The sequence below is a fragment of the Halocynthiibacter styelae genome (assembly GCF_016123485.1).
Taxonomy (GTDB): domain Bacteria; phylum Pseudomonadota; class Alphaproteobacteria; order Rhodobacterales; family Rhodobacteraceae; genus Halocynthiibacter; species Halocynthiibacter styelae.
In genome coordinates this window covers 1-112,347 of the sequence record NZ_JADCKQ010000010.1, presented here as the reverse complement: position 1 = coordinate 112,347, position 112,347 = coordinate 1, and the positions used below count along the sequence as shown (strand labels likewise).

113 protein-coding genes, 1 tRNA gene, 1 other RNA gene and 1 pseudogene (1 of these 116 only partly in view) are annotated in these 112,347 nt (G+C 55.9%); 57 read left to right on the top strand and 59 right to left on the bottom strand.

Going from position 1 to position 112,347, the window contains the following annotated elements; genetic code table 11:
- The 3 genes in view from H1D41_RS13480 to H1D41_RS13470 are tightly spaced (at most 25 nt apart) and all read left to right on the top strand, a layout consistent with a single transcriptional unit that may run on beyond the window.
- Positions 1–56, top strand: partial view of an aminotransferase class I/II-fold pyridoxal phosphate-dependent enzyme gene (locus tag H1D41_RS13480; RefSeq protein ID WP_228849396.1) — the end only. Its footprint begins 316 nt before the window's first position; only the last 56 of its 372 coding nucleotides appear in the window; its start codon lies beyond the left edge, outside the window; its stop codon occupies positions 54–56.
- 15 nt (positions 57–71) lie between these two features.
- Positions 72–608, top strand: coding sequence for an aminotransferase class I/II-fold pyridoxal phosphate-dependent enzyme (locus tag H1D41_RS13475; protein ID WP_228849395.1), 537 nt, complete (start codon positions 72–74; stop codon positions 606–608).
- Positions 609–633: 25 nt separating this feature from the next.
- On the top strand, positions 634–1,779 hold the full coding sequence (locus H1D41_RS13470) for an acyl-CoA dehydrogenase family protein (RefSeq protein WP_228849394.1): 1,146 nt from the start codon (positions 634–636) through the stop codon (positions 1,777–1,779).
- Positions 1,780–1,799: 20 nt separating this feature from the next.
- Here H1D41_RS13470 and H1D41_RS13465 read toward each other — a convergent pair whose 3' ends face one another.
- Positions 1,800–2,279, bottom strand: a complete 480-nt coding sequence (locus H1D41_RS13465; protein ID WP_228849458.1) for an SH3 domain-containing protein — start codon at positions 2,277–2,279, stop codon at positions 1,800–1,802.
- A gap of 170 nt (positions 2,280–2,449) precedes the next feature.
- On the opposite strand from H1D41_RS13465, the gene H1D41_RS13460 reads away from it, so the two are divergent.
- The 4 genes from H1D41_RS13460 to H1D41_RS13445 all read left to right on the top strand — a co-directional run bounded on the left by H1D41_RS13460 (position 2,450) and on the right by H1D41_RS13445 (position 5,551).
- Positions 2,450–3,436, top strand: coding sequence for a 2-hydroxyacid dehydrogenase (locus H1D41_RS13460; RefSeq protein WP_228849393.1), 987 nt, complete (start codon positions 2,450–2,452; stop codon positions 3,434–3,436).
- 3 nt (positions 3,437–3,439) lie between these two features.
- On the top strand, positions 3,440–3,934 hold the full coding sequence (locus H1D41_RS13455) for a hypothetical protein (RefSeq protein WP_228849392.1): 495 nt from the start codon (positions 3,440–3,442) through the stop codon (positions 3,932–3,934).
- 79 nt (positions 3,935–4,013) lie between these two features.
- Positions 4,014–4,826: an inositol monophosphatase family protein gene (locus tag H1D41_RS13450; RefSeq protein ID WP_228849391.1), complete on the top strand. Its 813-nt coding sequence runs from the start codon at positions 4,014–4,016 to the stop codon at positions 4,824–4,826.
- Between the two features lie 98 nt (positions 4,827–4,924).
- Positions 4,925–5,551, top strand: coding sequence for an imm11 family protein (locus H1D41_RS13445; protein WP_228849390.1), 627 nt, complete (start codon positions 4,925–4,927; stop codon positions 5,549–5,551).
- 156 nt (positions 5,552–5,707) lie between these two features.
- Here the strand turns inward: H1D41_RS13445 and H1D41_RS13440 are convergent, their stop codons facing one another.
- Together H1D41_RS13440 and putA are read right to left on the bottom strand one after the other, a co-directional pair.
- Positions 5,708–6,472 (bottom strand): rhomboid family intramembrane serine protease, encoded by a 765-nt coding sequence (locus H1D41_RS13440; protein ID WP_228849389.1) that lies wholly within the window; start codon positions 6,470–6,472, stop codon positions 5,708–5,710.
- Between the two features lie 24 nt (positions 6,473–6,496).
- A complete protein-coding gene (putA, locus tag H1D41_RS13435; RefSeq protein ID WP_228849388.1) occupies positions 6,497–9,967 on the bottom strand; it encodes a bifunctional proline dehydrogenase/L-glutamate gamma-semialdehyde dehydrogenase PutA in 3,471 nt (1,156 codons plus the stop codon).
- A gap of 104 nt (positions 9,968–10,071) precedes the next feature.
- On the opposite strand from putA, the gene H1D41_RS13430 reads away from it, so the two are divergent.
- Complete coding sequence (locus tag H1D41_RS13430; RefSeq protein WP_228849387.1) at positions 10,072–10,545, top strand: Lrp/AsnC family transcriptional regulator; 474 nt, start codon at positions 10,072–10,074, stop codon at positions 10,543–10,545.
- Between the two features lie 89 nt (positions 10,546–10,634).
- Positions 10,635–12,638: a hydantoinase/oxoprolinase family protein gene (locus H1D41_RS13425; RefSeq protein ID WP_228849386.1), complete on the top strand. Its 2,004-nt coding sequence runs from the start codon at positions 10,635–10,637 to the stop codon at positions 12,636–12,638.
- A gap of 59 nt (positions 12,639–12,697) precedes the next feature.
- Here H1D41_RS13425 and ychF read toward each other — a convergent pair whose 3' ends face one another.
- Positions 12,698–13,795, bottom strand: a complete 1,098-nt coding sequence (gene ychF, locus H1D41_RS13420; protein ID WP_228849385.1) for a redox-regulated ATPase YchF — start codon at positions 13,793–13,795, stop codon at positions 12,698–12,700.
- A gap of 237 nt (positions 13,796–14,032) precedes the next feature.
- On the opposite strand from ychF, the gene H1D41_RS13415 reads away from it, so the two are divergent.
- Complete coding sequence (locus H1D41_RS13415) at positions 14,033–14,530, top strand: acyloxyacyl hydrolase (RefSeq protein ID WP_228849384.1); 498 nt, start codon at positions 14,033–14,035, stop codon at positions 14,528–14,530.
- On the opposite strand, the gene H1D41_RS13410 is transcribed toward H1D41_RS13415, so the two are convergent.
- The gene (locus H1D41_RS13410; protein ID WP_228849383.1) at positions 14,459–15,553 is read right to left on the bottom strand and encodes a Hint domain-containing protein; all 1,095 of its coding nucleotides are present in this window, start codon (positions 15,551–15,553) and stop codon (positions 14,459–14,461) included. The genes H1D41_RS13415 and H1D41_RS13410 overlap by 72 nt on opposite strands.
- A gap of 219 nt (positions 15,554–15,772) precedes the next feature.
- Here H1D41_RS13410 and trpA point away from each other — a divergent pair, with 219 nt between their 5' ends.
- The gene (gene trpA, locus H1D41_RS13405; RefSeq protein WP_228849382.1) at positions 15,773–16,564 is read left to right on the top strand and encodes a tryptophan synthase subunit alpha; all 792 of its coding nucleotides are present in this window, start codon (positions 15,773–15,775) and stop codon (positions 16,562–16,564) included.
- A 32-nt stretch (positions 16,565–16,596) separates the two neighbouring features.
- Here the strand turns inward: trpA and H1D41_RS13400 are convergent, their stop codons facing one another.
- The gene (locus H1D41_RS13400) at positions 16,597–17,223 is read right to left on the bottom strand and encodes a hypothetical protein (RefSeq protein ID WP_228849381.1); all 627 of its coding nucleotides are present in this window, start codon (positions 17,221–17,223) and stop codon (positions 16,597–16,599) included.
- Positions 17,224–17,313: 90 nt separating this feature from the next.
- Here H1D41_RS13400 and H1D41_RS13395 point away from each other — a divergent pair, with 90 nt between their 5' ends.
- Both H1D41_RS13395 and H1D41_RS13390 read left to right on the top strand, forming a co-directional pair.
- A complete protein-coding gene (locus H1D41_RS13395; protein ID WP_228849380.1) occupies positions 17,314–18,477 on the top strand; it encodes an alpha-hydroxy acid oxidase in 1,164 nt (387 codons plus the stop codon).
- 84 nt (positions 18,478–18,561) lie between these two features.
- On the top strand, positions 18,562–18,852 hold the full coding sequence (locus H1D41_RS13390) for a hypothetical protein (protein ID WP_228849379.1): 291 nt from the start codon (positions 18,562–18,564) through the stop codon (positions 18,850–18,852).
- Between the two features lie 70 nt (positions 18,853–18,922).
- Here H1D41_RS13390 and H1D41_RS13385 read toward each other — a convergent pair whose 3' ends face one another.
- From H1D41_RS13385 to coaBC, 6 genes are all read right to left on the bottom strand, one after another.
- Positions 18,923–20,944, bottom strand: a complete 2,022-nt coding sequence (locus H1D41_RS13385) for a M3 family metallopeptidase (RefSeq protein ID WP_228849378.1) — start codon at positions 20,942–20,944, stop codon at positions 18,923–18,925.
- A 58-nt stretch (positions 20,945–21,002) separates the two neighbouring features.
- Complete coding sequence (locus H1D41_RS13380) at positions 21,003–21,800, bottom strand: amino acid ABC transporter permease (RefSeq protein ID WP_228849377.1); 798 nt, start codon at positions 21,798–21,800, stop codon at positions 21,003–21,005.
- 51 nt (positions 21,801–21,851) lie between these two features.
- On the bottom strand, positions 21,852–22,643 hold the full coding sequence (locus tag H1D41_RS13375; RefSeq protein ID WP_228849376.1) for a transporter substrate-binding domain-containing protein: 792 nt from the start codon (positions 22,641–22,643) through the stop codon (positions 21,852–21,854).
- Between the two features lie 75 nt (positions 22,644–22,718).
- Positions 22,719–23,807 carry a HesA/MoeB/ThiF family protein gene (locus H1D41_RS13370; protein ID WP_228849375.1) on the bottom strand — a complete coding sequence of 363 codons (1,089 nt, stop codon included), beginning with the start codon at positions 23,805–23,807 and terminating at the stop codon, positions 22,719–22,721.
- Positions 23,804–24,271, bottom strand: a complete 468-nt coding sequence (gene dut, locus H1D41_RS13365; protein WP_228849374.1) for a dUTP diphosphatase — start codon at positions 24,269–24,271, stop codon at positions 23,804–23,806. Before dut ends, H1D41_RS13370 begins: the two co-directional genes overlap by 4 nt.
- A 61-nt stretch (positions 24,272–24,332) precedes the next feature.
- Positions 24,333–25,532: a bifunctional phosphopantothenoylcysteine decarboxylase/phosphopantothenate--cysteine ligase CoaBC gene (gene coaBC / locus H1D41_RS13360; RefSeq protein ID WP_228849373.1), complete on the bottom strand. Its 1,200-nt coding sequence runs from the start codon at positions 25,530–25,532 to the stop codon at positions 24,333–24,335.
- A 137-nt stretch (positions 25,533–25,669) separates the two neighbouring features.
- Here coaBC and cobU point away from each other — a divergent pair, with 137 nt between their 5' ends.
- From cobU to H1D41_RS13340, 4 genes are all read left to right on the top strand, one after another.
- Positions 25,670–26,209 (top strand): bifunctional adenosylcobinamide kinase/adenosylcobinamide-phosphate guanylyltransferase, encoded by a 540-nt coding sequence (gene cobU, locus H1D41_RS13355; protein ID WP_228849372.1) that lies wholly within the window; start codon positions 25,670–25,672, stop codon positions 26,207–26,209.
- On the top strand, positions 26,206–26,787 hold the full coding sequence (locus H1D41_RS13350; protein ID WP_228849371.1) for a histidine phosphatase family protein: 582 nt from the start codon (positions 26,206–26,208) through the stop codon (positions 26,785–26,787). Before cobU ends, H1D41_RS13350 begins: the two co-directional genes overlap by 4 nt.
- A gap of 73 nt (positions 26,788–26,860) precedes the next feature.
- On the top strand, positions 26,861–27,745 hold the full coding sequence (locus H1D41_RS13345; protein WP_228849370.1) for a glutathione S-transferase: 885 nt from the start codon (positions 26,861–26,863) through the stop codon (positions 27,743–27,745).
- A gap of 51 nt (positions 27,746–27,796) precedes the next feature.
- The gene (locus H1D41_RS13340; RefSeq protein WP_228849369.1) at positions 27,797–29,317 is read left to right on the top strand and encodes a YifB family Mg chelatase-like AAA ATPase; all 1,521 of its coding nucleotides are present in this window, start codon (positions 27,797–27,799) and stop codon (positions 29,315–29,317) included.
- Here H1D41_RS13340 and gshB read toward each other — a convergent pair whose 3' ends face one another.
- From gshB to rsmI, 3 genes are all read right to left on the bottom strand, one after another.
- A complete protein-coding gene (gshB, locus tag H1D41_RS13335) occupies positions 29,318–30,253 on the bottom strand; it encodes a glutathione synthase (protein ID WP_228849368.1) in 936 nt (311 codons plus the stop codon). It lies immediately after the preceding gene.
- A 96-nt stretch (positions 30,254–30,349) separates the two neighbouring features.
- A complete protein-coding gene (locus H1D41_RS13330) occupies positions 30,350–30,715 on the bottom strand; it encodes a YraN family protein (protein ID WP_107498237.1) in 366 nt (121 codons plus the stop codon).
- The gene (rsmI, locus tag H1D41_RS13325) at positions 30,708–31,589 is read right to left on the bottom strand and encodes a 16S rRNA (cytidine(1402)-2'-O)-methyltransferase (protein WP_228849367.1); all 882 of its coding nucleotides are present in this window, start codon (positions 31,587–31,589) and stop codon (positions 30,708–30,710) included. The genes H1D41_RS13330 and rsmI overlap by 8 nt, the downstream gene beginning before the upstream one ends.
- A 93-nt stretch (positions 31,590–31,682) precedes the next feature.
- Here rsmI and H1D41_RS13320 point away from each other — a divergent pair, with 93 nt between their 5' ends.
- The 3 genes from H1D41_RS13320 to murJ are packed head-to-tail and all read left to right on the top strand — an operon-like array spanning position 31,683 to position 37,204.
- Positions 31,683–32,855 (top strand): penicillin-binding protein activator, encoded by a 1,173-nt coding sequence (locus H1D41_RS13320; RefSeq protein WP_228849366.1) that lies wholly within the window; start codon positions 31,683–31,685, stop codon positions 32,853–32,855.
- Positions 32,797–35,640, top strand: a complete 2,844-nt coding sequence (locus H1D41_RS13315) for a [protein-PII] uridylyltransferase (protein ID WP_394355411.1) — start codon at positions 32,797–32,799, stop codon at positions 35,638–35,640. Before H1D41_RS13320 ends, H1D41_RS13315 begins: the two co-directional genes overlap by 59 nt.
- A gap of 28 nt (positions 35,641–35,668) precedes the next feature.
- The gene (gene murJ / locus H1D41_RS13310) at positions 35,669–37,204 is read left to right on the top strand and encodes a murein biosynthesis integral membrane protein MurJ (RefSeq protein WP_228849365.1); all 1,536 of its coding nucleotides are present in this window, start codon (positions 35,669–35,671) and stop codon (positions 37,202–37,204) included.
- A gap of 47 nt (positions 37,205–37,251) precedes the next feature.
- Here murJ and H1D41_RS13305 read toward each other — a convergent pair whose 3' ends face one another.
- A complete protein-coding gene (locus H1D41_RS13305; protein ID WP_228849364.1) occupies positions 37,252–37,947 on the bottom strand; it encodes a rhomboid family intramembrane serine protease in 696 nt (231 codons plus the stop codon).
- Positions 37,948–38,032: 85 nt separating this feature from the next.
- On the opposite strand from H1D41_RS13305, the gene trpS reads away from it, so the two are divergent.
- The 13 genes from trpS to H1D41_RS13240 all read left to right on the top strand — a co-directional run bounded on the left by trpS (position 38,033) and on the right by H1D41_RS13240 (position 49,932).
- On the top strand, positions 38,033–39,061 hold the full coding sequence (gene trpS, locus H1D41_RS13300) for a tryptophan--tRNA ligase (protein ID WP_228849363.1): 1,029 nt from the start codon (positions 38,033–38,035) through the stop codon (positions 39,059–39,061).
- Positions 39,062–39,064: 3 nt separating this feature from the next.
- Positions 39,065–39,202: a hypothetical protein gene (locus tag H1D41_RS13295; protein ID WP_228849362.1), complete on the top strand. Its 138-nt coding sequence runs from the start codon at positions 39,065–39,067 to the stop codon at positions 39,200–39,202.
- Positions 39,203–39,275: 73 nt separating this feature from the next.
- Positions 39,276–40,136 carry a branched-chain amino acid aminotransferase gene (locus H1D41_RS13290; RefSeq protein WP_228849361.1) on the top strand — a complete coding sequence of 287 codons (861 nt, stop codon included), beginning with the start codon at positions 39,276–39,278 and terminating at the stop codon, positions 40,134–40,136.
- A gap of 108 nt (positions 40,137–40,244) precedes the next feature.
- Positions 40,245–40,700, top strand: coding sequence for a universal stress protein (locus H1D41_RS13285; protein ID WP_228849360.1), 456 nt, complete (start codon positions 40,245–40,247; stop codon positions 40,698–40,700).
- 1,002 nt (positions 40,701–41,702) lie between these two features.
- Positions 41,703–42,266, top strand: coding sequence for a NifU family protein (locus H1D41_RS13280; protein ID WP_107498229.1), 564 nt, complete (start codon positions 41,703–41,705; stop codon positions 42,264–42,266).
- Positions 42,267–42,848, top strand: a complete 582-nt coding sequence (tsaB, locus tag H1D41_RS13275; RefSeq protein ID WP_228849359.1) for a tRNA (adenosine(37)-N6)-threonylcarbamoyltransferase complex dimerization subunit type 1 TsaB — start codon at positions 42,267–42,269, stop codon at positions 42,846–42,848.
- A gap of 3 nt (positions 42,849–42,851) precedes the next feature.
- Entirely contained in the window at positions 42,852–43,268 is a 417-nt protein-coding gene (locus H1D41_RS13270; protein WP_228849358.1) for a GNAT family N-acetyltransferase, read from the top strand.
- Positions 43,269–43,426: 158 nt separating this feature from the next.
- Positions 43,427–44,422 (top strand): BMP family lipoprotein, encoded by a 996-nt coding sequence (locus H1D41_RS13265; protein ID WP_107498226.1) that lies wholly within the window; start codon positions 43,427–43,429, stop codon positions 44,420–44,422.
- 9 nt (positions 44,423–44,431) lie between these two features.
- Positions 44,432–46,030 carry an ABC transporter ATP-binding protein gene (locus tag H1D41_RS13260; protein ID WP_228849357.1) on the top strand — a complete coding sequence of 533 codons (1,599 nt, stop codon included), beginning with the start codon at positions 44,432–44,434 and terminating at the stop codon, positions 46,028–46,030.
- A complete protein-coding gene (locus tag H1D41_RS13255) occupies positions 46,030–47,136 on the top strand; it encodes an ABC transporter permease (protein WP_228849356.1) in 1,107 nt (368 codons plus the stop codon). Before H1D41_RS13260 ends, H1D41_RS13255 begins: the two co-directional genes overlap by 1 nt.
- Positions 47,136–48,104 (top strand): ABC transporter permease, encoded by a 969-nt coding sequence (locus H1D41_RS13250; protein WP_228849355.1) that lies wholly within the window; start codon positions 47,136–47,138, stop codon positions 48,102–48,104. The genes H1D41_RS13255 and H1D41_RS13250 overlap by 1 nt, the downstream gene beginning before the upstream one ends.
- 155 nt (positions 48,105–48,259) lie before the next feature.
- Positions 48,260–49,177, top strand: a complete 918-nt coding sequence (locus tag H1D41_RS13245; protein WP_228849354.1) for a sulfite exporter TauE/SafE family protein — start codon at positions 48,260–48,262, stop codon at positions 49,175–49,177.
- Complete coding sequence (locus H1D41_RS13240; RefSeq protein WP_228849353.1) at positions 49,177–49,932, top strand: TIGR02186 family protein; 756 nt, start codon at positions 49,177–49,179, stop codon at positions 49,930–49,932. Before H1D41_RS13245 ends, H1D41_RS13240 begins: the two co-directional genes overlap by 1 nt.
- 24 nt (positions 49,933–49,956) lie before the next feature.
- Here H1D41_RS13240 and H1D41_RS13235 read toward each other — a convergent pair whose 3' ends face one another.
- The 5 genes from H1D41_RS13235 to H1D41_RS13215 all read right to left on the bottom strand — a co-directional run bounded on the left by H1D41_RS13235 (position 49,957) and on the right by H1D41_RS13215 (position 56,159).
- Positions 49,957–51,489 (bottom strand): ATP-dependent DNA helicase, encoded by a 1,533-nt coding sequence (locus H1D41_RS13235; RefSeq protein ID WP_228849352.1) that lies wholly within the window; start codon positions 51,487–51,489, stop codon positions 49,957–49,959.
- Positions 51,490–51,538: 49 nt separating this feature from the next.
- Complete coding sequence (locus H1D41_RS13230; RefSeq protein WP_228849351.1) at positions 51,539–52,159, bottom strand: acyl-homoserine-lactone synthase; 621 nt, start codon at positions 52,157–52,159, stop codon at positions 51,539–51,541.
- 96 nt (positions 52,160–52,255) lie between these two features.
- Positions 52,256–53,041 carry a helix-turn-helix transcriptional regulator gene (locus tag H1D41_RS13225; RefSeq protein ID WP_228849350.1) on the bottom strand — a complete coding sequence of 262 codons (786 nt, stop codon included), beginning with the start codon at positions 53,039–53,041 and terminating at the stop codon, positions 52,256–52,258.
- Between the two features lie 299 nt (positions 53,042–53,340).
- Entirely contained in the window at positions 53,341–54,627 is a 1,287-nt protein-coding gene (gene ccrA / locus H1D41_RS13220; RefSeq protein WP_107498217.1) for a crotonyl-CoA carboxylase/reductase, read from the bottom strand.
- A 167-nt stretch (positions 54,628–54,794) separates the two neighbouring features.
- Positions 54,795–56,159 (bottom strand): 1-acyl-sn-glycerol-3-phosphate acyltransferase, encoded by a 1,365-nt coding sequence (locus tag H1D41_RS13215; protein WP_228849349.1) that lies wholly within the window; start codon positions 56,157–56,159, stop codon positions 54,795–54,797.
- Between the two features lie 296 nt (positions 56,160–56,455).
- On the opposite strand from H1D41_RS13215, the gene H1D41_RS13210 reads away from it, so the two are divergent.
- From H1D41_RS13210 to deoD, 3 genes are all read left to right on the top strand, one after another.
- Positions 56,456–58,438 carry a methylmalonyl-CoA mutase family protein gene (locus H1D41_RS13210; protein ID WP_228849348.1) on the top strand — a complete coding sequence of 661 codons (1,983 nt, stop codon included), beginning with the start codon at positions 56,456–56,458 and terminating at the stop codon, positions 58,436–58,438.
- 107 nt (positions 58,439–58,545) lie between these two features.
- Complete coding sequence (locus H1D41_RS13205) at positions 58,546–58,878, top strand: H-NS histone family protein (RefSeq protein ID WP_228849347.1); 333 nt, start codon at positions 58,546–58,548, stop codon at positions 58,876–58,878.
- A 13-nt stretch (positions 58,879–58,891) separates the two neighbouring features.
- Positions 58,892–59,599: a purine-nucleoside phosphorylase gene (gene deoD / locus H1D41_RS13200; protein ID WP_228849346.1), complete on the top strand. Its 708-nt coding sequence runs from the start codon at positions 58,892–58,894 to the stop codon at positions 59,597–59,599.
- 51 nt (positions 59,600–59,650) lie between these two features.
- Here deoD and H1D41_RS13195 read toward each other — a convergent pair whose 3' ends face one another.
- The 6 genes from H1D41_RS13195 to H1D41_RS13170 form a co-directional block, all read right to left on the bottom strand.
- Positions 59,651–60,382 (bottom strand): glutamine amidotransferase, encoded by a 732-nt coding sequence (locus H1D41_RS13195; protein WP_228849345.1) that lies wholly within the window; start codon positions 60,380–60,382, stop codon positions 59,651–59,653.
- A gap of 115 nt (positions 60,383–60,497) precedes the next feature.
- Positions 60,498–60,950 (bottom strand): Hsp20 family protein, encoded by a 453-nt coding sequence (locus H1D41_RS13190; RefSeq protein ID WP_107498211.1) that lies wholly within the window; start codon positions 60,948–60,950, stop codon positions 60,498–60,500.
- A 136-nt stretch (positions 60,951–61,086) separates the two neighbouring features.
- On the bottom strand, positions 61,087–61,911 hold the full coding sequence (locus H1D41_RS13185; RefSeq protein WP_228849344.1) for a trypsin-like serine peptidase: 825 nt from the start codon (positions 61,909–61,911) through the stop codon (positions 61,087–61,089).
- 13 nt (positions 61,912–61,924) lie between these two features.
- A complete protein-coding gene (gene glcF, locus H1D41_RS13180) occupies positions 61,925–63,268 on the bottom strand; it encodes a glycolate oxidase subunit GlcF (protein WP_228849343.1) in 1,344 nt (447 codons plus the stop codon).
- A 3-nt stretch (positions 63,269–63,271) separates the two neighbouring features.
- The gene (locus tag H1D41_RS13175) at positions 63,272–64,462 is read right to left on the bottom strand and encodes an FAD-binding protein (protein ID WP_228849342.1); all 1,191 of its coding nucleotides are present in this window, start codon (positions 64,460–64,462) and stop codon (positions 63,272–63,274) included.
- A gap of 32 nt (positions 64,463–64,494) precedes the next feature.
- Positions 64,495–65,952: an FAD-linked oxidase C-terminal domain-containing protein gene (locus H1D41_RS13170; protein ID WP_228849341.1), complete on the bottom strand. Its 1,458-nt coding sequence runs from the start codon at positions 65,950–65,952 to the stop codon at positions 64,495–64,497.
- Between the two features lie 118 nt (positions 65,953–66,070).
- On the opposite strand from H1D41_RS13170, the gene H1D41_RS13165 reads away from it, so the two are divergent.
- On the top strand, positions 66,071–66,424 hold the full coding sequence (locus H1D41_RS13165) for a hypothetical protein (protein WP_228849340.1): 354 nt from the start codon (positions 66,071–66,073) through the stop codon (positions 66,422–66,424).
- Positions 66,425–66,462: 38 nt separating this feature from the next.
- Here H1D41_RS13165 and H1D41_RS13160 read toward each other — a convergent pair whose 3' ends face one another.
- From H1D41_RS13160 to H1D41_RS13145, 4 genes are all read right to left on the bottom strand, one after another.
- Entirely contained in the window at positions 66,463–68,418 is a 1,956-nt protein-coding gene (locus H1D41_RS13160; protein ID WP_228849339.1) for a vWA domain-containing protein, read from the bottom strand.
- Positions 68,415–68,954 carry an RNA polymerase sigma factor gene (locus H1D41_RS13155; protein WP_228849456.1) on the bottom strand — a complete coding sequence of 180 codons (540 nt, stop codon included), beginning with the start codon at positions 68,952–68,954 and terminating at the stop codon, positions 68,415–68,417. Before H1D41_RS13155 ends, H1D41_RS13160 begins: the two co-directional genes overlap by 4 nt.
- Positions 68,955–69,164: 210 nt before the next feature.
- Positions 69,165–69,241 (bottom strand) — tRNA-Met (locus tag H1D41_RS13150).
- A gap of 185 nt (positions 69,242–69,426) precedes the next feature.
- Positions 69,427–70,350 carry a LysR family transcriptional regulator gene (locus tag H1D41_RS13145; protein ID WP_228849338.1) on the bottom strand — a complete coding sequence of 308 codons (924 nt, stop codon included), beginning with the start codon at positions 70,348–70,350 and terminating at the stop codon, positions 69,427–69,429.
- A gap of 146 nt (positions 70,351–70,496) precedes the next feature.
- Here H1D41_RS13145 and betC point away from each other — a divergent pair, with 146 nt between their 5' ends.
- Positions 70,497–72,008 (top strand): choline-sulfatase, encoded by a 1,512-nt coding sequence (betC, locus tag H1D41_RS13140; protein WP_228849337.1) that lies wholly within the window; start codon positions 70,497–70,499, stop codon positions 72,006–72,008.
- A 50-nt stretch (positions 72,009–72,058) separates the two neighbouring features.
- On the opposite strand, the gene hisN is transcribed toward betC, so the two are convergent.
- Positions 72,059–72,868, bottom strand: a complete 810-nt coding sequence (gene hisN / locus H1D41_RS13135) for a histidinol-phosphatase (RefSeq protein WP_228849336.1) — start codon at positions 72,866–72,868, stop codon at positions 72,059–72,061.
- Between the two features lie 89 nt (positions 72,869–72,957).
- Entirely contained in the window at positions 72,958–73,332 is a 375-nt protein-coding gene (locus H1D41_RS13130) for a helix-turn-helix domain-containing protein (protein ID WP_228849335.1), read from the bottom strand.
- A gap of 404 nt (positions 73,333–73,736) precedes the next feature.
- Between H1D41_RS13130 and H1D41_RS13125 the strand changes: the two genes are divergently transcribed.
- Positions 73,737–74,711, top strand: coding sequence for an NADPH:quinone oxidoreductase family protein (locus tag H1D41_RS13125; RefSeq protein ID WP_228849334.1), 975 nt, complete (start codon positions 73,737–73,739; stop codon positions 74,709–74,711).
- Between the two features lie 19 nt (positions 74,712–74,730).
- Here the strand turns inward: H1D41_RS13125 and H1D41_RS13120 are convergent, their stop codons facing one another.
- Positions 74,731–75,585 (bottom strand): LysR family transcriptional regulator, encoded by an 855-nt coding sequence (locus H1D41_RS13120; protein ID WP_107498199.1) that lies wholly within the window; start codon positions 75,583–75,585, stop codon positions 74,731–74,733.
- Between the two features lie 125 nt (positions 75,586–75,710).
- On the opposite strand from H1D41_RS13120, the gene H1D41_RS13115 reads away from it, so the two are divergent.
- From H1D41_RS13115 to H1D41_RS13100, 4 genes are all read left to right on the top strand, one after another.
- A complete protein-coding gene (locus H1D41_RS13115) occupies positions 75,711–75,929 on the top strand; it encodes a DUF1127 domain-containing protein (protein ID WP_107498198.1) in 219 nt (72 codons plus the stop codon).
- Positions 75,930–76,031: 102 nt separating this feature from the next.
- The gene (locus H1D41_RS13110; RefSeq protein WP_107498197.1) at positions 76,032–76,811 is read left to right on the top strand and encodes a Bax inhibitor-1/YccA family protein; all 780 of its coding nucleotides are present in this window, start codon (positions 76,032–76,034) and stop codon (positions 76,809–76,811) included.
- Positions 76,812–76,883: 72 nt separating this feature from the next.
- Complete coding sequence (locus H1D41_RS13105) at positions 76,884–77,357, top strand: GNAT family N-acetyltransferase (protein ID WP_228849333.1); 474 nt, start codon at positions 76,884–76,886, stop codon at positions 77,355–77,357.
- 14 nt (positions 77,358–77,371) lie between these two features.
- Entirely contained in the window at positions 77,372–78,100 is a 729-nt protein-coding gene (locus H1D41_RS13100) for a hypothetical protein (RefSeq protein WP_228849332.1), read from the top strand.
- Here the strand turns inward: H1D41_RS13100 and H1D41_RS13095 are convergent.
- Complete coding sequence (locus H1D41_RS13095; RefSeq protein WP_228849331.1) at positions 78,095–78,664, bottom strand: GNAT family N-acetyltransferase; 570 nt, start codon at positions 78,662–78,664, stop codon at positions 78,095–78,097. The two genes, H1D41_RS13100 and H1D41_RS13095, sit on opposite strands and share 6 nt — an antisense overlap.
- 123 nt (positions 78,665–78,787) lie before the next feature.
- The gene (rpmG, locus tag H1D41_RS13090; protein WP_008554190.1) at positions 78,788–78,955 is read right to left on the bottom strand and encodes a 50S ribosomal protein L33; all 168 of its coding nucleotides are present in this window, start codon (positions 78,953–78,955) and stop codon (positions 78,788–78,790) included.
- A gap of 181 nt (positions 78,956–79,136) precedes the next feature.
- Between rpmG and H1D41_RS13085 the strand changes: the two genes are divergently transcribed.
- On the top strand, positions 79,137–79,616 hold the full coding sequence (locus H1D41_RS13085; RefSeq protein WP_267473692.1) for a GFA family protein: 480 nt from the start codon (positions 79,137–79,139) through the stop codon (positions 79,614–79,616).
- A gap of 4 nt (positions 79,617–79,620) precedes the next feature.
- On the opposite strand, the gene rnpB is transcribed toward H1D41_RS13085, so the two are convergent.
- The 7 genes from rnpB to H1D41_RS13050 all read right to left on the bottom strand — a co-directional run bounded on the left by rnpB (position 79,621) and on the right by H1D41_RS13050 (position 84,048).
- Positions 79,621–79,996, bottom strand: an RNA gene (rnpB, locus tag H1D41_RS13080) — RNase P RNA component class A.
- Positions 79,997–80,008: 12 nt separating this feature from the next.
- Positions 80,009–80,626, bottom strand: a complete 618-nt coding sequence (locus H1D41_RS13075; RefSeq protein WP_228849455.1) for an N-acetylmuramoyl-L-alanine amidase — start codon at positions 80,624–80,626, stop codon at positions 80,009–80,011.
- Positions 80,627–80,713: 87 nt separating this feature from the next.
- Positions 80,714–81,421, bottom strand: a complete 708-nt coding sequence (locus tag H1D41_RS13070) for a hypothetical protein (protein WP_228849329.1) — start codon at positions 81,419–81,421, stop codon at positions 80,714–80,716.
- Between the two features lie 34 nt (positions 81,422–81,455).
- Complete coding sequence (gene gatA / locus H1D41_RS13065; protein ID WP_228849328.1) at positions 81,456–82,943, bottom strand: Asp-tRNA(Asn)/Glu-tRNA(Gln) amidotransferase subunit GatA; 1,488 nt, start codon at positions 82,941–82,943, stop codon at positions 81,456–81,458.
- Positions 82,943–83,230, bottom strand: a complete 288-nt coding sequence (gatC, locus tag H1D41_RS13060; protein ID WP_228849327.1) for an Asp-tRNA(Asn)/Glu-tRNA(Gln) amidotransferase subunit GatC — start codon at positions 83,228–83,230, stop codon at positions 82,943–82,945. Before gatC ends, gatA begins: the two co-directional genes overlap by 1 nt.
- A 150-nt stretch (positions 83,231–83,380) precedes the next feature.
- On the bottom strand, positions 83,381–83,626 hold the full coding sequence (locus H1D41_RS13055; protein WP_228849326.1) for a DUF1150 family protein: 246 nt from the start codon (positions 83,624–83,626) through the stop codon (positions 83,381–83,383).
- Positions 83,626–84,048: an Hsp20 family protein gene (locus H1D41_RS13050; RefSeq protein ID WP_228849325.1), complete on the bottom strand. Its 423-nt coding sequence runs from the start codon at positions 84,046–84,048 to the stop codon at positions 83,626–83,628. Before H1D41_RS13050 ends, H1D41_RS13055 begins: the two co-directional genes overlap by 1 nt.
- A gap of 171 nt (positions 84,049–84,219) precedes the next feature.
- On the opposite strand from H1D41_RS13050, the gene H1D41_RS13045 reads away from it, so the two are divergent.
- The 3 genes from H1D41_RS13045 (at position 84,220) to H1D41_RS13035 (ending at position 86,094) form a co-directional block, all read left to right on the top strand.
- A complete protein-coding gene (locus H1D41_RS13045) occupies positions 84,220–84,438 on the top strand; it encodes a YdcH family protein (protein ID WP_107498187.1) in 219 nt (72 codons plus the stop codon).
- A gap of 92 nt (positions 84,439–84,530) precedes the next feature.
- Positions 84,531–85,016 carry a 5-(carboxyamino)imidazole ribonucleotide mutase gene (gene purE / locus H1D41_RS13040; protein ID WP_228849324.1) on the top strand — a complete coding sequence of 162 codons (486 nt, stop codon included), beginning with the start codon at positions 84,531–84,533 and terminating at the stop codon, positions 85,014–85,016.
- Positions 85,009–86,094 (top strand): 5-(carboxyamino)imidazole ribonucleotide synthase, encoded by a 1,086-nt coding sequence (locus tag H1D41_RS13035; RefSeq protein ID WP_228849323.1) that lies wholly within the window; start codon positions 85,009–85,011, stop codon positions 86,092–86,094. Before purE ends, H1D41_RS13035 begins: the two co-directional genes overlap by 8 nt.
- Positions 86,095–86,106: 12 nt before the next feature.
- On the opposite strand, the gene H1D41_RS13030 is transcribed toward H1D41_RS13035, so the two are convergent.
- From H1D41_RS13030 to meaB, 3 genes are read right to left on the bottom strand one after another with little or no spacing between them, the layout of a single operon-like run.
- The gene (locus H1D41_RS13030) at positions 86,107–86,844 is read right to left on the bottom strand and encodes an esterase/lipase family protein (protein ID WP_324250284.1); all 738 of its coding nucleotides are present in this window, start codon (positions 86,842–86,844) and stop codon (positions 86,107–86,109) included.
- A 41-nt stretch (positions 86,845–86,885) separates the two neighbouring features.
- On the bottom strand, positions 86,886–87,743 hold the full coding sequence (locus H1D41_RS13025; protein ID WP_228849321.1) for a DMT family transporter: 858 nt from the start codon (positions 87,741–87,743) through the stop codon (positions 86,886–86,888).
- A gap of 14 nt (positions 87,744–87,757) precedes the next feature.
- Positions 87,758–88,738 carry a methylmalonyl Co-A mutase-associated GTPase MeaB gene (meaB, locus tag H1D41_RS13020; RefSeq protein ID WP_228849320.1) on the bottom strand — a complete coding sequence of 327 codons (981 nt, stop codon included), beginning with the start codon at positions 88,736–88,738 and terminating at the stop codon, positions 87,758–87,760.
- Between the two features lie 91 nt (positions 88,739–88,829).
- Between meaB and hrpB the strand changes: the two genes are divergently transcribed.
- A complete protein-coding gene (gene hrpB, locus H1D41_RS13015) occupies positions 88,830–91,289 on the top strand; it encodes an ATP-dependent helicase HrpB (RefSeq protein ID WP_228849319.1) in 2,460 nt (819 codons plus the stop codon).
- Between the two features lie 70 nt (positions 91,290–91,359).
- Positions 91,360–91,821, top strand: a complete 462-nt coding sequence (locus H1D41_RS13010; protein ID WP_228849318.1) for an NUDIX hydrolase — start codon at positions 91,360–91,362, stop codon at positions 91,819–91,821.
- Here the strand turns inward: H1D41_RS13010 and gndA are convergent, their stop codons facing one another.
- The 5 genes from gndA to H1D41_RS12985 form a co-directional block, all read right to left on the bottom strand.
- The gene (gndA, locus tag H1D41_RS13005) at positions 91,822–93,231 is read right to left on the bottom strand and encodes an NADP-dependent phosphogluconate dehydrogenase (RefSeq protein WP_228849317.1); all 1,410 of its coding nucleotides are present in this window, start codon (positions 93,229–93,231) and stop codon (positions 91,822–91,824) included. It lies immediately after the preceding gene.
- 136 nt (positions 93,232–93,367) lie between these two features.
- Complete coding sequence (locus H1D41_RS13000) at positions 93,368–94,624, bottom strand: PAS domain-containing protein (protein ID WP_228849316.1); 1,257 nt, start codon at positions 94,622–94,624, stop codon at positions 93,368–93,370.
- 149 nt (positions 94,625–94,773) lie between these two features.
- Positions 94,774–95,700, bottom strand: coding sequence for an ornithine carbamoyltransferase (gene argF, locus H1D41_RS12995; RefSeq protein WP_228849315.1), 927 nt, complete (start codon positions 95,698–95,700; stop codon positions 94,774–94,776).
- A 14-nt stretch (positions 95,701–95,714) separates the two neighbouring features.
- A complete protein-coding gene (locus tag H1D41_RS12990) occupies positions 95,715–96,890 on the bottom strand; it encodes an aspartate aminotransferase family protein (RefSeq protein WP_228849314.1) in 1,176 nt (391 codons plus the stop codon).
- Positions 96,891–97,174: 284 nt separating this feature from the next.
- On the bottom strand, positions 97,175–98,719 hold the full coding sequence (locus H1D41_RS12985; protein WP_228849313.1) for a hypothetical protein: 1,545 nt from the start codon (positions 98,717–98,719) through the stop codon (positions 97,175–97,177).
- An 85-nt stretch (positions 98,720–98,804) separates the two neighbouring features.
- Here H1D41_RS12985 and rimO point away from each other — a divergent pair, with 85 nt between their 5' ends.
- A complete protein-coding gene (gene rimO / locus H1D41_RS12980; RefSeq protein ID WP_228849312.1) occupies positions 98,805–100,196 on the top strand; it encodes a 30S ribosomal protein S12 methylthiotransferase RimO in 1,392 nt (463 codons plus the stop codon).
- Between the two features lie 61 nt (positions 100,197–100,257).
- The gene (locus tag H1D41_RS12975; RefSeq protein WP_228849311.1) at positions 100,258–100,698 is read left to right on the top strand and encodes a thermonuclease family protein; all 441 of its coding nucleotides are present in this window, start codon (positions 100,258–100,260) and stop codon (positions 100,696–100,698) included.
- Positions 100,699–100,775: 77 nt separating this feature from the next.
- On the opposite strand, the gene H1D41_RS12970 is transcribed toward H1D41_RS12975, so the two are convergent.
- The 3 genes from H1D41_RS12970 to H1D41_RS12960 form a co-directional block, all read right to left on the bottom strand.
- Positions 100,776–101,507 carry a creatininase family protein gene (locus tag H1D41_RS12970; protein WP_228849310.1) on the bottom strand — a complete coding sequence of 244 codons (732 nt, stop codon included), beginning with the start codon at positions 101,505–101,507 and terminating at the stop codon, positions 100,776–100,778.
- Positions 101,507–102,148: a glutathione S-transferase family protein gene (locus tag H1D41_RS12965; protein WP_228849309.1), complete on the bottom strand. Its 642-nt coding sequence runs from the start codon at positions 102,146–102,148 to the stop codon at positions 101,507–101,509. Before H1D41_RS12965 ends, H1D41_RS12970 begins: the two co-directional genes overlap by 1 nt.
- 67 nt (positions 102,149–102,215) lie before the next feature.
- Complete coding sequence (locus H1D41_RS12960) at positions 102,216–103,001, bottom strand: transporter substrate-binding domain-containing protein (RefSeq protein ID WP_107498170.1); 786 nt, start codon at positions 102,999–103,001, stop codon at positions 102,216–102,218.
- A 126-nt stretch (positions 103,002–103,127) separates the two neighbouring features.
- Here H1D41_RS12960 and H1D41_RS12955 point away from each other — a divergent pair, with 126 nt between their 5' ends.
- The 5 genes from H1D41_RS12955 to H1D41_RS12935 all read left to right on the top strand — a co-directional run bounded on the left by H1D41_RS12955 (position 103,128) and on the right by H1D41_RS12935 (position 106,850).
- Positions 103,128–103,880, top strand: a complete 753-nt coding sequence (locus H1D41_RS12955) for an amino acid ABC transporter ATP-binding protein (RefSeq protein ID WP_324250283.1) — start codon at positions 103,128–103,130, stop codon at positions 103,878–103,880.
- Between the two features lie 9 nt (positions 103,881–103,889).
- Positions 103,890–104,630 carry an amino acid ABC transporter permease gene (locus H1D41_RS12950; RefSeq protein ID WP_228849308.1) on the top strand — a complete coding sequence of 247 codons (741 nt, stop codon included), beginning with the start codon at positions 103,890–103,892 and terminating at the stop codon, positions 104,628–104,630.
- A 17-nt stretch (positions 104,631–104,647) separates the two neighbouring features.
- Positions 104,648–105,226: a carboxymuconolactone decarboxylase family protein gene (locus H1D41_RS12945; protein WP_228849307.1), complete on the top strand. Its 579-nt coding sequence runs from the start codon at positions 104,648–104,650 to the stop codon at positions 105,224–105,226.
- Between the two features lie 66 nt (positions 105,227–105,292).
- Positions 105,293–106,258: an isopenicillin N synthase family dioxygenase gene (locus tag H1D41_RS12940; protein WP_228849306.1), complete on the top strand. Its 966-nt coding sequence runs from the start codon at positions 105,293–105,295 to the stop codon at positions 106,256–106,258.
- A 1-nt stretch (position 106,259) separates the two neighbouring features.
- The gene (locus H1D41_RS12935) at positions 106,260–106,850 is read left to right on the top strand and encodes a helix-turn-helix domain-containing protein (RefSeq protein WP_228849305.1); all 591 of its coding nucleotides are present in this window, start codon (positions 106,260–106,262) and stop codon (positions 106,848–106,850) included.
- A 12-nt stretch (positions 106,851–106,862) separates the two neighbouring features.
- Here H1D41_RS12935 and H1D41_RS12930 read toward each other — a convergent pair whose 3' ends face one another.
- The gene (locus H1D41_RS12930; protein ID WP_228849304.1) at positions 106,863–107,948 is read right to left on the bottom strand and encodes a hypothetical protein; all 1,086 of its coding nucleotides are present in this window, start codon (positions 107,946–107,948) and stop codon (positions 106,863–106,865) included.
- 113 nt (positions 107,949–108,061) lie between these two features.
- Between H1D41_RS12930 and H1D41_RS12925 the strand changes: the two genes are divergently transcribed.
- Positions 108,062–109,003, top strand: a complete 942-nt coding sequence (locus tag H1D41_RS12925) for a LysR substrate-binding domain-containing protein (RefSeq protein WP_228849303.1) — start codon at positions 108,062–108,064, stop codon at positions 109,001–109,003.
- A 6-nt stretch (positions 109,004–109,009) separates the two neighbouring features.
- Here the strand turns inward: H1D41_RS12925 and H1D41_RS12920 are convergent, their stop codons facing one another.
- The 4 genes and pseudogenes from H1D41_RS12920 to H1D41_RS12905 all read right to left on the bottom strand — a co-directional run.
- Positions 109,010–110,251 carry a Hint domain-containing protein gene (locus tag H1D41_RS12920; protein WP_228849302.1) on the bottom strand — a complete coding sequence of 414 codons (1,242 nt, stop codon included), beginning with the start codon at positions 110,249–110,251 and terminating at the stop codon, positions 109,010–109,012.
- 227 nt (positions 110,252–110,478) lie between these two features.
- The gene (locus H1D41_RS12915; protein ID WP_228849301.1) at positions 110,479–110,718 is read right to left on the bottom strand and encodes a hypothetical protein; all 240 of its coding nucleotides are present in this window, start codon (positions 110,716–110,718) and stop codon (positions 110,479–110,481) included.
- Positions 110,719–111,041: 323 nt separating this feature from the next.
- On the bottom strand, positions 111,042–112,142 hold the full coding sequence (locus tag H1D41_RS12910; RefSeq protein WP_228849300.1) for a hypothetical protein: 1,101 nt from the start codon (positions 112,140–112,142) through the stop codon (positions 111,042–111,044).
- A pseudogene (locus H1D41_RS12905) lies at positions 112,139–112,347 on the bottom strand (hypothetical protein); the annotation flags it as partial. The gene H1D41_RS12910 and the pseudogene H1D41_RS12905, both read right to left, overlap by 4 nt.

Below are 112,347 nucleotides of genomic sequence, written 5' to 3'. Positions count from 1 at the left end.
CGCTTTCCGTCCTGACGGATTCTGGTGACGAAGTCGTTCTGCTGACCCCTGCCTGAGGATCTTATGCGGAAATGCAGGCCAGGAAAGTGCTGGTGCGCGGTGAGGCCCGCAATGGGTTCAAAGTGATCCCGGATGCGCTGCGTGCGGCGCTGAACGACACCACAAAAGCCGTCATCCTGAACGCCCTGTCCAACCCCGCGGGCGTCACCTATAGCCGTTCGGAATACGTGTCCCAGGCCGCCGCCATTGCTGCACTGGATGGCCCGCAAGATATGCTGCGGGCGCGCAATGAAACCTACCGCGCCCGGCCCGATATGCTGGTCCAGGCCCTTTCTGACATTCCCGGTTTGCAGGTGGTAAACCCCGGAGGTGCCTTTTACCTGTATCTCGATTGCGGGGATCTTCTGGGTAAGACCCACCCGAAAGCGGGCAAGCTGAACACAAGTTTTGACATCGTCAAAGCCCTGCTGGAACATCACGGGCTGGCGGTGGTCCATGGCGCGGCCTTCTCTCACGACCCGGCCTTTCGCATTTCTTATGCAGCCTCGGACAAAACCCTGGAGAAAGCCGCCGGCATCCTTCATGATTTCACGGCAAGCCTGACCTAAACCCCTTATCGAAAGATCCACCGCAATGCTTGATCCCGAAACCCGGACACTGTTTCTGGAAACGACCCACAAGTTTGTAAACGAAACCCTGATCCCGGCGGAAACTGACGTTTCTGAAACGGATCAGATCCCGGCAGATATTGTGAAGCAGATGCAGGATCTGGGCCTGTTTGGTCTGTCCATCCCAGAGGAATTTGGTGGTCTTGGCCTCAGCATGTCGGATGAAGTTGAGGTCGCGATGATCCTTGGCCAGGCCTCCCCTGCGTTCCGGTCACTTGCGGGCACAAACATTGGCATTGGGTCGCAGGCGATCATATTCGGTGGGAGTGACGCACAACGCACGAAATATCTTCCGGATATGGCCAGCGGCGCTTTGATCGGTTCCTTCGCACTGACAGAACCAGATGTCGGATCTGATGCGGCTTCGGTCAAAACCTTCGCCCACAAGACAGATGGCGGGTATATTCTGAACGGCACAAAACGCTTTATCACCAACGCACCAGAAGCAGGCCTGTTTACCGTCATGGCCCGCACAGGTGAACCTGGCGCAAAAGGTGTTTCCTGTTTCCTTGTCGAAGCCGGCAGCACCGGGCTGTCTGTCGGGCCCTGTGACAAAAAGATGGGCCAGAGGGGCGCCCATACGGCGGATGTGATCTTTCAGGATTGCTTTGTACCGGACGACGCGCTGCTGGGGGGCCAGGAAGGCACCGGCTTCACCGCTGCGATGCGGACACTGGATAAAGGCCGCCTGCATATTTCCGCCATCTGCGCCGGGGCCGCCAGACGTCTGCTGGACGAAGCCCTGCGTTACGCCAGTGAACGTCAGCAATTCGGCAAACCCATCGCAGAATTTCAGCTGGTGCAGGCGATGCTTGCGGAAAGTCAGACAGAACTTTACGCGGCTGAATGCATGATCCGGGATGCCGCCCGGCGCAGGGATGCCGGGGAAAACACGGGCACGCTGGCGTCCTGCTGTAAACTCTACGCCAGTGAAATGGTCGGTCGTGTGGCAGATCGCGCCGTGCAGATCTTTGGCGGTGCAGGCTATATGGCGGAATATCCGATTGAACGGTTTTACCGCGATGTACGTCTGTTCCGCCTCTATGAGGGCACCAGTGAAATCCAGAAAATCATCATAGCCAAATCTATGCTGCGCAACCTGGACAGCTGAAACAATTCACAACCTGGTGGTTATTCGCGGATCTCATCCGCGGCCACGCCCCAGATCACATCCTTACGCACCCAGCCGCGATAACCATCTGCGGAAATGCGGCACCATTCCGGTTCGCATTCCATCAGCCGCGCAATCGCGCCGCCTTCAATCTGCGCATTGGCCCGGACACTGTCTGACGCGCTGGAATACATGGTTGCAAGCGGTTCCAGAACCCGCACCGTGCGTGTCCCCGACAGCAGGGAATAGTGAATCCAGCCGCCAACACCGTCCTGATCTTCCACGCGTCGCCAGTTGGAAAACTCAGCCGTGATCCGCAAAGGCATGCCGCGATGCTGAAACACCCAGTCGATCCGATGCGTCAGCCCCGGACCACGCCGGATGTTGGCCTCGGATGCTTTCATCGACACATAACGTGGAATCGGCAGGTTGGTGACCGGACCGCGCGCGTCATCGTCTTCCGCCCGGACAACACCGGAAGAAAGCATCATTGCGACCATCAGCGCCGGCAAAATCATCAAAATACGGAACATGCGACACACTGCCCTTACGAATTTTCCTCAAACGGGTGCGAAATTTTACTTCTGACCCAACGGGGTTCTTGTGCCCCGGCTTTGTATCGGTCAACTTGACAGTAACAGGTCTGGAAGAAAACCCCGGGAGGTGCCCCATGCAAAAGGAACGGTTAAGTGTTGTTGTGACGCGACGGTTGCCCGAGGCGGTGGAAACCCGCATGACAGAACTTTTCGACGTGAAATTGCGCGATGACGACACGCCGATGACCACGGATGAACTGGTTGAAGCCATGCAGAACGCCGATGTTCTGGTGCCAACCATCAACGACAAAATTGATTCTTCCCTGCTGGCCCGCGCCGGTGAGCGTCTGCGGCTGATTGCGAATTTCGGCGCCGGTGTGGATCACATTGATGTGGAGACCGCCCGTCAGCGCGGCATTCTTGTGTCAAACACCCCGGGTGTGTCTGCCGAAGACACCGCTGATATGACCATGGCCCTGCTGTTGGCCACCACCCGCCGCATTCCCGAAGGCCTGCGCGTGATGCAAAGCGGCAGCTGGGAAGGCTGGGCCCCCACCGCCCTTCTGGGCGGGCGCATTGGCGGGCGCCGTCTTGGCATTCTGGGCATGGGTCATGTCGGCCAGGCTGTGGCACGTCGCGCCCGGGCCTTTGGCATGCAGATCCACTACCACAACCGCCGCCGCCTGCATGCTGATACCGAAGCCGGGCTTGAGGCCACCTATTGGGAAAGCCTTGATCAGATGGTCGCGCGCATGGATGTGATTTCCATCAACTGCCCGCATACGCCATCAACCTTCCACCTGATGAACGCCCGTCGCCTGAAGCTGATGAAACCAGAAGCCGTGATCGTGAACACATCCCGCGGCGAAGTCATCGACGAAAACGCCCTGACCCGCATGCTGCGCACCGGTGAAATTGCGGGGGCGGGCCTTGATGTGTTTGAACATGGCCAGGATGTAAACCCCCGTCTGCGTGAACTGGATAACGTGGTTCTGCTGCCGCATATGGCATCCGCCACCGTGGAAGGCCGCCTTGAAATGGGTGAAAAGGTTCTGCTGAACATCAAAACCTTTGACGACGGCCACCGCCCGCCGGATCAGGTTGTGCCGGGCATGCTGTAAGCAATGGAAATCCGCGTCAACGACCGGATGCAGCAGGAATACAGCTATCACCTGACTGCACCGGAAGGGCGGGATTTTGCAGATGGTTTCGCACCTTATCTCAGCCCTATGAGGATGCTGGAAATGGGTGTGTTTGAAGGCAAATATCTGAACGATTGCCAGGATGAATTTCCCGCAATCTGGTTTGCGCATGCCCAAACCTCTGATCAGCCGGATGAAACCCTGAACTACTTTGGCGTCAAAAGCCGCCAGCCTCTGTCCACATGGCAGGAAAAAGGCTGGATCTACGGGCCGGATCCGCGTGGCTGGTTTCAGTGGTTCTGTCGCTATTGGCTGGGCCGCCGCCTGCCGGAAACGGATGCAATCCAGATCAGACGATGGCGCAATTTCAACCGTCACGCCGGCCAGATCCGCGCCAATTGTCAGCCCGGCGATATCTTCTGCCGCCCCCGCCAGCGCCAGGCATTGCTGCAGTGGTCTTATGATCCGCTGATTTAACCAATCAATGCGCGACAACCCCTTGGCAAAACGGGTTGCAGCGCGTATACGCCGCGTCTGAGCCAAAGGAGTCCGCCCGATGCAAGGCAGCGCAAATCTTAATGTCATGATCAAGGCCGCCCGCAAGGCAGGCCGTTCCCTCGCCAAAGACTTCCGTGAGGTTGAAAACCTCCAGGTCTCTATGAAAGGTGCCGGGGACTTCGTGTCACGCGCAGATATTGCAGCCGAAGCGATCCTGAAAGAAGAACTGATGGGCGCACGCCCGACCTACGGCTGGCTGGCCGAAGAAGGCGGCGAAGAACCTGGTCAGGATCCGACACGCCGCTGGATCGTTGATCCGCTGGATGGCACCACAAACTTCCTGCACGGCATGCCGCATTTCGCTGTTTCCATTGCGCTGGAACATAAAGGCGAAATCGTATCCGGCGTGATCTATGACCCCGCCAAAGATGAACTCTTCTTTGCAGAAAAAGGTCAGGGTGCCTGGATGAACGAAGGTCGTCTTCGTGTGTCTGGCCGCAACCGCATGATCGAAAGCGTTTTCGCAACAGGCGTGCCTTTTGGCGGTGGTCGTTACCTGCCTGCAAGCCTGCAGGATCTGGCGCGTCTGATGCCGGCCTGTGCTGGTGTGCGTCGCTGGGGCGCGGCCTCCCTTGATCTCGCCTATGTGGCCGCTGGCCGCTATGAAGGTTTCTGGGAACGTGGTCTGAAAGCCTGGGACATCGCAGCTGGCCTGATCATCGTGCGCGAAGCTGGTGGTTTTGCAGAACCGATGCGCGAAGATCAGAAGATCCTTGAGACCGGTCATGTGATTGCCTCAAATGAAGCGATCTTTGATCGTTTCGCCAAAGTGATCCGCGACCGTGACCCGGTTGAAGTGTCCGAAGACTGATCACCGCATCTCTTGCAAAAATTTACAAAGCCCGGCACAGAAGATATGTCGGGTTTTTTGTTTTCTGTTTTTGAAACCATCCTTTGAATGAGGCAATTATGCGCCAGAAATCCCAGGTTTGGGTCAGCCGGATCATGTGCGATACAACACTGATTAAGGGCATTGATCACAACACATACTTTGAAGACAAAGACGCAGCGGTCGACGCGATGCGCCGGAATAAAGCCGGGGAACCACTGCCCGCGGATCGTTTTCCGTCAGAGATGTACGCAGAATACCCGGACAAACGCCTGAAGAAGATGCCGGATATCTTTAATGCAGGCGGATATTGGGCCGTCTCCGCCGAGGTCGCGGCAGTCCTGCAACAATACAACCTCGGCCGCACGTCCCTCTATCCAACCCGCCTGTTTCAACACGACCGCAAAACGCCGGTGGAAGGCAGCTACTTCTGCCTGAATTTCGGGGAAGTGAAACCAACTGTTGTTCGAGAAAAATCTCAGGCCATCGAAGGTTCGTATTCTGGCGGCGCTCCTTACTGGCTCGACGGCGATGTCGAAGATAATCAGATTTCGATAACAGTCACTTCGGTTGCGGGAGCGGATTTATGGCTTGATAGTGAAATACGCAATACAGTTTTCCTCAGCGACGCTCTTGTGCAAGCCCTCAAAGCCGCCAAACTCACCCGCCGCTTTGGCCTGCGCACATGCGTGGTCCTGGACGAATAGCGTCCTAATAATTCCTTACGTAACCGCACGCCTGATATGCAGAACCTGTGCATAGGATGTGCATGCTTTGTGCATCACATATTCTCTTTCTTTTCAGCTTCAGTATCCCGGGGGAATCTGCGCCTGCGCAGATGGGGGCTGGCCCCCTCTCGCCCCTCAACGCCGCCGCTTCACCACCGGTATAGAACTCACATTCAGCGGCCCATAAGGTGTTTCCGGATGATCCGGATGCCCTTGATGTCTTTGCCAGAACTGCGCCCCGCCCCGTGCCAGCCAGAAAGGCAGCATAAAGACAACCCCGGCAATAAACCCGCCCACATGGGCCAACCAGGCCACACCGGAATCGCCGCCTGATAGCGTTGACCAAAGCTGCCAGGCAAACCAGACACCAAGAACCACCCAGGCGCGGAAACTGAAGATCTTAAAGAAGATAATAATCAGCAGAAGAACATCCACTTTTGCCCTTGGATACAACAACATATATCCCCCCATCACCCCTGCAATCGCACCAGAAGCACCAACAATCGGAATGTAACTTCCGGGATCCGCCAGCGTCTGGGCCAGGCCGGCAGCTATGCCCGTCGCAAGGTAAAATCCAAGGAAGGTAAGATGGCCCAGCGTGTCTTCCAGATTATCCCCGAAGATCCACAGAAACAGCATATTCCCGGCCAGATGCATAAACCCGCCATGCAGGAACTGATAGGTGATCAGCGTGTAAATCTCACCACCTGACGCCACATCCACCGGCTGCAACGCCCAGGTGTTGTAAAGCGGCACAATGGTTTTGAAGTCCTCAATATTTCCCCAATACATCAGGAAAATCAGGATGTTAAACATCATCAGCCCCCAGGTCACAAAGGGGCGGCGGCGGGACGGATTGTGGTCTCGGATCGGAATAAGCATGGGCGCACGGTTGCCCATGCGCCCCTTGCCGTCAAGCGATTATCAGCCCTCGCTGACCTCTGCCAGCAGGGCAGCGTTGCCACCTGCGGCCGTCGTATCCACGCAGACATGACGTTCAATAAGTGTGCGGCTGGCGTCCGGCAGATCACCGATCAGAGGAATAATCGCACCATCACGCGCGGCCAGAGCCTTCACGTAATCCCGCGCCTGATCCGCATCACCCCAGAAAACAGCTCCAGAGAAACCTTCAAGTGCCGCCAGATCATCCGCAGACAACCCATGCGCGATCACACCAACACCGCCACTTTCCTGAATGGCTTCAAGTTGTTGCTGCGCTGTGCGCTCCCCCGGCCCCATGCAAAGCAATGGCTCGCGTGGCGCAGTCGTCAGCTGGTTGCTTTCACCCGTCGGACCCGGCAGGGCATCAGAACTGGTGATCACGTTGATCGCCTGTGCCGTCAGCGCCGCCTGCACATCTTTCACCGCTGTCTGTGTTGCAGCGCTTTCGTCAGACATCTGGGCTTCGGTTGCATAGAAACGGTTCAGGTACATCGGGCCGCCCGCCTTAGGGCCGGTGCCGGAAAGCCCTTCGCCACCAAAGGGTTGTGACCCCACGATTGCGCCGATCTGGTTGCGGTTCACATAGATATTGCCCGCGTTCACGCGCTCCACCACATGCTGGACGCGGTCATCAATACGGGTGTGCAGGCCAAAGGTCAGGCCGTAACCCGTGGCGTTGATGTCATCAATCACATTGTCCAGATCCTGCGCCTTATAGCGGGCCACATGCAGAACCGGGCCAAAGATTTCGCGGGTCATTTCCGCGATGCCGGAAACGGACAGAACCACTGGTGCGATGTAGTTGCCGTGTTCCGGTGTGGTCAATTCATGTGTCACATGGCCCTGTTCACGGGCAGCAGCAACGTAGTCGGCGATTTCCTTACGGGCGGTTTCATCAATCACCGGGCCTGTATCAGTAGTGATCTCCCATGGATCACCCGCTGCCAGTTCATCCATCGCACCGTACAGCATCGTCAGGAAGTTATCTGCAATGTCTTCCTGAACATAAAGACAACGCAGTGCGGAGCAACGCTGACCTGCGGACTGGAAGGCGCTTTCAATCACCGCCTGAACCGCCTGTTCAGGCAGGGCTGTGCTGTCGACGATCATCGCATTCAGACCACCGGTTTCCGCGATCAGCGGTGCGGTGGGGGACATATTTTCAGCCATCGCACGACGGATGCGCAGGGCGGTGGCGGTGGACCCGGTAAAGCAAACACCGGACACTTCTGGCGCAGATGTGATCGCTGCACCAACACGGGAACCCGGGCCAGGAATATATTGCATTGCGGAACGTGGTACGCCCGCTTCATGCAGAAGCTGCACCGCGCGCCAGGCGATCAGAGGGGTCTGATCGGCGGGTTTTGCCAGCACTGCGTTGCCCGCAGCCAGGGCGGCAGAAATCTGGCCGGTGAAGATTGCCAGCGGGAAGTTCCACGGGGAAATACAGCTGAAGACGCCAGCGGCCGGGGTTGTGCGTTTTTCAGCTTCATCCGCATAGAAACGCAGGAAATCAACCGCTTCGCGCAGTTCAGCCGTCGCATCTGGCAGAGTTTTCCCGGCCTCACGTGCGAGCAGTGCGAAAAGTTCCGGGTGATGGGTTTCATACAGATTCGCCGCCTTGCGCAGGATTGCCGCGCGTTCAGACGCGGGTGCTTCCCATGGCTGTGCCGCCGCAATCGCAGCCGCGACATCTTCGTCAGAAGCCGCCGAAATTGTACCTGGTGCATCATCCGGGCTGGCCGGGTTCAGGACAGGTTTTGTGCCCTCTGTTTTTGCCTCAACCGCCAGCAGCGGCGCACCATTCCAGACAGTTTCGCGGAAAGGACTACGTGCCTGATCAAGGGCATTCAGTTCCGGTGCATGGGCCAGATCCCAGCCGCGCGAATTCACGCGATCACCAAACAGCGCATCCGGTGCTTTCAGGGACGGGTTCTGGGGCGCATCCAGATATGTTTCCACCTCTGCGAGAGGATCAGAGGCGACTTCTTCCGGGGTGACATCTTCATCCACGATCTGGTTCACAAAGGAAGAGTTCGCACCATTTTCCAGCAGGCGGCGCACAAGATAAGCCAACAGATCACGGTGCTCGCCCACAGGCGCATAGATCCGGCAACCGGTGCCCTCACCTTCCAGCACGATGTCATGCAAGCGTTCGCCCATGCCATGCAGGCGCTGGAATTCGTAATCTTCAGTGCTGCAGCCCAGGGTCTTTGCGATATCAAGAATCGCAGCGGCGGTATGGGCGTTATGGGTCGCAAACTGCGGGTAGATCACATCGGTCCGCGACAGCAGCTTGCGGGCGTTCGCGATGTAAGACAGATCGGTTGATGCCTTGCGGGTGAACACAGGAAAGCCAGCCGCACCAATTTCCTGGGCGTGTTTGACTTCTGTATCCCAGTAAGCGCCTTTCACCAGACGCACCATAATGCGGCGGTTCAGGCGTTCACAAAGCGCGGCCAGCCAGTCGATGGTCGCGCCACAACGCGGGCCATAGGCCTGAACCACCACGCCGAACCCGTCCCAGTCTTCCAGACCCGGGCCTTCCATCACGGCTTCGATCACATCCAGGGACAGCGACAGACGGTCTGCCTCTTCCGCATCGATATTGAACCCCATGCCGGCAGATTTCGCGAGCAAAGCAAGAGAACGCACGCGCGGTACAAGTTCGGACATCACACGTTCCAGCTGAGCTTCTTCATAGCGTGGATGCAGGGCGGACAGTTTTACAGAAATTCCTGGATTTGTGCGGATATTGCCGCCTTTGCAAGCGCTGGCAATCGCAGAAATCGCGCGGGAATAGGACAGGTGATAACGTTTCGCATCCGCATCAGTCCGGGCGGCTTCGCCGAGCATATCGTAAGAATAGCTGTACCCTTTTTCTTCCAGTTCACGCGCGCGTTTCATCGCAGCCTGAATGTCTTCACCCAGAACAAACTGACGTCCCATTTCCTTCATCGCACGGGATACAGCGGTGCGGATCACAGGTTCGCCCAGACGTTTGATCGCGCCGCGCAGGTGGCCGATGACACCGGGATTTTCTGCTTCGTCCAGAACCTTACCGGTCAGCATCAGCGCCCAGGTGGAAGCATTCACAAGCGACGATGACGACGCGCCAAGGTGTTTGCCCCAGTTGCTTGGTGCGATTTTATCTTCAATCAGCGCATCAATTGTATCGGCATCCGGCACACGCAGCAGGGCTTCGGCCAGACACATCAGCGCCACGCCTTCATCCGTCGACAATCCGTATTCCGCCAGGAACACTTCCATCAGGCCCGGATTGGACGAAGACCGGATCTCACTGACCAGACCAGCGGCGTGCGTTGAAATACGGGCACGATCTTCGGCCGTCAGGCCCGCGTCCTGCATAAGCAGAGCCAGCATTTCAGCTTCATCAGCATATTTGCGTTCGTCAATCACCTGACGCAGAGGGGCAAGGGAGGCGTGAGACATGGGAAACCTTCGCAGATTGTGGGTTGATTAACCTATGATACCACGCAATATGAAGTTCGAACGACTAAAACAGATGGAAACTGAAGGCGAAAGGTTCGAATTCAATGCCAGATGCCGACGAAATGAATGTGACGCTTGATTCCTTTGACCGGCGGATTCTTGATGAACTGGCGCGCGACGGGCGGATGAATGTCGCAGAACTTGCCCGGCGGATCGGACTGTCCAAATCCCCGGTCCAGGCGCGGCTGAAGAAACTGGAAGACAGTGGCATTATCCGGGGCTATCGCGCGCTTTTGGATCCGGTGCGTCTGGGGCTTGATCACATCGCTTTCGTCGAAGTCCGCCTGACCGATACCCGCGAAGCGGCGCTGAGCGCGTTTAATGATGCCGTGCTTGCGATCCCCGAAATTGAGGAATGCCATATGCTGGCGGCGAATTTTGATTACCTGTTGAAGGTGCGAGTCAAAAATATGCGCGATTACCGGCGGGTTCTGGCGGAAAAACTGTCATCCCTGCCCTATGTCGCCAATACATCCACCTATGTCGCCATGCAGGCTGTGAAAGATGAGGTCTTCTGATCTGTCCTGAATACGACACCCCTGTCGAAAACAGCTTTGCACGCCTGCCCGATCCCCTGTAACCCGGCACAGCGAAACAGGAGGCCAGCATGACAATTTCTCTCGGCGTGGATACCGGCGGAACCTATACGGATGCAGTGTTGATCCGGGATGAAAAAGAGGTCATCGCCTCAGCCAAATCCCTGACCACCCGCCATGATCTGGCCGAAGGCATTGGCCTGGCGGTCGAAACGGTTCTGAAACAGGCCGCGATTGATCCGGCTGAGATTAACCTTGCGTCCTTGTCCACCACGCTGGCCACCAATGCACTGATCGAAGGTCAGGGCGAACGGGTTGCGCTGATCCTTGCGGGTTTTCGCGAAAAGGAACTGGAACGCCATGACCTGTCCGGCGCGATGGCCGGCGATCCGGTGCTGTATCTTGCAGGTGGTCACAATTACGCAGGTGGGCAGGCGGAACCGCTTGAGGCTGACACATTGCGCAACTGGCTGGCGGAACATGGCGATCAGGTGTCTGGCTTTGCCGTGGCCGCCCAATTCGCCACCCGCAACCCGGCCCATGAACAGGAAATGACCGCTATTATTCGCGAAGTCACAGGCAAGCCCGTCAGTGCGTCGCATCATCTCAGCGCGAAACTAAATGGCCCGAAACGCGCGATCACAGCGGTTCTGAATGCCCGACTGATTGATATCATCAACCGTCTGATCGCCCGCGCCCAGATCCGTTTGAACGAACTGGGCATCTCTGCGCCCCTGATGGTTGTGCGTGGGGATGGGGCATTGATTTCTGCGGAAATGGCGCTGGAACGGCCGATTGAAACCATCCTCAGCGGGCCAGCAGCCAGCATTGTCGGCGCAAGCTGGATGACCGGGCAGAAGGACGCGCTGGTCAGTGACATCGGCGGCACCACAACCGATATCGCGCTGCTGCGCAACGGCCGCCCGACGATTGACCCCGAAGGCGCCCGTGTTGGCCCGTTCCGCACCATGGTAGAAGCCGTCGCCATGCGCACGACCGGCCTTGGTGGCGACAGCGAAGTGCATTACCGCCCATCCGGCCTGCAGGGCGGGTTGGAACTTGGCCCCTCCCGTGTCTTGCCCGTGTCCCTGATGGGGGCGGAAGCGCCGGAAATCGTGCATGAAGCCCTGGCCCGTCAAATGCGCCTGCCAAGCCTTGATGAACATCACGGACGTTTCGCACGCCTTGTGCCGGGCCTGCCGCGCAACGGGCTGGAGGCGCGTGAAATCACCCTGATGGAACGCATCGGGGATGGTGTGAAACCGCTGGATGAGGTTCTGAAAAACCGGATTGAACAAACCGCCCTGCGCCGTCTTGTGGGGCGTGGTCTTGTGCAGGTTGCCGGTGTGACCCCGTCGGATGCCAGCCACGTTCTGGGCCTGAATGACGCCTGGGATCGTGAAGCCGCCGAAATGGCGCTGGATCTGTTCCGCCGCCATGTTTCCGGATCCGGCAGCAAACTGGCCGACAGTGCGCAAGACATGGCGCAGATGATCATTGATCAACTGACCCATCAGACCAGCATCGCCCTGCTGGAAGCAGGTTTCGCGGAAGAAGGCGAAGATTTCGGTCTGCCCGCCTCAGACCTGGCCCGCCATGTTCTGATGCAGAAGGGCCTGCAAAACCACGCGGGGCTGATCCGGATCGACAGCGGCCTGAACCTGCCGGTTGTGGGGCTTGGGGCTTCTGCTGCGACGTATTATCCCAAGGTGGGCGAACTTCTGGGCTGTCCGATGGATGTGCCACAATATGCGGGGGTGGCCAATGCGATTGGCGCAGTTGTTGGCCGCATCACGATCCGGCGCAGCGGCACGGTCACCAGCCCATCTGGCGGGGCCTGTCGTGTGCACCTGGAAACCGGTCCGGAAGATTTTCCGGATCATGAACAGGCGATTGCACGTCTGGAAGAAGTTTTGCGCAAAGACGCAGCCGATGCCGCCGAAACCGCCGGGGCTGAAGGCATCCGCATCACGGTTAAACGCGATCTGAAAATCGCAAATATCGAAGGAAATGACGTGTTTATCGAGGCAGAACTGACAGTGGAGGCCTCTGGCCGTCCCCGCATTGCCGTCTGATAAATCACCGTCTGAGAATGCCAGCCCACGCATGGGCTGGCAAAATTCCGTGTCGCCGATCAGGCGTTAAAGAGGAAGTGCATCACATCGCCGTCTTTGACGATGTAGGTCTTGCCTTCCACGCGCAGCTTGCCTGCATCCTTCGCGCCTGCTTCACCGTTGTTGGCCACAAAATCATCAAAGGCGATGGTTTCAGCCCGGATAAAGCCGCGTTCAAAATCGGTGTGAATCACGCCAGCGGCCTGCGGTGCAGATGCCCCAACCGGGATGGTCCAGGCGCGGGTTTCTTTCGGGCCACAGGTGAAATAGGTCTGTAGATCCAGAAGGGAATAACCGGCACGGATCAGACGATCCAGGCCAGCTTCTGTCAGGCCCATTTCCTCAAGGAACATAGTGGCTTCTTCATCTTCCAGCTGGGAAATCTCTTCCTCAATCTGGGCAGAAATAATCACATGGGCTGCGTTTTGCTCTGCTGCCATTTTCGCCACTGCCGCAGAATATTCATTGCCTTCCGCAGCCTCAGATTCACCGACATTGCAGACATAAAGAATAGGCTTGGAGGTCAGAAGCTGAAGCATTTCCCAGGCTTTCTGATCCTCTTCGTCGATCTCAACCGTACGGGCAGGTTTGCCCTCTTCCAGCACAGCAAGTGCGGCCTTCAACAGGCGATCCTGTTGCTGGGCATCTTTGTCGCCGCCTTTCAGCTTACGCACGAGGTTCGCAAGACGCTTTTCAATGCTTTCCATATCAGCCAGCATCAGTTCGGTTTCGATCACATCTGCATCTTCAACCGGGTTCACGCGGCCATCAACGTGGGTGACGTCACCATCCTCAAAGCAACGCAGCACATGGGCGATTGCATCGGTTTCACGAATGTTGGCCAGGAACTGGTTGCCAAGGCCTTCACCCTGAGATGCCCCTTTCACAAGGCCCGCGATGTCCACAAAGGTCATGCGCGCAGGCAGGATCTGCTTGGAACCTGCGATGGCGGCCAGTTGATCAAGACGTGTGTCCGGCACAGCCACTTCGCCCACATTGGGTTCGATGGTGCAGAACGGGAAGTTCGCAGCCTGGGCGGCAGCGGTTCTGGTCAGCGCGTTAAACAGCGTTGATTTGCCGACATTCGGAAGGCCGACGATGCCCATTTTAAAGCCCATGCGTTATCTCCTGGCTGCGGTAGGACGGTTTCAGAGAAGGCTTCTAGGCCGGGAAGGCCCGCCATGCAAGGCCCGGGCGAAATCACGCAATACACGCGCGTTTTCACGGTGACGTGTGCAGTGCTTGCGCCACGGGTTTTCACACCCCAGATAGTTTCATGACAGAACGGTAATTTTACTTGTGCCCGGCCCCGCGCCGGACGTTCCCCAGAGTTTCACAAAACACAGGATAACGGGATGAAACGTCTTTTTCCCGCCGCGCTTTCTGCGGCCTCTCTATTGCTGGGTGCAGCCCAGCTTCACGCGGCTGATTTTGTTGTCGGCCTTGGTTATACAGACTTCGGCAGCAATGAACCGCCGAACACAAGGGTGCTGTCCCTGGAAGCCCACGGCGACAGTTTCCACGATCTTGGTCGGGTGGCGATCAGCCCGATGCTGGTGTTCACTGTGCATGACGGCGGTGATTATTACGCGGGGATCGGCCTATCAGGGCGGTATGATTTTCAAAGCGATTGGTTCATTGAAGGAAGCTTCGCCCCCGGGATCTATTTGCCGGACAATGACGCAACAGACCTTGGCCATCACCTTGAATTCCGCTCACTCCTGGGGGTTGGCTATCAGATCAATGATGGCAATGCGGTGTCTGTGGCTCTGACCCACCGGTCAAACGGCGGCATCGCAGATCGCAATCCCGGGGTCGACACAATCGAGTTCCGCTGGCGCAAAAGCTTTTGACGCAATCAAAGCAGCCTCATGGCGTCGCAGAACAGGGCGCGCAGTGGGGCCGTAAGATGCCGGTTTGATATTCCGGGTCATCAGTGCATTTGATATTTCCAGGCGTGCGCGCGCAGAAAAAACCTTCATGCTTTCGGAACCCGGATACAGGCTTTCTGACAGGAAATCTGCGGCCACAACCACCTGATGGCGATCAAACAACAGGTGATGCCAGGTGACCTGGAAACATGGGGCGCGCCGGACCTGATCCCCCCGCAGCAGGTGATGAGCCGCGGCAAAGACTTCATTCTGGCCAAAATACACATCGTTATATCCATGGCGCAAAAGCATCCTGTGCCTCGGAGAGACGCGGACCGGACCAGAATTCCTCAGGGTGCCAGGCGCAAATTCAACCGGCGCGTTGTCCCCCAGCCCGCAAGCCGCCTGTGACCCGACCCAGATCAGAGGCTGAAATCCGTTGTCCTGGGTCAGAACCTGATCTCCGGCCCGCAACATTTCCACAGCGCGCACACCGCAATCCGTTACAATTTGCGTTCCGCCGGTAAAGCAAGGGTCGCCGATACTGCTGAATGAAAAATTCGGGCCTTCTGCCACACTGCTGACATCCAGGGGCACTCCAAAGGGCAGAGGCGGGCCACCCGCGTCAATCAGCACAAGGCCTTCTACGGTTCCAAACGTCGGTGAACTTGTATTGAAATTCAGCGCCAGCAGCGTCCAGGTATTGGTCCCATCGGTAAGATCAATACGGTATTCGGCTTCAACCCGGATGTTGTCCGGATATGTCACACCATCAAATGTCTGCGTGCCCTCCAGTCGCTGACTGTTATCGCTGTCCCCAAAATCGCTGTCACTGTCGAAAACATCAATGCTTTCAACGCCACCCGGCGTCAGCGTCAGTGTTGCATTGCTCAGATGGCTGCCGTCACCCTGATTGATCCCGCTCAGGCTGTTTCCACCTGCGCCGGTTCCACCCGTAATGCTGACGTGGCTTGCACCAATCGCCTGAAATGTAAAAACGGGCATATTAACCTCGTTTTACTGCTCGATGTTTTTTTCTTATTAAATTTTTCATAAACACGTTTGGATTCCCACGGCAATTGAAATTCCGGAATTGGGTACAAAATTGGCGGTATTTTCATGCCGGCCCCCGTTTTTCTATGAAATCAGCCAGGACTGTGATGCGGGATTGATCTTCTCCGCAGTTTCGGGCACAGGTCATAGGCAAGAGATAAAGGACTGCCCATGACCCGTATTGATGCAAAATTCGCCGCCCTGAAAGCTGAAGGTAAGAAGGCTTTTGTTTCCTATGTGATGGCAGGTGACCCGAACTACGAACAATCGCTTGAGATCGTCAAAGGTCTGCCGGCTGCGGGTGTGGATGTGATCGAACTGGGTCTGCCCTTCACCGATCCGATGGCCGACGGCGAGACCATTCAGCTGGCCGGTCAGCGCGCGCTGGAAGGTGGCATGACCTTGCAAAAAACGCTCGACCTCGCGACAGAGTTCCGCAAGGAAGATGACACAACGCCGATTGTGCTGATGGGCTATTACAACCCGATCTATTCCCGTGGCGTCGATACGTTCCTCGCGGATGCGAAAGCAGCGGGCATTGACGGGCTGATCGTGGTGGATCTGCCACCGGAAGAAGACAGCGAACTGTGCATCCCGGCCCAGGCCGCGGGCCTGAACTTCATCCGTCTCGCCACCCCAACCACCGACGACAAACGCCTGCCAAAGGTTCTGCAGAACACCTCCGGTTTTGTGTATTACGTCTCTGTCACCGGTGTGACCGGGGCGGCCGAAGCAGAAGCAGGCGACGTAGGCCCGGAAGTGGCGCGCATCAAAGCTTCCACCGATCTGCCAGTGATCGTGGGCTTTGGCATCAACACCCCCGAGAAATCCGAAGCCATCGCATCCATTGCCGACGGCGCGGTTGTGGGGTCTGCCATCGTGAAGAAGATCGGCGAAGGCGAAAGCACCGCAGATGTGTTAGCTTTCGTGAAAACCCTGGCTGACGGCGCCCACCGCGCCTGATCTGATTGCCTCTAAAATTGATTAAACCCCACTCAGGTTGGTGGGGTTTTCTTTCTTGGTCGCATTTCGCGTCCGGTTGGATCCGCGCTCAAAAATGACTCATGCAATCCGCCGATGATCTCAGCCGTAGGCTTAAAGTCTTCATCTGTTGAAACAAGGCACCAACCAATATTCTGAACACGCTCATTTTGTTCATCGTGCAATGACGGATCATCCAATAAGTAGCATAGTGCGGAAATCATTTCGGCTTGCGAACAGCGGGCCAAATCAACAATATCGGAACGTGCTACGCCAAGCGCTAACATCCGTTCGATTGCCTGTCCCTGACCCGAAAATGGTGCATCTGGGTTTCGTCGCGCAGCCTCAACGATATTTTCGATCCAGCTATCATCGGTTTCGTCCATTACCTGTGACCAGGCTTGGCGAATGAAAAGATACCTCTGAAGCTGTGGTATATTCTCATGTACCTGAGAACTGACCCATTGTTCTGGGCTTTCTGCTCCCAGAGTACGAAAAAGTTCGGTGAGCTGTTTGCTCTCATCGGACATAAATTCATCCTTTTGAATGGAAATAGTGGCATATTTAAAGAAGTCATCTGATGCCGCAGTTGGCAATATACAACCTATAGCAGTTTTCCTAAGGTGTTTCACAGTCCTCATCGTCGCATCCCTGCGTACACCAGTTGCACCACACCCCACACTTTGGTAATCAAACCTTACCAATTCTGGAAATCCACCCCGGGGGACCAAATGCCTGTGATTACCTGTATCGATGATCTTAAGCGGCTGCATAAGAAACGTGCACCGAAGATGTTCTATGATTACGCGGAAAGCGGGTCCTGGACGGAACAGACCTTCCGCGAGAATACCTCGGACTTTGAACAGATCCGCCTGCGTCAGCGCGTGGCGGTGGATATGTCCAATCGCACCACAAAAACCCAGATGGCGGGTCAGGATGTGGCGATGCCGGTGGTGCTTGCCCCGGTTGGCCTGACGGGTATGCAATATGCCGATGGTGAGATCAAAGCTGCGAAAGCTGCCGAGAAGTTCGGCGTGCCTTTTACCCTGTCCACCATGTCGATCTGCTCAATTGAGGACGTGGCCGATAACGTCAGCCAGCCGTTCTGGTTCCAGCTTTACACGATGAACGATGATGCTTTCACCAAACAGCTGATCGACCGTGCGAAGGCTGCGGGCTGTTCGACGCTGGTGATCACGCTGGATCTGCAAACCCTCGGGCAACGTCATAAGGATCTGAAAAACGGCCTCTCCGCCCCGCCCAAACTGACTGCGAAATCTATTGCTGATCTGGCCACCCGCTGGCGCTGGGGCCTGGGCATGCTGGGCACGAAACGCCGGATGTTTGGCAATATCGTGGGCCATGTGGACGGCATCAAAGACCCTGCCGATCTGGCGGCCTGGACCGGTGACCGGTTTGACCTGACGCTTGATTGGGAAAAAGTTGCCAAAATCCGTGACTGGTGGGGCGGCAAGGTGATCCTGAAGGGGATCCTTGATGTGGAAGACGCGAAAAAGGCGGCTGAACTGGGCGTCGATGCGATTGTTGTATCAAACCACGGTGGCCGTCAGCTGGATGGCGCCTTGTCTTCCATCCGCATGCTGCGCCCGATTGTTGCGGCTGTTGGGGACAAGGTTGAAGTGCATCTCGACAGTGGTATCCGCACCGGGCAGGACATTCTGAAAGCCATTGCCATGGGTGCAAAAGGCGTGATGATTGGCCGGGCCTATATCTATGGTCTGGGTGCCATGGGCGAAGAAGGTGTGACAAAAGCGCTGGAGGTTCTGCACAAGGAAATGGATGTGTCTATGGCGCTCTGCGGGCATCGCGACATCAACAATGTCGATGAAAACATCCTGCTGGTGCCCGAAGATTTTGAGGGCCGCTGGGCCTGATCCTGCACACAGTTCACGTCCCGCTTGCCGGGGCGTGATCCGCCGCGTAAACTTATATCAACGATAAATGATAAGGTGAGCGGTATGAAAAATCTGAAAATGTTGACGGTGGGCGCGATGGCTCTGATGCTGGCGGGTTGCGCGGGGATTGAGATCCCCGATCTGCGCGGTGGATTTGGTGATCGGGAAACCCCGCAAGCCACATCGCCTGTGGTGACTGAACAGGTCGCTGAGGTCGAAGCCGCGATCCCCGAGACCAGCGACATCACCACAACCACCCTGGGCGATCCGCAGGTGGACAACACGGTTATCGACCGCAGCCCCTGCATCATCGGTGGCGATAACTCTGGCCGTCCGCACTGCCCGCAGGGGTAAAGCCTCCCCCTGGATCAAACGAAAAGAGCGGTGACACCACCGCTCTTTTTATTATCAGGCCACCGGCAGATCACTCTGCCGCGTAAAGCCCCCGCCCTTTCAACAGGGCCGTCGCATCCGGCATCCGGCCCCGGAAAGCTTTGTACAGCACATCGGCCTCCTGTGATCCGCCTGCAGACAGAATGTTCTCTTCCAGGCTTTTGGCCAACTTTGCGTCAAACGGATCGCCAGCCTCTTCAAAGGCTTCAAACGCATCCGCATCCATGACCTCTGACCACATGTAGCTGTAGTAACCGGACGAATAGCCATCCCCGGAAAACACATGGGCGAACTGCGGGGTACGGTGGCGCATTTCAATCGCCGCAGGCATGCCGATCCCTTCCAGAACCTCTGCCTGTTTCGCCATCACATCATCCGCCGGTGCACCTTCGTGGAAGGCCAGATCCACCAGCGCCGAGGCCACATATTCCACGGTGCTGAACCCCATGTCATAGGTCTGCGCCGCCAGCAGGCGATCCAGCAATTCCTTCGGCATTGCTTCGCCGGTTTCCGCATGGACCGCGTATTTTGAAAGTACCTCAGGCACGCTGAGCCAGTGTTCATACAGCTGGCTTGGCAGTTCCACAAAATCACGGGCAACAGAGGTGCCGGAAATCGCTTCATAGCGCACATCAGATAACATCTGATGCAAGGCGTGGCCAAACTCATGGAACAATGTCCGCGCATCATCAAACGACAAAAGCGCCGCAGCACCTGGGGCAGGTTTTGCGAAGTTACAGACATTCACCACATGCGGCGCGGTGTCACCGCCCAGTTTCTTCTGCGCCCGCATGGCCATACACCAGGCACCGGACCGTTTGGACCCGCGCGCAAAATAATCCCCGATAAACACCGCGATATGTTTGCCGTTGCGGGTGACCTCCCAGGCGCGCACATCTTCATGATACATCGGCACATCCAGCGGTGCGAATTCCAACCCGAACAGGCGGTTCGCACAGTCAAAGCTGGCCTCGATCATCTTTTCAAGTTGCAGGTAAGGTTTCAGCTCTGCTTCATCCAGATCATGTTCGGCCTTGCGGCGACGTTCCGAATAATGATGCCAGTCCCAGGCCTGCAGATCGCCATTGATGCCATCTTCCCGCATCATCGCTTCCAGCACCGCCTGGTCTTTCAGCGCAGCAGCGCGGGCCGGTTTCCAGACCTGCATCAAAAGATCACGCACGTTATCCGCATTGCCCGCCATTTCGGTTTCCAGCTTATAGGCCGCGAAATCTTTATACCCCAGAAGCTGCGCGCGTTCATGGCGCAGCGCCAGCGTCTCCGCCGCAATGCCCCGGTTGTCCGTCTCGCCACCATTGGCCCCACGCGCCGCCCAGGCTTTATAGGCCACTTCGCGCAAATCACGGCGGGTGGAAAATTGCAGGAACGGCACGATCAGGGACCGCGACAGGGTCACCACATGGCCATCCACATTCTGCTCTTCCGCTGCACCTTTCATGGCTTCCTTCAGGAAATCCGGCAGACCACCCAGATCATCCGCGCCCAGTTCCATGAACCATTCACGTTCGTCCGCCAGCAGGTTTTGGGTGAAATCTGTGCCAAGGATCGCAAGCCGCGCCTTCACATCTGTCAGACGATCCCGTGCATCGCCTTCCAGATCGGCACCGGAACGGATGAAATTGCGATTGTAAAGATACAGCAGGCGTTTCTGTTCATCGTCGAGAGCATTCTGATCTTCCCACAATGCCTTAATCCGCGCCCGAATATCGCGGTTCATGGTCAGTTCCGAACTGTAGGCAGAAAGCTTCGGTGCAAACTCCCGTTGCAGGGCTTCACGTGCCTCATTGCTGTCCGCGCCGGCGATGCCATAGAACGTACCCAGCACACGGCCCAGGGTCTCATCCCCCAGTTCCAGCGCCTCGATTGTATTGGCAAATGTCGGCGCATCCGGATTACCTGCAATCTCTGCAATCTTTGCGCGGCCTTCTGTCAGGGCGGCGTCAAAAGCCGGGGCGAAATGCGCATCCTCAATCTCAGCAAAGGGCGGCAGTTCAAAAGGCGTGTTCCAGGGGGCGAGAAGCGGGTTGGTCATAGAGTGATCTCCTTTGCAGGAAAGCTATGTGCGCGTGCCCCAATCGTCCAGAGGCGAATTACGGATATTTACCACGCATCTTCGTTTCCAGCTTGCGCAGCAACAGCGACAGGGTGACGGTCAGCGTCAGATAAAGCATCGCAACCACGTTATAGGTCTCAAAATAGCGGAAATTACCCGCAGCAGTGACCTTGCCGATCTGGGTGATATCCAACACGCCAAGCACAGACACCAGCGAGGAATCCTTGATCATCGCGATAAAATCATTGCCCAGAGGCGGCATAATTGTCCGGATCGCCTGGGGAAAAACCACCAGACGAAAGCGCTGCCATCCATTCAGTCCCATGGCCTTTGCTGCTTCGACCTGCCCTTCTTCCACCGACAGAATACCGGCACGGAAGACTTCAGAAATAAAGGCCGAATAGCCCAGAGTCAGCGCAATGATCGCCCGCCAGAGAAATGTAAAATCCCGGGTGCGGATCGGATCAAGCCCGATATGTTCTGCGATATAGTTCCAGCCCTGCACAAGCCCGGGTGCCACAACAAAGCTGACGTAAAGCAGGATCACAAGGATCGGCAGTCCGCGCAGAACCTCAGTGTAAAACCGCGCGATCTGGCGCAGGATCTGATAGCGTGACAGGCTGGCCACCGCCAGAAGCAGCCCCAGAACAGACGCAAGGAAGAACCCCACCAGCGTCACAAACACCGTGATTTTCACGCCTTTGATCAGCTTAACGCTGACCTGTTGGTAAATGGGATCATCAAGCGCCTGAAAGATAAACAGGCCCGTGAAGGCGACAATAGCAATCAGCCACCAGGGGAAATCTGGTTTATCGGTGCCGGGACGTGGGGTCATGGGGGATCTTACACAAAAAGCCCCGGCACAAAGGCCGGGGCGTCAGGACCGTTACTGGCCGATTTTATAGTCGAGGAACCATTTGGTGTTCAGCGCATCCATGGTGCCATCCGCCTGCATCGCAGCAATCGCAGCGTTCATCGGCTCCACAAGATCAGACCCTTTTGGGAAGATAAAGCCAAAGTCTTCAGTGCCCAGCGGGCCACCAACGATTTTCAGGCCACCTTCTGAGGCCTCAACATAACCATTGCCAGCCGTGCCATCGGTCAGAACCAAATCCACATCACCGGTTTTCAGCGCTTCAACACCAGCACCGAAAGTTTCGAACAACTGCATGCGCGAGTTCGCTTCATCGCCATCCAGAACCTCATAGATGCCGACATAAAACGGTGTAGTGCCCGGTTGTGCGCCAATCAGAAGATCTGCATCGGCACCAAAGCCTGCAGCATCTTCAAAACGGGTTTCATCACCGCGCACCAGCATCACCATTTCAGACCGCATATAAGCGTCAGAAAAATCAACCACTTCCGCGCGATCTTCGCGAATAGTGATGCCCGTCATGCCCATATCAAACTGGCCCTGGGAAACAGATGCAATCATCGCATCCCAGCTGATGTTTTCATAGGTCACGGTGATGTTAAGACGCGCGGCGATCTCTGCCATGGCGTCATATTCCCAGCCCACAGCATTGCCGTCGCCATCGACAAATTGCAGCGGCGGATAGGCGTTTTCGGTGACAATCACCACTTCCTTGCCGCCCAGATCCGGCAGGTGGCCATCAGCCAGTGCGGAAGTTGATACGAAAGCAGCCGCTGCCGCGACCAGAATGGATGTCAGTCTCATTGTTAGCTCTCCGATAGATGTCTGTCACAAATCTGTGCCCTACTATGAGCATGCAAGTGATTGATGCAAGCGGCGTTACCCCTGATCGCCGCAAACCGGGCAATTATAACCCTTTTGCAACCTGATCTTGCGCGTCTCGGCATATTTCGCGTCATAGATCAGCATTTCCCCACGCAAGGCCTGTCCTGCCCCCGTGATAAGCTTCACAGCCTCTGCCACCATCATGGACCCCACGACACCCGGCAACGGCGAAAGCACCCCGGCAGTCGCACAAGTCGGGGCATTGTCGCCTGCGGGCGCTTCCGGGAAGACACAGCGGTAGCACGGCGTGCCACTGGCCGGATCAAAGACAGAAATCTGCCCCTCCCACTGGCTCAGCGCACCGGAAATCAGAGGCTTGCCAAGACGTGTGCAATATTCATTCACAAGATAGCGGGTCTTGAAATTGTCGCAACCATCCAGCACCAGATCAACACCGGAGATCAGCGGTTCTGCCGAAATGTCATCCAGCCGCATATTATGGGCGATCACGTTGCAATGCGAATTGATCTGCCGGATCCGTTCGGCCGCAGAAGCCACTTTCAACGTGCCTTCACCCGCCTCACTATGGATCACCTGGCGTTGCAGATTGGACAGCTCCACCACGTCATCATCGACGATCTCAATCGTGCCAACACCTGACGCCGCCAGATACAGTAACGCGGGCGAGCCAAGCCCCCCGGCTCCGATCACCAGAACCCGCGCCTGTTTCAGGGCCTTTTGCCCCGGCCCGCCAATGTCATGCAAAACGATATGCCGGGCATAGCGTTCCAGCTCCCCTTCAGCAAAAAGCGATGCAGGTTTCGCGGGCACCGCCTGCGCAGGTTCTTCAACAGTCTCAACCTTAACCGGCTGCCGCTGCGCCTTCAGGCCACGCACCCAACGGGCATAAAGGACTACCAGAACTGCGAATACGGCAAAAGCTGCCGCACCCCAAAGCTCCATAAGGAAAAATTCAGTCTGCAACAAAAGGGGCAACATAAAGAAAATCGGTATAAAACGAACCCCAGCAACGATACCGATCAATATCAGGCGACTTCTGACGGACACCTTCATCAGCATGCCAATTCCCCAAAGAACCGCTGCAATCAAGGCCATAGTGGAGAAATAAGGAAACAGGATCATGCAACACCTGTTGAGCCAAATCCACCGGCCCCGCGGTCTGTATCCGTCAGATCATCCGCCAACACAAACTGCCCCTGCACCACAGGCGCAACCACCATCTGCGCAATCCGCATGCTGTGGGTGATCTCAAAGGCCGTATCACCGCCATTCTGCACAATCACGCCCAAAGGCCCACGATAATCGCTGTCAATCGTGCCCGGGCTGTTGGGCAGGGTAATCCCGTGCTTCAGCGCAAGGCCGGAACGTGGCCGGATCTGCACTTCAAACCCCTGCGGAATTTCCAGTGCCAGCCCTGTCGGCACAAGCACCCGCGCGCCCGGCTGCAAGATGACACCATCCCGCTGATCCACCGCAAAATTCGCCCGCAGATCGGCCCCCGCAGCCCCTGGCGTTTCATATTGCGGCAGGCCCAGCGCCTGATCCGCGCCCTCAAGCCATTTTAAAGCAATCACCGGATTTACCATCTCTGCTCTTTCATCTTGCTATAAATACTCTCGCCGAAGGCTGCGGCTTGGTTCAGAAAAATCATTCCTGCAACGCTGTGGAAATCTCTGCCGCCAGACGTTTTGCCACCTGGTCTTTCCCCATGCGCGGCCAGGCCTCGGCACCCTGATCTGAAATCACCACCACCTGGTTTTCAGATCCACCCATAATCCCCGTCTCTGGGGACACATCATTGGCAACAATCCAGTCGCATTGTTTACGTTCCCGTTTTGCCGTTGCATGGGCCACAACATCATCGGTTTCCGCTGCAAAGCCGACAACCAGACCGGGCCGCCCCGCCTTCATCTGTGAAACGGTTGCCAGAATGTCCGGGTTCTCGGCGAATTCCAGAACTGGCAGTTTGCCCATACCGTCCTTCTTGATCTTACTGTCCGACGCGCTCGCCACGCGCCAGTCTGCCACCGCCGCCGCAAAGACTGCCGCATCGGCTGGCAAAGCCGTTTCAACAGCTTCCAGCATCTCACGTGCGCTTTGCACTTCCACAATCTCAACACCCCGCGGACGCGCAGCATCGGCAGGGCCGGTCACAAAGACCACATCCGCGCCCAACGCCGCCAGGGCATTGGCAATCGCCGTGCCCTGCGCCCCGGACGAGCGGTTCGCAATATAGCGCACCGGATCGATCGGTTCATGGGTCGGACCCGAAGTGATCAGGATGCGTTTGCCCTTCAGGGGACCATCGCGCAACGCCGCTTCCACCCCCTCAACAATCTCTGGCACTTCTGCCATGCGTCCAGGGCCAAACTCACCACAGGCCATCGCGCCTTCATCCGGACCACACACCAAAATGCCATCGCCCTGTAATGTCGCCAGATTGCGCTGCGTCGCCGGATGTTCCCACATACGCACATTCATCGCAGGCACAATCAACACCCGCTTATCCGTCGCCATAAGCAAGGTCGAAGCCAGGTCATTCGCCAGACCATTCGCCATCTTTCCCATCAGATCTGCAGTCGCCGGTGCAACCACCACCAGATCGGCAGCGCGGGACAGTTCAATATGCCCCATCTCGGCCTCATCCGTCAGATCAAACAGATCGCGGTACACTTTCTGTGCAGACAGGGCCGACGCGGACAGCGGCGTCACAAATTCCTCGCCCGCTTTTGTCAACACCGGCACGACCTCCGCCCCGCGTTCACGCAGCCTGCGGATCAGGTCCAGCGATTTAAAAGCCGCGATCCCGCCACCGATGATCAGAAGAATTTTCTTACCTGCCAGCATGACTGCCCTTTCCGTCCCGCCTGATGCGGTGACATCACAGGTTTAGGGCGCACAGCCCGTCAACTCAAGCCACCCCGCCTGCGTCAATTGCGGATTTTCTCTTTGACGCAGGCGCAATCCCCTGCCAGATGAGGATTATGACGACTGAATTCACCCATCTTCCCCATCTGACATTCGTGCTTGGCGGCGCGGCCTCAGGCAAAAGCCGCTTTGCTGAAGGTCTGGCCGAGGCCTGGTCTGACAAGCACCTTTATATCGCCACGGCACAGGCATTCGATGATGAAATGCAGGTAAAAATCACCCGCCATCAGGACCGGCGCGGCACAGGCTGGCACACAATCGAAGCCCCCCTGGATGTGCCTAGCGCGCTGACGCAGGTTCAGGCGGGTGAAATCGTGCTTTTTGACTGCGCCTCTCTCTGGCTGTCGAACCATATGTTTGCTGAAAATGAAATTGAGGCCGAAACCGATAAACTGGTCCGTGCCCTGCAAAACTGCCCCGCGCCCGTGATTATCGTCAGTAATGAAGTTGGCCAGGGTGTCGTGCCCGAAAACGCGCTGGCCCGCCGTTTCCGCCAACTTCAGGGGGAAGTCAATCAGGCCCTTGCCGCCACCAGCGATACCGTGGTTTTCGTCACCGCTGGCTTGCCGCAAATTCTGAAGGGACAACTGCCATGACAACCCTCTGGCTTGTGCGCCACGGCCCGACGCATCAGAAATCCTTCTGCGGCTGGCGCGATGTGCCTGCCGACCTGTCTGATCATGCACAGATTGAGCGCCTCAACACCTATCTGCCCGAAAAATCCACGCTGATTTCCTCAGATCTTCTGCGCGCCCGCCAGACCGCCGACGTCTTAACGGGCCATCACCACCGCATGGACCATTCTGATCAACTCCGCGAATTTAACTTCGGTATCTGGGACGGCATGAACTTTGATCAGGTCGCAGCCCGCGATCCCGATCTGTCGCGCCAGTTCTGGGAAAAACCGGGCCATCTGCCCGCCCCGGACGGCGAAAGCTGGTATGATGTCGCCTGGCGTGTAAGCCGCGAGGTCGACAACCTGATTGATCGTTGCCTCACGAAAAACCTGATCATCGTCGCCCATTTTGGCGCGATCCTCACCCAGGTGGCCCGCGCCGCCAAGCATACGCCGGTGCAGGCCTTTGGTCAGCATATTGATAATCTGTCGGTCAGTCGCATTCGCGTTGAAGGTAAACTCTGGCATCTGGAAGATGTTAACGTCACGCCGGAATAATATCACAAATATTGATGATTTATTCTTTAAATATTCATTTTGGAAATAATACCTGATCCGCTATCCTGACGGTATGACATACAGATTGATCCTTGGCGACCGAATTCATTCCAGCTGGTCTTTGCGCGGTTGGCTTGTGGCGAAACTTTCAGGCGCGGAATTTGACAGCGAATTCCTGAGCTTTGCAGAAGCCCCCGTATCCGAACAACTGGCCCCATTGGCCCCGGCCTGCACCGTGCCGTTGCTGGTGACATCGGACGGCATCGCGATCGATGATTCTCTTGCGATCACGGAAGAACTCGCCACTCGCCACCCGGACAGCGCCATCTGGCCGAAAGACCCAAAGGCCCGCGCCGTCGCCCGCACTCTGGTCGCGAAAATGCACTCGGGCTTCATGACCCTGCGCAATGACTGCCCAATGGATCTGGCCCGTGCCTACAGTGGCGTTGAAATCTCTGACGCCCTGCAGAAAGACCTTATTCAACTGCAAAGTCTCTTTGCCTGGGCGCGTAAAACCACCGGTTCAGATGATGGCTGGCTTTGTGGCGCATACAGTGCAGCGGATGCGTTTTACGCCCCTGTCGCCGCCCGAATTGCGGGTTTCGACCTGCCCGTGGATGATGCGACAAAACAATATGTGCAACTGCATCTGAATGACCAGAACTTCCGCCAGTGGCGTGCAATTGGCCTTGCAACGGATACGCCGCTTGAACGTTACGGTCAGACATGGTCCCGCCGTGACTGGCCGCAGGCTGATGATCTGGCCGATCTGCCCAGCGCGCGCAAAACCTGTCTGGGTGAACCCCTGAACGCCCATTGCCCCTATTCCGGCAAAACTGCGACGTGGTTAATGGAAATTGACGGGCGGGTTTTTGGCATGTGCAACCAGATCTGCCGCGACAAAACCGTGGCCGATCCGGCCGCCTGGCCTGCTTTCATGGATCTTTACCATTCGTAAACCATCCCCCGCCTATCGTTAACCACGGTTAACAGCACTGAGGCAGGGAAAATGGTGGCGCGCGCATTCACGGTGGCCTTTGAAGGGATCGAGGCCCGTCTGGTCGAGGTGCAATGCGCCACCGCCCCGGGCCTGCCCGGCTTTGCCATTGTCGGCCTGCCGGGCAAAGCCGTGGCTGAGGCCCGCGAACGTGTGCGTGCCGCCCTGACCGCCCTGCAGATCGCCCTGCCGCCAAAGAAAATCACCATCAACCTGTCGCCTGCAGACATGCCGAAGGCTGGCTCACATTACGACCTGCCCATCGCGCTTGCGCTTCTTGCCGCGATGGGGGTCCTGCCCGAAGATAAGGTCGAAAATACCATCGCCCTTGGCGAACTTTCCCTTGATGGCAAACTGATCGACGTGCCCGGCACCCTGCCCGCCGCCCTGACCGCATCTGAAACCGGGCGCAGCCTGATCTGCCCCCTGGCCTCTGGTGCAGGCGCGGCCTGGATCAACGCCGATGCGGTGTTTGCGCCTGCAAACTTGCACGCCGCCATCCGCCATTTGACGGGGCAAAGCCCGCTTGACGCCGCCCGTCCCGGCATGGTGCAGGACGCCGAAATCAGCAAGGATTTCCGCGATATCAAAGGCCAATACCGGGGCAAACGCGCCATGGAAATCGCCGCCGCCGGGCATCATCACGTCTTTCTACTGGGCCCGCCGGGTTCAGGAAAATCCATGCTGGCGGCCCGTCTGCCCGGCATCCTGCCGCCGCTGCGCCCGGAAGAAGCCCTTGAAACATCCCTGATTTCATCGCTCACCGGTCAGGCAGGTGAAGGCATTTCCCGCCAGCGCCCCTTCCGCGAACCGCATCACACCGCATCCGTCGCCGCGCTGTCGGGTGGCGGGCGTGATGCGAAACCCGGCGAAGTGTCCCTTGCCCATAATGGTGTTTTGTTCATGGATGAATTTCCCGAGTTCCCTTCAATGGTGCTTGATACCCTCCGCCAGCCCCTGGAAACCGGTGCCATTACTGTGGCCCGCGTCAATGCCCACGTGCGCTATCCCTGCCGTTTCATGCTGGTCGCGGCAGCAAACCCCTGCAAATGTGGTCACCTGATGGATCCGGGCCGCGCCTGCAATCAGGCCCCGGTCTGTGGTGAAAAATATATGGGCCGCGTGTCAGGCCCGCTGATGGATCGTTTCGATCTGCGCGTGGAAATTCCGCCGGTGGCCTGGCAGGATCTGTCATCGGTGCAGGATGGGGAAGGCTCAGCTGATATCGCCGCGCGCGTCGCAAAGGCCCGCGACATTCAGACCGCGCGCTATGCGGATCACCCCGGCATTTCCAGCAACGCCATGGCCGAAGGACGACTGCTTGAGGAATACGCGTCACCCGATCAGGCCGGGCGCGATCTTCTGAACCGGTTTTCTGATAAATTTGGCCTGTCGGCGCGGGGCTATCACCGGGTTCTGCGCGTCGCCAGGACCATCGCAGATCTGGAAGGCAGCCCGGATATTTTCGAGTACCACATCGCAGAGGCCGTCAGTTATCGTCTGATCGCCCCCCGCGAAAAAGTAGTGTCCTGATCAGGCTTTCTTCGCCTCAATCGCTTCCCAGATTTTGGCGGCGATGTTCACACCGTCAAAGCGTTCCAGTTCCTGAATACCGGTGGGCGAGGTCACGTTAATCTCGGTCAGCCAGTCACCGATCACATCGATCCCGACAAAGACCTGACCCTTTTCTTTCAAAAGCGGCCCGATCCGCTCACAGATCTCACGATCCCGGTCGGTCAGTTCGCATTTCTCAGGGCGACCGCCGACGTGCATATTGGAACGGGTTTCCCCCTTCGCAGGCACACGGTTAATCGCACCCACAGGTTCGCCGTCTACAAGGATCACACGTTTGTCGCCTTTGGACACCACCGGCAGGAACTTCTGCACGATCAGCGGTTCACGGTTAATGCCCGCGAACAGTTCGTGCAGCGAGGTCATATTGCGATCATCCGGACCAAGGCGGAACACGCCCGCACCGCCATTGCCGTAAAGCGGCTTCAGGATGATATCGCCGTGTTTTTCCTTAAACGCCTTCAGGGTTTCCAGATCACGTGCGATGGTCGTCGGCGGGGTCAGATCCGGGAAATCCAGCACCAGCAGTTTTTCCGGGTAATTGCGCACCCAGAACGGATCATTCACCACCAGTGTTTCCGGATGAATACGGTCCAGAATATGGGTCGTGGTGATGTAAGACATATCAAACGGCGGATCCTGACGCAGCCAGACCACATCGAAATCCGCAAGATCCACCACAGTTTCTTCACCCAGTTCCGCATGATCACCCTGCACACGTTTCACGATGAAAGAATGGCCACGCGCGGTCACGCATCCTTCTTCATAGGCCAGCTTATCGGGCGTGTAGAAAAACAGTTCATGGCCACGGGCCTGGGCTTCTTCCGCCAGGCGGAAACTGCTGTCCCCATTGATGTCCACGGACTGGATCGGATCCATCTGAAACGCGATTTTCATGAGAGGCCCCTTCTGACAGGCAAATTCTGGTCGTGAATACATGGACCGCCAGGCAGGCAGGATCAATGGGGCGCAACAAAAACGTGATGAATTTCCTCAGAAATCCAGCGTGATATTCTCAATCACCTCAATCGCGCCCTGCTGATCCACCAGTGCCGCATCAACACGCATATCGCCCATCAGGCCCTTCACCGCCATATATTCCCCCGCAGCGACCATGATCCGGGTCACCTGCGTGGCCGACAGCATGTCTGCGGCGGATGTCATATCGCGACTTTTCTTCACTTCAACAAAGATCGTGATCCCGGCGAGCCGCAGGATCAGATCAATCTCGCCCCCTTCGCCCCGCCAGCGGGTGTCCAGCACCTCAGCGCCCAGCCGCGTATAATGCTTTGCGACCTGATCTTCGGCGGCAAGCCCCGCGTAATAGGCTGTCCGCCCTTTCGCCGCTTTGTCAGTCACTGTCCCGGTCTTCTTTGTTCATCTCAATCGCCAACTGATAGACATCGCGCCGGGCAACCCCATGGGCCTTCGACACCGCATCCGCAGCATCGCGCACCCGCATGGTTTTCAGCGCCTGACGCAAGCTGTCTTCTAGCGTTTCAGCATTAACAGAATCTGAACGGTTGCGATCAATCACCACAACAACTTCGCCTTTGGCTTTATTTTCCTGATAGTGCGCGGCCAGTTCTGACAACTTCCCGCGCCGGGCTTCTTCAAACTTCTTGGTCAGTTCCCGGCAAACCGTCGCCTGTCGATCCCCCAGAACCTCGGAAGCATCGGAAAGAAAAGCCGCCAGGCGTTTCGGAGATTCATAAAACACAAGTGTTCCGGGAATTTCGCGGGTTTCCTCAATAAACCCTTTGCGCGCCGACGATGCATTCGGTGCAAACCCGGCAAAGAAAAACCGGTCCGTCGGCAGCCCGGCAATCGTCAGCGCCGTGATCACGGCAGAAGGCCCGGGGGCAGATGTCACCGCAAAGCCCTGATCCAACGCTTCCTGCGCCAGCCCATAGCCAGGATCCGCCACCAGAGGCGTGCCTGCCTCTGACGCATAAGCAATAGATTTGCCTTCCCGCAAAAGCCCCATCAGACGTGGCCGCACCGCACCGCCGTTGTGATCATGATAAGCAATCATGGGGCGCCCGTTCACCGGGACCGCGTGAATATCCATCAGCTTGCGCAGGGTGCGTGTATCTTCGGCCACCAGAACATCCACATCCCGCAAAACATCCAGTGCCCGCAGGGTGATATCGCGTGCTGTGCCAATCGGGGTTGCAACAAAGGTAATACCGCCCGCGTTGGTTGAAGCCTGTGCTTTGGTAACATCGGTCATAATTTTCCCCCTGGTGGCGCGTTTACAGTCAGGCAGCAAACGCATACCCTGAACATCTGCTTTATCTTCTGTCCGAGGAACCGAGGAAACCCCATGTCTGCTGTTTTCACCTTTCTGCGTGGTTCAGTCACCAGAACCGTTGCTTTATTCTCTTTTTTTGCGCTTTCCGCCTGTATTGATACCGGGGGCGGCGCTGGTCCTTCTGTGAATACCAGCCGTGCTGTGCCTGTCGCCTTGCTAATTCCACACGAATCACAACGCGGCTCTGATGCGGCGCTTGCGACTGCGCTGGAAAACGCAGCGCGTCTTGCGATTGCCGATCTCGATGGTGTGAACATCGATCTGCGCATTTACGCCACAGGTGGTCAGCCTGAACGTGCTGCTGCCGCTGCGACCACTGCGGTGCGTGATGGTGCCAAAATCATCCTTGGCCCGGTCTTCGCCCCGGCGGCCAATGCCGCTGGTGTTGCCGTTGCAAACCGCAATGTGAACATCCTGTCTTTCTCTAACAACCCGTCCATCGCCGGCGGCAATGTCTTTGTTCTGGGCAACAGCTATCGCAACACGGCAAACCGTCTGGCGCAATATGCTGTATCTCAGGGCCGCAACCGCGTGATGGTTGTGCATGGGAATAACTCAAGCGAAACCCGTGGTCGTGATGCGATCTCCGCTGCGGTTCAGGCCGCAGGTGGCACCGTTACTGCGACTGCCGGGTTTGAGCTGTCTCAGAACGGCGTTGTTCAGGCAACACCAGCTATCGCCCGCGCGACACGCACAAACGGCAGTAATGCGATCTTCTTCACCTCCGGTGGTGCCGGTGCCCTGGGTCTGACCACGCAGCTGCTGCTCGACAATGGCGTATCCCCTGCATCCCAGCAGTTCATCGGCCTGCGCCGTATGGACCGCCCGGCCACCATGCTGACACAACCTGGCGTTCAGGGCGGCTGGTTTACCGTGCCTGACACACGCCTCTATTCTTCGTTCCAGAGCCGCTACACCGCTGCATATGGCTCCCCCCCACACCCCCTTGCCGGTATCGCCTATGACGGTATTGCCGCTGTTGGCGCGCTGCTGAAAACCGGCCGCAATGATGCGCTGACCATTCCATCCCTGACACGGGCTTCCGGCTTTGTTGGCGTAAACGGTGTCTTCCGTCTGCTGCCAGACGGGTCCACCCAGCGTGCCCTGGCAGTTGCAACCATCCGCGATGGCCAGGTTGTTGAAATTTCCCCTGCTCCGAGAAGATTCGGTGGCTCTGGGTCCTGATACCAAAGGTGCGGGCGGGTTGATCCTGCCTGCACCTGATCCCGTCTCTCTGATCTGCGAGCCCTCACAGATCATCGACCTTACAGCCGCACAAAGCCTGCTGAACGACGCGTTATATCGCGCCACCACCAGCCGCGAGATGCGCAATGAGGTCACGCATATTCTGCGCGCACTTCTGGATACCGGTTCCGCCATTATAGCAGAAGCTTTCACAAAACAGCCCCGCAACGCCCATGGCGCGATCCGTGCGCGCAGCTGGCTGATGGATGTGATCCTGGCGCTTGCTTATGACGTGGTCACAACCCGTCTGCATCCCAACCCCCTGCCCTCAGACGGCGAACGTCTGACGCTGATCGCTGTCGGCGGTTACGGACGCGGTGAAATGGCCCCGCAATCCGACGTCGACCTGCTGTTTCTCACGCCATGGAAAATCACCGGCTGGGGCGAAAGTGTGGTCGAAAGCCTGCTGTATATCCTCTGGGATATGAAGCTGAAGATCGGCCATTCCGTGCGCACGATCCGCGATTGCATCAACCAGGGCCGCGATGATTACACGATCCGCACCGCCCTGCTGGAAAACCGCTATATCACGGGTGACGTCGCCCTTGCGGATGAGTTGCGCGAAACCCTTGATAGAGACCTGTTCAAAGGTACTGCATCGGAATTTATCGAAGCCAAACTGTCGGAACGCGCGAAACGTCATCAGAAACAGGGTGGCCAGCGCTACGTCGTTGAACCCAATGTGAAAGAAGGCAAAGGCGGTTTGCGCGATCTGCAAAGCCTGTTCTGGATCGCGAAATATGTGCATGGGGTGCATGACACAGCTGATCTGGCCCGCCTCAAAATGTTCACCCGCGAAGAATTTGACGCTTTCCTTGAGGCCGAAAACTTCCTTTGGGCTGTGCGCTGCCACCTGCATCTGTTGACGAAACGTCCGTCGGATCAGCTGAACTTTGATCTCCAGGTCGAAGTCGCCACGCGCATGGAATACAAAGACCGTGCTGGCCGCCGGGCCGTGGAAATCTTCATGCAGGATTACTTCCGCCACGCCACTCGCGTGGGCGAGCTGACCCGCATCTTCCTGACTGAACTGGAAGCCAGCCACGTCAAACAAGCCCCGGATCTTCTGCGCCTTTTCCGCCATCGTAAAAAGATCATGAAGGGCCTGAAGATCATTCAGAACCGCATCGCTATCAGCAATGAGAAAAATTTTCTGAAAGACAAACTCAACATTCTGCGCCTGTTTGAAGAAGCCCTGCGCACAGGGTATCTGATCCATCCCGATACCATGCGCCTGCTGTCCGCGAACCTTGATCTGATTGATGACGACATGCGGCGCAATCCGGAAGCGGTGAAAATCTTCACGGGCCTGCTGCTGAAACACGGCAATCCGGAACGGGCCCTGCGGCGGATGAATGAACTGGGCGTGCTCTCTGCCTTTGTGCCGGAATTTGAACCGATTGTCGCGATGATGCAGTTCAATATGTATCATTCCTACACGGTGGATGAACACACAATCCAGGTGATCGCTGCCCTTGCCCAGATCGAACGCAAAGAACTGGTCGAAGAACTGCCGGTGGCCTCCGGCATTCTGGCAAAAGGCATCAACCGCAAAACGCTTTATATCGCGCTGCTGTTGCATGATATCGGAAAAGGCCGCCCGGAAGATCATTCGATCCTGGGGGCGCAGATCACTCGCAAAGTTGCGCCACGCCTGGGCCTGAATAAGAAAGAAGCCGAAACCGCCGAATGGCTGGTGCGTCACCACCTGATGATGTCGGATGTGGCCCAGAAACGTGACATTTCAGATCCGCGCACCATCCGTGATTTCGCCAAACGCGTGCGATCCCGCCGCCGGCTTGATCTGCTGACCGTCCTGACGGTCTGTGACATCCGCGGCGTTGGCCCGGACACCTGGAACAACTGGAAAGCCATGCTGATCCGCCAGCTGCATGAAGAAACCACCAATGCGCTGGAAAACGGGATGGAGGCGCTGACAACCGAAGCCCGCAGCACAGAGGCGAAGAAAGCCCTGCGTCAGGCTTTGCCGGAATGGAGCAAAAAGGATCTGCGCGCAGAAACACAACGTCACTATGACCCTTACTGGCAGGGGCTGCGCGTTGGGCAACACACAACTTTCGCACGCCTCCTGCGCGATCTTCCGGACAATGACATCCGCATTGATATTGTCGCTGACGAAGATCGTGACGCCACCCGCATTGCTTTTGTTCTGCAGGATCACCACGGCATCTTTTCGCGCATGGCAGGGGCACTGGCGCTCGTTGGCGCAAACGTCGTGGATGCGCGGACTTACACGACCAAAGACGGGTTTGCCACGGCGGTGTTCTGGGTGCAGGACAATGATGGCCATCCCTTCGCCAAAAGCCGCTATAAACGCCTGAACCAGATGATCGACAAAATCCTGAAAGGCCAGGTGATCGCCCGTGACGCCCTGAAAGATAAAGATAAAATCCGTAAACGCGAACGGTCTTTCCGGGTGCCCACCCATATCACCTTTGACAATGAAGGATCGGAAATATTCACCATCATCGAAGTCGATACACGGGATCGTCCCGGTCTTTTGCATGATCTGACGCGGGCGCTGGCGGATATGAATGTGCATATTTCCTCTGCCGTCATTGCAACCTACGGCGAACAGGTGGTGGATACTTTCTACGTCAAAGATGGCTATGGTCTGAAGTACCACGCGAAGCTGAAACAAGAGTCCCTTGAAAAGAAGCTGCGGGAAGCGATAGTCAGGGGCGCAGAACGGGCGCAGGCCTGAAGAACGGGCTTAACGAGAGGCAGACATCATGCGAATGGCACGGGGATTTTTCACCGTAGGCTTCTGGACACTTGCCAGCCGGATCCTGGGATTTCTGCGCGATGTTCTGATTGCCTCATACCTTGGCACCGGGGCTGCGCATCAGGCTTTTGTTGCGGCTTTTACCCTGCCCAATCTCTTCCGTCGCTTCTTTGCGGAAGGCGCGTTCAACATGGCCTTTGTGCCGATGTTCTCGAAGAAACTGGAAAGCGGGGAAGACCCGCAGGGCTTTGCCTCTGACGCCTTTGCCGGGCTGGCTGCGATTGTCATTGTTCTGACCGTAATCGCGCAAATGGTTATGCCCTGGCTGATCTGGGCCCAGGTGTCCGGTTTTGCGGGCACCGAGAAATTCGATCTGGCGGTGGATTATGGCCGCGTCGCCTTCCCTTATATCGTATTTATTTCGCTCGCCGCCCTTCTGTCCGGTGTTCTGAACGCTGCCCGCCATTTCGCCGCCGCTGCTGCCGCCCCCGTTCTGCTGAACGTGGTCTTCATCGGCGCAATCCTTTTTGCCGCTGCTGCCGGATATAACATTGCGGACGCGCTGGTCTGGGCCATTCCTGTCGGTGGCGTCGCGCAGCTGGCGCTGGTCTGGTACGCCGCCGCAAAGGCTGGCTTCCCCATCCGCCTGCGCCGCCCGCGTTTCACGCCTGATCTGAAGCGCCTTGCGATCATCGCCGGCCCCGCCGCCCTTGCCGGAGGTGTGGTGCAGATCAACCTGCTGGTCGGTCGTCAGGTCGCCAGCCAGTTCGATAAAGCCGTGTCCTGGCTTTATAACGCGGACCGTCTCTATCAATTGCCCCTTGGCGTTGTGGGCATTGCCATTGGCATTGTCCTGCTGCCCGAACTTTCCCGTCGTCTGGCGGCGGAAGATCACGATGGTGGCCGCGATGCGTTTTCCCGCGCCGGTGAATTTGCCCTCATGCTGACAATCCCATCTGCTGTGGCGCTTGTTTTCTTCTCGCTGCCCCTGGTCGAAGTCCTGTTCCAGCGTGGCGCTTTCACCATTGATGACACCGCGAACACCGCCCTGGCTGTGGCGATCTATGGCCTGGGGCTGCCTGCCTTTGTGCTGCAGAAGGTCATTCAGCCGTTGTATTTCGCCCGCGAAGACACGAAATCCCCCTTCTATTACGCGCTGGTAGCCATGGTGGTGAATGCGGTGCTGGCCATCGGGCTTGCCCCCTGGATCGGATTTTACGCCGCTGCGGTTGCGACCACACTGGCGGGCTGGGCGATGTTCTTTCTGCTCTGGATCGGCAGCCGTAAAATGGGCGAAGTCGCACGCTTTGATGCCCGCTTCCGCAAACGCGCCTGGCGCATCTGCCTGGCCAGTGCGGCTATGTGTGCCTGGCTCTGGATGACCATGCTGCTGATCCAACCGATGTTTGGCTATGCAGGCTGGCGCTATCTGGCGCTGATGATGCTGATCACATCCGGCATGTTTTCCTACGGCATCGCAGGGCATCTCTTCGGCGCGTTCCGCCTGTCCGAGCTGAAATCCTCGGTCCGCCGTGGCGGATAGATAACGGTGTATGAGTAACCCGCGGGTTACTCAAAGCCCTTATTTTATTAACGTCTGCGTAACTTCTCAAGGATATGCGCCGCGCCCCCGGGCACCAGCAGAAAGCACAGACCAAAGCCCGTGGCAAAGCCTGTCCAATCCGCTACGGTCGTCCAGTCCCAGCCAAACACCGGGGCTGACGCAACACGGAAAATGACCAGGAACAGGATCAGCGCAAACGGGTTGGTTGCCCCGATGGGATGACGCAGAATGCCGGTCCACATCAGCCAGGTAAACGCCCCGATCAACCCGAACGCCCCGGGCATCCCCCCGGCCAGCACGCCACCATAACCGATCATCAGCGCCAGCACATTATAGACCAGCCCCCCGGTCAGAACGGATGCAAAGAAGATAACCAGAAACCGCCAGGGCGCAAAAGCACGGGCAACAAAATTCCCGAATGCCAGAATGAAAACCAGGGCAAAGATCGTGCCAATCAGGCTGCCATCGACAAAGATGTAACTGATAAAGCGGGACAGATACTGCGGGCTGAAATCACCTGCTTCCAGCATCGCCTGCAACAGGCCGGCAGGCAGAAAGAAATCCTGCAAAAGCGCACTGCGCCCGTCAAGTCCGGCAACCCCACCGAGGAATCCCAGTTTCCGCAACATCAGAAAAGGTTCCGCTGCCGCCAGAGCAACACAGAGAATAATCAGCACCTTTGGCAAGGGATTTACAGGGGCTGCATTGTGGTCCTGATACATGAATAACTGCTCCGGTTGACCTTATTGTCTGCCATGGGTAAGCCAGCAGAGACAAAATATCCAGCTTTCCGATCCGAGGCCCATGATGACCGACGCAGTGCAGACCCACCCGACCCGTATCTTTTCCGGTATTCAGCCTTCCGGCAACCTGACGCTTGGCAACTACCTGGGCGCGCTGAAGCGTTTTGTTGAGAAACAAAACGAAGGCATCGAAAGCATCTATTGTATGGTCGACATGCATGCGATCTCTGTCTGGCAGGATCCAGCTGACCTGCGCCACGCCACACGCGAACTGGCGGCGGGTTTCATTGCATCCGGCATTGATCCTGAGAAATCCGTGCTGTTCAACCAAAGCCAGGTGTCTGCCCATGCGGAACTGGCCTGGATCTTCAACTGTGTGGCGCGTATGGGCTGGATGCAGCGCATGACCCAGTTCAAAGACAAAGCTGGTAAGAACGCGCAGAACGCATCGCTTGGTCTGTTCGCCTACCCTGCCCTGATGGCCGCGGATATTTTGATTTACCACGCAACCCACGTGCCTGTGGGCGATGATCAGAAACAGCACCTGGAACTGACACGTGACATTGCGGCCAAGTTCAACCACGACTATGGCGTCGATTTCTTCCCGCTGACCGAACCTGTGATCGAAGGCGCGGCCACACGCGTGATGTCCTTGCGCGACGGATCCAAGAAGATGTCAAAATCTGACCCGTCCGACATGAGCCGGATCAACATGACAGACAGCGCGGATGACATCGCGAAGAAGATCCGCAAGGCGAAAACCGACCCGGAAGCCCTGCCATCCGAAGCCAAAGGCCTTGAGGATCGTCCCGAGGCCCGCAACCTTGTGAACGTCTACGCAGGCCTTGCTGACATGACTGTAGACCAGGTTCTGGCGGATCACGGCGGATCACAATTCGGCACATTCAAACCCGCACTTGCGGAATTGGCGGTTGAAAAGCTGTCCCCGATTTCCACCGAAATGTCCCGCCTGATGCAAGACACCGCCGAGATCGACAAAATCCTTGGCCGTGGTGCAGAACGCGCCGACGCCATCGCCCGTCCAATTCTGGAAAAGACCTATGACATCGTGGGATTTGTGCGGTCCCGGTAAACGATGGGCAAAAACGCCAAACGTATACGAGAGAAAATGGCGCAGGAAGCCGCGATAGTACGGGTGATCTCTTACTTTAAGACCCCCCATGATCCGGCCTTCTGCGCACTGCTTGATGCCGTGGTGAACGAAGACAAATAACGTCTGGACCTCTGACCTTTCCCACCATATCGTTGCGACAACAACGAATTGGCGTTTTGGGGGAGAGAACGAAATGGCTGTCAGCAAAAACATCCGCACTTATTACAATGGCACCTGGCACACGGGCGACGTGCCTGTCATGTCTGCCGCCGATCACGCGGCCTGGCTGGGGTCCACTGTATTTGACGGCGCGCGCCTGTTTGAGGGGCTGACCCCGGATCTGGACAAACATGCGCACCGCGTAAACCGTTCTGCCGAAGCCCTGATGTTGAAACCAACCGTGTCCACGGAAGACATCGTCGCCCTGACCCATGAAGGGCTTGCGATGTTTGACGCAGGCGCTGCCGTTTATATTCGTCCTATGTATTGGGGCATTGATGGCGATGCCTCTGCGATTGTGCCGTCAGAAAGCAAAACCGGTTTTGCGATCTGCCTGGAAGAAGTCCCCATGGCCGCGCCCGAAGCCTCAACCACCCTCACCCGCACCCGTTTCCGCCGCCCCACGCTGGAAAACGCGGTGGTCAACGCCAAGGCGGGCTGCCTGTACCCGAACAACGCCCGCATGCTGATGGAAGCCAAGCACAAAGGCTTCGGCAATGCGCTGGCCTGTGATTCCAACGGCAATGTCGCAGAATCCGCCACCGCCAACGTGTTTATGGTGAAAGACGGCGAAGTCTTCACCCCGATCGCCAATGGCACCTTCCTGTCCGGCATCACACGCGCCCGCCACATGGAACTGCTGCGCGCGGATGGGGTCAAAGTGCATGAAGCCACCCTGAATTACGCAGATTTCGACAGCGCGGATGAGGTCTTCCTCACCGGCAACATGTCCAAAATCACCCCAGTCACACAGTTTGACGACGTGAACTACCAGGTCGGCCCGGTCACCCGCCGCGCCCGCGAACTTTACTGGGACTGGGCGCATTCCGCCTGATAACGCCAGAAGACAGCCCCGGATGTGGCCACCGCGTCGCAGGGGCAATCCTGCCCTTGCGCCCGCCGCAATCCCTGGTCATCATGCCCGCACCTCAGGAGGATCTGTATGCGTAAATTTCTTGTCGTTCTTGATGACAGCCGTGAATGTCTGAATGCCATGCGTTTTGCCGCCATGCGCGCCGCCCATACGGGTGGCGGGGTTGAAATCCTGTCTGTGATTCCGCCGGATGATTTCAACCACTGGGTCGGCGTTGGCGATCTGATGCGCGAAGAAGCCCGCGAACGTATTCACGCCCATTTCGAAGTGTTTGCGAAATGGATGCGGGACAAACAGGGTGTTGATCCCGAACTTGTGGTGCGCGAAGGCGAACCCGTGGAACAGATCCTGGCCCAGGTTCAGGACGACCCCGAAGTCGGCGTGCTGGTGCTTGGCGCCGGTACCGATAAAAAAGGCCCCGGCCCGCTTGTAACCCAGCTGACCAAAGCTTCTGGTTCTCTTTCCATCCCTATCACAATTGTGCCGGGTGAACTGTCCAAAGAACGGCTTGAGGCAATCACCTGATCGCCTCTGGCAGGAACCTGCAAAACTTATCTCTGCAACGTTTCCGGGGGAAGCACGGCCCAATAGGCAATGCCCCCCTGTGTATCCATCCTCAAACCGGCACGTCAGCTGCGCAAACACCGGGCGTATGTCGGCTTCAGGGGGCCATTCTGTGTGAAACTGCCCCGTAAAGGCACAGCTTTCCGCGACGGCCTCCGTGTTCTGGTGCAGCCGCTCAAGCTCCCCCGCAAGCTTTTCCATCCAGTGCCAGCCCTTCCCGTCGCCAGACAAGAACGCATGGGTATCCTGAAGGCTTTCGATCATAGGTTCGACCACAGTGGCGACTGCAACATCTGAACTTCCGTCTGGCCCGGAAACCACAATCTCGCCGCCCGATATCTGCACATGTGGCCAGTGGTCCCCCATGGGGTAAATCATCGGGTTCAGATTTACCGCTTCGCGCCACAGAAGAATGTCGTAGGGATTAGCTCTTTCGCCCGCGTCGAGGTTTTCAAAACGCTCCGACACATTGTTCTGAAAGTAATACCGTCCATGATCCAGGCCGCGCATCACGGGCCAGGTCCGCTCTTCAGCGCCACTCAGCAAATCGCGTGAGATCAGATAAATTTCGTCCTGCCCGGTTCCGTGATAACCACCGTTGTCCCCAATATGACGCAGGACAAAGAAATGCGTATCAGTCTGCCCCAGGACCTGTTCCCGTATTTCAACATGGCGGTACGGCGTCGCCAACGCCGCATGTGGCAAACTTAACAAAAGGCAAAGTGTGATCAGCATCCGCATATCTACAGTCTTTCGTAAACACAAATTTCATGTTTGCAGAATGCCGCGCAACCTGATGTCATCCAATAACAGCCGCGAAGCTGTATACAATTTATATGCATAACATATGCATGGATTGTGCATGACTTGTGCATCCCGCTTTTTGCGTCTAGTTTAGAACCATTCCAAAACTTGACACTTCGCCTTCGCGGGCGCATATCTGACGCAACAACGGAGCGCCTCATGTTTATTCAAACCGAATCCACGCCAAACCCCGCGACCCTGAAATTCCTGCCAGGTCAGACAGTTCTGCCTTCCGGCACTGCGGATTTCCCTTCTGCTGAAGCGGCAGCGTCTTCGCCTCTGGCGCAGCGGATCTTTACGGTGTCCGGCGTAAGTGGCGTGTTTTTCGGCCATGAATTTGTGACCGTCACCAAAGATGACGCCACCGACTGGAACCACATCAAACCCGCAATCCTTGGCGCGATCATGGAACATTTCCAGTCCGGCCAGCCGGTCATGGCGGGTGAAGCTGTGGCCTCCACAGGGCATGCGGAACATACCGGTGAAGACGCGGAAATCGTCAATCAGATCAAAGACCTGCTGGATACGCGCGTACGTCCTGCTGTGGCCCAGGATGGGGGTGACATCACCTTCCACGGCTTTGATCGCGGCGTCGTTTACCTGCATATGCAGGGCGCTTGCGCCGGTTGTCCTTCCGCCTCTCTGACCCTGAAAATGGGCATTGAAAACCTTCTGCGTCACTACATCCCCGAAGTGACCGAGGTCCGCCCGGTCGCTGCATAAATGCTGACTCTGGGTTTTGATACATCGGCCGCGCATGTCGCGGCCGCTTTGCTGTCTGGCGATGAGGTTCTGTCTGTCCGGGGCGACCTGATGGCAAAAGGCCAGGCTGAACATCTTATGCCGATGATGGAAGAGATGCTGGCAGGCGCAGGCAAGTCCTGGCAGCATCTGGATCGCATCGGTGTTGGCGTTGGTCCCGGCAATTTCACCGGCATCCGCATCGCCGTCTCCGCCGCTCGTGGCCTGGCGCTGTCCCTGAACATCCCCGCGATTGGGGTCAGTGGTTTTGAAGTTGCAGCGTTTAGTGCGACGATGCCCTTCCGTGCCCTGGTAAATGCCCCACGGGATCAGGTCTATTGCCTTGAAAGCGGGCAGGAAACGTCTGTGCTCATGCCCCGTGTGGATCTGGCGGAAACCACATCAGAGACCTTTGAATTCAGTACATTATCCGCAGAAGACATCGCTTTGCGCATCGCCCGGATCGCGGCGGTATCAGAAAAAACCGAGCGCCCTGCGCCACTGTACATCCGCGCCGCTGATGCGGCCCCACCCAAAGACCCCCTGCCACGGATCATCGGGTAAGACATGACGCCTGAAGATCTCGCCACATTACACAGCCTTTGCTTCACGACACCCCGCCCATGGACGGCCGCTGAGTTCGCGGATCTTCTGGGCAGCAATGGCATCATTCTGGCCGGGGATCGCCAGGGGTTTATCCTGGGGCGCATTGCCGGACCTGAGGCAGAACTTCTGACAATCGCCGTTGCACCGGACGCCCGCAAAGCCGGGATCGGGCGCGATCTTGTGGGGCAGTATCACACACACGCCAGTGCCCTTGGTGCGGAAGAATCATTCCTGGAAGTCGCCGCAGATAATGCTCCCGCCATCGCACTTTACTTAGCGTCAGGGTATACTCAGGTGGGCAATCGGCCCCGGTATTACACGACTCCTGACGGGCAAAAGCGGGATGCACTCGTATTTTCGCGCCCGCTTGCAACATAAATGGGAAATGCATCCGCTGATTCCGGTTGTTTCCCCAAAAAGCAGTTGACCCCCCCGCCCTGAAACGGCCTTAATTGCGGATGATCTGAAGATCTGCTCAATCAGAACGCTGTTCGCGATTATGACGTACAGCCTGAATAATAAACCGGGAGAGACCTATGACCCTGATGCGGACATTCCTTGGCGCAGCTGCCACCGTCGCAATTTCCACTGCGGCCGCTGTAGCTGACCCCGCCGTGATTTTTGACCTTGGCGGCAAATTTGACAAATCCTTCAACGAAGCTGCGTTCAACGGCGCGACACGTTGGGCAGAAGAAACCGGCGGCTCCTTCCTTGAAGTTGAGATCCAGTCCGAAGCACAGCGCGAACAGGCCCTGCGTCGTTTCGCTGAACGTGGTGCAAACCCGATTGTTGTGACCGGCTTTGGCTATGCCTCAGCGCTGGATACAGTTTCTAAAGAATTCCCTGACACCAAATTCGCAATCATCGATGTGAACTGGCTTGAAGGTGACAACATCCGTCAGATCGCATTTGCAGAACATGAAGGGTCTTACCTGGTTGGTATGCTTGCGGCGATGGCGTCTGAATCCAACACCGTTGGCTTTATTGGCGGCATGGATATCCCGCTGATTTCCCGGTTTGCCTGTGGCTATGCCCAGGGTGTAAAAGCTGCAAACCCAGACGCAACCGTTGTTCAGAACATGACAGGCACCACACCTGCGGCGTGGAATGACCCGGTAAAAGGCGGCGAGTTGACCCGCACCCAGATTTCCCAGGGCGCTGACGTGATCTTCGCCGCTGCAGGCGGCACCGGTCTTGGTGTTCTGCAGACTGCTGCGGACGAAGGCGTGCTTTCCATTGGTGTGGACAGCAACCAGAACCACCTGCACCCGGGTTCCGTTCTGACATCCATGCTGAAGCGCGTTGATAACGCTGTTTATGACGTCTTCTCTGCTGGTGAAGATCTGGAAACAGGTGTGACCCTTGCGATGGGCCTGGAAAATAACGGTGTTGGCTTCTCTCTTGATGAATTCAACGAAAGCCTTCTGACCGAAGAAATGCGTGCGGCTGTTGCAGAAGCCAGCGCCAAAATCATCGCAGGCGAAGTCGTGGTTCACGACTATATGTCTGACGAATCCTGCCCGGTTAACTAAGGTTAACACATGCAGAGTTCTGTAAATGAGGAGCGGCAGGCAACTGCCGCTCCAGCCACATCCGCCAGCCTGCCACCAGCGATTGAACTGAAGGGTATTTCCAAAGCCTTCGGCCCGGTGCAGGCGAACAAAGACATCACCATTTCCGTTGCCAAAGGCGCGATCCACGGCATTGTGGGCGAAAACGGCGCTGGGAAATCCACGCTGATGTCGATCCTGTATGGTTTCTATAAAGCCGACGAAGGGGAGATCCGCATCGACGGCAAACTCACCCCTATTCCGGACAGCCAGGCCGCGATCCGCGCGGGAATTGGCATGGTGCACCAGCACTTTAAACTGGTAGAAAATTTCACGGTGCTGGAAAACGTCGTTCTGGGCGCCGAGGACGGGCAACGCCTGACGCCGTCGCTGTCCAAAGCGCGCAAATCCCTGACACAGCTGGCAAAAGAATACGAATTGGATGTTGATCCGGATGCATTGATCCACGACCTGTCTGTAGGACATCAGCAACGCGTTGAGATCCTGAAAGCGCTGTACCGCAAAGCCGAAATCCTGATCCTGGATGAACCGACCGGCGTGTTGACCCCGGCCGAGGCCGATCACCTGTTCCGTATCCTGCGTAACCTGAAAAACGAAGGCAAAACCATCCTGCTGATCACCCATAAACTGCGTGAGATCATGGATGTGACGGATTCTGTTTCCGTGATGCGCCGGGGTGAGATGAAGGGTACGATCCCGACCTCATCCACATCACCAGAAGACCTGGCAGAACGTATGGTTGGCCGGAAAGTGCTGTTGCAGGTGGATAAAACTGCGGCCCAGCCGAAAGAAAACATCCTGGACATCCAGAACCTTGAAGTCATCGACAGCGCTGGTGTGCGTCGCCTGAAGGGAATTGATCTGAACATCCGCGCCGGTGAAATCCTGGGTATTGCGGGCGTTTCCGGTAATGGCCAATCTGAACTAATGGAAGTTCTGGGCGGCTATCGCAAGGGCACGGGTTCTGTGAAACTGAATGGTCAGGAACTTGATCTGACCGGCAAACATTCCGATGGACAAAGCCGCCGTCACCGTGGCATTGCCCATGTGCCGGAAGATCGCCATCGCGAAGGTCTGATCCTGGAGTTTGCGGCCTGGGAAAACACTGCGTTCGGCTATCATAACGAACCGGAATACAACGGCAAAATCCTGATGGATAACGCTACGATCCGCAAAACCTGTGCCGAGCATATGGAACAGTTCGACGTGCGTCCGCCGAATCCGGCCCTGCACGCGCGCAACTTTTCCGGCGGCAATCAGCAAAAGATCGTTCTGGCACGCGAAATTTCCCGCAACCCGGATCTTTTGCTGATCGGGCAACCGACCCGTGGCGTTGACGTGGGCGCGATTGAATTCATCCATCAGCAGATTATTGAACTGCGTGATCAGGGCAAAGCGATCCTGTTGGTTTCTGTCGAACTGGAAGAAATTCTGTCCCTGTCCGACCGTATTGCTGTGATGTTTGACGGCCAGATCATGGGCGAACGTCACCCTGAAACAACCAACGAAAAAGAGCTGGGCCTTCTGATGGCCGGTATGAACACCGCGACCAGTGGGGGGACAGCGTAATGCAGAAACTGCCAAAATGGGCGGATATTGTCCTTATTCCGCTGATCAATCTGTTGCTGGCCTTCCTGGTATCAGGCCTTGTGATCCTGGCGATTGGTAAAGACCCAATTGTCGCGATTCAAACCATGATCGACGGCGCCTTCGGCAGCACAACCGGCCTTGGGTATACGCTGTATTATGCTACGAACTTTATGTTCACAGGGCTTGCGGTTTCTGTTGCTTTCCAGGCGCGGATTTTCAACATTGGTGGCGAAGGCCAGGCCCTGTTGGGCGGTCTTGGCGTGGCGCTGGTTTGTCTTTCGATTGACTGGCCGCATTGGTTGGTCGCCCTGCCTGCTGCCGCTATTGGCGGCGCTGTATTCGGCGCGGCCTGGGCCTTTATTCCCGCGTATCTGCAGGCGAAACGTGGCAGCCATATCGTGATCACCACGATCATGTTTAACTTTATCGCGGCGTCCCTGATTGGCTTCCTGCTGGCGGATCTTCTGAAAGTGCCGGGCAGTATGGATCCGGCAACTGCGAACTTCCCGCCCGGCGCACATCTGCCAACCTTTAATGACATCTTCGCACTCTTCGGGCTTGATGTATTCAAGCACGCGCCGGTGAACGTCAGTTTCTTTGTCGCCCTGTTCTGTGCGTTTGGGTTCTGGGTTCTGATCTGGCACACGCGCCTGGGTTTTGCCATGCGGGCCTTTGGCCAAAGTGAACGTGGCGCGCAATACGCCGGTATTTCCCCCTTGAAAATCACCGTGATTGCCATGCTGATTTCCGGCGCACTTGCCGGGATGATGGCGATTAACAACGTGATGGGTGAAAGCGAACGCCTGATCCTGAACGCGACAGAAGGTGCGGGCTTTATCGGCATCGCCGTGGCGCTGATGGGGCGCAGCCATCCGATTGGTGTGATCCTGGCCTCCATCCTGTTCGGCTTTCTCTATCAGGGTGGTGCAGAGCTGTCGCTGTGGGAAGGTATCCCACGGGAACTGGTCACCGTGATCCAGGGTCTGGTGATCCTGTTCACCGGTGCGCTTGACGGCATGGTCCGTCGCCCGCTGGAAAATCTTTTCCTGATCCTGCGTAAACCAACCAAGAACGGAGCCGTCTGATGGAAGTTTTTGATACAATCATCCAGATTTCCGACAGCGCAGTGCGCCTTGCGATCCCTCTGTTGCTGGCCTGCCTTGCGGGTCTCTTTTCAGAACGCGGCGGGATCTTTGACATTGGGCTTGAAGGCAAAATGCTGGCGGCGGCGTTTCTGTCCGCCGGTGTTGCCGCTGCAACAGGCAATGTCTGGCTGGGCCTCTTTGCTGGTATCGCAGTTTCTGTGGTTCTGGCGTTGATCCACGGTGTGGCATCCATCACCTTCCGGGGCGATCAGCTGATTTCCGGTGTAGCGATCAACTTCCTTGCCGCTGGCCTGACCGTTGTGATCGGCCAGGCCTGGTTTGGCCTGGGCGGGCGCACGCCTGCGCTGCCAGGGGATGGCCGTTTCTCCAACCTGGAATGGCCGGTTGCAGACGCGTTGAAAGATGTGCCTGTGCTTGGCCCTGTCTATTCAGAACTGATTTCAGGCCATACTTTCCTGGTCTATGTGGCGCTGCTGATTGTGCCTTTATCCTGGTATGTGCTGTTCCGCACCCGTTTTGGCCTGCGCCTGCGGGCGGTGGGTGAAAATCCGGGTGCAGTGGATACCGCTGGCATTTCCGTGGTAAAGCTACGCTATTCCGCGGTCATCATCTGTGGTGTGCTTTGTGGTCTGGCGGGGGCTTATCTGTCCACTGGCTTGGCGGCGGGTTTTGTGAAAGACATGTCTGCAGGCCGGGGCTTTATTGCACTGGCGGCGCTGATTTTCGCAAAATGGCGACCGGTGCAGGCCCTGATGGCTTGTTTGCTGTTTGGTCTGCTGGAAGCGATTGCGAACCGCTATCAGTCGATTGAAATCGGTGCGTTAGAGATCCCTGTGCAGTTTATGCAAGCCTTGCCCTACATCCTGACTGTGGTGATTCTGGCTGGCTTCATCGGCAAGGCGATTCCGCCAAAAGCCGGCGGCGAGCCCTACGTGAAAGAGCGCTGATCGCACGCATCACGTGTGAAAAGCGGCCACAAGGCAACCTGATAAGACCAGGCCCCATAAAATGATAAGACCAGGGGGGAATTTCCCCCCTGTTTTTATGTGAACTGCCCGCCATAACCGTTGAGTTCAGAATATATTCCGGGCTATGGGTGGACATGCAGATTTATCTACCGATCGCCGAAGTCTCCGTTAACGCTTTCCTGCTCCTTGGTCTGGGCGGGCTTGTTGGCATTTTGTCCGGCATGTTTGGTGTGGGCGGCGGATTTCTGATGACCCCGCTTCTTTTCTTCATCGGCATCCCGCCCGCAGTTGCTGTTGCAACTGAGGCGAACCAGATCGTGGCTTCTTCCTTTTCGGGGGTGCTGGCGCATCTGAAGCGAAAGACCGTTGATCTCAGGATGGGAACGGTCTTACTGATCGGCGGCCTCATAGGGGCCGCACTGGGCGTGCAACTGTTCAATATGCTGAAAAGCGCAGGCCAGGTCGATCTGCTGGTCAAGCTTTGCTACGTTGTCTTCCTTGGCATTATCGGTGGACTGATGTTCTTTGAGAGCCTCAAGGCCATTCGTCGTTCCAAAGTGCCGGGCGCTTTGCCAACCCGCAAGAAACACAATTGGATTCACAATCTGCCAGTCAAGATGAAGTTCCGCACGTCCGGTCTTTATATCTCTGTTTTCCCGCCGCTGATTGTTGGCGTCTTTGTCGGTATTCTGGCCGCAATCATGGGGGTCGGTGGTGGCTTCATCCTGGTGCCCGCTATGATTTATCTGCTTGGAATGCCAACCAAAGTTGTCATCGGCACATCACTGTTCCAGATCATCTTTGTGACCGCTTTTACCACGCTCTTGCACGCCACCACGAACTATACCGTGGATATGGCGCTTGCGGTGCTTCTGCTGGTTGGGGGTGTTGTTGGTGCACAGATAGGGACACGCATCGGTGCAAAGCTGAAAGCCGAACAATTGCGCATTCTGCTGGCGATGATGGTGCTTGCCGTATGTGGCAAGCTGGCGCTTGATCTGCTGCTGCAACCGTCAGAACTGTATTCCCTTGGCGCGGCAGGAGGCCACTGATGTTTCTGCGTTTCCTACTGCTTTGCCTGATCTTTGCTCTGCCTGCGCGCGCTGAAGAGGTCGTCGCTGGCCTGTCCCAGAACCGTGTGTCGATTACCGCAAATTTTGATGGCTCTGAGATTCTGATTTTCGGTGCGGTCAAGCGCGAGGCACCTCTGCCCGAAGGCCCGCTTGACGTGATTGTCGCGGTCACCGGCCCGTCCCAACCCGTGACCGTGCGCCGCAAAGATCGCCGCTATGGCATCTGGGTGAATGTGGACAGTGTGATCATTGATCAGGCACCAAGCTTTTATGCCGTGTCCAGTACCGGCCCTCTGAGCGAAATTCTCTCAGATGTATCTGATCTGGAACACCGGATTTCGGTTGAACGTGCGGTGCAAAGCGTTGGCACGGCGTTCGCCACGGACAATCCTCAGGATTTCTCTGACGCGATCATTCGGATCCGGACTGACAAAGATCTGTATCAACTGATTGAAGGCGGTGTAGAACTGTCCCAGGACACGCTGTTTTCCACATCCATTGATCTGCCGGCAAACCTGATCGAGGGCGACTATACAGCACGGATTTACCTGGCACGCGAGGGCGAAGTTGTCGCGTCCTATGACACTGTGATTGACGTGAGCAAAGTGGGCCTGGAACGCTGGATCTATAACCTGGCCCATGAACGCCCGCTGATCTACGGCCTGCTGTCGCTGTTCATTGCGATTGCAGCTGGCTGGGGCGCCTCTGCCGTGTTCCGCCTGATCAAATCATAATATTTCCCACCCCAATGGGTGGGTTTATTCGGCGTCTTCTGATGTCAGCGTCAGGGTGGCCGGGGCTGGTTTCAGGTCATCAGTGATCAGATCATGGCTGGGCCGCGCAAGCCGGTTGCGCACTACCCAATACAGGCGTTCCTGCGCCCGGGTGATCGCCACATAAGCCAGACGTTTCCACAGAGGCTGCCCCGCTTCGACTCGGCCCATACGCGCCGCTACAAACAGATCCGGTGCAAACACCTGCACGTTTTCCCATTGCGACCCCTGCGCCTTATGAATGGTCACCGCCGCCCCGTGCAGGAAGGCCGCGCCCATACGGGCGGCGTAGGGAATGAAGGGTTCTTCTTCATCCGGGATTTCGATTTTTACGATAGATGCGGCTGACACCTGCGGATCTTCCGCCCCCATCACATGCAGGCGCGAAAAACCTGGTTTGCGACCAGGGCCAAGGTAAACCACCTGCGCCCCTTTGATCAGGCCGCGGGCTTCAAGGTCGATCCGCTTTTTGCGATGCTTTGCAGGCAACTCAATCCCGTCGCAGATCAGGGGTTCACCAGGCAACAATTCATCCGGCGGTGCCATATGGGCCGCACGGAACGCCTGGATCAGTTTCACACGCGTCGCGTTGCGCCAGACGAGAACCGGGCTGCGCGCCATCAGGTCGCTTTCCACCCGCTGGGCCAGAACCACGCGATCGTCTTTTTGCGCTGCCTCCGAAATCATTGCTTCAAAGTCCTGAAAGCTAAGCTGTGGATCAGCCAGCGCATGGGCAAGATCCAGGATCGGGCTGTCATCCGCCTGTCGGTGTACCCGTGACAATTCCATCTTATGTTTTGCCGGCAGATGATCAAAGACCATCGAACCGGACTGACCAACTGGCGCAAGCTGGGCCGGATCACCAAACAACACAAGCGTTGGGAAGATCTCTTTCAGGTCCTCAAACTGGCGTTCATCCAGCATCGAACTTTCGTCAATAAACCCGATATCAAGCGGGTCATCACGGCGTTTCCAGCCGGTGATAAAATCAGACCCGCGCAGCCCGGCCACGGCCAACGCCCCTGGGATAGATTTGTTGGTTTGGTAGAACTCCCAGGCCCGATCCAGGGCTGCATCCGTCAGGCCTTCGATCTCGGGCTTCTCGCCTTCACCTGCCAGCCAGTCAGCAATCTTTTCATACTCGGGATCATAAACCGGCGTGTAGAGAATACGGTGAATGGTCGTCGCCGGAACCCCACGATTGCGCAGCACGCTGGCGGCTTTGTTCGTGGGCGCAAGAATGGCCAGCGTGCGTTGATCTTTCTTTTTCTTACCCTCATAATCACCAGAAACGATTTTCACGCCAGCCTCTTCCAGAGCCCTATAGAACTCTGCCAGCAGCAGAGTTTTACCGGACCCGGCCTTACCCATAATCGCCATAACCTGGCTTTTGCCGTCATGAGGCGGCATCAGCAGGGAATCTGACAGATTCACCCCCGCAGATGTCAGCAGATCGGTCAGGCTGTCCCAGGCTTCAGCCTGGTCATCGGAAAGTGTAAAATTCGCGGGCGTGTTCATAGGGGGAACCTACAGGCGCCCCCTGGAAACTACCAGCCCGCATGTGCTGTCAGGCGGATTTACAGGCATTGAATGCGCGGTCATACCAATGCCGTGACACGTCACGACCAATCCCCGTGCGTTGCAACAGCCCTGTGCGAATTACCGGGGTAAATTCCCAAAGCCCGACACTGATCGCATCACGCCCCTGCCCCGTGCTTCCCATAACTGTCGGCCCCCAGCCCAGACGGCGATAGACACGCACCATCCGGTGATCAAACACGCCAACCGCATGGGTCAGATGATGGCCAAGCCCCAGTTCCAACCCACCCAGCATCAGGGCACCGGACACTTTCGCAGCAGCCCCCGGGGCCAGGCAAAAGCGTGTGCATTCCCAGATCAGGGGGCTTTCGATGTTTTGCCCGTCGCTGAGGTCGCTGAAATGATCATTGACCATCGTGCGCCCCAACGTCGGCAGGAAACGCATGGAACCACCATGACTGCCATCGGGTTGCTGCCAGATTACATACAGCGGGTTCATCAGATCATATTCGTCGCGTTCCTCCCCCGCCCGGTTCACATGCACATCCCAGCCAAGCCGCCCTTTGAACTGTGCAGCGCGATCGCGAAACATCGTGTCGCGCAGCTTGGGATAAGTGGAAAGCGCATCGGCATAAAGATATCTGAGCAAGGGGGCCTCCGTGATTGCGTAACTGGCAATCATCAGAGACAGAGCCTTCAAAGATGTGGTGAAGCCCCGGTCCGGGGCGTTAATCTGTCGTTAGGATCAGACGACAAGCAGACCTTTCACAAGGGCACGGGCGACGGCATGGGTGGTATTCAGGGCACCAAGTTTGAAACGCGCCCCTTCGATATAGACCCTCAGGGTATGTTCAGAAATATTCAGCCGCTCAGCAGCCCTGGCGCGACTGTAACCAAGGGCAAGCATGGTCAGGGCATCGGTTTCGCGAGGGGACAGGGGCTGCCCCGGCACGACATCCGTGCCGCGTTCCAGTTCCAGCGCCTTCTGGTTCACATAATGGGCCACCAACAGAAGTTCCTGCACAGAATGGCGGCTGAACTTCCGCCAGGCCGGATCATCACAGCGGTGATTCACAGTGAACAGCGCAAATTGGCCGCTGGGGCCGCGAATGGGGACAGACAATCCCTGATTGCCGACACCGGCCGTCCGGGCTTCTTCCAGAAATTCGCGGGATGATTTTGTGGACCAGTCCAGCTGTTTCCAGTCCACAGGATTGAATCGCTGATAGCACCCCTGCACCACCGGATCGATACGTTCAAACCGATCTGCTGTGTATTTTTCGACCCAGGTCGGATCATATGTCAGGGCAGCATATTGCTGCCCTGTACTGTTCACCGAATGGTAAATCAGATGTTCTACTTCGTAGAGATCACGCAGACTGATTATAACAGCCTGAAGTTCTTCAAGCGTCTGGGCCTGATGGATGGTATCGATTAGTCCTTCCAGACGTCGTGATGTTCCCGAAGGTCTGATCCCGCTCTCCTCCGCCCTGATTGGCCAGCTCAGACGCTGCAACCAGGGTTGTGTCATCCAGATGTTCAGACAGCGCCTGCATACCATTTTGCTGAGCAAAGGTTTTCAGATCAGTCAGAACATCCAGTATCCAGTCATTCTTCATAACAGACTCTCTTTTCCAGTCGTTAATAAAACCTTAACACAACCTTAGCACGAGTAAAATTTTTGGCAAACTCACAGATTTCAACTCCCCGAAAACAGTGAGGGGACTGTTTATAAAGCTTTCTTAAGGCAAAATATTTTTTCCCGTTCTGAAGGCCCAAACGGGAAACGGCGCCCCAGAGGACGCCGTTCAGACCATCAGAAAGACGGATTTACTTATTTGATTCGAGCACATCTTCCAAAGTACGCAGCCCTGTGCGTGGCGCTTGCACCAGCACGGACATATTCCCTGGCTTATGTTCATTGCGATACATCTTGGTGTGCGCTGCCGGAATTTCAGCCCATGGGAAAACCTCGGACATATATGGCGCGATGCGACGTTCAATCATCAGTTTGTTCGCTGCAGCAGCCTGCTTGAGGTGCGCAAAGTGGCTGCCTTGCAGGCGCTTCTGATGCATCCAGGTGTAGCGCACGTCAAAGGTACAGTTGAAACCGGTGGTGCCTGCGCAGATCACAACCATGCCGCCTTTTTTACAGACGAGATTGGACACGGGGAACGTTGCCTCACCCGGGTGTTCAAAAACGATGTCTACGTTGTTGCCTTTGCCGGTGATGTCCCAGATCGCCTTGCCGAAACGGCGGGCTTCTTTGAACCAAGCGTCATATTCCGGTGTGTTCACAGTTGGAAGCTGCCCCCAGCAATCAAACTCTTTCCGATTGATCACGCCCTTCGCACCAAGCCCCATGACAAAGTCACGCTTGTCTTCGCCGGAAATCACGCCAATCGCGTTTGCACCCGCCGCATTCGCCAACTGGATCGCATAGGAGCCCAGACCACCAGACGCGCCCCAGACCAGAACATTCTGACCCGGCTTCAGTTCATGCGGGTGGTGACCAAAAAGCATCCGGTATGCGGTTGCAAGGGTCAGCGTGTAGCAGGCGCTTTCTTCCCAGGTCAGATGCTTTGGGCGGGGCAGAAGCTGTTGCGCCTGAACGCGGGTGAATTGTGCGAAAGATCCGTCCGGGGTTTCATAGCCCCAGATCCGCTGGCTTGGGGAATACATCGGATCACCGCCGTTACATTCCTCATCATCGCCGTCATCCTGGTTACAGTGGATGACAACTTCGTCGCCAACTTTCCAGCTTTTCACCTTATCGCCCACGGCCCAGACGATACCGGAGGCATCGGATCCGGCAACGTGGTAATCCTGCTTGTGTACGTCAAACATGCTGACCGGCACGCCAAGACCAGCCCAGATGCCGTTGTAGTTTACGCCGGCAGCCATAACCATGACCAGAACTTCGTGGCTATCAAGTGTTGGTGTATCTACCACTTCGGTTTGCATCGCCTGCTCAGGTTCGCCCTGGCGGTCACGGCGAATGGCCCAGGCATACATCTGCTTTGGCACATGGCCCATCGGGGGCATTTCACCCACTTCATACAGATCTTTCTTCGGGGCGTCATAAGACAGAATGTTATCAGGGGTATCGAGCGCCATAACGGACCTCCTCAGCCAGCAAATTTGCCGCAACGCAGAATCAACGCTCTGCACCAGCGGTTTCCTATGGAATAGGAGGCGCAAAGCAACTTTGCAACCCAATTAAGATCAAATTGGTAATTTTATGTCGCGATGAATTTCTGCAATGCGGCAAGACGCCAGAAACCTCAATGAACAAGATGCTTTATTGAATTTGCGTAGAATGACAGTTCATCCTGATGATCCGGGGCGATCGTGATGGCGTTGTTATTGACGGCAACCATTTTACGCAGCTTCAACATGCGCAGACCGACTTCGGCGGCGTAATCGACGGAGTTGCGGGGCAGATGGACGTGGCCTTCGTCATGGGCGATCTGATCAATCAGGGCAGAAACCCGCGTGGTGAGTTCATCTTCAGATATCGCACCCTCTGCCTGCAAAAGCACGGTTGCGACCAGAGGGACCGGCAGGACAGGCAACACATCCCGGATACGATCCATCAAGGCGTTGCCTACGGCTTCTGGCCCTTTTCCACCGGAATTCATGAATTCTGTCAATGACATAGGCTGGCCAAAACTGACCGCAGCATAGCCAAAGCGATGAAAGCGTCCGGTAAATATGAAACGGATCTGGCGGAAGATGAAGCCGAAGATGCCACTGACCTTAAAGCCAAATTTGCGATTGCCCTGTTTGTTGGCTTCGATCAGAACCCGGTCTTCCAGCACGCGATCATAGTTCAGCGCAATGGGAACGAAGACAACATCACGGCTTTCACCTGGCTCGAAGTCATTGACAATATAGGACAAAAGCCCAAGTTTTGGCGCTTGCACAGAACCATCCAGCGACAATCCACCTTCCGGAAACACAGCCTGCGTCACGCCACCTTCGGTCGCCATCTGCACATAGCGCGCCAGCACACGACGGTAGAGTTTGTTGCGGCTTTTGCGACGGATAAAATAAGCGCCCATGGATCGGATCAACATGCGCAATGGCCAGATCCGCGCCCATTCACCCACGGCATAAGACAGGGCAGAGCGTTCCGCCGCAAGCCATGTGACAAGCACATAATCCATGTTTGAGCGATGGTTCATCACAAAGATAACCGTTGCGTCCGGGTCGATGTCTTTGATGGCGGTTTCATCGTAATGCCCTAATCTAACACGATAAATCCGATTTGAAAGCCAACGGGCCAGGCGCGTTCCGAACCCAAAATAAGCCGTTGCAGAAAAGGAGGGCACAATTTCACGGGCATAGCGACGCGCGCTTTCAAAGGCGACATTTTCCGGCACGCCTTCTTCGCGGGCATGATCCACAATCGCCTGGGTCACTTTCGGATCATAGATCAGCCGCTGGATCATATCGTGGCGTTCCGCCAGCTTGAAAGGTTCAATCGGACGATCAAGCCGTTGATTTACTTTTGCGACGACACGTTCCATGCGCCGCCGGAAAAACCAGCGGACAGATGGAAAGAGAAAGTGACTGGCAAAGGTCACCGCTGCGAACAGCAGGATGAGGATCAGGGCCCAGAGGGGCAGTTCAACTGTACGAAACATACAGTAACATAGCGTGAGAATACGGCCAGGAAAAGCCATTCTGCGCCCGCATTGTCTGCCTTTTACGACATGAAACGCGCAATAAAATTTCGCGCCCCAAAGAGAAGTTTAAAGTCTTTAAAGGTGCAAAACGGTGAAGTTTAAAAACTTATATGCCTGATCACATGATTGTTTCAGGTCATTTTCATGCGTGATGCCGCAATGCAGCGAATTGACAGGGTTTGAAAATTTCCTATAGATAGCACGTGACGAAATAATATTGCCGGATACGATTCCGGCCAGGATGTGAGGCCAGGATGTCCCAGACCCCTTCGCAAGTGCAGAAATCCACCACCGAAAAATCCCGCCCGTGGCTGTTCCGGACCTATGCCGGTCATTCCACGGCTGCGGCTTCAAATGCGCTGTATCGCGACAACCTGTCCAAGGGTCAGACCGGCCTTTCTGTGGCTTTCGATCTGCCGACGCAAACCGGTTATGACAGCGACCATGTGCTGTCGCGCGGTGAAGTCGGCAAGGTAGGCGTGCCCGTTGGCCATCTTGGTGACATGCGGGCTTTGTTTGACCAGATCCCGCTGGAACAAATGAACACATCCATGACGATCAATGCGACCGCCCCCTGGTTGCTGGCGCTATATATTGCGGCCGCCGAGGAACAGGGTGCGGATGTATCGAAGCTGCAAGGCACCGTGCAGAATGATCTGATCAAGGAATATCTGTCCCGCGGCACTTATATTACCGCACCCGAACCCAGCCTGCGGATGATCACCGATGTTGCGGCCTATACGCGGGAACATCTGCCCAAATGGAACCCGATGAATGTTTGTTCCTACCACTTGCAGGAAGCAGGCGCGACACCGGAAGAAGAGCTTTCTTTTGCGCTGGCCACTGCGATTGCTGTCCTGGATGATCTGAAAGAGAAAGTCCCTGCGGAAGCTTTCCCGGCGATGGTTGGCCGGATTTCGTTCTTTGTGAACGCAGGCATCCGTTTTGTCACCGAGATGTGCAAAATGCGCGCCTTTGTTGAGCTTTGGGATGAGATCACGTTTGACCGTTACGGCGTGGAAGACCCGAAATTCCGTCGTTTCCGTTACGGGGTGCAGGTGAACAGCCTGGGCCTGACCGAACAGCAGCCGGAAAACAACGTGTACCGTATTCTGATTGAGATGCTTGCGGTGACCTTGTCGAAGAATGCCCGCGCCCGTGCGGTGCAGCTGCCGGCCTGGAACGAAGCCCTGGGCCTGCCCCGCCCATGGGATCAACAGTGGTCTTTGCGGATGCAGCAAATCCTGGCCTATGAAACCGATCTGCTGGAGTATGAAGATCTGTTTGACGAAAACCCGGCGGTGACCCGCAAGGTTGAGGCCCTGAAAGAAGGCACGCGGGCAGAGCTTGCACAGATTGAATCCCTGGGCGGTGCTGTGGGGGCGATTGACTATATGAAGTCGCGCCTGGTGGAAAGCAACGCCGAACGTATTGGCCGGATTGAAGCCGGCGAAACCACCGTTGTCGGCGTGAACCGCTGGGTTGAGGGCGCCGAGAGCCCGCTGACGGCTGGTGAAGGTGCGATTATGGTTGTGGATGCAACGGCAGAGCGCGATCAGATTTCCCGGCTTGTGGCATGGCGCGCGGAACGCGACGATTCAGCTGTGAGCAAAGCCCTTGCAGATCTGCGGCAAGCGGCCTTGCAGGGCACAAACATCATGGTGCCATCCATCGCGGCCGCGAAAGCAGGTGTTACCACGGGCGAATGGGGCGAAATGTTGCGCGAAGCCTTCGGGCAATACCGTGGCCCGACCGGTGTCAGCCGGCACCCGTCCAACCGCACGGAAGGCCTGGATGAATTGCGGGCTGAGGTCGACCGGATCAGTGACAAACTGGGCCGCCGCGTGAAACTTGTCATGGCGAAACCGGGGCTGGATGGCCATTCCAATGGTGCAGAACAAATTGCCGCCCGCGCGCGGGATTGTGGAATCGATATTACCTATGATGGTATCAGAATGACGCCTGCAGAAATCATTCAAAGCGCCGAAAATGAAAATGCGGATGTAATCGGTGTTTCAATACTGTCCGGTTCTCACGTTCCTCTGGTAGAAGAATTAATGAAATTGCGTTCAGAGAGTAAGGTGAAACATATCCCTGTGGTTGTTGGTGGTATCATTCCGGATGCAGATTTTGAGAAACTGATAAACTGTAATGTTTCAAAGATTTACACACCAAAAGATTTCGAACTTAATCGGATCATCGGGGACCTTATTCAGCTGGTGGAAGTCAACGTATAATAATACGCACAAGAAATTGAGGCCGCCAGTCTCAGGAATGAACGTATATTCATTTGAAATCTCCCGTCACTTATGCCCTATTGTGGCTACGATGATGGGAGTTCCAAATGAATATTAACTTATCCACCCTTAGTCGTAACGAGTTAAGTGTTTTAAAAAATGATGTTGAAAAGGCCCTGGCAGAAGCCGAAGCCCGCGACCGTCAGGCAGCTTTGGACGCAGCAAAAGCGGCGGTTTCTGAATTCGGCTTTTCGCTGGACGAAATTTCTGGAAACGGCGCAAGGCGCGGTAAATCAGGGCGCATGTATGGCTCTGTTTCCCCACCTCGCTATGCCAATCCGGAAGATAGTGAAATGACCTGGACCGGCAAAGGCAGGAAACCAAACTGGTTTACCGCAGCGCTGAGCCGGGGTATCAGTCCTTCCGACATGGAGATCTGAGGAAGGTACTGATATGACCATTCACATTGGCGCAGAAAAAGGCGAAATTGCTGAAACTGTTCTTATGCCCGGCGATCCTTATCGCGCAAAATGGGCGGCAGAAAATTTTCTGGAAATGCCGCGTCTGGTGAATGAAACCCGGGGTATGCTGGGTTACACCGGAACCTGGAAGGGTCATCCGGTTACGATTCAAGGCTCTGGCATGGGGATGCCGAGCCTGTCGATCTATGCCAACGAACTGATCCGCGATTTCGGGGCAAAAACCCTGATCCGTATCGGGTCCTGTGGCGGTATGCAGGATCAGGTTGCGATCCGTGATGTGATTATCGCGATGACAGCCACAAGCCTGTCCACCCCTTCCAGCGGCATCTTTAAAGAAATCAACTTTGCCCCCTGCGCGGACTGGAGCCTGCTGAAGTCTGCCGTTGCTGCGGCGGAAGCAAAGGGCACGCCAACCCATGTGGGCGGCATTTATTCATCCGACGTGTTTTACGATGAACGTCCGGATCTGAACGAACAGATGATGCGTCATGGTATTCTGGGTGTCGAAATGGAAGCGGCTGAACTTTACAACCTGGCAGCCCGCCACAATGTACGCGCGCTTGCGGTTCTGACCGTTTCTGACCACCTGAAAACCGGCGAAGCCCTGCCATCTGATCAGCGCGAAAAAAGCTTTGGCGATATGGTTGAAATCGCCCTGGAAGCAGCATTTTCCGAATAAAACATGCTCTGAATGTCAGTTCACAGGCCGGATGGCGGCCTGTGAAAATTGTCAGGCCGTGCGATAACGATCTACAAAGCGACGCAGGATTTCTTCCGGCACGGTGACATCCGACGCGCGACACATGGCGATCAGGCGGTCTGCATCTTCCGGTGGGAAATAGCCTTTGTGTTTGTAGATATTGATACGGTTTTCAAAGCCAGCAGCATCCGCTTCGGGGTGGAATTGCGTCGCGTAGACATTCTGACCATAACGGATCATCTGATAGCGGCAGGTCGGTGACGTGACCAGATGCACGGCCCCTTCCGGCAAGTCCTGCAAGGCTTCTTTATGGCCGACAAAAGCCTGCCAGCTGCCTGTCAGCCCCTCAGTCAGCGGGTCATCTGCCACAGCTTCGCAATCCGCAGTGCCCGCGACTTCGCCCCATCGTTCCTTGCTGATTTCCGCGCCCAGGCTGTGCCCGAGAATACCAATGCCATAGCAGCAGCCCATAAAGGGAATATCATCGCGGATGATGTCAGGCATCAGAGCAAGGCATGCCTGTTCAATCTTGGCATCCATTTCGCTTTTGGTCGCCGGGTCGTCAGAAATGCAGCCAGGCCCACCACCGACAATCACGCCGGAATAATCCGCCAGATCCAGCCCCTGAGGCACATCAGCCTGATCCAGGCGAATACGGTGCACTTCATCCGGTTGTAGCTTGCCAAACTTCAGAAAGGCCTGAAATTCATCATCTGCGGCCTCTGTTTCAGGGCGCAATTGCAGGATCAGAAAGGGTTTCATGAGGCGCACTCCGTTTTTTGTCTTTCTGCCTTTGTGATCCGAAAATTGCAACGACACAAAAAAGGCGCGCCCCAAAGGGCACGCCTGACAGAACACGGGAGGTGTTCGGGGGAGATTATTCAGCCGCTTCGAGCACGGGATGGGCCGTTGACGTAATTTCAACGCGGCGCGGTTTCAGGGCCTCTGGCACTTCGCGGGCCAGTTCAATGTGCAGCATGCCGTTTTCATGGCTGGCCCCAAGCACGCGCACGTGATCGGCCAGGTGGAAGCGGCGTTCAAAGGCGCGGTTGGCGATGCCACGGTGCAGCCAGGTGCGTTCGTCGTCTTCCTGCGATTTGCGGGCAGAGACGATCAGGGCGTTTTCACGGACTTCGACGGACAGTTCATCTTCCGCGAACCCGGCCACGGCCAGGGAAATCCGGTAAGCGTCATCGTCGGTCTTTTCGATATTGTAAGGCGGGTAAGACGGCTGAGCGGCGTCTTTGCTGACCACCCGATCCATCATGTCAGCGATCTGGTCGAAGCCAACAGAGGCACGGTACAGCGGGGAAAGATCAAAAGCTCTCATAGGGTTACCCTTTCATAGCGATAACATTGGCGGCCCTCCGAATGGACGGACCATGGTGAAACCGGACCCGATGTGGCGCCCGGTTGTTATCGACATATGATGGATTTTCCGGGTTTCAAGACCCGTTTATCACAGTTCAGGGGCGCAGAAATCTTGCCCCGCCACTGTCGGGCTGATCCGGGGTGATCTGAATCAGGCGACGTGTGCCACGCGACGTGGAAGGCGGCAGAGCTTCGATCTCGGCCATCAGAAGTTCCACGCGGCCATCAAGCACAGTGGTAATCGCGACCTTCTGATTTTCCAGCTCTCCCAGCGCGGAAACAACAGAAACCACTGTCGCGACCCCATCTTCGATCTGCAGAACCGGCGCACCGGAAGACCCCGAATCAACCGTACAAGTCAGGATCAGGGCCAGGCCTTCGCGGGCTGTCACATGGCAGCGGTCCTGCAAAGCAGGGCTTTCGGCGCGATTTTTGGCATAGGATATGATCCCGACATCCTCACCAGGACCGGGGCTTTGCCCAAGCGCGAAGGGCGAGATTGTGAAACTTTGGATCGGACTGTTCAGTTGCAAAAGCGCAATGTCATGTTCGATCTGCAACCGATCCGCTGCACCAGGGCTATATTCCGGCAACAAAGCAATATGGCTGGCATGCCGGGTGGCGGAAGGCCGGCCCAGGCGCAGATCCGCCAGGAATTCAATGTCAGCCGGTTCAAAAGGCTGGCCGCTTTCCGGATCAAACAGGCAATGGGCGGCGGTCAGGACCAGATCATCGGCAATCAGCGACCCGGAACACATGATCCGGTTGTCGATATTCAGCCGCCCGATCCCACTAAGCCCACGCACGTCAAACCCGGTCTGCAGGGTGCGCAGTTCTGATGGTGTGGCCGAACTGTCCTGTGCGCTGACCGCGCCAGCGCAAAGAGAAAGGGCCAAAAGGACACCAGTGAAAAACCGCATACCTGCTCCTGCATTACCGCAGACGGGGCACCTCGGGCTGGGGCACACCGCCGGACTGCGTTGACAGAACAGATGGCGGCACAGGGCCACCGGTCGCCCAGTCAAGCAGCTCAACAGTATGCGCAACCGGCACCTTCGCACCAGAGCCGATTTGCATCATGCAGCCAATGTTACCGGCAGAGATCACCTGAGGCTGAATTTCCTCAAGAGTCTGCAACTTACGTGCCTTCAACTGCCCCGAAATTTCCGGCTGCATCAGGTTATAGGTGCCCGCAGACCCGCAACAAAGATGAGAATCACGCGGTTCTGCCACAGTGAAACCCGCGTTTTTCAGCAGGGTTTTCGGGAAGGTTTTGATCTTTTGCCCGTGTTGCAGGGAACAGGCCGCGTGATAGCCAACCTTCATACCCAATGCCGGGTGATCCACGTCCATTGCAGGCAGATCCAGTTTCATCAGGACTTCGGACACATCCATGGCAAGATCCGAAACCCGGGCCGCCTTATCAGCCATGTCACTGTTGCGGAACATATGACCGTAATCCTTAACCGTCGTGCCGCAGCCCGAGGTGTTGATCACGATCGCATCCAGCGGCGCTTTGCTGTCCTCATCCAGGAAGGCATTAATATTGCGGGCCGCCGCTTTGTGACTGTCATCTTCGCGCCCCATATGATGGGTCAGCGCGCCACAGCACCCCTGCCCGTCGGCAATCACAACTTCACAGCCCAGACGGCGCAGCAGGCGGATGGTCGCGTCATTGATGTCGGTATTCAGGGCCTTTTGTGCGCAGCCGGTCATCAGGGCGACGCGCATTTTACGCGCAGCTTGCGGGGCAAACACCTGCGGATCATCATTGCGGCTGACCGGTGGGATATGTTTCGGGGCCATTTCCAGCATCGCCTTCAAACGCGGATCGGGCATAAACTGCGCCAGAGGCCGGGCGATTTTCGCGCCCAGCAGTGCCAGACGAAAACGCCCGGGATAAGGCAGGATCATCGCCAGCACCCGGCGCAATATGCGTTCCATCAGGGGGCGTTTGTAGTTTTCCTCAACATAGGCGCGAGCATGGTCAATCAGATGCATGTAATGTACGCCGGACGGACAGGTGGACATGCAGGCCAGACAAGACAGGCAGCGATCAATATGCTGCACGGTTTTCGCGTCGGGCTTACGCTCATTCTCCAGCATATCCTTGATCAGATAGATCCGCCCGCGCGGGCTGTCCAACTCATCCCCCAGCACCTGATAGGTCGGGCATGTCGCGGTGCAAAACCCACAATGCACACAGGCGCGTAAGATTTCATTGGCGCGTTCCGTTGCCGGGTTTTCAAGCTGTTTTTCGGTGAAGAATGTCTGCATGATTTATCCCATCAGCCCCGCGTTCAGAATACCGCGCGGATCAAACTGCGCCCGCAGCCCGGATTGTATTCTGGCAAGGGCGGATGATTGTGGCTGGAAACGGGAAACCAGAGGCCATATGCTTTCAGGCGCTTTAATGAACTGCACATCACCACCTCCTCCTTCATTCACAGTCTCATCAGAGACAGCTTCCTGCATGCTCTGATGAAACCCGACTGCCCCATCCTGTGGCGTAACCCCGGAGACCTCAGCAGCAGCAAACATTGCCTGATCTGAAGTCATCCCGATCCAGCACTGCCCACCGCTGTAATCCAACATAGTTTCGAACTTAAATACCTGACTTGCAGCTGCCAAAAATCCGCTAAATATAGCGGTTGGCTTCATGTTCATCTTCCATACATATTCGCAGTGCTGCAGCGGCTTGATGTTGCAAACATCCTTCCAAAGGCCACAAGAAGCCTCAGCTTCGAGCAGCGCAACATCCGCAATTGCGCCTACAATCGTTTTCAACTTTCGGCATCTGTAATCGACTGAGTCCGTAAACCCCTCAATCCTCAGATATACCTTGCCATCCAACAAGGACGCCCCCGTAACTTCATAAGGACTGGCCAATGCAGTTGTCATTGCTGATAGCCCCTTAAGCCCACCCGCATTAATCGCAAGCGTTGCTTCAGTTTCCGGCTTTGGCAGAACCTTCAGAGATACCTCGGTCAGCACGCCAAGCGTACCGTGACTGCCCGCCATGAGCTTGACCAGATCATAGCCCGTGACATTTTTCATCACGCGGCCGCCGTTTTTCACGATCTCACCCCGACCATTGACAAACCGCACGCCCAGAAGATGATCTGCGCAATTGCCTAGGCCAATCCGCGCAGGGCCCGCACTGTTGGTTGCCACGATCCCGCCCAGGGTGGTTTCACCCGCACTGCCAAGCAGAGCATTCAGGCGGCGTGGTTCAAACGCCAGGCGCTGGCCTTCCTTTGCCAGCAGATTTTCCACTTCTGTCAGGGTCGTGCCTGCACCCGCCACCAATGTCAGCGCGCCGGGGTCATATAGCGTCACGCCCGACAGACCAGTGGCGTCCAACACGTCGCCATCACAGGACAGGTCACGTGTACCAGCCCCCTGGATACACAGGGGGCCATCAGCGGCCCGGATCATCTCAGCAAGTTCTGTTTCGCTTGTTGGCTTCATCTTTTCATCTTTCCAGAAATACTCCGGGGGAGTCAGCTTGCTGACGGGGGCAGAGCCCCCTTGCGACGGTTTTCAGTATGCGCCAGCGGAAAAACCTTCGCGCTGTTCAGAAGCCAGGCAGGATCAAACACATCCTTCACACGCAACTGCGCCTCAATATCAACGGGCGCATACTGATGATCCATCAGGTCACGTTTCTCAACGCCCACCCCATGTTCCCCGGTCAGGCATCCCCCGACTTCGACACATAATTTCAGGATATCTGCGCCGAACTCTTCGCACAGCTCCAGATCCCCGGGCTTATTCGCATCAAACAGGATCAGCGGGTGCATATTGCCATCACCCGCATGGAAAACATTGGCCACATCCAGACCGTAATCTTTGCTCATCTCACCGATACGGCGCAAAACGTAAGGCAGTTCTGACACAGGGATCGTGCCATCCAGACACATGTAATCATTGATCTGGCCCATAGCGCCGAATGCGGATTTGCGGCCCAGCCAGATCGCGGCACTTTCCTCGCTTGATGTGCTTTCACGGAACTCAGCCGGGTTGTGTTTCATCGCGATGTCTTTGATCAGGGAAAGCTGATGATTTATCTCATCCTCCGATCCTTCGACCTCAACAATCAGAAGGGCTTCCACATCGGGGTAGCCCGCCTTGGCAAAGGCTTCACAGGCGCGGATGCAGGGGCGGTCCATGAATTCGATCGCAACCGGCAGAATGCCCGCGCGGATAATATCTGACACACATTCCCCGGCGACTTCATTGCTGTCAAAGCCGATCATCACAGGTCGTGCGCCCTCAGGCGCATGCAGGATCCGCAGGGTGGCCTCGGTCACAATGCCAAGCTGTCCTTCCGATCCACAGATCAGGCCCAGCAGGTTCAGCCCGCCCCCGGCATCGGGGTATTCCCCGCCGATTTCCACAACCTCACCATCCATCATCACCATGGTGACGCCCAGCAGGTTATTGGTGGTCACGCCGTATTTCAGACAATGCGCCCCGCCGGAATTCATCGCGATATTGCCTGCAATTGCACAGGCAAGCTGGCTGGAAGGATCGGGGGCATAAAAGAACCCGTCTTCCTGCACCTGCCCTGTGACCGAAAGATTGGTCACGCCGGTTTGCACGCGGATGAAACGGTTGGTGTAGTCGGTTTCGAGAAATCGGTTCAGGCGGGCCACGCCAATGATCACAGAATCAGCGGTGGGCAACGCCCCACCGGCAAGCGAAGTACCAGCCCCACGCGGCACAACGGGCGCCTGTTCTTCATGGCAGATACGCAGCGCGGCAGAGACCTCTTCCGTGCTGCCGGGCAGGACCACACACATGGGCGGGCAGCGATAGGCCGTCAGCGCGTCACATTCATAGGCATGCAACTCGCGCGGATCAGAAATCACCGGGCAATTGGGAAGGGCGGAACGCAGGCGGGCGATAATGCGGTCTTTGCGCGCGAGAACCCTGGCGTCGGGCTGGGGCATCTGCATAGCTGTTCCTTCCGAAGTGGCGATTGGTAAAATAATATAACCAATTTAAAATCACATGCAAGTGATTGGTCAAATCATCTGCCCCAGGGCAGGTTTCATGCCTGAAGGAGACGCCATAATGCGCTATATTATACCCGCCCTTTTCGCCCTGTCCTTGCCCGCCTTCGCCGATGAGGCGCGTGTTGAACATGTTGAAATACAGAAGGGTTCGGACAACTTCCGCTTCAGCGTAACCCTGCGCCACGGGGATACCGGCTGGGAGGATTACGCCGATGGCTGGCGGATTGAAGATGCGGATGGCAATGTGCTGGGCACGCGGGTTCTGCATCACCCCCATGTGAATGAACAACCCTTCACACGCAGTCTTTCGGGCGTTCAGATCCCAAACCATTTGGCGGAGGTTTACATCCGGGCAAAAACCTTGACCGAAGGCTGGGGCACGGAAAGAATCGCCGTTTCACTGCCCGAATAAGGAAACGCCGGAAGGTTTCCCCCGGCGCCCAACTTCCCTTATTGTGACAGGCTTTGCGCCAGGCGCATCAGACGCACTGCATCACTGCGATAGCCGAATTCATCTGCGCCCCGGTTTGCGTTCGCCAGGTCAATCGCCTGATCATAACCCCAATCGCCCAGATAATCGGACCCTTGCAGAAGTTGTGCAAATCCGGCCATGGCGATGGCAAAACCTGCCTCTGCCCCTGTCTCAGATACACTCGTCAGAACCGGGGTTTCGATCAGATTACTAATGTCCTCACCCGGGTTCTTATAGCGCAGGCGGAGAAAGCCGAGTTCGCCGTTACCTTCAGCCAGTTCATCAGAGGCATAGCGCAGCGGTTCATTCAGAACCGCATCTGATCCGACAGGTGTGACTTCATAAATCGCGGTCACCCGATGGCCAGCGCCAATTTCCCCGGCATCCACCGCGTCATTGTTGAAATCTTCACGACGCAGGGCACGGGTTTCATAGCCGATCAGGCGATATTCCGCGATTTCTGCCGGGTTGAATTCCATCTGGATCTTCACATCATTGGCAATTGGGAACAGAGCGCCGGACAGCTGATCGACCAGCACTTTCTGTGCCTCTTGCAAGGTGTCGATATAAGAGGCAGTGCCATTGCCGTTCTGTGCCAGCGCCTGCATGGTCGCATCATTAAGATTGCCGCGCCCGAAGCCCAGGACTGACAGATAAGTGCCGCTTTCACGTTTGTCCGCGATATAGGTTTTCAGGGCGTCGGGATCAGACAGGCCAACATTGAAATCACCATCTGTTGCCAGGATCACGCGGGAAATCTCGCCATCTTCCATCATGCCTTCCGCCACCTGATAAGCCTGCTGCAATCCGGCCTGGCCGGCGGTGGAACCACCCGCGTCCAGATTGGTCAGCGCATTCATGATGGTTGCGGTTTCACTGGCCGGGGTTGGTTCCAGAACCTGCCCGGCGCTGCCAGCATAGGTGACAATCGCCACGCTGTCTTCAGCACGCAGCTCTGACAACATCAGGCGGAAGCTTTGCACCAGAAGCGGCAGTTTATCGGGGCTGCTCATAGAACCCGATGTATCAATCAGAAAGACAAGGTTCAGCGGTGGACGTTCCGCAACCAGGGGCAGTTCACCCTGAATACCGATATGCACAAGCTGCGTGCCCGCGTTCCAGGGGGTGTCTGTCACGGTTACCGTGGTGGCAAAGGGCTGATCATCCAGGGGCTGCGTGTAATCATAGGGAAAATAGTTGATCATTTCCTCAGCCCGCACGGCCTCAGCCGGGGGCAGATAGCCCTGCATCAGGGAGGATCGCACGATGGCATAAGAGGCCGTATCCACGTCAATTGAGAAGGTGGAAACAGGTTCCTCTGTGGTGATCTTCAGGGGATTGGGGGCTTCATTGGCGAAAGTTTCGGTGTTGCTTTCAGGCAGAGGCATGATGTCCGGCTGCGGCACGCCCGGCGCAATGGCGTCATGGGTGGCAAGACCACGTCGGGCCTGCGGTGGCGCAAATGAAAGGGGGCTCCCTTGGAACAATTCCTGAGCCTGCACCGACGGTTGCACTGCATCATCTGCGAGCGCAATTCCCTCTGTCGCCACGATGCCCAGTGGCTCTGCTTCTGCGGCAACCTCAACCAGGGCTGTGCTTTCTGCCACACGTAGCCCACCCGGGTCCGTTTTATACATTGTCGGCAGCACCACGATCATCGCGACGCCAAGGGTTGCGATGGACGTTGTCGCGGCAAGAACGCCTTTGGTTGTCAGTTTCTTAAACATCTCACGTACTCCTGAAATAAGGCCCGGTTTTCGGGCGGCTTCAGGATTAGGACGCGCGTCAGGCGCGGATCCCTGGCGGGATGCGTGAAGTTTTTCGAAATTCGCAGTCGCCAGCGCGATATTCGCGTCGCGCTTTTCAGCATCATGTGCGGGTGTCGCTGCATTCATCGCAGACGTCAGCTTGTCCAGATCAAATTCATCACTCATGAGTCCGCCTCCTTTTCATGCAGGGATTTCAGGCGCTTCTTGACCTCGGAAATCCGCCAGCTAACGGTGCCCTCGGTCACGCCCAGAACCTCTGCGGCCTGGGCCTGGGTCATATCCTGATCCATGGTCAGGGCAAGCGTATCACGCAGATCCTGCGGCAGGGATGTCATGGCCTCAGCCAGCCAGTCCTTTGCGTCGGCCTCTTCACGGATCGTTTCCTGCCGGTTCACCTCCCAGTCACCCCAGCCTTCCGCATGGCGGGCATGGGTCTGTTGGCGACGGCGGCGATCATACGAGGCATTCACCGCCACACGATACAGCCAGGTGGTGAATTTCGCATCCCCCCGGAACGCGGCAAGCTTGGCAGGCAGGGCCGCGCAGATGTCCTGGGTCAGGTCTTCTGCATCTGCCTGCGTTCCCGTCAGACGAAAGCACAGGGCAAACAGCCGGTCGTAGTGCCGCCGCAGCAAAACCCCGAAGGCCTGTCCGTCCCCACCAGCTGCCGCCAGCGCAAGTTCTTTGTCATCCACATTCATACGCATATCAAAGACTATGACGCGCCTCGCAGGTCAATCCCTGGTCAACGTGTTGCTTTTTTCAGGCGGCAGGCGGCCAGACCACCACAGAGAGAGTTCAGAAAATCCGGAAGCAAGGTCGAATTACATATTCAACCAGGTGCATATTTTGAAAACAGTGAGCCAGAAAGAACAAAACCCCGCAGCTTTCGCTACGAGGCTTTGCTTTAGTGGTTGCGGGAGTAGGATTTGAACCTACGACCTTCAGGTTATGAGCCTGACGAGCTACCGGGCTGCTCCATCCCGCGTCAATTGAGGGTGATCTAACCCAGTTTCATTCGGGCCACAAGCGGCTTTTACGACCTTTTGTAAAAAATATGTAAATTATATGAGCACCCGGCATCAGGGCACCCCAATCGCCTGCATAAAACGGAAAAGCGGTATAATAAACACCCAATGAAATGAAATTAATGCAAAAAGGAATTCAACCTGTTCAGGTCATCGACACAATTGCATCAAATACCCTCTGCACGACCGCGGCGGGCGCTGGATTGTTCAGGCAAATAAAATAGCCGCGCCCCGTCATGATCCGATTCCTGAATAACGGCACAATCCAGCCCCGACGCAAAAGATCATCAGATAAACCGTGCCAGGCGAGGGCCACGCCATCACCATCCAGAACCGAACGCATGACGAGTTCATGTGAGTTGTACTCGGTAAATCTGCGCAAAGGCGCCTTCAACCCACCACAGTCTGTAAGCCACTCATCCCATGTACACCATGACGCAGGGTGACCCGGTGTTCTCAAGTGCAACAATAGAGAGGGATCAGACAGCAGATCTGTCGGGGTACGTATCTTTGGGTGCTTTTGCGCAAAGTCGGGACTGCAAACAGCGCTGACTTCTTCCCGAAACAGACGTTTCGCATTGTCCGGCGCAAAGGCTTTGTCACACATGAAAATCGTTATATCCGCTTCCGGGCCTTCACCTTTAAGAGGTTCCTGCGATGCAATCACACGAATATCAACGTCACTCCCGACATCTTGCCTGATGTGGGCCATGCCGGGAATGAGCACACCATGAGAGAATGCATAATCAACAGAGATTGAAACAGTTCTCCGGTTGTCTTTGTTCAGGAATGCATCGAAATGCCTGGCGGCATCTGAAAACGGACCCTCCAGATCCTTATGCAGCATGCGACCAGCTTCCGTCAGCTCCACTCCGCGCGCCACGCGTACAAACAATGGCCGCCCCACGACCCCTTCCAGATTGCGGATGCGTTGGCTCAGACTTGGCTGAGATATACGCAACTCTTGCGCGGCCTGGCCGATGCGCCCCAAACGGCACACAACTAAAAATGCATACAGATCGGACGCATTTCGTAAAAATGAGGTATAGCTTTTTCCAATGTCAGACATTTGCCTTCTGTACTATTCAAATCAGTGAATTGCAAAGATCATGACAATCTGACGGGGGAACTGATCACTGATAGACCAGCAGCAGCCCACCCATCCGGCCCTGAAACGGGCCAGATCTTCCACCACTTACACAAGAAGCGCGATCAATGACAAAACAGCCCAATATCCTCATCATCATGGTAGATCAGTGTAACGGCACATTGTTTCCCGATGGTCCGGCAGACTGGTTACATGCGCCGAACCTGAAAAAGCTGGCAGCCCGGTCAGCTCGCTTTAAGAATTCTTACACCGCATCCCCGCTGTGCGCGCCGGGCCGGGCCTCATTTATGTCCGGTCAGCTTCCGCGCCGCACAGGCGTTTATGACAATGCGGCTGAGTTCCGTTCCGACATTCCGACCTATGCCCACCATCTGCGGCGCGCCGGATATTACACCGCTTTGTCCGGCAAAATGCACTTTGTCGGCCCGGATCAGATGCATGGGTTTGAAGAACGTCTGACAACCGATATCTATCCGGCTGATTTCGGCTGGACCCCGGATTACCGCAAACCTGGTGAGCGTATTGAATGGTGGTACCACAACATGGGATCCGTCACCGGCGCGGGTGTAGCTGAGATTTCCAACCAGATGGAATATGACGATGAGGTCGCTTATAACGCCTGCGCCAAACTATATGATCTGGCGCGCGGCAATGATGAACGCCCCTGGTGCCTGACCGCAAGCTTCACCCACCCGCATGATCCTTATGTCGCCCGCAAAAAGTACTGGGATCTCTATGAGGATTGCGAACATCTTCTACCAGAAATCCCGACCTGGGATTATGAGGATCACGACCCGCACGCAAAGCGGATCTTTGACGCCAATGACTGGCGTAACTTTGACATCACCGAAGAAGATGTCCGTCGCTCCCGCCGGGCCTATTTCGCCAATATTTCCTATCTGGATGATAAGGTTGGTGAGATGCTGGATATCCTTGAAACGACACGCCAGGAAGCCACCATTATCTTTGTGTCTGACCATGGGGATATGCTGGGCGAGCGTGGGTTGTGGTTTAAAATGAACTTCTATGAAGGCTCGGCACGTGTGCCGCTGATGATTTCAGCCCCTGGCCTTGAACCTGGTCTGATCGAAACCCCGGTTTCTACGCTGGATGTAACACCAACCCTTGCGGATATCGCCGGCGTTTCCCTGGATGAGATCAGCCCCTGGGTGGATGGTGAAAGCCTGCTGCCCCTGACACGCGGTGAGGAACGCGCATCCCCCGTGGCCATGGAATACGCAGCCGAAGCCAGCTATGCGCCGCTTGTATCCCTGCGCCAGGGGCCGTGGAAGTACAATCGCTGCGCGCTTGATCCGGATCAGCTGTTCAATCTGGACAAGGATCCACATGAATTGACCAACCTGGCAGAAGATCCGGGGCACGCAGAGGTTGCCGCATCGTTCCGCGCAGAAGCGGGCGAGCGCTGGGATCTGGCGGCCTATGACAATGAAGTCCGGGAAAGTCAGGCGCGCCGCTGGGTGGTTTATGAAGCGCTGCGCAACGGGGCTTATTTCCCGTGGGATTATCAGCCGCTTCAGAAAGCGTCAGAACGCTATATGCGCAACCATATGAATCTGGACAACCTGGAGGAAAGCAAACGCTTTCCGCGCGGCGAATAACCGGAAACAAACAGATCAGAGCGGGAAGTCCCGCTCTGATCCTATATCTATCAGCCCGCAAATGGCTTGAGCAGGGCAAGGGCTTTGGCGTGAATTTCTGCATTCGCTGCCGCAAGGATCTGACCACCCTCATGGGCCGGGCCGCCCTGCCAGTTGGTCACGACGCCACCTGCTGCTTCGATCACCGCAATCGGCCCCTGCACATCATAAGCATTCAGGCCGGCTTCGATCACCAGTTCCACCTGTCCGGCCGCGACAAGCGCATAGGCATAGCAATCCGTGCCGTAACGGGTCAGCTGCACCTGATCGCGCACGGTCTCAAACCCCTGACGTTCAGCTTCTGTCCCGACTTCGGGGAAGGTTGTGAACAAGGTCGCTTCGGAAAGATCCGAAATATCCGAGGTTTTCAACGCACGCACCCCCAAAGGGCCGTCACAGAAAGCTTCACCAAAGCCACCAAAGAAGCGTTCACCAATATACGGCTGATCAATGATCCCCAGCACAGGGCCATTTTCGTCGCCGACGGCAATCAACACCCCCCAGGTCGGTGTTCCGCTGATATAGCTGCGTGTTCCGTCAATTGGGTCCAATACCCAGGTCAGGCCCGATGTCCCTTCTTTACGGCCAAATTCTTCGCCAAAGATCGCGTCATCCGGACGTAATTCAGCGAGAACATCACGCATAGCTTTCTCTGCTGCGCGATCAGCGACAGTTACCGGATCAAAGCTGTCTTTAAGCTTGTTTTCTGCGGACAAACCAGCGGAACGAAAATGTTCCAGGGTCCGCGGCCGGGCGGCCTCTGCCAGCGCGATTGCACAGGACTTAAGAGATGCCACCTCGGCGTCAGGGAAGTTTTTCATTAAATGCTCCGCATGTCATTGGCTTACATACGCCTGACATGCGGAATTACAAAAATCAACGCGCCATCACCAGACGGCACGTTTCAATTTCATGCAGCGTCACTCAGGACGCGGGCGAGGTCAAACAAACGACGTCGCTGGTTTTCCGGAATGGAATAGTACGAACGAATAAGTTCAAGGGCTTCTTTATCCGCAAGCAGATCACCGGGGACCGTCGTATTTGCGCTGACTTCCTCTTCAGCGGTATCACGAAGCCCCTCAAAAAAATATGCCACGGGCACGTCAAGTGCATCAGAAATGTCCCAGAGGCGAGAGGCACTCACCCGGTTCATTCCGGTTTCATATTTCTGAATTTGCTGAAACTTAATTCCAACTTTCTCTGCCAGTTGCTGTTGTGTCATTCCGACCATCCAGCGGCGATGTCTGACGCGTTTACCAACATGTACGTCTACAGGGTGCTTCATTACCATACTCCTTTTCCCTGACTCACATAGTAAGCAATTTCCATGCCAGGTGTGAGTTTTGATGATTTTTTTAATTCGTCAGCGCCTTTTTGTCGCCTTCTACAGACTACCACCGAAATTCTTCCGGTTGAATTAGCTAAATGGCCAGGTTAGGCCGACCATTGACAATAAACTTAAACCAATTGATAAAATTCGCGCATAGCGTGTTTTGCATTTTGCATGGCAAAACGCAACCTGGCTGATCCGATGATTGTTGCATTTTGCGAATCGGGTCTCCGAGAAGACACTCACTGCCAAATCAGAAACAATCCCTTTACCCTGAAACCTGCAGGGCAAATTGTAGTTCGCAGCGATAAAGCGCTCTGCTAAACCTTACGCAAATGCCCTAAGAAACTGGCGGACCCATGCTAAGCTATCGCGTTATATCCTTTGATAAAGCCCCCAAACTGCAGGACCTTGAGACACCAGCCCCGCGCTCTGGCGAAGTCCGCATTCGAACAGCTGCAGCAGCCGTTAACTTTTCTGACCTTCTGCTGCTGAAGGGGCGCTACCAGGACACACCCCCACTTCCTTTCACGCCTGGCATGGAGTTGGCCGGGACGATTGAAGCCTGCGGCCCGGACGTCAGCCAGGAGATGAAGAACAAGCGCGTCGCCGTATATTCTGGCCAGGGCGGCTTTGCCGAACAGGCCATCGCCCCCGCCAATCGCTGTCTGATTCTTCCTGATAACCTGTCATTCACAGATGCCGCCGGGTTACAGGTTGCCTGGGGAACCAGCCACATCGCACTGACACAACGTGCGCGACTGCAGCCCGGTGAAACGCTTGTGGTTCTGGGAGCGTCAGGGGGTGTCGGTTTAAGCGCCGTCACTTTGGGCAAAATCCTTGGTGCGCGCGTTATAGCCGTCGCACGCGGCGAAACGAAACTTGAAGCGGCCCGAAACGCCGGCGCGGATATCACTATAGACTCGGAAACGGATGACATACGAGACGCTGTGATTGCAGCCGGGCGCGCTGATGTTGTCTATGATGCCGTTGGCGGCGCACAGGCGGAAGCCGCGTTTCGCGCATGCAATCCAGGCGCACGCTTTCTGCTGATTGGCTTTGCCAGCGGCGATCTCCCCACATTCAAACCCAACCATACGCTTGTGAAGAATATTGACCTGATTGGCGTAAACTGGAGCGCTTATTGGAAATTTGCCCCGCAGAAAGTCCGGGAATCCGGCGCACAAATTCTGCAATGGGCTGCTGAGAGGAAGATCAGCGCAAATGTGAACCATCACTTTACGCTGAAAGATACAGACAAAGCCCTGACCCTGCTAAAGGAGCGAAAGTCTACAGGTAAAATTGTAATTACCCCCCAGCCTACAGAGGTCTGACCTTACTATATGGCATAGATTACAATGCGTTGAATGCACCACGCAAAAGCTGGGCCATTGCTTCACAGACCGGCCCGCGATCCACCTCAGTCACGTATAGGTTGATTTTGGTGCTTTCCAGTTCAGGAAGGGTCCCGCCGTGGTCAACCTCTTCCATGCGCGGACCATGCATTCCTTCAATCACGGCGTGTACTGCAAGATCCGCATTGACCGAGGCCTCAATTGTACGTGAACTTTCACTTTCCACCGCCATTTCCCAGGGGATACCCGCCCGGTCAAGCGCTCGCTGTGATCCCTGCCGGAAAATGCAGTTGTGTTCAAAAGCCAAACGCAAGGGGCGACTTTTCCACGCCTGTCCGCCAGGGGCACCGACCCAGACCAGTGGTCGTTCAGCCAGAACTTCCGCACCCTCCCCCGCAGAGTTTTCGGTCGTGACGATTACATCGCATTCACCCTGCGCAAAAAGTGACTTCAGTTTCGTTGTATATGAAGAGATCAACTGCACCTTCATACGCGGATATTCCGCATGAAAGCGCTGCAGCACCCCAGGAATTCCCGGATACACAATATCATGCGGAACACCGAGAATGAACTCGCCCTCATATGACTGATGTGTCAGCTTGCCATAGACTTCGTCATTCAGGGCCAGCATGCGCCGGGCATAGCTGAGCAATTGCTCACCGGAGGCCGTCAAAGCCACCTGACGGGACGACCGATCAAGCAAAGACACATTCAGTGATTCCTCCAGGCGCTTTAACTGCATGGAAACCGCGGATTGCGTCAGATGCAGGAAACCCGCAGCCTTGGTGACACCACCCGCATCCGCAACAGCAACAAAACTGCGTAAAGCTGTCAGATCAATATTACGCGACATATCACAATCCTTGATGTATACCCTGATAAACATTCATTTCCAATATCAAGCACGGAATGACATATACATCAAGTAATATGATGAAACGAAGCCGATGCTTCACAAAACATGAATGGAACGGAACTATGACACATACTGCTACTGTAACCGCCGTTACTTCTTATGCAGATTTTGCGGCCTATGCGAATGCACGCCCTCAGGCCACTTCAATCTTTGCACGTTTTGCGAAAATGGCTTCTGTGATGCGTCAGCGTCGCGCCCTGGCACATCTGGACGACCATCTGCTGGAAGACATTGGTGTTTCCGCCCGCGCAGCTCACACCGAGGCACACCGGATCTTCTGATCATCCGGCACCGGAAATCCTTGAAAAACGCGCCGTCTTCACCCATATTTCACAGTGAAGGCGGCGTTTTGCTGTCAATTGTTACCAACCGGAGGCCCCCTAATGGCGACCTATCACCAGTCAGACGTCCGCGTCGGCGCCCGCGCAGCAGAAATTGATGCGGGTCTGCGCGCCCATATGAATAAAGTTTACGGCACCATGTCCATCGGGATGCTGATCACAGCACTGGCCGCATGGGCTATTGCTGGTCTTGCTGTAACCTCTGACCCAACAGGTGCCACTGTTGCGCTGCGCGAAGGTCAGTATCTGACCGGTCTGGGCGAAGCAATTTACATGTCGCCGCTGCGCTGGGTCATCGCCTTTGGTCCGCTGGCTTTCCTGTTTTTCGGCTGGGGCGCAATCATGCGTCGCGCGTCTTCCGCAGGCGTGCAACTGGGCTTCTTCATCTTTGCGTCTGTCATCGGCCTGTCGCTTAGCTCAATCTTCCTTGTTTATACGGATGCGTCTATCGTTCAGACTTTCCTTGTGACATCCATTGCATTCGCATCCCTTTCCATCTGGGGCTATGTGACCAAACGTGACCTGTCCGCTATGGGCGGCTTCCTGATGATGGGCGTGATCGGCCTGATCATTGCAATGGTCCTGAATATGTTCCTGCAATCCAGCGTTCTGACACTTGCAGTTTCCGCCATCGGCGTTGTGCTTTTCGCAGGCCTGACAGCGTTCTACACACAGGACATCAAAAACACATATGTTGCCCACGCAATGCATGGCGACCAGGAGTGGCTGAACAAAGCTGCGATTGATGGCGCAATGAGCCTCTATCTGGCTTTCCTGAACATGTTCCAGTTCCTGCTGATGTTCCTCGGTCAGCAAGAATAATCGCTGCATCATAACTGAATTACGAGGCCGGTCAGAAATGACCGGCCTTTTTCTTTTTAAGCGAGAGATAAAATGAGAATCACCCAATTGCCTGCTGAAAACGCCCATGAACTCTGGCCACTTTTGCGTGTGGTGCATGACCTGCACGTTCTACATCAACCCGAACGCAATATTGCAGACCCGGATAAAGATGATTGTATTGCCTGGCTCAGAGAGATGCTGAGTGATCCGGCATATGTGGCACTGGTCGCCCGCGATGAGAATGCCCACCCGATGGGGTATGTCCTGGGCAGGAAACGCCGCGGTCCAGAGGCACCAGTTTCGCCCCCAAAGAATCACGGAATGATCGAACATATTTCGGTGCTGCCGGATTATCACCGCCAGGGCATCGGTCGCGCCCTGATTGACGCGCTGAAGGAACATCTGGCAGATGAAGGTTACACCCATATGAGTGTGACCTATGCAATGTTTAACGAAGCCTCTGCCGCACTGATGCGTTCTGTTGGTCTGACGCCGAAGATCATTTATGCAGAGGGTGAAATATAGAGTTAAGGTTCGTTATGTTTTTAAAATCCCGCCCGCTTATTGAAGATGATCTGCGTCACTGGATAGTCGCAGAATTTTCCTTTGCGATTGATCAGAATATCCTGCGCAACGATACGCCGCTGATCCTGCCAACCCGCGATTTCTTCACAGCCCCCGGCGGTAAGACCCCGGAAACGGTACAGCGGCTTGTGCGGGATTTTCAGCGCTTGTTGCACATCGAAGATGCTGAAATACACGTGGCGCCACTGAACCGGGTGCGGGCAGAAAATCAGGTTCCGGACTATGGCCAGCTGTCACAGGTTGGCGGCACATGGCAACCCCAGGGGGATGACGTTGGCGGGGCTGCTGTTGTGCATTACGATCCGGATCATCTTGAATATCTTCCGATCACTCTTCTGGCGACGCTGCATCACGAATTGATGCATCATGTGCTTTTAAATGACGAAGAAGAATTCCCGGAAGACATGAGCGAAGAAGAACTGCGCACGGATCTGCATTGCGTCACATCCGGTGGCGGCATCATTCAGGTCAACGGATACGAGGCCAGCGGTTGGGGCGGCTACATGCGCCAGCCCACGCGTTGCTATTGCCTTGCTGTGTTCATATATCTGCGCTGCATCCCGCAGGAACAGGTTCTGCCGGATCTGTCTGCGCGGATGCGCAAATATCTGAAGAAAGCACTGAAAGAACTGCGCAGCCCCGGCACAGAACTGGAAGCCCTGCGCCGGAAACTGAATTCATAACTGCATCTGCACCGCCGGGAAACGAATCCCCGGGGCAAGGGGCAATTCAACCGGTCCGATACTACGAAACCCTAAACCGGCATAGAATCCTTCCGCATTCACAGTGGACAGGCAATCAAACCGATTGATGCCTTCTTGTGCAGCCTGGGCAAGACTGTGCCGCAGGATCGCCCGGCCAATGCCACGCCCCTGATGCGCATGATCTGTCACGACATGACGGATATGGGCAGTGCCTGGGATGGATTTACGCCCACCGGGTGCCTCAAGACTATAACCACCCGCGCCCAGCAGACGGCCGCTTTCGCTGTGCGCCAGAAAATACCGGCCAGAGCGTAGAAGCCGCATATTCGCGCGTGCGATTTTTGGCATCGCAAGCGCCATCACAGAGGGCAGGTAGTGGCCTGTCAGGGTTTTGGGATAGCTTTGCGCCAGAAGCGCATCCACCGCGTCAAAATCCCCCTTGCGGGCGATGCGCATAACAATGGTCTGGCCACCTGTCGTCTTCACGCGGGTTTCGCGTGGTTCAACGGCAGTGAAATTCTTCAGCTCAGAAAATTGTTCCATGATGATCTCCGGCGGATTGTCAGCTTTGGCTGTTGGTCCGGGGCGGCGCGGAGGTCTTCAAAAGAAAAACCGCGCTTCCCGGTGTGGGTTGCGCGGCTTTTGCTTTGTCTTCGTTAAGAAGGCTTACTTGATTTTGCCTTCTTTGTACTCGACATGCTTGCGCACAACCGGGTCGTATTTGCGCACGACCATCTTTTCGGTCATGGTGCGTGCGTTTTTCTTCGTCACATAAAAGTGGCCGGTGCCCGCGGACGAGTTGAGGCGGATCTTAATTGTGGTCGGCTTCGCCATGGGTCTTCTCCAGTCAACGGGGCGGCAGGATATAGAATCCACCCACCCGTGAAATTCTTGAAGCCTGCTTTTAGCGCGCCTATGCCCCAAGTCAACCACTTAGGGCGAGGTTTCCGGGGCAATCGTGAAATAACATCAAAAATATGCTATGGTAGCCCTGTAATAAGTTGAGGAGACGCAAATGAAAGTCCGTGAAGGCGGCTGCCTGTGCGGTTCCTGCCGGTATCAGGTAACCGCTCCGCCCCTGCGAGTCACCACCTGTCACTGCCGATTCTGTCAGCGCACCACAGGCAGTTCTTATATGGTGGAACCCATTTTCACACATGCCAGTTTCAGGATGAACAAGGGCACACCCAAAATCTGGGCCCATCTGTCAAAAGGGTCGGGTAAACATCTGTGGCTGCATTTCTGTCCGGAGTGCGGCGGACGGCTGTATCTGGGTTTTGAGCGCTTTGATCAGATCGTTGGCGTGTTTGCAGGGTCCTTTGACGACCCCGGCTGGTTTGACATCACGCCAGAGAATTCAAAGCATATCTTCCTGGGCAATGCTGTCCGTGGCAGCATCATCCCGCCAGGCATAGAAACCTACGCAGAACATGTAACAGATCGACAGGGCAATCTGCGCCCGGCAACCGTGTTTGACGCAGCGCAGCAATTGTGAAGATTTGCGTGGATGGCCTGTAAGCCGGATTCTGTCCCGGGGTTACCCCCATAGATGACCATTCTTCTCTGCGCACTGTCGCCAGTACACTATAGCTGCCAACCCGAACCTGCTGGGAAGAAGCAATTCCCGCGACTTGCGCCGCACGCGGTCCCTATTTGGCATTGCTCCCGGTGGGGCTTGCCGTGCCGGTCCTGTTGCCAGGCCCGCGGTGGGCTCTTACTCCACCGTTTCACCCTTACCTGTCAGATGACAGGCGGTTTATTCTCTGTGGCGCTTTCCCTCAGGTTACCCTGGCCAGGCGTTACCTGGCACCGTTGCTTTCCGGAGTCCGGACTTTCCTCGCGGCCCAAAGGCCCCGCGGTCATCCGGCCATCCACGCAAGCACTGCTTTAGGCGCTGATGATACTGCGGTCAACGGGGAAGCGTGTTGCGAGATCAGAGATCATGGCCTCATCTGCTGCATCCAGGGGACCGCTGGCATGCGGACGGAAGCGCAGCCGGAAAGCCTGGAGCAGATCCTGCGCCGGCAGCTCAGCAGGATAGCCAAAAGCGACAGCAGCCTCCTCGAACCTGGTGGCAGATGCCGCGTCACGCCGTGGCCAAACAGACAATCCATGTGTCGCCAGACGTCGCCAGTCAAATCGAGTGCCAGGATCAATCTTGCGTCCGGGTGCCATGTCAGAATGGCCGATCACGCGACTGGCGGGAATATCGTGGCGCGCCAGAATGCCTGCAAGCAGGGCTTCCAGCGCCTGCATTTGCGCCTCTGGAAACGGATGAAAGCCGGTATTGGCCAGTTCAATCCCGACGGAGTGGGAATTAACATCCGCAACATTCCCCCAGGAACCCCGCCCGGCATGCCAGGCCCGCATGTTTTCATCGACGAGTTGATGAATTTCACCATTCTCAGCGATCAGGTAATGGGCAGACACCTCAAACTGCGGATCACACAGGCGTTCAGCGGCGGCATCGCAGCCTTCCATGGCTGTGTAATGCAACACCACCATATCAGGGCCGGAAACACCACGGCGCTCGCCGAAATTCGGAGAGCGCCGCGTTTTATTCAGATTAATGTTCACAGCAGTCCTGTAAAATCAGTTGCCACCGGCACGGTTCACGTTGCGAAAGGCCGTCGGATCCCAGTGACAGGCATATCCATCGCCATCCGGATCAATCCCCATGCGATCGCGCTGTGGGCCACCGGCACGCAAGAAGGCCATCTGGGCAAGGTCAGGTGACGCATATTTCGCGCAGTTACGTTCATAACGATTACCGGACAGAAGGTTCGTACGGGAATGAACCTGTTCGCCAACCGCATTGTTGGTCTGCAGTGCAAACTCAACAAGGTTAGGGCCACCGCTACCGGTACGGGTTGGAACAGCAGTTGGTGCAATGACTTCGTAATTGGCGCGATTCGCAGCGATGCGTTCAGCGTCACTTTCGATTGTTTCACGGCCACTGACAGCAGAGAAATCCTGTTCGTCAGAGATACCTGCGTTATCTGGCTGGCCGATCAGACGTGGCGATTCCTGTGTCGGCGCTTCGCCGCCAACAGCGGCTTCGGCAGATTGCAGAAGCTCTTCTGTTGAAAGCTCTGTGCTTGCAGGGGCCGGCACTTCGGATGAAATGCGCGGCGGCAGACTTTCGCCACGCAGTTCCGCATTGCGACGCTGACGTTCGGCTTCATAGTCCGCATAGTTTCCAAACCCGACGCCTGGCTGGTGATCGGGTTCAGGTGTTGTGCAGCCTGCCACAAAAGCAAAGGTGCAGACTGCCATCATTACTGTAGAGCCAAAACGCATTTTCATCCTGCCTGCCGTTATCTGTTGTGGCGTTTTACCACCATTTACCCGGCTTGGAAACAAAGCCAGCGGCCTTCTCAAGCACATAGGCGTGATTCAGCAGATCGCCTTCTTCCCACGGACGGCCGATCAGTTGCAGACCAAGTGGCAGCCCCTGACTGTCGAGACCCGCAGGCACGGCAACGCCCGGCAGGCCCGCCATGTTCACGGTGACGGTGAAGACGTCATTCAGGTACATTTGTACCGGATCAGCGTTCTTCATTTCACCAAGGCCGAAAGCGCTGGAAGGTGTCGCAGGTGTCAGGATCGCATCGACGCCGGCGTTAAAGACGTTTTCAAAGTCCTGCTTAATCAGGGTGCGTACGCGACGGGCACGGTTGTAATAGGCATCATAGAAACCAGCGGACAGCACGTAAGTGCCAACCATCACGCGACGCTGAACCTCAGCCCCGAAACCTTCGGCGCGGGTTTTCTCATACATGTCGTCAATCGCATCACCCGCACCCAGTGTCGCGCGGTGGCCATAACGTACACCATCATAACGGGCGAGGTTGGAAGAGGCTTCCGCAGGCGCAATCACATAGTAAGCCGGCAGCGCGTATTTTGTGTGCGGCAGGGAGATATCAACGATCTCAGCGCCCGCGTCTTTCAGCATCTCGCGGCCATTGGCCCAAAGTGCTTCGATTTCGGCAGGCATACCATCCATGTGGTATTCTTTCGGAATACCAATTTTCTTGCCACGGATGTCACCGGTCAGTGCGGCTTCGAAATCCGGCACGGCCAGATCAGCGCTGGTGCTGTCTTTGGCATCATGGCCAGACATCGCCTGCAGCATAATCGCAGAATCGCGCACAGTTTTGGTCATCGGGCCGGCCTGATCAAGGCTGGACGCAAAGGCCACAACGCCCCAGCGGGAACAACGACCATAGGTTGGCTTGATGCCTGTGATGCCTGTGAAAGCCGCAGGCTGACGGATGGAACCACCTGTATCGGTGCCGGTAGCGGCAAGACACAGATCAGCCGCTACAGCAGACGCAGACCCACCGGATGAGCCGCCAGGCGTGATTTTTGCGTCAGAACCTTCACGGCGCCATGGGTTTACCACGTCGCCATAAACAGAGGTCTCGTTAGAAGACCCCATGGCGAATTCGTCCATGTTCAGCTTGCCCAGCATCACGGATCCAGCATCAAACAGCTGGCTGGTGATGGTGCTTTCGTATTCTGGTTTAAAACCTTCGAGGATACGGGACGCCGCCTGGCTTGGCACGCCTTTGGTGCAGAACAAATCTTTGATGCCCAGCGGGATGCCGCACATGTCAGGGGCATCACCGGCTTTGATACGTGCATCCGCAGCAGTGGCTTGTTCGCGTGCGATGTCAGCAGTGCCATGTACAAAAGCATTCAGCGCGCCTGCGCCGTCGATTTCTGTCAGGCAGGCTTCGGTGATCTCGGAAGAAGTAAAATCGCCTTTGCGCATGCCGTCACGCGCGTCAGCGATGGTCAGTTTGTTCAGCTCAGTCATTATTCAACCACCTTCGGCACGGCAAAGAACCCTTCACGCGCATCCGGCGCGTTTTTCAGCACAGCTTCCTGCTGGTTGCCGTCAGTTACACCATCCACACGGCGTTTCAGACGCTGCGGTGTCACAGAGGTCATCGGTTCAACACCTTCAACGTCAACTTCGTTCAGCTCTTCGATAAAGCCGAGGATCGCGTTAAATTCCTGCGCCAGTGCAGGCAGTGCATCATCTTCAACCTTGATACGGGCCAGTTTTGCCACCCGTGCGGCGGTGTCCTTGTCAATCGACATGCTGGATTCCTGTGGGTTCAATTTCGTTACGACTGCTTTAACGCGCCACAGGCCAGCCTGCAAGCCAGCCAGCCCGAAAGCCTGGCGGTAATGCTGATATCCCGGCAGTTCAGCCCTCTATCAGCCAGCAGTTCAATTTGATGTCTGTGCTTAATGCACCGACACCGGGGCGTAATCATGTTCACGCGCCAGCACAAAAGCCAGGCGGCGTTCATTCACCAAGGCAAGCTGTTCACCTTCTTCCGTGCAGACCGCATAAAGATGTTCGACATCCCCGGCAGCGTCCTGCATTTCATCCGGCAGATCAGCAACGTCAACCGCACGCACGTAAACCGTGCGATTCTCGTTGTCGCCTTCAACAGGCTCAAGCCCGGGAAAATCATATTCTGAATTCATTATGCCCCGCGGGGTTTGTTGATTTGTATGGTCTGCACAACCGTTTCCGGCACGGAACGAGTCAGATCCACATGCAGGAGTCCGTTTTCCATGCTTGCGGCACCAACTTCAACCCCTTCCGCAAGAACAAAACTTTTCTGAAACTGTCTTGCCGCGATTCCCCGGTGCAAAAAGACCCGGTCGTCATCCGCGTCTTGCTGTGCACCACGCACATTCAACTGACTGTCTTCGACCGTGATCGTCAGATCTTCTTCTGCAAAGCCCGCCACGGCCAGCGTAATACGGAAGGAATGATCACTGGTTTGTTCAATGTTAAAAGGGGGATAGCCGTCATTTCCGGATTTTGCAGTGCGTTCCACCAGCCGTTCCAGCTGATCAAAACCCAGAAGATAGGGGTAAGACCCAAGGGTCAGTTTTGTCATCTTTTTTGTCCTGTGTTCAGCGACTCACGCCCGCGCCCCGCATATCGGCAACACAGACAGGTAAAATATGTGCCGCCGTCCCCGGGCTTGCAAGGTATTTGGTCTATTTCTCTCTTTTTTATTGGCGCTGATGCGGTTAAATTGGCGACAATAATAAAAAAGGCCATGACAATGGATGCTCCTGAAGAAATGTCTCACAACGATGTATTGCGGGTAAAACTGCAGGTTCTGCGTGAAGAACACCGGGATCTGAATGACGCGATTGACGCGCTGGCAGAACGCGCAACCGCCGATCAGCTGGCGCTGAAACGGCTGAAAAAGCAGAAGCTGTTCCTGAAAGACCGGATCCAGAAGATCGAAAACGAACTGACACCCGATATTATCGCGTAATTTCTGCCTGAAATTTACGCAGGGTACCATTGTCAGATTGTCTGTGCGCCTGAATTGGCTATAGTGCCGCTTCCTGAAAGCCACCGAAGGATATGACCATGGCAGATGTGGGCATTATTATGGGCAGCCAGTCAGACTGGCCGACAATGAAACTGGCCGCTGATATTCTCGATGAACTGGGGATCAGCTATGAGGCAAAGATTGTTTCTGCCCACCGCACGCCGGATCGTCTGTGGGATTATGGCAAGAAGGCCGCTGGTCGTGTGAAGGTGATCATCGCCGGGGCCGGGGGTGCTGCGCATCTTCCGGGCATGATGGCGTCTAAAACCCGCGTGCCGGTGATTGGTGTGCCGGTGCAGACCAAAGCGCTTTCCGGTGTCGACAGCCTTTATTCCATCGTGCAGATGCCCAAGGGCTTTCCGGTTGCGACCATGGCCATTGGTGCTGCGGGTGCTGCAAATGCAGGCCTGATGGCTGCCGGTATTCTTGCGGTCTCTGATGGCGCGCTTGCCGAAAAACTTGACGCCTGGCGCGATGCGCTGTCTGCCTCTATTCCGGATGAACCTGTCGATGACTGATACAAACGCCCCCCTGCCCGCAAACGCGACCATCGGTATTCTTGGCGGTGGTCAGCTTGGCCGGATGCTTTCTGTGGCCGCCTCACGTCTTGGCTATAAAACCCACATCTTTGAACCCGGTGCCAACCCGCCTGCTGGCCAGGTTGCGGATCGTGTGACCACTGCGTTTTACGATGATGAGGACGCGCTGCGTGCCTTTGCCGAAACCGTCGATGTGATCACCTATGAGTTTGAAAACATCCCGACATCGGCCCTGGATCTGCTGGAAAGCCTGCGCCCGATCCGCCCGGGTCGCGAAGCCCTGCGTGTGTCCCAGGACCGTCTGACAGAGAAAACATATCTGCGTGACCTTGGCCTGACCACCGCACCTTTCGCCAATGTCGAAAGCTTTGAGGATCTGGAAGCTGCGATTACTGATATCGGCACGCCTGCCATCCTGAAGACCCGCCGCATGGGCTATGACGGCAAGGGCCAGGCCCGCCTGAAAACCGCAGAAGATGCCCGCACAGCTTATGAAGCCATGGCCGGCGCCCCTGCAGTGCTGGAAGGCTTTGTTGATTTCTCGCATGAGGTTTCCGTCATCGGTGCGCGCGGCGTCAATGGCGAAGTGTCCTGTTATGACCCCGGCGAAAACGTGCATAAAGACGGCATCCTGGACACGACCACCGTCCCTGCCCGCCTGACAGCAAGCCAGCGAATGGATGCAGTTCTGCTGACGGCGAACATCCTGAACGCGCTGGATTATGTTGGCGTTCTGGGGGTGGAGCTTTTCGTTACGCCGAAAGGTCTGATCGTCAATGAAATCGCCCCTCGCGTTCATAACTCAGGCCACTGGACACAGAACGGCTGCGCGGTTGATCAGTTCGAACAACACATCCGTGCGGTAGCGGGCCTGCCGCTGGGCGATGGCAAACGTCATTCGGATGTGGTCATGGAAAACCTGATTGGCGAGGACATGGACCACCTGCCGGACCTGCTGGCCGATCCGAAAGCCTCCATCCATCTTTATGGCAAAGCCGAAGTGAAAACCGGCCGCAAGATGGGCCACGTGAACCGTGTGCAGGGCGCATCTAAATAACACACTGCCGGATCAGTCATCATCCTCAAGGATTGGTCCGGCAATCATTTCTGCCGCCTGACGATAAGACATGTCAGGTTCAAAATACCCCGTTTGCAGGAATGTCAGAACCTGGCCAACCACCAGCGGGTTGTTCATCATAAATGTATGTGTCACAGGCAGGGAAATATGATCCCGCATTCCGGCAAGCCGGGTAGAGGCCACGGCAACCTTTCCGTCATCTGCCCCTGGAATAACCGCCGAATACAAAGGGTTCAGTGACCGGCTGCCCGCGATTATGCCCAGCTCAAACGCAGGCGCTGGCAGACTGCGTGGTGCATTCTGAACACCCGTCCCAAGATCCATGCCCGCAGGCCCGTTGATCCATGCAAACGGTTCAAGCCGGCTGAAACTGTCTACCAGTTCTGATCCCTGATTGGGTGGCCCCATCATCACAACCCGCCCCAGCATGTCCGGGCGTTCCTGCGCCACATAGGCCCGCAGAATGATGCCGCCCATGGAATGGGTCACAAAGTGCACCGTCCCGACCGGATCCTGCACCTGACAGCGGCGGACCCCTTCGGGCACCGCAAGTTCTGCCAGCGTCGGAATGTCTTCATGTGTCGAATCATAACCCTGATTGACGACGTTGTAGCCATTGGACTCCAGGGCTTCTTCAATAACCACCATTGAGGATTCTGTGCGCGCCAACCCGTGCAAAAGCACCACGCAATCCGCCTGGGCGGGCATGGTCAGGGCAGAAAAAATCAAGGCAGATAACCAGCGCATAAGCGGTATATAGGCGGCGGCCGTTAAGAATTCGAGAGGCGTTTCCGCGACGGAAACAAGGACAGCGCGATCCCGCCGAGGACAAGGAAAGCCGCAATCCAGAAACGGTTGTCGGTGGCTTCAGACAGAAAAATCACCCCACCTGCAGCGGCAATCAGGGGAACCGAAAGCTGCGCGATCGCCGCAATGCTTGTGCGCAGTTGCGGCAGCAGCTGATACCAGAGCGCATAGCCCAGCCCTGACGTGATTGCACCTGACAGAACAGCGTAGAACAGCGCAATCGTAAGCTCAGGGATGCGAAGACCATCAAGCATCATCAGCGCCACACCAACCGGCAGGCAGGCATAGACAAAATTTCCGGCTGTGGCCGCAAGCGGATCTTTAGCACCGCGCCCCAGCAGTGAATAGATGCCCCAGCCCAGCGCAGCCAAGCCCATGAAGATTTCGGCATGCACCCAGGACCCGGAATAATCTGAAGGCCAGACCAGCACCACAAGCCCGGCAAAGGCCAGCGCGGCCCCGACCCAGCGTTGCGGGGGAATGTTTTCACGTGCAATCAAAGCACCGCCAAACATCGTGATCTGCACACCACCAAACAGAATCAACGCACCAACGCCCGAATCCATATGTGTGTAAGCGATCGAAAAACCAACCAGATACAGCGCCAGCATTGCCCCACCGGTGATACTGGCAGCACGCAGGCGGGCCAGGTTTCCTGATTGCCAGAGGATCAGCACAAGCAATATAATCGCCCCGGACATCGCCCGGATGGCCGAAAACTGCAGGGCCGTCATGTCGCCCGTGACAAGGGCCGCGCGATTCAGGACGGAATTTGCAGCGAAAGCCACCATCGTCAGAGAAGTCAGAAGAAACAAACGCATGAAGATATCCCTGATCAGCTTAACAGTTTCAGCATATTTTGCGCTGCAGCAGAGGCAGACAACTGCCCCCCGGCAACCTCGGCACTAAACCCTTGCATCTGCGCACGAACGGCTGGATCCTCTGTCAGACGTGCCAGCAGGGCCTGCCGTACCTCTTCTTCAAACCAGTGGCGTGCCTGATTTGATCTGCGATGTGTCCAGTGACCTTCCGTTTTGCGCCATTCTGCCAGGGCCTGCATATCTGCCCAGGCTTCTGTCAGGCCATGCCCCTCCCAGGCGGAAACGGTGCAGGCCTTTGGGAAACCTTCCGGATCATACACACGCTTGCGCATCAGACGCAGGGCACCGGAATAATCCGCACAGGTGCGCGTTGCCACGTCTTTCAGCGCACCATCCGCTTTGTTCACAAGGATCATATCCGCGATTTCCATGATGCCGCGTTTGACGCCCTGCAATTCATCGCCCCCAGCGGGTGCCATCAGCAGGATAAACAGATCGGACATCTCGGCAACGGTGGTTTCCGATTGTCCGACCCCCACAGTTTCAATCAGGATCACGTCGAAACCGGCGGCTTCACACAAGGCCACGGCTTCGCGAGAGCGGCGTGCGACACCGCCCAGTTCTGTCTGGCTGGGCGAAGGGCGAATGAAGGCATTGCGGTCACGGGACAATTCTTCCATACGGGTTTTGTCCCCAAGGATAGAGCCCCCGGAACGTGCAGATGACGGATCCACCGCCAGCACTGCAACTTTCAGCCCCTGCCCTGTCAGCATCAGGCCAAAACTTTCAATAAAACTTGATTTACCAACCCCCGGCGTGCCGGACAGACCAATCCGCAGGGCCTGTCGATCCGGAGCAAGCGAGCCTAAGTGATCCAGCAGATCCTGGCTTTGTGCGCGATGATCCGAACGGGAGCTTTCCACAAGCGTGATCGCCCGCGCCAGCGCCCGACGTTCGCCTGCAACAATGCGTTGTGCCATATCCGCTGTATTCATTGCCTGCTCTCCTCGCGTTTTGGTCTTTATGGCGGTGCACATTGCATCAGACAAGCTTGATCCCGCGCGGCCCCTGCGGCAATAAGCCATTATGTCTTTTGCGCTTCCCATTGACGACGTCCTGCCTGATCTGCTGGCTGCAGTGAAAACCCATGGTCAGGCCGTCCTGCAGGCCCCACCCGGTGCGGGTAAAACCACCAAAGTGCCGCTGGCGCTTCTGGATGTGATTCCTGAAGGGCGCATCATAATGCTGGAACCGCGCCGTCTTGCGGCGCGTGCGGCTGCGACGCGGATGGCTGAGATCCTTGGTGAGAAGGCCGGTGAAACAGTCGGCTATCGCATTCGCGGAGAAAGCAAAACCACCGCAAAAACCCGGATTGAAGTGGTGACCGAAGGCATTCTGACCCGGATGATCCAGAGTGATGCGGAACTGACTGGTGTAAGCTGCGTGATCTTTGATGAATTTCACGAACGGTCCCTCAATGCGGATCTGGGGCTTGCGCTGATCAGTGAAATCCGCGGGGTCCTGCGCGATGACCTGACGCTGATTGTAATGTCTGCGACACTTGATGCCGAACCCGTGGCGAAACTGCTGGGGGACGCTCCGGTGGTCACATCAGAAGGCCGCGCCTATCCGGTGGAAACACGCTGGCTTGACAAACCCCGCGCATCAAAAGCCCGCCTTGAAGAAGGTGTTGCAGATCTGATCTTGCAGGCGCTTGATGCGGAAGATGGCAGCTTGCTGGCTTTCCTGCCAGGCGAAGGTGAAATCCGCCGAGTCGAAGCCCTGCTGCGCGATCGCGTACCGGCTGATTGCAGGGTTTTCACACTTTTCGGTGCCATGGATTTCAAAGCACAACGCGCGGCCATCCAACCTGCACAAAGCGGGCGCAAAGTGGTTCTGGCCACGTCCATCGCTGAAACCTCCCTGACCATTGATGGCATACGCATCGTCGTTGATGCCGGTCGTTCCCGGCGGGCGCGCTTTGATGCAGGATCCGGCATGTCGCGGCTCGTGACAGAACGCGTGACCAAAGCCGAAGCCACCCAGCGCCAGGGCCGCGCAGGACGATTGACCCCTGGCGTATGCTACAGGCTGTGGACCAGGGGCGAAGAAGGGGCACTGGCCGCCTTCCCCCCTGCAGAAATTGAAAGTGCCGATCTTTGCGGGCTGGTTCTGGAACTGGCTCTCTGGGGGGCGACCGACCCGTCGGAAATGGCCTTCCTGACGCAGCCAGACACAGGCATGTGGTCCGCCGCCCAAAGTCTTCTGAATGACCTGGGCGCGCTGGACGAAAAAGGACTGATTACCGCGCATGGTCGCATTATTGCTGCCCTGCCCCTGCATCCGCGTCTTGCACATATGCTGGTCACTTGCGGACAGGATGCTGCACCTCTCGCCGCTTTGCTGGCGGATCGCGACCCACTGCCACGCCATGCGCCTGCGGATCTGTCCTTGCGTCTGAGCGCATTGAAAAACCCGCGTGACGCATCCTTCCCACCGGATCGGGGCACATTGCAACGCATCCGGGATGACGCAAAACGCCTTGCAAAAATCACCGCCGGGATAAAGCCGCAACGCACCTTCAGCACCGCTGAAATGGCCGCACTTGCCTATCCTGATCGTATCGCCCTGCGTCGCCCCGGTGAAGATCCCCGCTATCTGATGAGCGGTGGCAAAGGCGCAATTCTAAATGCCGAAGACCCTTTGGCCGGGCAGCGCCTGCTGGTTGCCACAGATCTGGACGGGGATCGCCGGGAAGCGAAAATGCGTCTGGGACTCACCATTTCGGAAGCAGAAATACGCGGGCTATTCGGCGCCCGTATCGTACGAGCAAACAGTTGCGTCTGGTCCCGGCGGGATGATCGCATCCACGCCCGCACCCAGGAACGCATGGGCGCAATCGCATTAAGTGATCAGATCTGGAAGGATGTTTCAAAAGACGCGCTGGCGCAGGAAGCACTGAAAGTCTGGCAGGAATTGCGCCCCCCCTTCGGCAGTAAATCCGCGTTGTTTCTGGCCCGTGCCCGCCTTCTGACCGGGCAGGCCGATGTGCCGGATTTGTCGGATGCCGCACTATACGCAGACGCAGATACCTGGCTGTTACCCTGGTTTGTGACCGCGAATGATATCCCCCGTACAAGCCGGGCGCTTCGTAGTTTTGACACGCTGGAAGCCCTGCGTTCCTACCTGCCGCATCACATCCTGTTGGAACTTGATCGCCTGGTGCCTGCGCATTTCATCAGTCCCCTGGGAAATAAGATCGCGATCGACTACAGTGGTGAAACCCCGGCAATTGAACTGCGCATTCAGGAAGTGTTTGGCACAACGCAGCATCCCTGTGTTGGCACCCCCCCGCAACCGTTGAGGATGACTTTGCTGTCCCCAGGCCGCCGGCCGTTGCAGGTGACATCGGACCTTCCCGGATTCTGGAAAACATCCTGGGCAGATGTGCGCAAAGACATGCGTGGGCGCTACCCCAAACATCCCTGGCCGGAAGATCCGACCGAAGCGCCGCCAACTCTGCGGGCAAAACCCCGAAAGCGCTGACCTGGTTTCTGTGAGAAAACTGTGATATTGAAGGGATATAAGATCACTTATCACAGTTATCGGTTACCTGATGAAACCCGAGATCTTACGCCACGCCTGCCGCTATGACGACCCGGAACTGCCCGGGCGGCCAGTCTATGACCAAGCCGGGGCGCTGTGTTTTCGCGACGGGATGCAGGGCCGTGAAATCCTGCTGATCACAAGTTTGCGCACAAAACGGATGATCCTGCCGAAGGGCTGGTCAGAACCCGGAAGAACACTGCGTGACACGGCCCGCCAGGAAGCATGGGAAGAAGCCGGTGTGACGCACGGCATATATTCCGTTGGCCCGATTGGCAGCTATCTATACGAAAAACTGTCGAAAAAAGGTGACATACGAACCTGCCGTGTTCAGGTTTTCGCCTGTCAGGTCATAGAAATGTCCGATGAATTTCCGGAAGCAGGCCGGCGCAGTTTACAATGGTTCAAACCGGAAATTGCTGCAAGGCAGGTCAGGGAACCCGCCTTGCAGGGCTTGTTGCGTTATTTCTGATCAGCTGTTTTTCTGCGCCCATGGGCCATGATGTGACCCGGGCTGATCCAGCCGTTCAAAGCTATGCGCGCCAAAGAAATCACGCTGTGCCTGTACCATATTTGTTGTTCCGCGGGCCTGACGCATGCTGTCGAACCAGGCCAGTGCGGCAGAGAACGCCGGCACGGGAAGCCCTTGCAGAATTGCGGTGGAAACGATCCGGCGCATCGCGTCTGTGCCTTTCGTCAATGCATCATGAAAGGCCGGTGCAAACAACAAACGACCATCAGGAAGGTCAGAACGGAAAGCATCAGAAATATCATCCAGAAGCGCAGAGCGAATGATACATCCTGCGCGCCAGATTTCCGCAACACGCGCCATATCGATGCCCCATTCGTATTCTTCAGAGGCTGCGGTCAGCACCTGAAAACCCTGTGCATAGGCAATAATGCGGGCCGCAAGCAGTGCATCTGCCAGATCTGTACGGTCAAATTCACATTTGCCCGCATCACCCGGGAAAAGATTTTCACCAGTTGCCCGAGCCTCCCGGTCCGCAGACCAGCCACGTGCCCCAACAGCCGCCTCAATGGTGCTGGCAGACTGACCAAGTGAAAGCGCCTCAATCACGGTCCAGCGCCCGGTCCCCTTCTGACCCGCCTTATCCATGATCACATCGACCACGGGTTTGCCTGTCGCATCATCATTGGCCTGAAGGATTTCGGCGCTGATTTCCATAAGGAACGAATTCAGCTTTCCGGCGTTCCAGCTCTCAAACAGGGTGCCAACATCCGTGGGTGCAGCACCTTCACCATCACGCAGCAGACCATAAACCTCTGCGATCATCTGCATGTCAGCATATTCAATGCCATTGTGTACAGTTTTAACGAAGTGACCCGCGCCATCCGGGCCCAGCCAGTCGGCACAGGGATCCCCTTCGAATTTCGCAGCGATGGCTTCGATCACCGGGCGCAGTGGTACGTAGCTTTCTTTCGCCCCGCCCACCATAATGGAAGGGCCGTTGCGCGCACCTTCTTCACCGCCAGACACGCCCATGCCGACAAAATTCAGCCCCCTGGCAGCAAGTTCCTCAGCCCGTTTGCGGGTGTTGTGGAAATTCGCATTCCCGGCATCAATGATCGTATCACCCGGAGATAATAACGGCGCATAAGTTTCAACAATGGCATCAACTGCGGGACCAGCTGGCACCAGCAGGATCAGAGAACGGGGCGGCGTCAGAGCGGCGACCATTTCCTCTGCGGATTTTGCCCCTATAAGATTTTCGGCCAGCTCCCCGGCACCCGTCAGGAATTCATCTACCCGGTCCGGATGCAATGTAGTGACAGCAAGGTTAAAGCCCTTTTCCGCGATGTTAAGCGCCAGTGCACTGCCCATCGTTCCCAAACCGATCAAACCAACGTTCGCTTCGCGCATCGTAATTTACTCCAGAAATGTTAGCGCAACCATTTCTGATTTTTCATCCACATGCAAGCTTTTGAAATATGATCGGTTGCCCGACTAAACTAAGCCAGCTGCGCCTGGTATTCCAGCGAGAATAATTGCCGACGCTTCAGGAGGTGACGCCCCCGTTCTGTTCCTGAATGAGTGTCTGGGCCATGGACTGAATATTTCGGCTCATATTTTCGATTGTTCCCAGCTGTCGGTTTATTGTGCCCTGAAACGCGCCAAGCTGCTCGATTATATCCGACAGGCTATCGCCACCACGTGGTAAGCGCGCACTTTCTATTTTACACATTACGCGGGTCATGCTCAGCCCGGAAATATAGCGCCTCATTACAGTGATGGCTGTCGCAATCCGTTCTGCTTCTTCCGCAATCTTTTTCAGCCCTTTGTTCGCAAGCGCTGTCTGTTCTGTCGCCAGCTGGTCCAGGCTTTTCTTTTCAGTATCTGTTTCTATCGTCCCCAACTGGCGTCTTTCCCGTTCAAAATCCGTCGCTGCCTCATGAAGGATCCGGGCCGTGCAATGCAGCATCCAGCATTCATCAATTGTATCCCTGATTTTGGCAAAATCGCTGCGTGGATCAGCGACAAAGTTGTTAAACCAGCCAGAAATCTCCTGCGACATCGCCCAGTAATTCTGCGACAAAACACTGATGGCACCACCAGCCGCTTCAAGACGTGTTGCAATGACACGCAGATTGGTTGGAATCGTACCAATCGCCTCAAAAGCCTGAGATAGCCCTGCGGTTTCTTCCTGAAGGTCAGACGCCGCATTCAGCATGCTCTGAAAGCGGTCCTTACTGGTGCTTGCAGACCTTTTTAACAAAGCATCCCGACTTGAAAGCTCCTGGGCAAGTACATGACTACAAAACGCCGCATAATCGCTGAAACCCATATCCTGAATCCCGGCAACGATATAGTCAGAACTTTCAGCTGCGGAATGTGTGCCGTCCTTTTCCTTTTCCAGCGCCCCGCTGTACAGTTTTACAACTTTGTTGAGCACCTCAGTTGATGGCTTGATCCGTACTGAAAGATAGCCGCCATTATAAGGAAGAACCACGGCAAAAACCCAATACTCCAGCTGATCCTTTGTCCGGTTTTTAACATAGGCGCCCATTGGTTTACCGGCTTGAATCGTCTTCCACAACAGGTGGAAAACCCCTTTGGGCATGTCTTCATGCCGGATAATTTTATGGGGTGCCCCCAGAAGTTCACCCCAGGAGTAGTGCGAAATCTTCTGAAACAGGAAATTCCCTGATTTTATGATCCCGCGATCATCCGTATGTGAAAAGAAAATCTCTTCAATGCCAAACGGAGCTTCGCCACTTTCGGGGCGGAACACATCACGTTTTTCTACAAAACTCATTGTCAGGTCCCTGATCTGTAAATCCGGCCCGCATAGGGGCACAATAGAATCGTAGTCAGGCTACGCGCCTATTCCTTGCTACAGATTTAACAAAACCAGATCAGACAAAAGAAAACGGCCCCTGAAAACCAGGGACCGTTGTTTTTCTGTTATTTCCCAAGGCACCAGCGCATCACAGCTTTCTGGGCGTGCAAACGGTTCTCGGCCTCATCAAAGACCACCGATTGCGGGCCATCCATCACGGAATTGGTTGCTTCTTCATCGCGGTGCGCAGGCAGGCAGTGCATGAACAGGGCGTCATCTTTCGCCTTTGACATCAGGTCCTCCGTCACCTGATACCCGCGCAGCTGATTGTGGCGGCGTTCACGGGCGGATTGCGGATCATGCATGGACACCCAGGTATCGGTCACGATCAGATCGGCACCTTCGGCGGCTTTGTTCGGGTCGCGCTCAATCTCGACTTTCACGCCTTTGGCGCGAGCTTCCTCAATGAAACACATTTCCGGGTCAAGCGGTTCAGGGCCCGTGAACGTCAGGTCAAAGCCGAACTGACCGGCGGCATGGGCAAAGCTTGCGAACACGTTGTTGCCGTCACCAGACCAGACAACTTTCTTACCTTTGATCGGGCCGCTCTTTTCCTCAAACGTCAGAATATCCGCCATGATCTGACAAGGATGCGTGCGGTCCGTCAGGCCGTTGATCACTGGTACAGTCGCGTATTCGGCCAATTCCAGCAGGGTCTGTTCCTCAAACGTACGGATCATGATCAGGTCAACGTAACGCGACAACACGCGTGCGGTATCCGCGATGGTTTCGCCATGCCCCAGCTGCATTTCGCTGCCAGACAGCACCATGGTCTGGCCGCCCATCTGGCGTACGCCCACATCAAAAGACACGCGAGTCCGGGTGGATGGCTTTTCAAAGATCAGCGCGACCATGTGATTTGCCAGCGGTTGATCTGCATCTGGCGTGCCTTTGGGCATACCGGCTCGGGCGGCTTTCATGGCTGCCGCGTTGTCGATCATATAACGCAGGTCTTCCGGCGCCGTTTTATTGATATCAAGAAAATGGTTCATATACCGGCCCTCCTTCAGGCCTGTTCAACGGCAGTGGCCGCTGCATCAAGGCGTTCAACAGCCTCAGAGATTTCGTCATCAGAGATGGTGAGCGGGGGCAGCAGGCGGATGACATTATCCGCCGCAGGCACGGTGATCACGCCATTGGCGTAACCTGCGTTCACCACATCCATATTCACAGCCTTACAGCGCAGACCCAGCATCAGGCCGGAACCACGTACAAATTCAAACACCTCAGGGTGCGCGGCCACAAGGCCTTCCAGTTTCTGGCGCAAAAGACCCGCACGACGGCTGACATCTTCCAGGAATTCGGGGTCTGATACGATCTCCATCACTTTGCTGCCCACAGCACAGGCCAGGGGATTGCCGCCATAGGTAGATCCATGCGTGCCCGCGACCATACCACTGGCCGCATTTTCCGTCGCCAGAACCGCACCAAGGGGGAAGCCACCGCCAATGCCTTTGGCAACCATCATGATGTCAGGCGCGATATAGGCCCATTCATGGGCGAACAGTTTCGCGGTACGACCAACGCCACATTGCACCTCGTCAAAAATCAGCAGAATGCCGTTTTCATCGCACATCGCACGCAGGGCCATCAGATCGGCGTTTTCAATCGGACGAATGCCGCCTTCGCCCTGCACAGGTTCCACAAGGATCGCAGCGGTTTTGTCATTGATCGCGACTTCCGTGCCTTCCACATCGCCAAAGGACATATGCACAAAACCATCAAGGATCGGACCAAAACCTTTGACCATCTTCTCAGATCCCGCCGCTGCGATACCGGCGCTTGACCGACCATGGAAAGACCCTTCCCAGGTTATGATTTCAACACGCTCCGGCTGATCTTTGTCGTGCCAGTATTTGCGCGCCATTTTCACCGCGAGTTCACAGGCCTCTGTGCCGGAATTGGTGAAGAAGACCGTATCGGCAAATGTCGCCTCAACCAGCTGATCCGCAAGCTTTGTCTGCGCCGGGATTTCATACAGGTTGGATGTATGCCAAAGCGTCTGCGCCTGATCGGTCAGGGCTTCGACAAGCGCGGGGTTGGCATGGCCCAGCGCATTTACGGCAATGCCAGCACCCAGATCAAGAAAATGTCGGCCATCAGCCTCGATCAGCCAGGAGCCTTCGCCTTTCACGAAAGAAAGCGGCGCACGTGCGTAAGTCGGCAAAACGGAGGGGATCATGATGTTTCCTCTTTCAGATGGTCCGGTTTGAGGCTGCGAAAAGCAATTGCTGCCAAACCCCGGGGGCCATGTCAATTTTATTTAAGGGTGTTTTAAGGGGTTGCGCGCATTTCGCGCAGATGAAGGCGGTTTCCATGCGAAAACCCCGGCGCCAGTGGCCCGGTTCAATCAGCGTCGTCGGAGGACGGTTTTGGCGATTGCTGCGTTCATAAGCGCTGGCTTAGACAAATCACGGGGGGAAGACAAGGGGGCAAAATATGCCCCCCATGTTCCCGGCGCGCGCCCTATTCGCGATCCCGCCCGATCAGGCCGGTCAGAAGCGCCGCGCCAATCGCCGTCAGAACCCAGCCCACAATTTGAATGGGCCAACGCAGATAGTGCCCCCACCAGCCCCAGTTTCCGCGCGACAAACTCGGTGCCCAGGCAATCTCCTGTCCCAGCGCATCCAGCGGCACAAACAGATCAAAGCCATAACCAATGGCAGAGAAGGTTTCATAATCACTGCCGGGCGCTGTCAGCCCCCAGGCCTCCGTCGGATTGGAAACGCCGTCCTTCACTACATCAAGCCAGGCCTGCGAGTTCAGAATAATATCCGAGTTCGGCACCATCTGCCCGTTGATATATGTGAGGTGGAAATAAAGCATCGAAAACACCACCGTTGCAAGCGCCCAGTAAAACGCCCGCATGGGTTTGTGACCGAAGCCGGCGAACGCCTGAAAGACCCAACGAAACATCTGCGCAAAATCCGCCCCCTGACAGCGAAAGGCTTCGCGCCAGGTACCATCCAGCTTTTCATGCGCCCGCGCCCATTCCGCCCGTGCCAGATGTTTTTCCCGTTCATAGAGTATACACGCTGCCGCCTGCCGCTCACCATTGCTATGAAAGTGCTTGGCAAGATGTGTATAGGGCTGACTATGAAAAACAATATTTGCACCTTGTTTAGCATGATTTGTTAGAACACCCAGTCGATCAGATACCGACATATGGCTTTGAACCGTATCAAAACGAAACCCAGTAAGATCGAGGTCATCTGGCTGTTCCCAGCTAGCTGCGTCATCCCCAAGACAGGTAACATGTGCTTCACTCAGATCAAGTGTACCATTGAATGCCCTAACAAACCGAAAGTAAAACTCAGCTCCGACAACGGCACTCTGCAACCCCATTCCCTTATGAAACGACCCATGAGTACAATCGAGCTGCCCCTTGATTTGCGCTCCTTGCAGATCAACTCTTCCGCAAGCGAGAATACCATCTCGCAAGAATACGTCACCTGAAACGGTAAGCCCTTGAGCTTCCAGTGCGGCCCCCTCCTCAGCCTCAAAACGCGCTCCTGCACAATCCAGCTGCCCTCCAATGTGAGCCCCTGACAACACAACTGATCCAGCGCTACAAAAGCCGTGTCTCATGAAGAAACTCCGCTTCACCGTCATCCGTTCGCCCGTCAATCCCGGCAGATAGGAAGTGGAGAGAACCACTGCGCCGACTTCACTATCATCGAAATCTGCTCCCTGCTCAAATCGGCTCCTTACAACACCAAGATCAAGTGGCGATCGGCAGCCATCCAAAATTAGATATCCAGTAATATACGCTCCAAATACAAAGACACCCCGCGCATTCGGCTGATGTGTCTCGCATCCCCCCATCATCAAATAGCGGATTAATTCTCCGCGAATGCTGTTTTCCGGCGTTGCCTTGTCCGGCACTTCACCGCCAATGAAAACAGCCCCAGTTGTCTTACAGGCATCAAGCAAACTTTCCTCCGCCGGGGTCAGCGGGGTTCCGTTAAGTATCTCATTAAACGAAGGGCGGTAGGTCTGAAAATTTGTCATTATGTTTTCAATATGGGTATGACCGGGCCGTTTCGCAAGAATACCACCCTTGCCCCACCACCCGCCAGGGCCTTATAGGGGGCGGATGAACACGTCATCCAGCAATCCGCCAGATCTCCGCCCTGACCTCGCCCCGCAAATTCGCCTGAGCGGCGGTAAAACCCGTGACGGCCAGCCGCGTATCGGCATGGTCAGCCTTGGTTGCCCCAAGGCGCTGGTGGACAGTGAACGCATCCTGACCCGTCTGCGCGCGGAAGGCTATGCGATCAGCCCGGATTACACCGGTGCGGATGCGGTGATTGTGAACACATGCGGGTTTCTCGACAGTGCCAAGGCCGAAAGCCTGGATGCGATTGGCGAGGCTCTGAATGAAAACGGTAAGGTGATTGTCACCGGCTGCCTGGGCGCGGAAGAAGAATACATTCGCGGCACCCACCCCAATGTTCTCGCCGTCACCGGGCCGCATCAATATGAACAGGTGCTGGATGCGGTGCATGGTGCTGTGCCGCCGTCGCCCGATCCCTTTGTCGACTTGCTGCCCGCAAGCGGTGTGTCCCTGACCCCCCGCCATTTCAGCTATCTGAAGATTTCCGAGGGCTGTAATCACCGCTGCAAATTCTGCATCATTCCCGATATGCGCGGCCGCCTGCAAAGCCGCCCTGCCCATGCGGTGATGCGTGAGGCGGAAAAACTGGTAGAGGCCGGTGTCCGCGAACTTCTGGTGATCAGCCAGGATACCTCTGCTTATGGTATGGACATTAAGTTTGCCGAAGATCGCGGACACCGCGCCCATATTCAGGATCTGGCGCGTGATCTGGGATCACTTGGGGCCTGGGTGCGCCTGCACTATGTCTATCCCTACCCGTTTGTGCGCGATCTCATGCCGCTTATGGCGGATCCCACGAATGGTGTTCTGCCTTATCTGGACATCCCCTTCCAGCATTCCCACCCGGATGTTTTGAAACGCATGGCGCGCCCCGGCATGTCCGAAAGCCTGGGAGAGATTGCCGCCTGGCGCGACACCTGCCCGGATATCACCCTGCGATCCACCTTTATCGTGGGTTACCCCGGTGAGACCGAGGCCGAGTTCCAACATCTGCTTGATTGGATGGATGAAGCGCAGCTTGATCGTGTGGGCTGTTTTAAATACGAAAACGTCGATGGCGCGCGTTCTAATGATCTGCCAGACCATGTGGCTGAAGAGGTGAAGCAAGACCGCTGGGAACGCTTCATGGAGAAAGCCCAGGCGATTTCTGAGGCAAAGCTTGCGGCGAAAGTTGGCAAAGTACTGGATGTGATCGTGGATGACGTGGACGAAGACGGCATCGCCACGACCCGCACCATGGCCGACGCGCCCGAGATCGACGGAAACCTGTTTATTGACGAAGGCGCAGAAGATCTGACCCCCGGCGATATTGTCACCGTACAGGTTGACGAAGCCGGGGAATATGATCTGTGGGGCGTATTACAGGATTAACCCCTGTCGCCCCTCTGTCTTCAGAGACTTCAGCAAACACCAACGTTGAAAACAATTTTCCATGAACGTCCGACATCACATTCTGCCAGCAGCTTTGACTTCGCTGCTGGCATTTGCACTTTATGCGTTGATGAAGCCGCAAGCCGGCGCAGTTTCTCTGAATGCAGCGGACGTCTATGTGGTCGATGGTGACACCATCCGCCTGGGGGCTGAATCGATCCGCTTGTCAGGTTACAATACCCCTGAGATCCGCTCTGCCGCATGCGACAGCGAACGCGCTGCAGGAACCCGTGCGAAAGATCATCTGCGTGAACTGATCAATAGCGCCGGTGATCTGCGTCTGATCCTGAAACTAAAACGCGACGGCACCCCTGCGGAAGACAAGTTTCGCCGTCACATCGGCCAGCTACTGTTAAACAACCAGGACATTGCCACCATCATGATCGAAGCTGAACTGGCAGAACCCTATTCGGGTGGCGCCCGGCGGACATGGTGTGACTGACCCGCCCTTTGTTCCAGATGTTGCATCAAAGGGCCTTTCCACGGCCCCGCGATTGCCAAGACCGACAGATATCCCTGCTAGCTTTCGAGAAAGGATCTGAAATCTGCTGCCAGGCACGCTGCGGCAGCTTCCACCAGAAGTGCCCCATGTTCTTTCCGTGCCAAAGCAGAATGAGATCCGACACGTCCATCCGGGAAGCTGCGGCGATGTTCATCGGGTGGCCCGTGTTTGTCACCGGCATGAGCCCGGATAAATTCAGGGGTCAGCTTTTGCGGCGGTGTTTCGGCATCCCCCGGTTCAATGACGCGGTGGGTGGCCTGGGTGATTGAAACTTCGGATGGGGTCGCATGCATGCCTTCCCAGTCGCCATACCATGTCTGGCGTAATTGATTGACCTGATCGAAATCCCACCAGCTTCTGATACGCACATCCGCCACGCAGGTTTCGGCTGCGGCCTTCAGAGGGGCAAGATTTGCCCCATGTCCGTTCAGCACATAAATCTTCTGAATGCCCTGTTCGGTTAGCCCTGCAAGTAATTCTGTGACCATAGCCTGCCAGAGCGGCACGCTGAGAGACATGGTTCCCGGAAACGCCATATTGAAAGGTGCAGGCGCATAGGCGAGGGTTGGGGCGACAATCGCATCAGCCAGATCCGCCCCGCGCCATGCGATTTCTTCCGCACAGATTGCATCCGTGCCAATCAACCCCATTGGTCCGTGCTGTTCGACGGATCCGGTCGGCAAAATCACAGCGGGTTGCTTTGTGAAATGCGCTTCGGCTTCCTGCCAGGTCATCTCAAGCAGGCGCATCAGCTGTTTTCCTGCATGTAGCTGGTCAGAACAGGGCGGTACGCGGCATATTCCTCTGCGATTGCGGGAAGCTGGCTTAATCTTTCACGGTACGTCTGCACGCCCTCCGGCCAGGTTATCGGTAATTTCAGGAAGTGTTCAAAGGCTGCGAGCCAGTCAAAGGTGATCGCAAATCCGCAATCGCAGAGAAACAGCTGGTCATCCGGCAGATCGGTTTCCACCAAAAGTTTCTCCAGCACAGACAGGTGGCGGGACAGGCTTTTGCCACCTTCCTTCAGAATTGCGCTGTCACGTTTTTCTGGCGGGATCTGAGGGAACAGAGCCCGCAAAGCAGGCTCCAGCCGGGTATCATGGAAACGACCCAATGCGCGCACCCGTGCACGGGCGACTGCATCCGCGGGCAGCATGGCGGGCGCAATATGTATTTCGTTCAGATATTCTGCAATAGCTTCTGAATCCGCCAACAAAAGGTTGCTATCCTGCATAGCCGGCAGATTTCCGGAGGGCACGATTTGTTTGTATTCATCCGAACCATAGCCGCCGGGGGGCGAAACTTCCTGCCATTCCAGGTTTTTGTGACGCAGAAGAATACGCAGCTTCGCGCAATAAAGACTGGCAGGAATGGCGTAGATTTTCAGCATCGAAGCCCCAAAAGAAAAAGACCGGCCAAGCCCTCAGCTCCGCCGGTCTGAATGACCCTTTAGCTGGTTAAAGCAGATCCCATTTTTCACCAAGCTCAGTAAAGAACCCCTGTTCCTGCTTCAGGCGAATCCATGTGTTCACATAGTTGATCCAGACCTGATCATCCTGCGGCAGCAGCATTGCAATTGGGGTTGGAGCGCGTGGTTCGTCCACGGGTACGATCATCAGCTGGGAATATTGCGCCACCAGCTTGTTCGCTTCAACATTTGACGTGATATGTGCATCCGCGCGGCCGGACAGGACTTCCTGGAAATCACGTGCCGGCGCTTCAACAATACGGTGCTGCGCATCAGGGAAGAATTGCTTCACCTGGGTTTCCTGTGTCGTGCCAAGGGTTGCGGCCACAGTGACATCCGCCTGGTTCAGATCATCCCAGCTTTGGAAACGATCACCGCCGGACGACAGAACAAGCGGCACAGTCGCGAGTGAAAAATAACTGTCGGAATATCCGGCCGCTTTGGCGCGGGCCGGTGAAACAGAGGCTGACCCGGTCATATGATACTGACCAGAGGTAACGCCACTGACGAGCGTTTTCCAATCGGTCGCAACGAATTCAATCTCGACACCCAGATCAGTCGCAAGCTGTGTCATGACGTCAATATCATAACCGCGATAGGAATTGGTGGCCGGATCGCGCATGCTCATCGGGTTCCAGTCGCCGGTGGTGCCGACTTTAAGAACACCTTCGGACAGGATATCCTGCAAAGCAGATTGCGCCTGGGCTCCGGTGGACGAATGCATAGTACCGGCAAGCGCAATCAGCGCAGCAGCACAGGTTTTCAGAAACTTCATCTTCCTCTCCTTATTCGCAGCGTTTTCATCAGCGTTGCCCGAGTTGCGCCACATTGCAAGAAAATAAATTATTTGCGCCGTGGTTAATTTTCTGCTTCGCTGAGTCCGCGTTAACAGGAGAGTGACATGAAAACCGATGCCAATGACAGCCTGATCGGGATCACAAATCTGTCAAAATATTTTGGGCCGTTTCAGGCACTGAAAAATGTGTCTCTGACGGTATCTGAAGGGGAACGTGTGGTGATCTGCGGGCCGTCGGGTTCCGGGAAATCCACCCTGATCCGCTGCATCAACCGACTGGAGAAACATGAAGAAGGCCGGATTGTCGTTGATGGCACAGAGTTGACTGAAACGCGTGAAAGCCTGGATAAGATCCGGGCGAATGTCGGGATGGTATTTCAGCAGTTTAACCTGTTTCCGCATCTGACTGTGCTCGACAACCTTACACTAGGTCCGAAACGCGTGTTTGGCCTTTCCGACCAGGAAGCCCGCGATCGCGCGCTGGGTTATCTTGAACGGGTGCGCATCGCGGATCAGGCGGATAAGTTCCCGCGCCAGCTGTCCGGCGGTCAGCAACAGCGCGTTGCCATCGCCCGATCCCTTTGCATGGAACCACGCATTCTGTTGTTTGATGAACCGACCTCGGCCCTTGATCCGGAAATGATCAATGAGGTCCTGGATGTCATGACAGAACTGGCAGGCAGCGGCATGACAATGATCTGCGTCACCCATGAAATGGGGTTCGCCCGCCGGGTTGCGGACAAAATGGTCTTTATGGATCAGGGCGAAATTGTCGAAGTCGCGGACCCTGAAACCTTCTTTACCGCCCCCAAAAGCACCCGCTGCCAGGACTTCCTGCAAAAAATCCTGAGCCACTGAGGACCTGACATGAAACGTTTTCTGACACTGACACCTTTGGCTTTTCTGTTGTCCGGCTGCTCTGGCAACTGGGGCTGGTATGTCGTCGATCCCACCACAACTTCGGGCTACAACAACCTGGTCTTTCTGATGGGCGGGGCCTGGAACACAATCCTGATGAGCCTGACAGCCATCCTGATTTCTGTGTTTGTGGGTCTTTTGATTGCCCTTCCTGGATTGTCGGAAAAACGGAGCCTGCGTAGCATCAACCGGGTTTACGTCGAAGTCGTTCGAGCCGTTCCCATTCTTGTTCTGATCCTCTGGGTCTATTACGGCCTGCCCCAGGTCACAGGTATCACGCTGAATGTATTCTGGGCCGGCGTTCTGGCGCTTGCCCTGTCAGACAGTGCTTTTCAGGCAGAAATCTTCCGTGCCGGCATCCAATCCATTGATCGGGGACAATACGAAGCCGCCCATTCCGTTTCCCTGAACTACCGCGATACCATGCGCTATGTGATCCTGCCTCAGGCGATCCGTCGTATTCTGCCCGCACTTGGAAACCAGCTGGTCTATATGCTGAAGATGTCGTCACTTGTGTCTGTAATCGGCATGCAGGAACTGACCCGCCGGGCAAATGAACTGGTGGTGACAGAATACCGACCGCTGGAAATCTACACCATTCTTGTTCTCGAATATCTGGTTCTGATCCTGATTGTTTCTTCCGGCGTGCGCTGGCTGGAACGGAAGATGCAGGCCCAGGAACGCAACTGAACCAAAAGGATAAGCCCATGTCTGCATGGATTGAAATGATCTCAGATGAAGATGCCGGTGATAAGCTGAAAGAAGCCCTTGATTTCGCCCGCACACCGCATGGCACGGTGGATAATGTCATGCGTGTTCATTCTCTGCGTCCGCAGACGATGAATGGCCATGTGGTGCTGTATCGCGCCTGCCTGCACGATGACAGCAACACCATTCCCATGTGGTTTCAGGAGGTGATCAGTTCTTACGTGTCCGTGCTGAATAACTGTCCTTATTCCTATGCCAACCACTGGTCCAATGCGCGCCATCTGATGGGGGATGAAGAGAAAGCTGATCGTGTCGAAGCCGCCCTGAACGCCCATCAGCCCGAAGATGTGTTCGACGGGCAGCATCTGGCGCTGTTGCAATATACGGAAAAGCTGACACGCAATCCCGGACGCATGGAAAAAGCGGATGTGGATGCGTTAAAGGCAGCGGGTGTACCGGATGGGGAGATCCTGGAAGCCAATCAGATCATTGGGTATTTCAACTATGTAAACCGGCTTTTGAATGGTCTGGGTGTCACCACTGACGGCGATACCGTGGGGTATTACGCGAAAGATTAAACTTGCGCCAACAGCAATTTATTGCATAGCATGCAATAAATTGCACACAACTCAACAGGAGCCCCCATGGCCTACGCAGAAGCAAAACAGGTTGAAAGTGACGTTATCCCCGTTGTTGATATCACCGCTCTGCGTGACGGATCTGATCCGAAAGGGGTGGCGCAGGCGCTGCATGCGGCGAACACAGGGCTTGGGTTTATTTACATCAAAGGCCACGGCATCCCGGAACATCTGATTGATGCGGTGCGCGCGAAAGCCTTTGATTTTTTCCGGGCGGATACCGCTGCCAAAGAAGATGTGCGCATTGATACCAGCCACCGCGGCTGGTTGCCTCAGGGTGGGGCGAAAATGCAGGATGATGCCAAGGCTGATCTGAAAGAAAGCTTTGTCTGGGGCTATCAGAATGATGCGGGCACTTTGCCCGACGCCCACGAATTGCGCGGGCACAATCAATGGCCTGCTGCGATGCCCGAATTGCAGGACCTCTGCATGCAGTATTTCACCGCCGCCCATGAGGTTGCAGAACATCTGATGCGGGGATTTGCGCTTGGCCTGGGGCTTGGGGCTGATTTCTTCCTGAAAACCAGTGATGCCCCCCTGTCCCGCAATTCTTTTGTCTACTACCCGGCCCAGGATGAAAATGCCGGCAAAGACCAGTTCGGGGTAGGGCCACATACGGATTTTGGCGTGCTGACGGTGCTGTGTCAGGACAGTGTCGGCGGATTACAGGTGGAAAACCTTGATGGCGAATGGATCCAGGCCCCGCCGATCGAAGGCACATTGATCGTGAATGTTGCAGATCTGCTGAACCGTTGGACAGATGGCGCCTATAAATCCACACCGCACCGGGTGGTGAATTCGTCCGGAAAAGAACGGCTGTCGCTTGTGCTGGCTTACGATCCGAACCCAGAAACATTGATTGATGCACGGGGCGTTTTTGGCGCTGATTACCAGGCGAAAGAGGAACCAATCACTTGCGGGGATTACCTGAACTGGCGGTTTGCAAAGGCATTTGCCCATAAGAAAGGCTGAGATGAGCACAAGCGCGAAGGAAGACAACAGCATTGATACCGCTATTGGTGCGGCACTGCGGCAGTTGCGCCAGGGCATGGGCTGGTCAGCCAGTGAACTTGCAACAAAAGCCAGGATATCTGCCGCAATGGTCAGCCGGATTGAAAACGGTCAGGTGTCGCCTTCCATCAGTTCCCTTTGTGCGCTTTCCGCCGCCCTGGATGTACCCCTGGTCAGCCTGTTTCGCGAAACGGCCAGCAGCCACGCGGATTACACCCTAGTACGGGCCGGGGAAGGCGTAGTTTCAACGCGTATTTCCCAGGGGCACAGCCATGAGTTCGTAAACCTCGCGGTTCATTCCCGGCGCGATCTGCAATTTGAAGCCCGCCGCGTGACTCTCACCCGTCAGGAAGCCCAGCCGCCGACCTATGTGGGGCATGGTGTGGTCTATCTTCATGTGCTTGAGGGGTCTGCAATCTATCGCTACGGGGGGGAAGATTTCACACTGTCCCCCGGTGACAGCCTGTCTGTTGATGCGGAACTGAACCATGGCTTTGTCGAGGTGTTGACCGAGGCATTCACCTTCCTTTCGGTTCAGGCAGAACGGCGCTGACAGGCCTGTCTTTTATGCGGACAGACCAATCCGGTCATCGGGCTGTGCGAAAGCTTTCGCAGCACAGGGAAACGTCGTCAGCATTGCATCTGCGTCCGGCAGGTTATCCATGCGCAGGCGGCCCTTTTCCCAAAGCGCTATGCCATCGGCCGTGATGGTCGGGTCAATAACGTTCCAGCAGATTTCACCCGGTGCATAGCTGCCGCAGGTGTGAAAATGCAGAAGGCGCGGGTTGCCAAAGCCCGATCCGCTCCAGCGTTCATAACTGTCATGGGCCTGACCCGGAAAACCGCATCCGGGATGAATGCCTGCATGCCAGGAATGCACAAAATCGCGTTCAATCCCCAGTTCCCGGGCAACGTGATCATAGTGCCGGTTGGCAATCCCGACAGAGGTGGCGTCGCCCTCAAACTGCGTTAAACGCCCCTGTTCAAAGATCGCAAAAACCTGCCCGGAAAGCTCTACCGTGTAGGGGCTGTAATATTGTGACCCAGTACCTGTCAGAAAGCCGGGCATCGCGACTCGACCGCTGAAACTACGGGCCGGGACGGGCGTGGGAACTGACATAGGGAAACGACGTATGGATGTGTCACCACTGCTTTCCAGGCGCAGCTGCGGCTGTCCCCGGAAATCTGTACCGCGTGGACAGGTGACATGAATGCTGTTCGCCCGTGAAATTGCAGCATTGACTGAATTTTTAAGTTGCAGGAAGGCGTCGTGATGGACGGTTCCGAACCCAGATCCCAGCATATCCGGGCACAGGGCGTAGCTGACAACGATACGCTTGCCTTCAGGCATTTCGCTGAAGCGCAGTTGATCACCGAGTCTGGCAAAGAACACCACCACATCGGCATCCTCAACCGCCAGCTTCACCGCCGCGGGCAGTGCGCGGGCCTGGCGGTCAAATCCCACATCCATGCAGATCGCCTGCATCCCAAGCCCTTCGGCAGCGGAGGCCACACAATCGACAACACGATTGTCGTAATACCCAAGGCCAGATGGTTCATGGGCAATCAGGATACGCTCGCCTGTCTGGGCTTCGGCACAGTTCACCAGCAGATTGCGGGCCCCGAAATATTGTGCGGCAGAATAGGTCATCAAAGATCCGGCATTCACGACACTCACGGAAATGTGGGCGTAAATACTGACTACAATGCCCGCTGGGTCAAAACTATTTGAAAGCCATTATGAAAACCATTAGCTGTACTAATATGAATAGCAACCTACCCTATGTCGCCCTTCGTGCGTTTGAGATGGTGGTCCGGAAATCCGGTTTCAGCGCCGCCGCCGATGAACTGGGCGTCAGCCAGAGCGCTGTTAGTCAGCATGTAAAAATGCTGGAAACATGGTTGGGTACGGAACTTCTGATAAGGGGGGCACGACGATCTGCGCCGACGTCCGAAGGACGCATTCTGGCACGCACGGTTGAAGAAAGCCTTGGCCGCATTGACGAGGTTTGCAATGACATACGCCGGAAAAAATACCGAAACAATAATCTGGTGGTCTGCTGCCCGCCCGGTTTCGCCTTTACCTGGCTCTTTCCGCGCGTGTTGGATTTCGATCTGAAGCATCCGGAAATTTCGCTATCCATCTCAACAGACACAACAAACGATAACCGCCTGCCAGACAACGCCGATGTTGGTATTCGCTACGGCCTGGGGGATTTCAGTGGCCTTTATAGCGAGCATCTGATGTCAGAAGAAGTTTTCCCGGTCTGTGCGCCTCATATATTGCCGGACGCCAGCACACGCGAAGCAAAGGCTGAACATTTGCAGGGACTTACCCTGCTTATGGACGAATATGGGAATAAATCCGGGACACCGCCTGACTGGCACTTCTGGGCGCGCAGCTGTGGTATACAACTACCCTCCCGCACCAGAACCCGCAGCTTTGCGCAATCAAATCTGGTCATTCAGGCCGCTATTCAGGGGTTGGGCATCGCGATGGGACGTGGCCCTTTGGTGGCACAGGCATTGCAGGACGGCAAACTGGTGCGCCCATTTTCACACTGTGCCAGGTCTCCTTATTCATACTGGCTGGTCTGCCCGCACAGCGCCCATGAATACCCTCAGCTGCAATCCTTTTTTCTCTGGATACAGAATCAGACGGCAGAGGCTGGCCATGCCACCCAGATGCCGTCTAACCTTGCCTGATATCTGTCAGGCGCCCTGCCGCGCGGCAAGGTATTGTCCAAACAAGGCACCATCGGTGTTCTTAATGCAGCAGCGCGCCGTTTTCTCAAGCTGGAAGCTTTCCTGTGCTTCAAGCTGCGGGAACAGTTCCAGAATTTCGGCGCGGGCGTTGGCATCAAGCGTCTTAAAGCTTTCTTTACCCGGGTTGAAACTTTCAGTTTCTGCACCGTTGGAAAAGATGATTTCGTGATTATCAAACATCACGTGGAAATAGTGCACATCGCCACCTTCAACCTGCAGAACGGTGCTGTCGTTCAACAAAGCCTTGGCCGCGACCAGAACCTCGCGTTCGCCAAACAAAAGTTCAGCCTGCCAGCCTGTCAAAAGCACGCGGTGTTGCGGTGAAACGCACAGGTCCGCAAAGTTGTTCAGGGTGCCTTTGCGAATAAGGATCGGCGCAATGTGACCTTTTGCCGGGAAAGTCGCGGACCCGATCCAGCGCACCGGCTGAAAGCCGTTGTCTTTGGTCAGAACCAGCGTCCCTGGTTCCAGATCTTCGACCAGAACGTAGCCATCCGCAGTCTGGATCTTCGTCCCCGCGACAAAGCACAATCCACCGCCGGTGCCGCCGGTGCCGCCGGTGCCGCCGGTGCCGCCGGTGCCGCCGGTGCCGCCGGTGCCGCCGGTGCCTGCGGTAAACCCTGAGCCGGGGAAACCACCACCAGGAGAGCCAAACGCAGGGCGATCAGACATAACGCTTTCGAAAGCGTGCCGTTCAGGCAGTCCGAATTGGGCAAATCTGTAAAAAAAACCAACTCCGCGAGCGCCGGAATGATGAGCGGCGGACAGATTCAGCTGCGCGATTGATTTGTTTCCGTCAATACCTGATGTATGTATGGTATTGAAAACATCCACGGTCTGCACAATGATAACGCTGCCATCCTGAAGCTTAATGCCGCGCAGATTGGCAAAAGTGCTCTTAGTGCCATCTGCATATGTGACTTCGCCATCTATACTCATGGTGTAATCGTTCGGCCAGTCAGGATTCCCGCCGGTATATAAATTGTTATTTGTGGTCACGCCTGTTTCAACATTGGTGACCACAACAGCAGTGGTGATGGGAGAGGATCCACTTGCGCTCTGGGACTCATCAAAATCGACCTGATACATATCGTTTTCATTGAAGTTGATGATCGCACCTGCTTCAACTGTCGCCTCCGGCGCGATCACAAGTGTTGTAATTTGACCTAAGCTGTTAATCTCGCCCATTTGTATACCCCATCAGTATTCATGACACTTCAAATATCGACCCCAATTTTCCACTCTACTTCAGATTACAAAAAAAGGCAAGGCGTCGTTTTTTCTTTAAATTCAACTAAATAACATAGCGACTTGAAACGCAATGATAATCTGGCAGCACTTTTGGCCCGCTTCGGTTCGACACCTTCAACATCAAGTTTGACCGGCTTCTGCCTGGCCCCCGCCTTTTTCAGGCGTCAAATTAAATGTGGTAAATTGCTTATCCAGACCAATATGTCCGCCGTCAGGTTTTTTGGAACCAATGGCGTCCTAAACCAAGGGAGAGTTTGGCTCATCTGGTTGGTTCGATTATCCTGCTTTAACGCCCGCAGTGTCCGCAGGAACATCTGCAACCGATTTTCAATGACGTGAACGCTTGGGATCTCGCCAATAAACCCGATGGGGCTGACGGGGATCAGAGTGGTGGAACGAGTCAAAACAAAATCCTTTCAAAGCCAGGCAAAACTGCCCGGCGCATGGCCACGACCCAGATTTGGGTGGCTGATGGGTATGAAAGGTTCCGGAACCTGTGGGTTTTTTAGAGAATTTTTGCACCACCAATGCAAGTGGTCGGCTGAAATGTAGCCAAACGCTGTCAAGTTTCAGCGTTAAAAATCAAAAACGCCTAAGGCATTGAAAATAAACAAAACCACTGACGATCAATTCGCCAGTGGTCATTTGAAGTGTGCGTAGTGGTCAAAAAATGCCACCCGAAGGCGGCATTTACGGTGATTTAGATAAATCCGCCCTCAGGCGAAGCTCATCCCATCCAAAATCGAATCTCATCTGATACATTATCGGGTGGGTTTGCCATGCAGGCCCGGACCTCATCCGGAGAAACCAAAACCCCACTGAACCCATGATGACCTTTAAGGCGACAGACTGTTTTAAGGTGCAATCCGAATAACAGTTCCAGGATCACTTTCATCGTAACACGGGTTTTCTCCGCAGCTTTTGCCAGATGCACATGCCCTTCCGGTGGATGTTTCACGGCCTCAAAACTTTCTTGGAGGAAACACAACACCTGCCGGATTGATCGACCATCGATCGCCTTTCCGACCTTACTTTTGAGCGCGTCATGATCCTGTATTCTGGTCAATTTCCCCAACTCGATCAAAGCAGAAACCATCGGTCGTGACGCGGAAAGCATATCCGGCACCTGCATCACGGGCGTTGTATGCTTGGCCCTCTCAATCAATGGCTTGGCTAAAGCATAATCTGCGACAACATTGCGGGCACCTTTCAAAGGTTGAGTACCATCAAGAACGCCCGCCAACTCCAGAACATTTCTGAGGGTCTTCGAATGTAGCCCTTCGGCACCGGCAATTGCCGCAATACTGGCAAGGCGTGGAGTGGCCACAGGCGTTCCCAACAACATCTGTCCCGGCACCAAGGGAACATTTTCAATGATCACCTCTCGAACGATATCCCGAATTGGGCCGGGATCCTTTGAAAGACGGCTGGAAAACAGCCAGCCATAAAGCATACCGAAGGAATTGCGGGGACTGGGATGTCCATTCATACGCACAGCCTTTAACAGCGCGCGGGACAGGAGTTCACGGAGCTCAGCATCGCCCTTTGTCACCAAAGGCCATGCAGCGCGACCTGCCGTATCCCACATATCGTCCGTCATATCCTTAGCCTTCTGCGATGGACCATAGGCGAGCAAACCTCCCAACATTTCTGTCGTACGCACCGCTTGCTCTATACTTTGACCATCCAGCCACTCCGCCCCCTTCTCACCATTCAGTCGACGTTCCACGTAGCACTGAAGCGGGGAACAATCCCGCGCTTCAGTTTGTGCAGATAAGTATCTCCATCGGTCAGGTTCTGCCGTTATCGCCTGCAGATCATGGATCATGTCATTCCATTTTCCACCGCGATAGTTGCACAAAGGGATATTGTGTAACCGATGGAGATATTGCGGATTTCAACCCCGTGAACTTTCGCGCAGATTCTGCGGTGGGAATGGGCAAAGAACCAAACATCGGGGCGGTGCTGTTCGATCATGCTATCCAGGTCTGAATGAAAGGCTGCCGACAGCGTGTCGATCTTTCCGGCAGCGG

Excerpts from the sequence above, each read along its gene's own strand:
- H1D41_RS13340 (WP_228849369.1), top strand. The coding sequence starts at position 27,797 with ATGGTGGCGCGCGCATTCACGGTGGCCTTTGAAGGGATCGAGGCCCGT.
- H1D41_RS13250 (WP_228849355.1), top strand. The coding sequence starts at position 47,136 with ATGGAAGTTTTTGATACAATCATCCAGATTTCCGACAGCGCAGTGCGC.
- H1D41_RS13320 (WP_228849366.1), top strand. The coding sequence starts at position 31,683 with ATGTCTGCTGTTTTCACCTTTCTGCGTGGTTCAGTCACCAGAACCGTT.
- glcF (WP_228849343.1), bottom strand. The coding sequence starts at position 63,268 with ATGCAGACATTCTTCACCGAAAAACAGCTTGAAAACCCGGCAACGGAA.
- putA (WP_228849388.1), bottom strand. The coding sequence starts at position 9,967 with ATGTCTCACGCCTCCCTTGCCCCTCTGCGTCAGGTGATTGACGAACGC.
- H1D41_RS13265 (WP_107498226.1), top strand. The coding sequence starts at position 43,427 with ATGACCCTGATGCGGACATTCCTTGGCGCAGCTGCCACCGTCGCAATT.
- H1D41_RS13375 (WP_228849376.1), bottom strand. The coding sequence starts at position 22,643 with ATGAGACTGACATCCATTCTGGTCGCGGCAGCGGCTGCTTTCGTATCA.
- H1D41_RS13440 (WP_228849389.1), bottom strand. The coding sequence starts at position 6,472 with ATGGGCAACCGTGCGCCCATGCTTATTCCGATCCGAGACCACAATCCG.
- rpmG (WP_008554190.1), bottom strand. The coding sequence starts at position 78,955 with ATGGCGAAGCCGACCACAATTAAGATCCGCCTCAACTCGTCCGCGGGC.
- H1D41_RS13395 (WP_228849380.1), top strand. The coding sequence starts at position 17,314 with ATGCCTGTGATTACCTGTATCGATGATCTTAAGCGGCTGCATAAGAAA.
- H1D41_RS13350 (WP_228849371.1), top strand. The coding sequence starts at position 26,206 with ATGACAACCCTCTGGCTTGTGCGCCACGGCCCGACGCATCAGAAATCC.
- H1D41_RS13465 (WP_228849458.1), bottom strand. The coding sequence starts at position 2,279 with ATGGTCGCAATGATGCTTTCTTCCGGTGTTGTCCGGGCGGAAGACGAT.
- H1D41_RS13035 (WP_228849323.1), top strand. The coding sequence starts at position 85,009 with ATGACTGATACAAACGCCCCCCTGCCCGCAAACGCGACCATCGGTATT.
- H1D41_RS13455 (WP_228849392.1), top strand. The coding sequence starts at position 3,440 with ATGGAAATCCGCGTCAACGACCGGATGCAGCAGGAATACAGCTATCAC.
- H1D41_RS13345 (WP_228849370.1), top strand. The coding sequence starts at position 26,861 with ATGACATACAGATTGATCCTTGGCGACCGAATTCATTCCAGCTGGTCT.
- gatA (WP_228849328.1), bottom strand. The coding sequence starts at position 82,943 with ATGACTGAGCTGAACAAACTGACCATCGCTGACGCGCGTGACGGCATG.
- H1D41_RS13415 (WP_228849384.1), top strand. The coding sequence starts at position 14,033 with ATGAAACGTCTTTTTCCCGCCGCGCTTTCTGCGGCCTCTCTATTGCTG.
- H1D41_RS12965 (WP_228849309.1), bottom strand. The coding sequence starts at position 102,148 with ATGCTGAAAATCTACGCCATTCCTGCCAGTCTTTATTGCGCGAAGCTG.
- H1D41_RS12920 (WP_228849302.1), bottom strand. The coding sequence starts at position 110,251 with ATGGGCGAGATTAACAGCTTAGGTCAAATTACAACACTTGTGATCGCG.
- H1D41_RS13445 (WP_228849390.1), top strand. The coding sequence starts at position 4,925 with ATGCGCCAGAAATCCCAGGTTTGGGTCAGCCGGATCATGTGCGATACA.
- H1D41_RS12945 (WP_228849307.1), top strand. The coding sequence starts at position 104,648 with ATGTCTGCATGGATTGAAATGATCTCAGATGAAGATGCCGGTGATAAG.
- H1D41_RS13385 (WP_228849378.1), bottom strand. The coding sequence starts at position 20,944 with ATGACCAACCCGCTTCTCGCCCCCTGGAACACGCCTTTTGAACTGCCG.
- meaB (WP_228849320.1), bottom strand. The coding sequence starts at position 88,738 with ATGAATACAGCGGATATGGCACAACGCATTGTTGCAGGCGAACGTCGG.
- H1D41_RS13430 (WP_228849387.1), top strand. The coding sequence starts at position 10,072 with ATGCCAGATGCCGACGAAATGAATGTGACGCTTGATTCCTTTGACCGG.
- H1D41_RS13305 (WP_228849364.1), bottom strand. The coding sequence starts at position 37,947 with ATGTATCAGGACCACAATGCAGCCCCTGTAAATCCCTTGCCAAAGGTG.
- H1D41_RS13165 (WP_228849340.1), top strand. The coding sequence starts at position 66,071 with ATGCGCTATATTATACCCGCCCTTTTCGCCCTGTCCTTGCCCGCCTTC.
- betC (WP_228849337.1), top strand. The coding sequence starts at position 70,497 with ATGACAAAACAGCCCAATATCCTCATCATCATGGTAGATCAGTGTAAC.
- H1D41_RS13055 (WP_228849326.1), bottom strand. The coding sequence starts at position 83,626 with ATGAATTCAGAATATGATTTTCCCGGGCTTGAGCCTGTTGAAGGCGAC.
- H1D41_RS13125 (WP_228849334.1), top strand. The coding sequence starts at position 73,737 with ATGCTAAGCTATCGCGTTATATCCTTTGATAAAGCCCCCAAACTGCAG.
- H1D41_RS13270 (WP_228849358.1), top strand. The coding sequence starts at position 42,852 with ATGACGCCTGAAGATCTCGCCACATTACACAGCCTTTGCTTCACGACA.
- H1D41_RS13370 (WP_228849375.1), bottom strand. The coding sequence starts at position 23,807 with ATGATCCTGTTTCCTTATTTCTCCACTATGGCCTTGATTGCAGCGGTT.
- dut (WP_228849374.1), bottom strand. The coding sequence starts at position 24,271 with ATGGTAAATCCGGTGATTGCTTTAAAATGGCTTGAGGGCGCGGATCAG.
- hisN (WP_228849336.1), bottom strand. The coding sequence starts at position 72,868 with ATGAAAAACTTCCCTGACGCCGAGGTGGCATCTCTTAAGTCCTGTGCA.
- H1D41_RS13100 (WP_228849332.1), top strand. The coding sequence starts at position 77,372 with ATGTTTTTAAAATCCCGCCCGCTTATTGAAGATGATCTGCGTCACTGG.
- H1D41_RS13195 (WP_228849345.1), bottom strand. The coding sequence starts at position 60,382 with ATGAAACCCTTTCTGATCCTGCAATTGCGCCCTGAAACAGAGGCCGCA.
- gatC (WP_228849327.1), bottom strand. The coding sequence starts at position 83,230 with ATGTCGATTGACAAGGACACCGCCGCACGGGTGGCAAAACTGGCCCGT.
- purE (WP_228849324.1), top strand. The coding sequence starts at position 84,531 with ATGACCATGGCAGATGTGGGCATTATTATGGGCAGCCAGTCAGACTGG.
- H1D41_RS12930 (WP_228849304.1), bottom strand. The coding sequence starts at position 107,948 with ATGACCTATTCTGCCGCACAATATTTCGGGGCCCGCAATCTGCTGGTG.
- H1D41_RS13175 (WP_228849342.1), bottom strand. The coding sequence starts at position 64,462 with ATGAAGCCAACAAGCGAAACAGAACTTGCTGAGATGATCCGGGCCGCT.
- H1D41_RS12975 (WP_228849311.1), top strand. The coding sequence starts at position 100,258 with ATGAACGTCCGACATCACATTCTGCCAGCAGCTTTGACTTCGCTGCTG.
- gshB (WP_228849368.1), bottom strand. The coding sequence starts at position 30,253 with ATGAAAATCGCGTTTCAGATGGATCCGATCCAGTCCGTGGACATCAAT.
- deoD (WP_228849346.1), top strand. The coding sequence starts at position 58,892 with ATGACCATTCACATTGGCGCAGAAAAAGGCGAAATTGCTGAAACTGTT.
- H1D41_RS13475 (WP_228849395.1), top strand. The coding sequence starts at position 72 with ATGCAGGCCAGGAAAGTGCTGGTGCGCGGTGAGGCCCGCAATGGGTTC.
- ccrA (WP_107498217.1), bottom strand. The coding sequence starts at position 54,627 with ATGGCGCTCGATACCCCTGATAACATTCTGTCTTATGACGCCCCGAAG.
- H1D41_RS13160 (WP_228849339.1), bottom strand. The coding sequence starts at position 68,418 with ATGAGTGATGAATTTGATCTGGACAAGCTGACGTCTGCGATGAATGCA.
- H1D41_RS13190 (WP_107498211.1), bottom strand. The coding sequence starts at position 60,950 with ATGAGAGCTTTTGATCTTTCCCCGCTGTACCGTGCCTCTGTTGGCTTC.
- H1D41_RS12910 (WP_228849300.1), bottom strand. The coding sequence starts at position 112,142 with ATGATCCATGATCTGCAGGCGATAACGGCAGAACCTGACCGATGGAGA.
- H1D41_RS13110 (WP_107498197.1), top strand. The coding sequence starts at position 76,032 with ATGGCGACCTATCACCAGTCAGACGTCCGCGTCGGCGCCCGCGCAGCA.
- H1D41_RS13010 (WP_228849318.1), top strand. The coding sequence starts at position 91,360 with ATGAAACCCGAGATCTTACGCCACGCCTGCCGCTATGACGACCCGGAA.
- H1D41_RS13470 (WP_228849394.1), top strand. The coding sequence starts at position 634 with ATGCTTGATCCCGAAACCCGGACACTGTTTCTGGAAACGACCCACAAG.
- H1D41_RS13380 (WP_228849377.1), bottom strand. The coding sequence starts at position 21,800 with ATGACCCCACGTCCCGGCACCGATAAACCAGATTTCCCCTGGTGGCTG.
- cobU (WP_228849372.1), top strand. The coding sequence starts at position 25,670 with ATGACGACTGAATTCACCCATCTTCCCCATCTGACATTCGTGCTTGGC.
- H1D41_RS13105 (WP_228849333.1), top strand. The coding sequence starts at position 76,884 with ATGAGAATCACCCAATTGCCTGCTGAAAACGCCCATGAACTCTGGCCA.
- H1D41_RS13130 (WP_228849335.1), bottom strand. The coding sequence starts at position 73,332 with ATGAAGCACCCTGTAGACGTACATGTTGGTAAACGCGTCAGACATCGC.
- H1D41_RS13315 (WP_394355411.1), top strand. The coding sequence starts at position 32,797 with ATGGCCAGGTTGTTGAAATTTCCCCTGCTCCGAGAAGATTCGGTGGCT.
- rsmI (WP_228849367.1), bottom strand. The coding sequence starts at position 31,589 with ATGACCGATGTTACCAAAGCACAGGCTTCAACCAACGCGGGCGGTATT.
- coaBC (WP_228849373.1), bottom strand. The coding sequence starts at position 25,532 with ATGCTGGCAGGTAAGAAAATTCTTCTGATCATCGGTGGCGGGATCGCG.
- trpS (WP_228849363.1), top strand. The coding sequence starts at position 38,033 with ATGACCGACGCAGTGCAGACCCACCCGACCCGTATCTTTTCCGGTATT.
- H1D41_RS13085 (WP_267473692.1), top strand. The coding sequence starts at position 79,137 with ATGAAAGTCCGTGAAGGCGGCTGCCTGTGCGGTTCCTGCCGGTATCAG.
- H1D41_RS13225 (WP_228849350.1), bottom strand. The coding sequence starts at position 53,041 with ATGACACAACCCTGGTTGCAGCGTCTGAGCTGGCCAATCAGGGCGGAG.
- H1D41_RS13075 (WP_228849455.1), bottom strand. The coding sequence starts at position 80,626 with ATGGTGGTGTTGCATTACACAGCCATGGAAGGCTGCGATGCCGCCGCT.
- tsaB (WP_228849359.1), top strand. The coding sequence starts at position 42,267 with ATGCTGACTCTGGGTTTTGATACATCGGCCGCGCATGTCGCGGCCGCT.
- H1D41_RS13215 (WP_228849349.1), bottom strand. The coding sequence starts at position 56,159 with ATGTTTCGTACAGTTGAACTGCCCCTCTGGGCCCTGATCCTCATCCTG.
- H1D41_RS13120 (WP_107498199.1), bottom strand. The coding sequence starts at position 75,585 with ATGTCGCGTAATATTGATCTGACAGCTTTACGCAGTTTTGTTGCTGTT.
- H1D41_RS13285 (WP_228849360.1), top strand. The coding sequence starts at position 40,245 with ATGCGTAAATTTCTTGTCGTTCTTGATGACAGCCGTGAATGTCTGAAT.
- H1D41_RS13115 (WP_107498198.1), top strand. The coding sequence starts at position 75,711 with ATGACACATACTGCTACTGTAACCGCCGTTACTTCTTATGCAGATTTT.
- H1D41_RS13450 (WP_228849391.1), top strand. The coding sequence starts at position 4,014 with ATGCAAGGCAGCGCAAATCTTAATGTCATGATCAAGGCCGCCCGCAAG.
- H1D41_RS13390 (WP_228849379.1), top strand. The coding sequence starts at position 18,562 with ATGAAAAATCTGAAAATGTTGACGGTGGGCGCGATGGCTCTGATGCTG.
- murJ (WP_228849365.1), top strand. The coding sequence starts at position 35,669 with ATGCGAATGGCACGGGGATTTTTCACCGTAGGCTTCTGGACACTTGCC.
- H1D41_RS13070 (WP_228849329.1), bottom strand. The coding sequence starts at position 81,421 with ATGCGTTTTGGCTCTACAGTAATGATGGCAGTCTGCACCTTTGCTTTT.
- H1D41_RS12955 (WP_324250283.1), top strand. The coding sequence starts at position 103,128 with ATGAAAACCGATGCCAATGACAGCCTGATCGGGATCACAAATCTGTCA.
- H1D41_RS12940 (WP_228849306.1), top strand. The coding sequence starts at position 105,293 with ATGGCCTACGCAGAAGCAAAACAGGTTGAAAGTGACGTTATCCCCGTT.
- H1D41_RS13280 (WP_107498229.1), top strand. The coding sequence starts at position 41,703 with ATGTTTATTCAAACCGAATCCACGCCAAACCCCGCGACCCTGAAATTC.
- H1D41_RS13255 (WP_228849356.1), top strand. The coding sequence starts at position 46,030 with ATGCAGAAACTGCCAAAATGGGCGGATATTGTCCTTATTCCGCTGATC.
- H1D41_RS12990 (WP_228849314.1), bottom strand. The coding sequence starts at position 96,890 with ATGATCCCCTCCGTTTTGCCGACTTACGCACGTGCGCCGCTTTCTTTC.
- H1D41_RS12925 (WP_228849303.1), top strand. The coding sequence starts at position 108,062 with ATGAATAGCAACCTACCCTATGTCGCCCTTCGTGCGTTTGAGATGGTG.
- H1D41_RS13245 (WP_228849354.1), top strand. The coding sequence starts at position 48,260 with ATGCAGATTTATCTACCGATCGCCGAAGTCTCCGTTAACGCTTTCCTG.
- H1D41_RS13210 (WP_228849348.1), top strand. The coding sequence starts at position 56,456 with ATGTCCCAGACCCCTTCGCAAGTGCAGAAATCCACCACCGAAAAATCC.
- H1D41_RS13235 (WP_228849352.1), bottom strand. The coding sequence starts at position 51,489 with ATGAACACGCCCGCGAATTTTACACTTTCCGATGACCAGGCTGAAGCC.
- H1D41_RS13240 (WP_228849353.1), top strand. The coding sequence starts at position 49,177 with ATGTTTCTGCGTTTCCTACTGCTTTGCCTGATCTTTGCTCTGCCTGCG.
- ychF (WP_228849385.1), bottom strand. The coding sequence starts at position 13,795 with ATGGGCTTTAAAATGGGCATCGTCGGCCTTCCGAATGTCGGCAAATCA.
- H1D41_RS13155 (WP_228849456.1), bottom strand. The coding sequence starts at position 68,954 with ATGAATGTGGATGACAAAGAACTTGCGCTGGCGGCAGCTGGTGGGGAC.
- H1D41_RS13185 (WP_228849344.1), bottom strand. The coding sequence starts at position 61,911 with ATGCGGTTTTTCACTGGTGTCCTTTTGGCCCTTTCTCTTTGCGCTGGC.
- H1D41_RS13025 (WP_228849321.1), bottom strand. The coding sequence starts at position 87,743 with ATGCGTTTGTTTCTTCTGACTTCTCTGACGATGGTGGCTTTCGCTGCA.
- H1D41_RS12960 (WP_107498170.1), bottom strand. The coding sequence starts at position 103,001 with ATGAAGTTTCTGAAAACCTGTGCTGCTGCGCTGATTGCGCTTGCCGGT.
- H1D41_RS13260 (WP_228849357.1), top strand. The coding sequence starts at position 44,432 with ATGCAGAGTTCTGTAAATGAGGAGCGGCAGGCAACTGCCGCTCCAGCC.
- H1D41_RS13290 (WP_228849361.1), top strand. The coding sequence starts at position 39,276 with ATGGCTGTCAGCAAAAACATCCGCACTTATTACAATGGCACCTGGCAC.
- H1D41_RS12950 (WP_228849308.1), top strand. The coding sequence starts at position 103,890 with ATGAAACGTTTTCTGACACTGACACCTTTGGCTTTTCTGTTGTCCGGC.
- H1D41_RS13000 (WP_228849316.1), bottom strand. The coding sequence starts at position 94,624 with ATGAGTTTTGTAGAAAAACGTGATGTGTTCCGCCCCGAAAGTGGCGAA.
- H1D41_RS12970 (WP_228849310.1), bottom strand. The coding sequence starts at position 101,507 with ATGCGCCTGCTTGAGATGACCTGGCAGGAAGCCGAAGCGCATTTCACA.
- H1D41_RS13170 (WP_228849341.1), bottom strand. The coding sequence starts at position 65,952 with ATGCAGATGCCCCAGCCCGACGCCAGGGTTCTCGCGCGCAAAGACCGC.
- H1D41_RS13295 (WP_228849362.1), top strand. The coding sequence starts at position 39,065 with ATGGGCAAAAACGCCAAACGTATACGAGAGAAAATGGCGCAGGAAGCC.
- hrpB (WP_228849319.1), top strand. The coding sequence starts at position 88,830 with ATGTCTTTTGCGCTTCCCATTGACGACGTCCTGCCTGATCTGCTGGCT.
- H1D41_RS13460 (WP_228849393.1), top strand. The coding sequence starts at position 2,450 with ATGCAAAAGGAACGGTTAAGTGTTGTTGTGACGCGACGGTTGCCCGAG.
- H1D41_RS13145 (WP_228849338.1), bottom strand. The coding sequence starts at position 70,350 with ATGTCTGACATTGGAAAAAGCTATACCTCATTTTTACGAAATGCGTCC.
- H1D41_RS12935 (WP_228849305.1), top strand. The coding sequence starts at position 106,260 with ATGAGCACAAGCGCGAAGGAAGACAACAGCATTGATACCGCTATTGGT.
- H1D41_RS12985 (WP_228849313.1), bottom strand. The coding sequence starts at position 98,719 with ATGACAAATTTTCAGACCTACCGCCCTTCGTTTAATGAGATACTTAAC.
- H1D41_RS13045 (WP_107498187.1), top strand. The coding sequence starts at position 84,220 with ATGGATGCTCCTGAAGAAATGTCTCACAACGATGTATTGCGGGTAAAA.
- gndA (WP_228849317.1), bottom strand. The coding sequence starts at position 93,231 with ATGCGCGAAGCGAACGTTGGTTTGATCGGTTTGGGAACGATGGGCAGT.
- H1D41_RS13050 (WP_228849325.1), bottom strand. The coding sequence starts at position 84,048 with ATGACAAAACTGACCCTTGGGTCTTACCCCTATCTTCTGGGTTTTGAT.
- H1D41_RS13400 (WP_228849381.1), bottom strand. The coding sequence starts at position 17,223 with ATGAGGACTGTGAAACACCTTAGGAAAACTGCTATAGGTTGTATATTG.
- H1D41_RS13095 (WP_228849331.1), bottom strand. The coding sequence starts at position 78,664 with ATGGAACAATTTTCTGAGCTGAAGAATTTCACTGCCGTTGAACCACGC.
- argF (WP_228849315.1), bottom strand. The coding sequence starts at position 95,700 with ATGAACCATTTTCTTGATATCAATAAAACGGCGCCGGAAGACCTGCGT.
- H1D41_RS13425 (WP_228849386.1), top strand. The coding sequence starts at position 10,635 with ATGACAATTTCTCTCGGCGTGGATACCGGCGGAACCTATACGGATGCA.
- H1D41_RS13410 (WP_228849383.1), bottom strand. The coding sequence starts at position 15,553 with ATGCCCGTTTTTACATTTCAGGCGATTGGTGCAAGCCACGTCAGCATT.
- rimO (WP_228849312.1), top strand. The coding sequence starts at position 98,805 with ATGAACACGTCATCCAGCAATCCGCCAGATCTCCGCCCTGACCTCGCC.
- trpA (WP_228849382.1), top strand. The coding sequence starts at position 15,773 with ATGACCCGTATTGATGCAAAATTCGCCGCCCTGAAAGCTGAAGGTAAG.
- H1D41_RS13205 (WP_228849347.1), top strand. The coding sequence starts at position 58,546 with ATGAATATTAACTTATCCACCCTTAGTCGTAACGAGTTAAGTGTTTTA.